This is a genomic window from Sulfitobacter sp. 1A12056 (genome assembly GCF_043558125.1).
Taxonomy (GTDB): domain Bacteria; phylum Pseudomonadota; class Alphaproteobacteria; order Rhodobacterales; family Rhodobacteraceae; genus Sulfitobacter; species Sulfitobacter faviae.
Genome location: NZ_JBIFFY010000001.1, coordinates 110,590 through 222,042 on the forward strand (window position 1 = coordinate 110,590; position 111,453 = coordinate 222,042).

103 protein-coding genes and 6 tRNA genes (2 of these 109 cut by a window edge) are annotated in these 111,453 nt (G+C 63.8%); 47 read left to right on the forward strand and 62 right to left on the reverse strand.

Going from position 1 to position 111,453, the window contains the following annotated elements; translation table 11 throughout:
- Positions 1-330 carry the 5' portion of an Lrp/AsnC family transcriptional regulator gene (locus ACGYLD_RS00560; protein WP_067262495.1) on the reverse strand. 126 nt of this gene lie to the left of the window's left edge, so 330 of the gene's 456 nt are visible here — the first part of the coding sequence; the start codon lies at positions 328-330; its stop codon lies beyond the left edge, outside the window.
- A gap of 137 nt (positions 331-467) precedes the next feature.
- Between ACGYLD_RS00560 and hppD the strand changes: the two genes are divergently transcribed.
- The gene (gene hppD, locus ACGYLD_RS00565) at positions 468-1,562 is read left to right on the forward strand and encodes a 4-hydroxyphenylpyruvate dioxygenase (RefSeq protein ID WP_271691708.1); all 1,095 of its coding nucleotides are present in this window, start codon (positions 468-470) and stop codon (positions 1,560-1,562) included.
- 61 nt (positions 1,563-1,623) lie between these two features.
- On the opposite strand, the gene ACGYLD_RS00570 is transcribed toward hppD, so the two are convergent.
- Positions 1,624-4,434, reverse strand: a complete 2,811-nt coding sequence (locus ACGYLD_RS00570) for a hypothetical protein (protein ID WP_394400564.1) — start codon at positions 4,432-4,434, stop codon at positions 1,624-1,626.
- Positions 4,435-4,585: 151 nt separating this feature from the next.
- On the opposite strand from ACGYLD_RS00570, the gene ACGYLD_RS00575 reads away from it, so the two are divergent.
- Positions 4,586-5,287: an SIMPL domain-containing protein gene (locus ACGYLD_RS00575; RefSeq protein WP_271691706.1), complete on the forward strand. Its 702-nt coding sequence runs from the start codon at positions 4,586-4,588 to the stop codon at positions 5,285-5,287.
- Positions 5,288-5,338: 51 nt separating this feature from the next.
- Here ACGYLD_RS00575 and ACGYLD_RS00580 read toward each other — a convergent pair whose 3' ends face one another.
- Together ACGYLD_RS00580 and ACGYLD_RS00585 are read right to left on the reverse strand one after the other, a co-directional pair.
- Positions 5,339-6,631, reverse strand: coding sequence for an O-acetylhomoserine aminocarboxypropyltransferase/cysteine synthase family protein (locus ACGYLD_RS00580; RefSeq protein WP_394400568.1), 1,293 nt, complete (start codon positions 6,629-6,631; stop codon positions 5,339-5,341).
- A gap of 76 nt (positions 6,632-6,707) precedes the next feature.
- A complete protein-coding gene (locus tag ACGYLD_RS00585) occupies positions 6,708-7,712 on the reverse strand; it encodes a hypothetical protein (protein WP_394400571.1) in 1,005 nt (334 codons plus the stop codon).
- A gap of 92 nt (positions 7,713-7,804) precedes the next feature.
- Between ACGYLD_RS00585 and ACGYLD_RS00590 the strand changes: the two genes are divergently transcribed.
- Positions 7,805-8,380 carry a hypothetical protein gene (locus ACGYLD_RS00590; RefSeq protein ID WP_394400574.1) on the forward strand — a complete coding sequence of 192 codons (576 nt, stop codon included), beginning with the start codon at positions 7,805-7,807 and terminating at the stop codon, positions 8,378-8,380.
- A gap of 80 nt (positions 8,381-8,460) precedes the next feature.
- Here ACGYLD_RS00590 and ACGYLD_RS00595 read toward each other — a convergent pair.
- A tRNA-Tyr gene (locus ACGYLD_RS00595) sits at positions 8,461-8,544 on the reverse strand.
- A 113-nt stretch (positions 8,545-8,657) separates the two neighbouring features.
- Here ACGYLD_RS00595 and rlmB point away from each other — a divergent pair.
- Positions 8,658-9,434, forward strand: coding sequence for a 23S rRNA (guanosine(2251)-2'-O)-methyltransferase RlmB (rlmB, locus tag ACGYLD_RS00600; RefSeq protein ID WP_322329430.1), 777 nt, complete (start codon positions 8,658-8,660; stop codon positions 9,432-9,434).
- A 250-nt stretch (positions 9,435-9,684) separates the two neighbouring features.
- Here rlmB and ACGYLD_RS00605 read toward each other — a convergent pair.
- The 5 genes from ACGYLD_RS00605 to ACGYLD_RS00625 form a co-directional block, all read right to left on the reverse strand.
- Positions 9,685-9,759 (reverse strand) — tRNA-Gly (locus ACGYLD_RS00605).
- Positions 9,760-9,914: 155 nt separating this feature from the next.
- Positions 9,915-9,989, reverse strand: a tRNA-Gly gene (locus ACGYLD_RS00610).
- Between the two features lie 219 nt (positions 9,990-10,208).
- On the reverse strand, positions 10,209-11,882 hold the full coding sequence (ctaD, locus tag ACGYLD_RS00615) for a cytochrome c oxidase subunit I (RefSeq protein ID WP_067261244.1): 1,674 nt from the start codon (positions 11,880-11,882) through the stop codon (positions 10,209-10,211).
- Positions 11,883-12,068: 186 nt separating this feature from the next.
- Positions 12,069-12,749 (reverse strand): lipoyl(octanoyl) transferase LipB, encoded by a 681-nt coding sequence (gene lipB, locus ACGYLD_RS00620; protein ID WP_271691699.1) that lies wholly within the window; start codon positions 12,747-12,749, stop codon positions 12,069-12,071.
- 46 nt (positions 12,750-12,795) lie between these two features.
- Complete coding sequence (locus tag ACGYLD_RS00625) at positions 12,796-13,476, reverse strand: DsbA family oxidoreductase (protein WP_271691698.1); 681 nt, start codon at positions 13,474-13,476, stop codon at positions 12,796-12,798.
- A 220-nt stretch (positions 13,477-13,696) separates the two neighbouring features.
- Between ACGYLD_RS00625 and ACGYLD_RS00630 the strand changes: the two genes are divergently transcribed.
- The 3 genes from ACGYLD_RS00630 (at position 13,697) to ACGYLD_RS00640 (ending at position 20,227) form a co-directional block, all read left to right on the forward strand.
- Positions 13,697-13,782, forward strand: a tRNA-Leu gene (locus tag ACGYLD_RS00630).
- 290 nt (positions 13,783-14,072) lie between these two features.
- Positions 14,073-15,887, forward strand: a complete 1,815-nt coding sequence (locus tag ACGYLD_RS00635; protein ID WP_394400579.1) for an autotransporter assembly complex family protein — start codon at positions 14,073-14,075, stop codon at positions 15,885-15,887.
- Positions 15,887-20,227 carry a translocation/assembly module TamB domain-containing protein gene (locus tag ACGYLD_RS00640; RefSeq protein ID WP_271691696.1) on the forward strand — a complete coding sequence of 1,447 codons (4,341 nt, stop codon included), beginning with the start codon at positions 15,887-15,889 and terminating at the stop codon, positions 20,225-20,227. Before ACGYLD_RS00635 ends, ACGYLD_RS00640 begins: the two co-directional genes overlap by 1 nt.
- A 33-nt stretch (positions 20,228-20,260) precedes the next feature.
- Here ACGYLD_RS00640 and ACGYLD_RS00645 read toward each other — a convergent pair whose 3' ends face one another.
- Positions 20,261-20,779: a flavin reductase family protein gene (locus ACGYLD_RS00645; RefSeq protein ID WP_271691694.1), complete on the reverse strand. Its 519-nt coding sequence runs from the start codon at positions 20,777-20,779 to the stop codon at positions 20,261-20,263.
- A gap of 277 nt (positions 20,780-21,056) precedes the next feature.
- On the opposite strand from ACGYLD_RS00645, the gene ACGYLD_RS00650 reads away from it, so the two are divergent.
- On the forward strand, positions 21,057-21,563 hold the full coding sequence (locus tag ACGYLD_RS00650) for a DUF992 domain-containing protein (RefSeq protein WP_394400582.1): 507 nt from the start codon (positions 21,057-21,059) through the stop codon (positions 21,561-21,563).
- 72 nt (positions 21,564-21,635) lie between these two features.
- On the opposite strand, the gene ACGYLD_RS00655 is transcribed toward ACGYLD_RS00650, so the two are convergent.
- Both ACGYLD_RS00655 and acs read right to left on the reverse strand, forming a co-directional pair.
- Positions 21,636-22,208 carry an MOSC domain-containing protein gene (locus tag ACGYLD_RS00655; protein ID WP_394400585.1) on the reverse strand — a complete coding sequence of 191 codons (573 nt, stop codon included), beginning with the start codon at positions 22,206-22,208 and terminating at the stop codon, positions 21,636-21,638.
- 60 nt (positions 22,209-22,268) lie between these two features.
- Positions 22,269-24,224, reverse strand: coding sequence for an acetate--CoA ligase (gene acs, locus ACGYLD_RS00660; RefSeq protein ID WP_394400588.1), 1,956 nt, complete (start codon positions 24,222-24,224; stop codon positions 22,269-22,271).
- Between the two features lie 349 nt (positions 24,225-24,573).
- Here acs and ACGYLD_RS00665 point away from each other — a divergent pair, with 349 nt between their 5' ends.
- The 3 genes from ACGYLD_RS00665 (at position 24,574) to ACGYLD_RS00675 (ending at position 27,717) form a co-directional block, all read left to right on the forward strand.
- Positions 24,574-25,590, forward strand: a complete 1,017-nt coding sequence (locus ACGYLD_RS00665; RefSeq protein WP_271689627.1) for a C4-dicarboxylate TRAP transporter substrate-binding protein — start codon at positions 24,574-24,576, stop codon at positions 25,588-25,590.
- A 97-nt stretch (positions 25,591-25,687) separates the two neighbouring features.
- The gene (locus tag ACGYLD_RS00670) at positions 25,688-26,317 is read left to right on the forward strand and encodes a TRAP transporter small permease subunit (RefSeq protein WP_067260512.1); all 630 of its coding nucleotides are present in this window, start codon (positions 25,688-25,690) and stop codon (positions 26,315-26,317) included.
- Positions 26,317-27,717: a TRAP transporter large permease gene (locus ACGYLD_RS00675; RefSeq protein WP_394400591.1), complete on the forward strand. Its 1,401-nt coding sequence runs from the start codon at positions 26,317-26,319 to the stop codon at positions 27,715-27,717. Before ACGYLD_RS00670 ends, ACGYLD_RS00675 begins: the two co-directional genes overlap by 1 nt.
- Positions 27,718-27,723: 6 nt before the next feature.
- On the opposite strand, the gene ACGYLD_RS00680 is transcribed toward ACGYLD_RS00675, so the two are convergent.
- The 3 genes from ACGYLD_RS00680 to ACGYLD_RS00690 form a co-directional block, all read right to left on the reverse strand.
- Positions 27,724-28,830, reverse strand: coding sequence for an AI-2E family transporter (locus ACGYLD_RS00680; RefSeq protein WP_394400594.1), 1,107 nt, complete (start codon positions 28,828-28,830; stop codon positions 27,724-27,726).
- A gap of 94 nt (positions 28,831-28,924) precedes the next feature.
- A complete protein-coding gene (locus tag ACGYLD_RS00685; protein ID WP_394400597.1) occupies positions 28,925-31,525 on the reverse strand; it encodes a chromosome segregation protein SMC in 2,601 nt (866 codons plus the stop codon).
- On the reverse strand, positions 31,522-32,652 hold the full coding sequence (locus ACGYLD_RS00690; RefSeq protein ID WP_271691685.1) for a DNA repair exonuclease: 1,131 nt from the start codon (positions 32,650-32,652) through the stop codon (positions 31,522-31,524). The genes ACGYLD_RS00685 and ACGYLD_RS00690 overlap by 4 nt, the downstream gene beginning before the upstream one ends.
- A gap of 421 nt (positions 32,653-33,073) precedes the next feature.
- Here ACGYLD_RS00690 and ACGYLD_RS00695 point away from each other — a divergent pair, with 421 nt between their 5' ends.
- Entirely contained in the window at positions 33,074-35,905 is a 2,832-nt protein-coding gene (locus ACGYLD_RS00695) for a response regulator (RefSeq protein ID WP_271691684.1), read from the forward strand.
- 116 nt (positions 35,906-36,021) lie between these two features.
- A complete protein-coding gene (gene dusA, locus ACGYLD_RS00700; protein ID WP_394400601.1) occupies positions 36,022-37,047 on the forward strand; it encodes a tRNA dihydrouridine(20/20a) synthase DusA in 1,026 nt (341 codons plus the stop codon).
- Positions 37,048-37,049: 2 nt separating this feature from the next.
- Here dusA and ACGYLD_RS00705 read toward each other — a convergent pair whose 3' ends face one another.
- Positions 37,050-38,237: a multidrug effflux MFS transporter gene (locus ACGYLD_RS00705; protein WP_209218638.1), complete on the reverse strand. Its 1,188-nt coding sequence runs from the start codon at positions 38,235-38,237 to the stop codon at positions 37,050-37,052.
- 185 nt (positions 38,238-38,422) lie between these two features.
- On the opposite strand from ACGYLD_RS00705, the gene ACGYLD_RS00710 reads away from it, so the two are divergent.
- Both ACGYLD_RS00710 and ACGYLD_RS00715 read left to right on the forward strand, forming a co-directional pair.
- Positions 38,423-39,244, forward strand: a complete 822-nt coding sequence (locus tag ACGYLD_RS00710) for a sulfite exporter TauE/SafE family protein (RefSeq protein ID WP_271691682.1) — start codon at positions 38,423-38,425, stop codon at positions 39,242-39,244.
- Positions 39,245-39,395: 151 nt separating this feature from the next.
- A complete protein-coding gene (locus tag ACGYLD_RS00715; RefSeq protein ID WP_271691681.1) occupies positions 39,396-39,650 on the forward strand; it encodes a hypothetical protein in 255 nt (84 codons plus the stop codon).
- Positions 39,651-39,658: 8 nt separating this feature from the next.
- Here ACGYLD_RS00715 and ACGYLD_RS00720 read toward each other — a convergent pair whose 3' ends face one another.
- Genes ACGYLD_RS00720 through ccmI form a run of 3 tightly spaced genes read right to left on the reverse strand, consistent with a single transcriptional unit; the run spans position 39,659 to position 41,590 of the window.
- Entirely contained in the window at positions 39,659-39,898 is a 240-nt protein-coding gene (locus ACGYLD_RS00720) for a DUF1289 domain-containing protein (protein WP_271691680.1), read from the reverse strand.
- Positions 39,891-40,364 (reverse strand): Holliday junction resolvase RuvX, encoded by a 474-nt coding sequence (gene ruvX, locus ACGYLD_RS00725; protein WP_271691679.1) that lies wholly within the window; start codon positions 40,362-40,364, stop codon positions 39,891-39,893. The genes ACGYLD_RS00720 and ruvX overlap by 8 nt, the downstream gene beginning before the upstream one ends.
- Positions 40,361-41,590 carry a c-type cytochrome biogenesis protein CcmI gene (ccmI, locus tag ACGYLD_RS00730; protein ID WP_271691678.1) on the reverse strand — a complete coding sequence of 410 codons (1,230 nt, stop codon included), beginning with the start codon at positions 41,588-41,590 and terminating at the stop codon, positions 40,361-40,363. The genes ruvX and ccmI overlap by 4 nt, the downstream gene beginning before the upstream one ends.
- 196 nt (positions 41,591-41,786) lie before the next feature.
- Here ccmI and ACGYLD_RS00735 point away from each other — a divergent pair, with 196 nt between their 5' ends.
- From ACGYLD_RS00735 to rarD, 9 genes are all read left to right on the forward strand, one after another.
- Positions 41,787-43,031, forward strand: a complete 1,245-nt coding sequence (locus ACGYLD_RS00735) for a sarcosine oxidase subunit beta family protein (RefSeq protein WP_271691677.1) — start codon at positions 41,787-41,789, stop codon at positions 43,029-43,031.
- Between the two features lie 103 nt (positions 43,032-43,134).
- Positions 43,135-43,425: a hypothetical protein gene (locus ACGYLD_RS00740; protein ID WP_209218643.1), complete on the forward strand. Its 291-nt coding sequence runs from the start codon at positions 43,135-43,137 to the stop codon at positions 43,423-43,425.
- Between the two features lie 108 nt (positions 43,426-43,533).
- Positions 43,534-43,863, forward strand: a complete 330-nt coding sequence (locus ACGYLD_RS00745) for a sarcosine oxidase subunit delta (RefSeq protein ID WP_209218644.1) — start codon at positions 43,534-43,536, stop codon at positions 43,861-43,863.
- A gap of 61 nt (positions 43,864-43,924) precedes the next feature.
- The gene (locus ACGYLD_RS00750) at positions 43,925-46,942 is read left to right on the forward strand and encodes a sarcosine oxidase subunit alpha family protein (RefSeq protein ID WP_394400608.1); all 3,018 of its coding nucleotides are present in this window, start codon (positions 43,925-43,927) and stop codon (positions 46,940-46,942) included.
- Positions 46,935-47,513 (forward strand): sarcosine oxidase subunit gamma, encoded by a 579-nt coding sequence (locus ACGYLD_RS00755; protein WP_394400611.1) that lies wholly within the window; start codon positions 46,935-46,937, stop codon positions 47,511-47,513. The genes ACGYLD_RS00750 and ACGYLD_RS00755 overlap by 8 nt, the downstream gene beginning before the upstream one ends.
- A gap of 122 nt (positions 47,514-47,635) precedes the next feature.
- Complete coding sequence (locus ACGYLD_RS00760; RefSeq protein WP_271689654.1) at positions 47,636-48,235, forward strand: superoxide dismutase; 600 nt, start codon at positions 47,636-47,638, stop codon at positions 48,233-48,235.
- A 257-nt stretch (positions 48,236-48,492) separates the two neighbouring features.
- The gene (locus ACGYLD_RS00765) at positions 48,493-48,702 is read left to right on the forward strand and encodes a hypothetical protein (protein ID WP_067266439.1); all 210 of its coding nucleotides are present in this window, start codon (positions 48,493-48,495) and stop codon (positions 48,700-48,702) included.
- On the forward strand, positions 48,699-49,154 hold the full coding sequence (locus ACGYLD_RS00770) for a host attachment family protein (protein ID WP_209218648.1): 456 nt from the start codon (positions 48,699-48,701) through the stop codon (positions 49,152-49,154). Before ACGYLD_RS00765 ends, ACGYLD_RS00770 begins: the two co-directional genes overlap by 4 nt.
- Before the next feature lie 66 nt (positions 49,155-49,220).
- On the forward strand, positions 49,221-50,141 hold the full coding sequence (rarD, locus tag ACGYLD_RS00775) for an EamA family transporter RarD (protein ID WP_322329473.1): 921 nt from the start codon (positions 49,221-49,223) through the stop codon (positions 50,139-50,141).
- On the opposite strand, the gene ACGYLD_RS00780 is transcribed toward rarD, so the two are convergent.
- Positions 50,078-50,626 (reverse strand): TIGR00730 family Rossman fold protein, encoded by a 549-nt coding sequence (locus tag ACGYLD_RS00780; protein WP_394400614.1) that lies wholly within the window; start codon positions 50,624-50,626, stop codon positions 50,078-50,080. The genes rarD and ACGYLD_RS00780 overlap by 64 nt on opposite strands.
- Before the next feature lie 104 nt (positions 50,627-50,730).
- On the opposite strand from ACGYLD_RS00780, the gene ACGYLD_RS00785 reads away from it, so the two are divergent.
- The 3 genes from ACGYLD_RS00785 to ACGYLD_RS00795 all read left to right on the forward strand — a co-directional run bounded on the left by ACGYLD_RS00785 (position 50,731) and on the right by ACGYLD_RS00795 (position 55,720).
- A complete protein-coding gene (locus tag ACGYLD_RS00785; RefSeq protein WP_394400617.1) occupies positions 50,731-52,797 on the forward strand; it encodes a LysM peptidoglycan-binding domain-containing protein in 2,067 nt (688 codons plus the stop codon).
- Positions 52,798-52,914: 117 nt separating this feature from the next.
- Complete coding sequence (locus ACGYLD_RS00790; RefSeq protein ID WP_394400620.1) at positions 52,915-54,786, forward strand: ABCB family ABC transporter ATP-binding protein/permease; 1,872 nt, start codon at positions 52,915-52,917, stop codon at positions 54,784-54,786.
- Positions 54,787-54,889: 103 nt separating this feature from the next.
- Positions 54,890-55,720, forward strand: coding sequence for an ion transporter (locus tag ACGYLD_RS00795; RefSeq protein WP_271691669.1), 831 nt, complete (start codon positions 54,890-54,892; stop codon positions 55,718-55,720).
- A gap of 23 nt (positions 55,721-55,743) precedes the next feature.
- On the opposite strand, the gene ACGYLD_RS00800 is transcribed toward ACGYLD_RS00795, so the two are convergent.
- Positions 55,744-56,193, reverse strand: a complete 450-nt coding sequence (locus tag ACGYLD_RS00800) for a DUF302 domain-containing protein (RefSeq protein ID WP_276153907.1) — start codon at positions 56,191-56,193, stop codon at positions 55,744-55,746.
- A 151-nt stretch (positions 56,194-56,344) separates the two neighbouring features.
- On the opposite strand from ACGYLD_RS00800, the gene ACGYLD_RS00805 reads away from it, so the two are divergent.
- The 3 genes from ACGYLD_RS00805 to der all read left to right on the forward strand — a co-directional run bounded on the left by ACGYLD_RS00805 (position 56,345) and on the right by der (position 60,041).
- The gene (locus ACGYLD_RS00805) at positions 56,345-57,049 is read left to right on the forward strand and encodes a tetratricopeptide repeat protein (protein ID WP_271691667.1); all 705 of its coding nucleotides are present in this window, start codon (positions 56,345-56,347) and stop codon (positions 57,047-57,049) included.
- Between the two features lie 67 nt (positions 57,050-57,116).
- A complete protein-coding gene (locus ACGYLD_RS00810; RefSeq protein WP_271691666.1) occupies positions 57,117-58,499 on the forward strand; it encodes a PQQ-like beta-propeller repeat protein in 1,383 nt (460 codons plus the stop codon).
- Between the two features lie 60 nt (positions 58,500-58,559).
- Complete coding sequence (gene der / locus ACGYLD_RS00815; protein ID WP_271691665.1) at positions 58,560-60,041, forward strand: ribosome biogenesis GTPase Der; 1,482 nt, start codon at positions 58,560-58,562, stop codon at positions 60,039-60,041.
- Positions 60,042-60,047: 6 nt separating this feature from the next.
- Here the strand turns inward: der and ACGYLD_RS00820 are convergent, their stop codons facing one another.
- Both ACGYLD_RS00820 and serS read right to left on the reverse strand, forming a co-directional pair.
- Positions 60,048-60,764 carry a hypothetical protein gene (locus ACGYLD_RS00820; protein WP_271691664.1) on the reverse strand — a complete coding sequence of 239 codons (717 nt, stop codon included), beginning with the start codon at positions 60,762-60,764 and terminating at the stop codon, positions 60,048-60,050.
- 167 nt (positions 60,765-60,931) lie between these two features.
- Positions 60,932-62,224 carry a serine--tRNA ligase gene (serS, locus tag ACGYLD_RS00825; RefSeq protein WP_394400627.1) on the reverse strand — a complete coding sequence of 431 codons (1,293 nt, stop codon included), beginning with the start codon at positions 62,222-62,224 and terminating at the stop codon, positions 60,932-60,934.
- A 217-nt stretch (positions 62,225-62,441) separates the two neighbouring features.
- Between serS and yajC the strand changes: the two genes are divergently transcribed.
- From yajC to ACGYLD_RS00875, 10 genes are read left to right on the forward strand one after another with little or no spacing between them, the layout of a single operon-like run.
- Positions 62,442-62,720 carry a preprotein translocase subunit YajC gene (gene yajC / locus ACGYLD_RS00830; RefSeq protein WP_067627241.1) on the forward strand — a complete coding sequence of 93 codons (279 nt, stop codon included), beginning with the start codon at positions 62,442-62,444 and terminating at the stop codon, positions 62,718-62,720.
- A gap of 35 nt (positions 62,721-62,755) precedes the next feature.
- On the forward strand, positions 62,756-64,405 hold the full coding sequence (secD, locus tag ACGYLD_RS00835) for a protein translocase subunit SecD (protein ID WP_271691662.1): 1,650 nt from the start codon (positions 62,756-62,758) through the stop codon (positions 64,403-64,405).
- A 1-nt stretch (position 64,406) separates the two neighbouring features.
- The gene (secF, locus tag ACGYLD_RS00840) at positions 64,407-65,375 is read left to right on the forward strand and encodes a protein translocase subunit SecF (RefSeq protein WP_271691661.1); all 969 of its coding nucleotides are present in this window, start codon (positions 64,407-64,409) and stop codon (positions 65,373-65,375) included.
- A complete protein-coding gene (locus ACGYLD_RS00845) occupies positions 65,368-66,123 on the forward strand; it encodes a sulfite exporter TauE/SafE family protein (protein ID WP_271691659.1) in 756 nt (251 codons plus the stop codon). The genes secF and ACGYLD_RS00845 overlap by 8 nt, the downstream gene beginning before the upstream one ends.
- A gap of 18 nt (positions 66,124-66,141) precedes the next feature.
- The gene (locus ACGYLD_RS00850) at positions 66,142-66,495 is read left to right on the forward strand and encodes an Mth938-like domain-containing protein (RefSeq protein ID WP_067266397.1); all 354 of its coding nucleotides are present in this window, start codon (positions 66,142-66,144) and stop codon (positions 66,493-66,495) included.
- Between the two features lie 19 nt (positions 66,496-66,514).
- Positions 66,515-67,126, forward strand: coding sequence for a heme ABC exporter ATP-binding protein CcmA (gene ccmA / locus ACGYLD_RS00855; protein WP_394400633.1), 612 nt, complete (start codon positions 66,515-66,517; stop codon positions 67,124-67,126).
- Positions 67,123-67,779 carry a heme exporter protein CcmB gene (gene ccmB, locus ACGYLD_RS00860; RefSeq protein WP_394400636.1) on the forward strand — a complete coding sequence of 219 codons (657 nt, stop codon included), beginning with the start codon at positions 67,123-67,125 and terminating at the stop codon, positions 67,777-67,779. The genes ccmA and ccmB overlap by 4 nt, the downstream gene beginning before the upstream one ends.
- A gap of 52 nt (positions 67,780-67,831) precedes the next feature.
- Positions 67,832-68,566, forward strand: coding sequence for a heme ABC transporter permease (locus ACGYLD_RS00865; RefSeq protein ID WP_271691656.1), 735 nt, complete (start codon positions 67,832-67,834; stop codon positions 68,564-68,566).
- Positions 68,566-68,721 carry a heme exporter protein CcmD gene (gene ccmD / locus ACGYLD_RS00870; protein ID WP_271691655.1) on the forward strand — a complete coding sequence of 52 codons (156 nt, stop codon included), beginning with the start codon at positions 68,566-68,568 and terminating at the stop codon, positions 68,719-68,721. The genes ACGYLD_RS00865 and ccmD overlap by 1 nt, the downstream gene beginning before the upstream one ends.
- 13 nt (positions 68,722-68,734) lie before the next feature.
- Complete coding sequence (locus tag ACGYLD_RS00875) at positions 68,735-69,253, forward strand: DsbE family thiol:disulfide interchange protein (protein WP_394401319.1); 519 nt, start codon at positions 68,735-68,737, stop codon at positions 69,251-69,253.
- A gap of 34 nt (positions 69,254-69,287) precedes the next feature.
- Here the strand turns inward: ACGYLD_RS00875 and ACGYLD_RS00880 are convergent, their stop codons facing one another.
- A complete protein-coding gene (locus ACGYLD_RS00880) occupies positions 69,288-70,100 on the reverse strand; it encodes a hypothetical protein (RefSeq protein ID WP_271691653.1) in 813 nt (270 codons plus the stop codon).
- Between the two features lie 143 nt (positions 70,101-70,243).
- Positions 70,244-73,018, reverse strand: coding sequence for an aconitate hydratase AcnA (acnA, locus tag ACGYLD_RS00885; protein WP_271691651.1), 2,775 nt, complete (start codon positions 73,016-73,018; stop codon positions 70,244-70,246).
- 251 nt (positions 73,019-73,269) lie between these two features.
- Between acnA and ACGYLD_RS00890 the strand changes: the two genes are divergently transcribed.
- Entirely contained in the window at positions 73,270-73,992 is a 723-nt protein-coding gene (locus tag ACGYLD_RS00890) for a thioredoxin family protein (RefSeq protein WP_271691649.1), read from the forward strand.
- Between the two features lie 9 nt (positions 73,993-74,001).
- On the opposite strand, the gene ACGYLD_RS00895 is transcribed toward ACGYLD_RS00890, so the two are convergent.
- The 4 genes from ACGYLD_RS00895 to ACGYLD_RS00910 form a co-directional block, all read right to left on the reverse strand.
- On the reverse strand, positions 74,002-74,910 hold the full coding sequence (locus tag ACGYLD_RS00895) for a lysophospholipid acyltransferase family protein (RefSeq protein ID WP_394400641.1): 909 nt from the start codon (positions 74,908-74,910) through the stop codon (positions 74,002-74,004).
- A gap of 137 nt (positions 74,911-75,047) precedes the next feature.
- A complete protein-coding gene (locus ACGYLD_RS00900; RefSeq protein WP_162931827.1) occupies positions 75,048-75,206 on the reverse strand; it encodes a hypothetical protein in 159 nt (52 codons plus the stop codon).
- A gap of 74 nt (positions 75,207-75,280) precedes the next feature.
- The gene (gene purB, locus ACGYLD_RS00905) at positions 75,281-76,585 is read right to left on the reverse strand and encodes an adenylosuccinate lyase (protein ID WP_271691646.1); all 1,305 of its coding nucleotides are present in this window, start codon (positions 76,583-76,585) and stop codon (positions 75,281-75,283) included.
- Positions 76,586-76,900: 315 nt separating this feature from the next.
- The gene (locus ACGYLD_RS00910; RefSeq protein WP_394400644.1) at positions 76,901-78,112 is read right to left on the reverse strand and encodes an alpha/beta fold hydrolase; all 1,212 of its coding nucleotides are present in this window, start codon (positions 78,110-78,112) and stop codon (positions 76,901-76,903) included.
- A 168-nt stretch (positions 78,113-78,280) separates the two neighbouring features.
- Between ACGYLD_RS00910 and ACGYLD_RS00915 the strand changes: the two genes are divergently transcribed.
- Positions 78,281-79,435 (forward strand): PLP-dependent aspartate aminotransferase family protein, encoded by a 1,155-nt coding sequence (locus tag ACGYLD_RS00915; protein WP_271691643.1) that lies wholly within the window; start codon positions 78,281-78,283, stop codon positions 79,433-79,435.
- A 38-nt stretch (positions 79,436-79,473) separates the two neighbouring features.
- On the opposite strand, the gene ligD is transcribed toward ACGYLD_RS00915, so the two are convergent.
- The 11 genes from ligD to ACGYLD_RS00970 form a co-directional block, all read right to left on the reverse strand.
- Entirely contained in the window at positions 79,474-81,933 is a 2,460-nt protein-coding gene (gene ligD / locus ACGYLD_RS00920; RefSeq protein ID WP_271691642.1) for a DNA ligase D, read from the reverse strand.
- Positions 81,933-82,772: a Ku protein gene (locus tag ACGYLD_RS00925; RefSeq protein ID WP_394400649.1), complete on the reverse strand. Its 840-nt coding sequence runs from the start codon at positions 82,770-82,772 to the stop codon at positions 81,933-81,935. Before ACGYLD_RS00925 ends, ligD begins: the two co-directional genes overlap by 1 nt.
- Positions 82,773-82,782: 10 nt before the next feature.
- On the reverse strand, positions 82,783-83,730 hold the full coding sequence (locus tag ACGYLD_RS00930; RefSeq protein WP_067266359.1) for a YihY/virulence factor BrkB family protein: 948 nt from the start codon (positions 83,728-83,730) through the stop codon (positions 82,783-82,785).
- Positions 83,731-83,804: 74 nt separating this feature from the next.
- On the reverse strand, positions 83,805-85,076 hold the full coding sequence (locus ACGYLD_RS00935; RefSeq protein WP_394400652.1) for a DUF3618 domain-containing protein: 1,272 nt from the start codon (positions 85,074-85,076) through the stop codon (positions 83,805-83,807).
- Positions 85,066-85,464, reverse strand: coding sequence for a phage holin family protein (locus ACGYLD_RS00940; protein ID WP_067266354.1), 399 nt, complete (start codon positions 85,462-85,464; stop codon positions 85,066-85,068). Before ACGYLD_RS00940 ends, ACGYLD_RS00935 begins: the two co-directional genes overlap by 11 nt.
- On the reverse strand, positions 85,461-86,078 hold the full coding sequence (locus ACGYLD_RS00945) for a hypothetical protein (RefSeq protein WP_271691638.1): 618 nt from the start codon (positions 86,076-86,078) through the stop codon (positions 85,461-85,463). The genes ACGYLD_RS00940 and ACGYLD_RS00945 overlap by 4 nt, the downstream gene beginning before the upstream one ends.
- A gap of 285 nt (positions 86,079-86,363) precedes the next feature.
- Positions 86,364-87,164, reverse strand: a complete 801-nt coding sequence (locus ACGYLD_RS00950; RefSeq protein ID WP_394400655.1) for a lytic transglycosylase domain-containing protein — start codon at positions 87,162-87,164, stop codon at positions 86,364-86,366.
- A 95-nt stretch (positions 87,165-87,259) separates the two neighbouring features.
- Positions 87,260-87,490: a hypothetical protein gene (locus ACGYLD_RS00955; RefSeq protein WP_271691637.1), complete on the reverse strand. Its 231-nt coding sequence runs from the start codon at positions 87,488-87,490 to the stop codon at positions 87,260-87,262.
- 83 nt (positions 87,491-87,573) lie between these two features.
- Positions 87,574-88,164, reverse strand: a complete 591-nt coding sequence (locus ACGYLD_RS00960; protein WP_271691636.1) for an exopolysaccharide biosynthesis protein — start codon at positions 88,162-88,164, stop codon at positions 87,574-87,576.
- Positions 88,165-88,303: 139 nt separating this feature from the next.
- Positions 88,304-89,710 carry a type I glutamate--ammonia ligase gene (gene glnA, locus ACGYLD_RS00965; protein ID WP_168613076.1) on the reverse strand — a complete coding sequence of 469 codons (1,407 nt, stop codon included), beginning with the start codon at positions 89,708-89,710 and terminating at the stop codon, positions 88,304-88,306.
- Positions 89,711-89,759: 49 nt separating this feature from the next.
- The gene (locus tag ACGYLD_RS00970) at positions 89,760-90,098 is read right to left on the reverse strand and encodes a P-II family nitrogen regulator (RefSeq protein WP_067266338.1); all 339 of its coding nucleotides are present in this window, start codon (positions 90,096-90,098) and stop codon (positions 89,760-89,762) included.
- A gap of 211 nt (positions 90,099-90,309) precedes the next feature.
- Here ACGYLD_RS00970 and ACGYLD_RS00975 point away from each other — a divergent pair, with 211 nt between their 5' ends.
- Complete coding sequence (locus ACGYLD_RS00975) at positions 90,310-91,164, forward strand: NAD(P)H-hydrate dehydratase (RefSeq protein WP_271691635.1); 855 nt, start codon at positions 90,310-90,312, stop codon at positions 91,162-91,164.
- Here ACGYLD_RS00975 and ACGYLD_RS00980 read toward each other — a convergent pair.
- Positions 91,161-91,682 carry a Hint domain-containing protein gene (locus tag ACGYLD_RS00980; protein ID WP_067266333.1) on the reverse strand — a complete coding sequence of 174 codons (522 nt, stop codon included), beginning with the start codon at positions 91,680-91,682 and terminating at the stop codon, positions 91,161-91,163. The two genes, ACGYLD_RS00975 and ACGYLD_RS00980, sit on opposite strands and share 4 nt — an antisense overlap.
- Before the next feature lie 134 nt (positions 91,683-91,816).
- Between ACGYLD_RS00980 and ACGYLD_RS00985 the strand changes: the two genes are divergently transcribed.
- Positions 91,817-91,900 (forward strand) — tRNA-Leu (locus tag ACGYLD_RS00985).
- A gap of 40 nt (positions 91,901-91,940) precedes the next feature.
- Here ACGYLD_RS00985 and ACGYLD_RS00990 read toward each other — a convergent pair.
- From ACGYLD_RS00990 to ACGYLD_RS01020, 7 genes are all read right to left on the reverse strand, one after another.
- Positions 91,941-92,870, reverse strand: coding sequence for an AEC family transporter (locus ACGYLD_RS00990; protein WP_276153906.1), 930 nt, complete (start codon positions 92,868-92,870; stop codon positions 91,941-91,943).
- Between the two features lie 62 nt (positions 92,871-92,932).
- Entirely contained in the window at positions 92,933-93,742 is an 810-nt protein-coding gene (locus ACGYLD_RS00995) for an MBL fold metallo-hydrolase (protein WP_394400658.1), read from the reverse strand.
- The gene (locus ACGYLD_RS01000) at positions 93,742-94,548 is read right to left on the reverse strand and encodes a TatD family hydrolase (protein ID WP_394400661.1); all 807 of its coding nucleotides are present in this window, start codon (positions 94,546-94,548) and stop codon (positions 93,742-93,744) included. The genes ACGYLD_RS00995 and ACGYLD_RS01000 overlap by 1 nt, the downstream gene beginning before the upstream one ends.
- A gap of 13 nt (positions 94,549-94,561) precedes the next feature.
- On the reverse strand, positions 94,562-95,674 hold the full coding sequence (locus ACGYLD_RS01005; protein WP_394400664.1) for a DNA polymerase III subunit delta': 1,113 nt from the start codon (positions 95,672-95,674) through the stop codon (positions 94,562-94,564).
- A gap of 52 nt (positions 95,675-95,726) precedes the next feature.
- The gene (tmk, locus tag ACGYLD_RS01010) at positions 95,727-96,371 is read right to left on the reverse strand and encodes a dTMP kinase (RefSeq protein WP_394400667.1); all 645 of its coding nucleotides are present in this window, start codon (positions 96,369-96,371) and stop codon (positions 95,727-95,729) included.
- The gene (locus ACGYLD_RS01015) at positions 96,368-97,558 is read right to left on the reverse strand and encodes a D-alanyl-D-alanine carboxypeptidase family protein (RefSeq protein WP_394400670.1); all 1,191 of its coding nucleotides are present in this window, start codon (positions 97,556-97,558) and stop codon (positions 96,368-96,370) included. Before ACGYLD_RS01015 ends, tmk begins: the two co-directional genes overlap by 4 nt.
- Before the next feature lie 22 nt (positions 97,559-97,580).
- Positions 97,581-98,480: an SPOR domain-containing protein gene (locus ACGYLD_RS01020; RefSeq protein WP_276153905.1), complete on the reverse strand. Its 900-nt coding sequence runs from the start codon at positions 98,478-98,480 to the stop codon at positions 97,581-97,583.
- 247 nt (positions 98,481-98,727) lie between these two features.
- On the opposite strand from ACGYLD_RS01020, the gene ACGYLD_RS01025 reads away from it, so the two are divergent.
- Positions 98,728-98,817 (forward strand) — tRNA-Ser (locus ACGYLD_RS01025).
- 425 nt (positions 98,818-99,242) lie between these two features.
- On the opposite strand, the gene ACGYLD_RS01030 is transcribed toward ACGYLD_RS01025, so the two are convergent.
- From ACGYLD_RS01030 to hemN, 4 genes are all read right to left on the reverse strand, one after another.
- Positions 99,243-101,027, reverse strand: coding sequence for a TRAP transporter permease (locus ACGYLD_RS01030; protein WP_394400673.1), 1,785 nt, complete (start codon positions 101,025-101,027; stop codon positions 99,243-99,245).
- A 61-nt stretch (positions 101,028-101,088) separates the two neighbouring features.
- The gene (locus tag ACGYLD_RS01035; RefSeq protein ID WP_394400676.1) at positions 101,089-102,042 is read right to left on the reverse strand and encodes a TAXI family TRAP transporter solute-binding subunit; all 954 of its coding nucleotides are present in this window, start codon (positions 102,040-102,042) and stop codon (positions 101,089-101,091) included.
- A 356-nt stretch (positions 102,043-102,398) separates the two neighbouring features.
- On the reverse strand, positions 102,399-102,743 hold the full coding sequence (locus tag ACGYLD_RS01040) for a DUF3140 domain-containing protein (protein WP_271691625.1): 345 nt from the start codon (positions 102,741-102,743) through the stop codon (positions 102,399-102,401).
- Between the two features lie 158 nt (positions 102,744-102,901).
- Positions 102,902-104,257: an oxygen-independent coproporphyrinogen III oxidase gene (gene hemN / locus ACGYLD_RS01045; RefSeq protein WP_271691624.1), complete on the reverse strand. Its 1,356-nt coding sequence runs from the start codon at positions 104,255-104,257 to the stop codon at positions 102,902-102,904.
- An 83-nt stretch (positions 104,258-104,340) separates the two neighbouring features.
- On the opposite strand from hemN, the gene ACGYLD_RS01050 reads away from it, so the two are divergent.
- Together ACGYLD_RS01050 and ACGYLD_RS01055 are read left to right on the forward strand one after the other, a co-directional pair.
- Positions 104,341-104,481 carry a hypothetical protein gene (locus ACGYLD_RS01050; protein ID WP_271691622.1) on the forward strand — a complete coding sequence of 47 codons (141 nt, stop codon included), beginning with the start codon at positions 104,341-104,343 and terminating at the stop codon, positions 104,479-104,481.
- 329 nt (positions 104,482-104,810) lie between these two features.
- Complete coding sequence (locus tag ACGYLD_RS01055; protein WP_209218687.1) at positions 104,811-105,158, forward strand: GNAT family N-acetyltransferase; 348 nt, start codon at positions 104,811-104,813, stop codon at positions 105,156-105,158.
- Positions 105,159-105,417: 259 nt separating this feature from the next.
- On the opposite strand, the gene ACGYLD_RS01060 is transcribed toward ACGYLD_RS01055, so the two are convergent.
- The 9 genes in view from ACGYLD_RS01060 to ACGYLD_RS01100 are tightly spaced (at most 37 nt apart) and all read right to left on the reverse strand, a layout consistent with a single transcriptional unit that may run on beyond the window.
- Positions 105,418-106,164 carry an ABC transporter permease gene (locus ACGYLD_RS01060; RefSeq protein ID WP_394400681.1) on the reverse strand — a complete coding sequence of 249 codons (747 nt, stop codon included), beginning with the start codon at positions 106,162-106,164 and terminating at the stop codon, positions 105,418-105,420.
- Entirely contained in the window at positions 106,164-106,901 is a 738-nt protein-coding gene (locus ACGYLD_RS01065) for an ABC transporter ATP-binding protein (RefSeq protein ID WP_271691618.1), read from the reverse strand. Before ACGYLD_RS01065 ends, ACGYLD_RS01060 begins: the two co-directional genes overlap by 1 nt.
- Complete coding sequence (locus tag ACGYLD_RS01070) at positions 106,898-107,581, reverse strand: TenA family protein (protein ID WP_271691617.1); 684 nt, start codon at positions 107,579-107,581, stop codon at positions 106,898-106,900. Before ACGYLD_RS01070 ends, ACGYLD_RS01065 begins: the two co-directional genes overlap by 4 nt.
- A complete protein-coding gene (locus tag ACGYLD_RS01075) occupies positions 107,578-108,525 on the reverse strand; it encodes an ABC transporter substrate-binding protein (protein WP_271691616.1) in 948 nt (315 codons plus the stop codon). The genes ACGYLD_RS01070 and ACGYLD_RS01075 overlap by 4 nt, the downstream gene beginning before the upstream one ends.
- A gap of 37 nt (positions 108,526-108,562) precedes the next feature.
- On the reverse strand, positions 108,563-109,525 hold the full coding sequence (locus ACGYLD_RS01080; RefSeq protein ID WP_271691615.1) for a HesA/MoeB/ThiF family protein: 963 nt from the start codon (positions 109,523-109,525) through the stop codon (positions 108,563-108,565).
- The gene (locus tag ACGYLD_RS01085) at positions 109,522-110,118 is read right to left on the reverse strand and encodes a thiamine phosphate synthase (protein WP_271691613.1); all 597 of its coding nucleotides are present in this window, start codon (positions 110,116-110,118) and stop codon (positions 109,522-109,524) included. The genes ACGYLD_RS01080 and ACGYLD_RS01085 overlap by 4 nt, the downstream gene beginning before the upstream one ends.
- Positions 110,115-110,876, reverse strand: coding sequence for a thiazole synthase (locus ACGYLD_RS01090; protein WP_394400685.1), 762 nt, complete (start codon positions 110,874-110,876; stop codon positions 110,115-110,117). Before ACGYLD_RS01090 ends, ACGYLD_RS01085 begins: the two co-directional genes overlap by 4 nt.
- A gap of 3 nt (positions 110,877-110,879) precedes the next feature.
- Positions 110,880-111,077: a sulfur carrier protein ThiS gene (gene thiS / locus ACGYLD_RS01095; protein WP_067260908.1), complete on the reverse strand. Its 198-nt coding sequence runs from the start codon at positions 111,075-111,077 to the stop codon at positions 110,880-110,882.
- Positions 111,067-111,453: the 3' portion of an FAD-dependent oxidoreductase gene (locus ACGYLD_RS01100; protein WP_271691611.1), read on the reverse strand. The gene runs 594 nt beyond the window's last position; the window shows 387 of its 981 coding nt (coding positions 595-981); its start codon lies off the right edge, out of view — the gene reads right to left on this strand; it ends in the stop codon at positions 111,067-111,069. Before ACGYLD_RS01100 ends, thiS begins: the two co-directional genes overlap by 11 nt.

Below are 111,453 nucleotides of genomic sequence, written 5' to 3' on the forward strand. Positions count from 1 at the left end.
ATAGACCCTCAGGAGGTAGTCCGCATCCCCCGTCATCGTCCAAGCGCTCACAATCTCGGGCCGGGTGGCCATGAGCCGGGCAAAGCTCGCCGAATGTTCCGGCCCGTGGGTGCCCAGATGGACCTGCACGAAGCCCTGGACGTTCAGCCCCATCCGCACCGGATCAAGCCGCGCGTGATAGCCGCGAATGTAGCCTTCGACCTCCAACCGCTGACGCCTGCGCCCGGCTTGGCTGGGGGAGAGGTTCAGTTCTTGCCCCAACTCCTGCGCCGTGAGGTGGGCGTTCTTTTGCAGCGCCGTTAGCAGCCGCCTGTCGATCTCATCGAGCATGATGCGCGATCTCCGCATGGTTTGGAGGTACTATGCGTCACTTCCGCGAAATTGACCAGTTGAATGCTGCGATACGCGCAATTCGCGCGGCGGTTGCGGCGTAGACTGGGGCAAATCCCAAAGCAGAGGAGACTGACATGGGCCCTTTCCCGCATGACGCCCCGAAATCGCAGATCACGGCAGAGAACCCCGCCGGCACCGATGGTTTCGAGTTTGTCGAATTTGCCAGCCCCGACCCACAGGCACTGCGCGATGTCTTCACCAAAATGGGCTATGTCCATGTGGCCAATCACAAGACCAAGAAGATCGAGCTTTGGCAGCAGGGTGACATCACCTATGTCCTGAACCATGACCCCGAGAGCTTTGCCGCACGCTTCGTCGAAGAGCACGGCCCCTGCGCCCCCTCGATGGGCTGGCGCGTCGTGGATGCGCAAAAGGCGCTGCAACACGCGGTGGCCAATGGGGCCGAGGAATATAAGGGCGATGGCAAGGTGCTCGACGTGCCCGCGATCATGGGCATCGGTGGCTCGCTGATCTATTTCGTCGACCAGTATTACGACACCTCGCCCTACAATTGGGAATACGACTGGATCGCCACATCCAAGCCCGAGGGCGTGGGGTTCTACTACCTAGATCACCTGACGCACAACGTTCACAAGGGCAATATGGACGTCTGGTTCAAGTTTTACGGCGACCTGTTCAACTTCCGCGAAATCCGGTTTTTTGACATTGAGGGCAAATATACGGGGCTTACCAGCCGCGCGCTGACCTCGCCCTGCGGGCGCATTCGCATCCCGATCAACGAAGACCGGGGCGAGACCGGGCAGATCGTGGCCTATCTCAAGAAGTACAACGGCGAGGGCATCCAGCATATCGCCGTCGGCGCGCGCAACATCTATGACGCCACCGATGCGATTGCCGACAATGGGCTGAAGTTCATGCCCGGGCCGCCCGAGACCTATTACAAGATGTCGAAAGAGCGGGTGACCGGCCACGAAGAGCCGCTGGACCGCATGCAGAAACACGGCATCCTGATCGACGGCGAAGGCGTGGTCGACGGGGGTGAGACGCGCATCCTGTTGCAGATTTTCTCGAAAACCGTGATCGGGCCGATCTTCTTTGAGTTCATCGAACGCAAGGGTGACGACGGTTTCGGTGAGGGCAACTTCAAGGCGCTCTTTGAATCGATCGAGCAAGAGCAGATCGACAATGGTGAGCTTGAGGCCACCTAGTCAGAAGTACATCCGGGGGAGGGAAAAAGGGGCGCTGCGGCGTCCCTTTTTGTGGTGTAACCTAGTTCGGCATCTTCAGCACGACATTCCGACCCCGGCGCACATAGCGCAACTCGCTATCGCCAATGGCCGAGACGCGGCCGCCGTCGATCCGGTCGCCGACCTCAACCTTTTGATAGCGCCCGTTGCTGAGCCGAACCAGAGCGCGGCGGTTCGAGGGCTTGCCATAGACGCCGATCAGATTGACGTCGCGCAGGTTGATCGCATTCTTCACCGTTGCCTGTTTCGCCACGGAGGTCTTCGAGGGAAAGCGCGGTTGGACCGCTTTGGGCGCGACGCTCGCGACCTGTGCAGGCGCGGCCCGGCGGGCGGCGCGTTTCACGATCCGGTCGAAATTACGGGGCCGGGTATCGGGGCGGCGCGACTGGGTTGTGGCCTGTTTCGTCGCGTTCTGGATTGCGGGCGGCGTGGCGAGGGCGGCGGCGACCGCGCCACTGGTGTCGATGGGGGCAACCTCGGGCTCAGGCGTGGCAGCGGCGAGCGCTTCCTGAGCGATTTCTTGAACGGATTTGGGCCGCAGTTGCGGGCGCAGATCGGCCAATTCGGAACGTGTCAGCCCGCCAAGCTGGGCGCGTTCGGTCGTCTCTGACAAATCGTCGGGGCGCGGGCGGGGCCGGGCCTCGGCCAAGGCGCTGTCGACCTCGGGCTCCGCCGGATCGGCGTCTGGCCGGGTCAGAGTGGCGGGGGGCTGCACGCCGGGGCGTCCGAGGTAGACCAGATGGCCATCGGGGCTGAGCGCCCCCTGCGCCGTGGGTTTGACCAAGCCGCGCGCGTCCAGCGCAAAGCGTGTGCCCGCTGCCGCCGGAGAGCTGACTGCGCCGGGGGCGATGTCGGTGCCGAACCCATCGGCGGGCGGCAGGGCCACGGCGTCTGTCGTGCTGCTGATCGGGTCGATGCTGGTGAGGTAGAGATCGTCGATATCAATCGCCGCCGCCGGGGCCGGGGGCACGTCCGGGGCGCGGGCCCAGATGCCGGTGGTGGCATATTTGGCGTCGATCTCGGCCTCGGTCATCTCTGACAGGGGGCGCGGCTCGGGGTCGCGCAGCGCGTCGAGCACGGCACCGTCTTCGTCGGTCAGACCGGCGTCCAAGGCGGCGGTTTCGATGGCGTCAGGCGCTGCCGGTTCGGGGGGCAGCACGGCGATGTCATTCTCGATTTCAGGAGTTTCCGCAGGGGCCAAGGCTTCGGCTGTGCTGCGCGGGCTGCGGTCGCCAAAGAGCCGCGAAAGCGCGCTGCCCTCGTCGAGGAAGATCGAGGCCCAAGCCGCGACACCGGCCAAGAAGACCAAAAGCGCCGCCGTCAGGATCAGGCCAAGGAAACGCGGCTTGCCGCCGACTTCGTTCCGGCGGCGCGCGCCAAAGACGGTCATCCGCTCGGCCTCTGATGCCGGGGTGGCCGCGGCGGGGCTGGCAGGGGCCGTCCGGCGGTCTTTCGACGCTTTCGGTTTGCGGCGGCTGAGGAAGGTGCCGGTGGAGGTGGTCGCCTCGGGCGTCAGCGAGCTGCTGTCGGGCTGGGGGGCTGCGGCCTCCGTCGCGGCGGCGGCGGTGGCCGGTTCGACGGGCATCTGCGGCGCAAGCGGGGCCGCGGCGGGCGAAGGCGCGCCGACGGGCAGGGAGGCTGTGCTGGGGGCGGGCGCGGGCGTCGGTTCCGTTTTGGCGGCAGGCGGGGGCGGGGGTGTTTCCCGGCTCGCGCCGCCAAGGCTGGGCGCGTTGTCTGACCCGCCACGGCGGCTTGCAAAACCGGCGGCAGGGGCGCTGCGCGAGGGCGGTGCCGAGAAATCAACCTTGCGCGAAGGCTCGGGCTGCGGCGCGGTCTGCGTGCTGGCCGCCGCCGCGAGGGGGGCTGCGGATGCCGCAACGCTGCCCGTGGGGGCGGGCGGCGCGTCCGCCTCCGTCTCTTCCGGTTCCTCGCTTGGCGCGTGGGTCTCCAACGCGGGCAGGTCTTCTGCCAACGGCGGTGGGGTTTCCTCTGGAGTGGGGGCCAGTTCGGCCTCTGCCGGGTCTTCCGTCGCCTCCGTTTCCGCCGCAGCGTCCAAGGCGGGCAGGTCTTCGTCCAAGGGCGGTGGCGTGTCTTTGGGGGTCGGCTCCAACGTGGGGGAGGCTTCCGAAGCGCCTTCGGTCGACCCCAAATCCGGCAGGTCTTCCTCTACCGGCGGCGGGGTCTCCTCCGGCGTCGGGGCAAGCTCAGGCTCGGCGACGGGGGTCGTCTCATCCGTGTCCACGACCGGCCCTTCGGGCGCGTTCATCACGCCGGAAATTACGATGGGGGCCGTCTCAGGCTCCACGGTTTCGCCGGGTTCCAGCAGGTCCGACGCGGCTTTCGTCATGCCGAAATGCGGCGCGCCGCGATGGAAACTCTCATTGGCCGGGGCGGCGGCGAAGCTGACCGGGTGGAAACGGTGCTCCACCGCGAAGGCCTCGGCTTCGTCTAAAGTCTCGCGGGCCACGGCGGCCACATGGCTCTGCCCGCCATCGGCATGCACATCGAACACCAGATCGGAAACCGGATAGGGCGTGGCCCCCTCCAGCGCCTCTGCCGCTGCGGCACGGCGGGCGGCGGGGTCCATATCCGGCGTGTCGAGGGTGAGGTATTTGATCTGCGCGTCGGGGATCAACAGCAGGCTGCGCAGCCCGCCGGGCTCCAACGCCGTGGCGGTTTTGCGCAAGACCGCCAGTTCCGCCGCCAGATCGGCACTGTCGAGCGCCACTTCACCAACAAGCTGCCAACCGCCCGATGTGCGGTGGAGCAAACGAATGCCGTCGAACGACAGGGAGAGGGTAAAATTCGGCTTCATCGCGGTCGACTTTAGCATGGGGTCGGGCGCACTTACAGACGCGCCGCAGTCATCGCGAAGGATAGAGCAGGAGTTCGCCCAAGGGAAGGGTGCGCACCGCGCAGGTGCTTGTCAGAACCGGCCCGCGATGGGCAAATGGCGGCGCATTGATGCACGGAAAGGAACGAACATGCGACTGATGAATTGGGTGGCGCTGGCGTGGATGGCGGGGGCCGGATTGGTCTCGGCCCAGCAGGGACCGGAAGAGGGGATTATCGTCACCGGCCAAGGCAGCATCGCCGCCGCGCCCGACATGGCAACGATCACTCTGGGCGTGACCGAAGAGGCCGAAACCGCCAAGGCCGCGATGGACGGGGTGAATGCCGCCGTAAGCGCGATCCTCACCCAGCTCGACGCGCAGGGCGTCGCGGCGAAGGACCGTCAGACCAGCCGTTTCTACCTGCGCCCGGTGCATGACCGCCGCGGGAATGAAAACGGCCAGCCGCCGCGCATCACTGGCTATCAGGCGGGCAACTCCGTGACGGTCAAGGTGCGCGATCTGGACCGTTTGGGCGCGATGATGGATGCGGTGATCGATGAGGGTGCGAATGATTTCAACGGGTTGGACTTCGGACTTCAAGACCCGAAAGATGCGCTGGCCGAGGCACGCAAGGCCGCCGTTGCGGATGCCACCGAACGCGCGCGGCAGTTGGCCGAGGCGGCTGGGGTGAAGCTCGGCACGCTGATCCGCATGACCGAAAACTCCCACGCGCAACCCAAGATGTTCGAATCCGCCCGTATGGGGATGGCGATGGACAGCGCCGTGGCCGAAGGCGAGGTTGAGGTGCGGGCGCAGGTGTCGATGACCTTTGCGATTGCGCCGGGGCAGTAAGGTGCCGCAGATGGAAAACCCCCGCCGAGGTGATCGGCGGGGGAAGGTGGTTTAGCTGGTCGCCTTGGCCAGTGCCTGATCGAGATCGGCGATCAGATCGTCGGCGTCCTCGGTCCCGATGGAGATGCGCACGACGCCCGGACCGGCCCCTGCCGCTTCTTGCTGCTCTGCCGTCAGCTGTCGGTGCGTTGTGGAGGCCGAGTGAATGATCAGCGAGCGCGTATCGCCCAAGTTCGCCACATGGCTAAAGATCTCAAGGCTGTTGACCAGTTTCACACAGGCGTCATAGCCGCCCTTGACTGCAAAGGTGAAAAGCCCGCCCGCGCCCTTGGGGCAGACCTTTTGCATCCGCTCGTGATAGGGCGAGGATTTCAGCCCGGCATAGGTGACATAGTCAACCCGGTCGTCCTGTTCGAGCCATTCGGCCACCTTCACCGCGTTTTGCACATGCCGCTCCATGCGCAGCGACAGGGTCTCGATCCCCATGAGCGTGTAATGCGCCGCCTGCGGGTTCATCGTCATCCCCAAGTCGCGCAGCCCGATGGCGATGCCGTGGAAGGTAAAGGCCATGGGGCCGAAGGTCTCATGGAACTTCATGCCGTGATAGGCTTCCTCAGGCTGGCTGAGAGAGGGGAATTTGTCATTGGCAGACCAGTCGAACTTGCCCGAATCCACCACGCAGCCGCCCATAACGGTGCCATTGCCGGTGAGGTATTTGGTGGTGGAATGCACCACCAGCGTCGCGCCATGCTCAATCGGGCGGCAGAGGTAGGGGGTGGCGCTTGTGTTGTCGATGATCAACGGAATGCCCGCCGCATCGGCTACATCCGCGATGGCGCGCACATCCATGATATAGCCGCCGGGGTTTGCGATGGCCTCACCAAAGACCGCGCGGGTGTCGTCGTCGATCGCATCGGCCACGGCCTGCGGATCGTCAAAGTCGACGAATTTGCAGGACCAGCCGAAGCGCTTGATCGTATGGCTGAACTGCGTGACCGTGCCGCCGTAGAGACGGGTGGAGGCGACGATATTCTTGCCCGGCCCCATCAGCGGGAACAGCGCCATGATCTGCGCCGCGTGGCCCGATGAGCAGCAGACCGCGCCGACGCCGCCTTCAAGGGTGGCGATCCGCTCTTGCAGGACCGCGTTGGTGGGGTTGGTCAGGCGCGAATAGATATAGCCGACTTCCTCAAGGTTGAACAAAGCCGCCGCGTGATCGGCATCGCGAAAGACATAGGCCGTGGTCTGATAGATCGGCGTCTGCCGCGCGCCGGTGGCCGGGTCGGGGCTGGCGCCTGCGTGGATTTGCAGCGTGTCGAAATGTGGGGTGGGGCTGTCGGCCATTGGTCTGTCCTCTCAGAAAATGGTTCTCGCGCAGCCTAGGCGCAAAGACCCGTCCAGACAACGGGGCAGGCGGGGCTCAGCGCATCCAGAAACCGTTTGATTTGATCCGGTTGCGGATCGCCTGTTCGCGGCGGGGCAGGTTGTCTTGATCGAAAAGCGCGCGCACCTTGGCCCCGCGGGCCTGATAGACCATCCGCTTGATCGCATCGCGCTGCTTGAGCAGCTTTTTCACCCGGTTGGGGGCGGTGATGGCCTCTAGAACCTCGATCGCATGATCGCTCTCTCGCGCGTAGAGCAGGGGCAGAAAACGATAGTGGCAGGAGACCGTGCCATCCAGCAGTCCAGCGGGCAGGGCGTCCCGCCCCCCGCCAAGGGCGTGGATCACCAGCGGCAGCACGATTTGGTCGAGCCATGGGTCAAAGCTCTGCGCGCAAAGCTCGACCGGAGGGTCGTCGCGTACCGCCAGCGCGTAGCGCAGAAAGAGATCGCCGAATTCCTTCGGGCAGCGGTAGTAAAAGAACCCTGCGTTAAAATAGAGATAACGCCGCCAATATTCATCCGGTTGGCTCAGGTCGAGGCTGCTGGCGAAGTCGAGGCCGAACTTGTCGTAAAGCGACTTCCACAATGCGCTATAGCCCGGCCCGTAAAGCTGCGGCTTGGGCCATGTGCCCTCGCGTTTGAGAGAGGCTGAGGGGCGGTCAAAATCAAACGGCACCGCCGTCAGATCGCCGGTGATCAGCGTATCGGTGTCAAAGAAAACAAAGGGTTCGCCCGCGGGCAGGGCGCTGAGCATCTCGATCTTATTGCCATTGGGGTAGGTGCTGCCGAAATGCTGATTGTCAAAGGGGACGAACTCCGCCCCAAGCTCGCTCAAAGCTTCGCGCAGCGCGCTGTCGGTGATGCGCGGATCACGATCCCAAAGCGGGCCGGGCTGCGGCTCGGCAATCAGCAGGCGGCCTTGGAACTCCGGGCAGGAATGGCGCAGGGAGGCGGCGAAAAGCAACGCCTCATAGGCCAGCCGCCCCTCTTGGCCCACGATGACGACGTTGAAAATTTGCGGGATACGCGAATTGCGTGTCATACTTAACTGCGGCCTTTGGTTTTCGGCCAGTATAGGGGCAGGGCTCTGTCGGCAAAAGCCAGCAATTTGAGCGGCCTGCGAAAGGGGTTCGAATGTTCGATTTTGTCTTTGCCGTGATCGCGATCAGCCTTAGCGGCCCCTCTACGCCTTCGGACGGGGTAGGCCGACCGGATGCGCCGATGACGGTGCAGGCTCCGGCACGCCCTGCGGCCCCCGCCAGCCCGGCGGCGCCCCCGGCGCCCGCGGCCCCGCCGCCTGCATTCTACATGGATGCCGTGCCCCCCGGATTGATCGCCGAAGACCAGACGCCCACGGGCCGTTTCACCACCGCCGCAGAGGTGCGGCCTATTCTGAACGCCACCCGCGGCAATTGGATCGCCGTGCGGGAGTATGATGGGCGAGACTTCCTCTATGTGACCCACCTGTGGAGCTGGCGCTGCGGGCTGGCCGCCATGGCAATCGCGGTGAACGACGCACCGATGCGGAATCTGCCGATGCCGCCCTGTCACGATTCATTGCCGACGCCGAATGCGATTCTGGAGGGGGACCCGCAGCCTTACCTGACGTTTGACCTCGGGTCGGTTGAGAGGATTCGGGTTCAACTGGTTTACGACGATTTGGGAATGGCGCTTGAGGAGTTTTTGCGGAGCGATGTGCTGATCCCTTGATAGCCATCGGGTGCGGCATTAATCGGTCGCCACGAGCGCGCCTTATCGGCGAACACTAACTATCGCGAGGGGGGAGAAAGTGGTGGGCGACCCTGGAATCGAACCAGGCGTGCGTCTCCGCGAGGGAGTTACAGTCCCCTGCCACACCTTGCGGCCTGTCGCCCACTTTGTCCCGGTGCATTGCACCTGACGTGGGGGCGTGATTACAAGCGAGCCAAAGAAGCGTCAAGGCGAATTCCTGAGAATTCTTGGGGAAATCGCACGAAAGGATAAAGAGATGAAGAAACCCAAATGGGTCGTGCAAAAAGAGCAGGACAAGAAGGCCGAAGCGGCGCAGACGGTCTGGCTGTTCGGCCTGCATGCGGTGCGCGATGCGCTGATGAACCCGCGGCGTGAAAAATTGCAGTTGATGGTCACGCCGAACGCGCAGGCGAAGCTGGAAGAGGCCATCGCCGAGGCGGGAATCACGCCGCAGGTCGTGGACCCGCGCAAGTTCCGCCCGCCGCTCGATCCAAACTCGGTCCACCAAGGTGCCGTTCTGGAGGTGAAGCCGCTGAACTGGGGCCGATTGGAAGATGTGGCCATCGGTGATTCCGCGCCGCGGCTTTTGCTGCTCGACCGGGTGACCGATCCGCATAACGTCGGTGCGATCCTACGCTCTGCCGAAGTGCTTGGCGCCTCGGCGGTCATCGGCACCAAACATCATTCCGCGCCCGAGACCGGGGCGCTGGCCAAAACCGCCAGCGGTGCGCTGGAGCGCCAGCCCTATCTGAGGGTCCGCAACCTTGCCGATGCCATCCGGGCCTTGCAGGAGATGGGCTATCTGGTGCTGGGGCTTGATGGCGAGGCGACGCAGACCATCGAGGAAGCCGTCGAAGGCCGCCGTGACCGCCCTGTGGCGCTTGTTCTGGGGGCCGAGGGGCCGGGGCTGCGGGAGAAGACCCGCGAGACCGTAGACGCGCTGGTGCGGATTGATGCGGCGGGCGGTTTCGGCTCGCTCAACGTCTCCAACGCGGCGGCTATCGCGCTTTATGCCAGCCGGGTTGGCGGCTGAGAATCGGCAAGAACTGGCTCAAATTCGAACAGGGGGCAGGGCGGCTGGGCCCGGCCCCTTTGAAAACGGCTAAGGCTTCCTAAATTTAAAGGTGACCGCAGGCCCGGAACGCCTGCCGGCCACCTACTGTCCCTCGTTCCGTACCTTACGCCCCGTGTTCGTCATGGGGCGTTTTTTTATGTAGGGCTAGATACACAAAAGCCGCCCCGAAGGGCGGCTTTGCGTTTCCTACGGGGTGGTAGGATCAACCTGGAGCGGGCGAGGCGATTCGAACGCCCGACCCTAACCTTGGCAAGGTTATGCTCTACCCCTGAGCTACGCCCGCATCCGGTTGGTGAGGGGGGAATACCCATTCCCGCAGGGGGCTGCAAGGGGGAAATGTAGCGATCTGAGCGTCGCGCGGCAATTTTTTTCGGGAAGGTTTTGGGGGCGGAAAACACAAAGGGCCGCATCCGAAGATGCGACCCTGTGAAGTCCAGATGGAGCGGGCGAGGCGATTCGAACGCCCGACCCTAACCTTGGCAAGGTTATGCTCTACCCCTGAGCTACGCCCGCTTACCGTCTGGTGAGGGCGAGATACCTATTGGGGCGGGGGGCTTCAAGAGGGAAATGTGGTTTTTGGTGGAAAAATTTGCGTAAGGCGGGGGCTCTGCCCCCGGACCCCCGAGGGTATTTGAGAAAGGATGAAGTTGGAGGGGGGGGGCGGCTGTCAGAGGAGTGGGGGCAAAAGAAAAGGCCCCGCGGGAGAGCGGGGCCTTTGTGGTTTGGGTCAGCTTAGTGGCTGTGCTGCTTGTCCCAGTCTTCCTGTTTCGGAAGCTGCTCGAACGTGTGTTCGGGCGGCGGGCTGGGCAGGGTCCATTCCAGCGTATCTGCGAATTCGTTCCACGGGTTGTTTGCTGTGGAGCGCGCGCCGCGGGTCAGCGTGTAGGCCATCACCCCGAAGAAGAAGAGGAAGGAGGCGAAGCTGAGGAAGGCGCCGATCGAGGACCACTGGTTCCAGTAGGCAAATGCCTCCGGGTAGTCGATGTAGCGGCGCGGCATGCCCTGACGGCCCAGGAAGTGCTGCGGGAAGAAGGTCAGGTTGGCACCGATGAACATCGCCCAGAAGTGCAGCTTGCCGGCCCATTCGGGGTACATGCGGCCCGTCATCTTGGGCAGGTAGAAGTAGATGCCCGCGAAGATGGCGAAGACGGCGCCGAGCGACATCACGTAGTGGAAGTGCGCCACGACGTAGTAGGTGTCGTGATAGGCGCGGTCCACAGCGGCCTGGCTCAGCACGATGCCGGTGACGCCACCGACGGTGAAGAGGAACAGGAAGCCGAAGGCCCAGAGCATCGGTGTTTTGAACTCAATTGAGCCGCCCCACATGGTGGCGATCCAGCTAAACACCTTCACACCCGTCGGCACCGCGATGACCATGGTGGCCAGCATGAAGTAGGCCTGTTGGTTCAGGGTCATGCCCACGGTGTACATGTGGTGCGCCCAGACGACGAAGCCCAGAGCACCGATCGCGATGATCGCCCAGACCATCGGCAGGTAGCCGAAGACCGGTTTGCGCGAGAAGGTCGCGATGACGTGGGAGATGATGCCGAAGCCGGGCAGGATGATGATGTAGACTTCGGGGTGGCCGAAGAACCACAGGATGTGCTGGTAGAGGATCGGGTCACCGCCGCCTGCGGGGTCGAAGAAGGCGAAGCCGAAGTTGCGGTCCATCAAGAGCATGGTGATCGCGCCCGCCAAAACCGGCAGGGACAGGAGGATCAGCCAGCTTGTGACGAAGATCGACCACGCGAAGAGCGGCACTTTGAACAGCGTCATGCCGGGGGCACGCATGTTCAGGAAGGTGGTGATCATGTTGATCGCGCCGAGGATCGAGGAGGCACCGGAGACGTGCACCGCGAAGATCGCGAAGTCCATCGACATGCCCGCTTCGCGGACCGAAAGCGGCGGGTAGAGCACCCAGCCCACGCCGGAGCCGAGCTGGCCGTTGCCGCCGGGTGTCAGCAGCGAGCAGACCGCAAGCGTGGTGCCCGCGACATAGAGCCAGAAGCTGAGGTTGTTCATCCGCGGGAAGGCCATGTCCGGCGCGCCGATTTGCAGCGGCATGAAGTAGTTGCCGAAACCGCCGAAGAGCGCGGGAATCACGACGAAGAACATCATCAGGATGCCGTGGCCGGTGATCAGCACGTTCCACAGGTGGCCGTTTGGCGTACAGGCGGCAGAGCTATCCGCAATGAAACGCGCGCCTTCCATACACATGTATTGAACGCCCGGATCCATGAGCTCAAGGCGCATGTAGACGGTGAATGCCACCGAAATAAGACCGACCAAGGCCGAGACGATAAGGTACAGAATACCGATATCTTTGTGGTTGGTGGACATGAACCACCGGGTAAAGAACCCCCGGTCGTCGTGATGATCTTGGCCGTGAATGGCTGCGTCTGCCATGCGGTGCCTCCTGCAAATGAATTGGACACATGGCGCCATAGGCGGCACATGCGGTGTCGCGCCCGTTTTAGAGCGACCGTCTCGCGGGGGCAATGGGCGCGATGGTCGCAGGGTGGGTATTTTTTGCGCTGTGGCGATCGCCGTAAAATGCGGCCTTTGGGGCGCTTGGCGCGTGCTTTGCTGCTGTTAGGGGGTGATGTCGCAACTGCCGGTGGGGTCGCTGGCAAAGACCTCATCAAAGGTGGCGCGCAGGGCCAGATCGACATCGTCCATCGTGACGGGCAGGCCCAGATCGACCAGCGAGGTCACGCCGTGGTTCGTGATGCCGCAGGGAACGATGCCGCCAAAATGGCTGAGGTCCGGCTCCACATTGATGCTGATGCCGTGGAAGCTGACCCATTTGCGCAGCCTGATTCCAATGGCGGCGATCTTGTCTTCGGCGGGGCTGCCATCGGGCTGGGCGGGTTTCTCGGGCCGTTGCACCCAAACGCCGACGCGACCGGGGCGGATTTCGCCGCGCAGGTTGAATTGATCCAACGTGGCGATGACCCAATTTTCGAGCTGGCGCACGAAACAGCGCACATCGCGTCCCCGAGCGGCGACGTTGAGCATCACATAGGCCACACGCTGGCCCGGCCCGTGGTAGGTATACTGCCCACCGCGCCGGGTGGGGTAGACGGGAAAGCGGTCGGGCTCTGTCAGGTCTTCCACCCGCGCCGAGGTTCCGGCGGTGTAGAGCGGGGGATGTTCGACCAGCCAGATGCATTCCTCGGCCTCACCGGCGGCGATGGCGGTGGCACGCGCCTCCATCCACGCCTCGGCGCTGCGGTAGTCGGTCAAGCCGTCGGTGATGATCCATTCAACCATGGGGATGCCTTAGCAAGACCCGCGCCGCACCGCCAGAGGCACAGTGTCAGGCGGCGGCGTCGCGTTCCTCCAAGACCTTGCGCAGGATTTGGGCATAGTTTTCTGCCCCCTGCGCCCCGGTGATCAGGTATTTGCCCTCGAAGATCATCGACGGCACGCCGGAGATGCCGCGCGAAGTCCAGAATTGCTGCGCTTCGCGCGTCTGTTCGGCAAAACTGCCGCTGCGGAGCACTTCGAGCGCTTCATCCCGGTCCAATCCGACGGAAGCGGCAACATCGGCGAGCACATCAGTGTCGTTCACATTGCGCCCTTGGGTGAAATGCGCGTCAAAAAGGGCCATCTTCAGCGGGTGTTGCAGCCCTTGGGCCTGCGCCCATGTCAGCAGTTGATGCGCGGCAAAGGTGTTTTGCATCCGCGTGTCGTCGGAAAAGTTGAAGGTAAAGCCCAAGTCTCGGCCCATCTGCGTTAGCCGTTTGCGATTTTCGACCGATTGGGCAGGGGTGGAGCCGTATTTCTCGGCCAGATGTTCGGCCATGTTCTGGCCTTCTGCTGGCATCTGCGGGTTCAACTCAAAGGGGTGCCAACGCACGTAGGCGCCGACGCCAACCGCGCCGAGTGCTTGCTCAAGTTGTTTGTAGCCCACGATACACCAAGGGCACATCACATCCGATACGATGTCGATTTGTACGGTGGCGGTATCTGCGGGGGTGGCGGTGTCTGCGGGCATGGCGTGTTCCTTCTTGCTTGCGTCACAGATGGCCCGCCGAACGCGCGCTTTCAACGGCTGAGCCGTCAGATTGTAGGGCGGTAAGGGGATTGTGATCGGGGGTGCGGCTGCGGAAAATCGAGGGCTGAACCCGCTTTCTGAAACGCATTGAAAAAATTTGCAGATTGCCTCTTCACAAGCCCTTGGTCTTTGGCTAAACCCCGCCCACCAACCATGGCGTGCGGTCGTGGCGGAATGGTAGACGCGCAGCGTTGAGGTCGCTGTGGGGTAACACCCGTGAGAGTTCGAGTCTCTCCGACCGCACCACCATGCTTTGCAATGCAAAGCGATGGTCGGACCCCCTGAAAGAAAAATCCTTTTTACCCTCGTCTCGGGGCGTGGTCAGCCTACAGTCTTGCTACGCGGTATCTTGCCGATTCCGCGCGTGACACCTGCGCGGGGCGGGGCAGACCGTTCTCATCGCGCGATTCCACCGGCAGAGTGTTTGCAGCCAAGGCGGCAATGCCGTTTAACGGTTGCTAAGAATAAGGCCCGTTTGGGCGGGCAAAGGAGAACCGGCGCGAAAACCGGGGTGACGAACGCAAGGAGGGTAGCGCGTGGCGCAACAAGGGCAGACTCAAGGGGCGGCGCTTTGTCTCGCTCTTGGACTACTTCTTGGCGGGGGGGCTGCGGCACAGGCGGCGGAACTGGCCATCACTGGCATCGCAGCGGATTCGGACCTCTATGCCACCCTGCGCGATGGGTCCTTGTTGGCCGAGCAGACCGATGAGGATGCCGAGCCTGCCACGCCGCAGGAATTGGTCGCCGCGGCGCAGGCCGATTACGGGCGGCTTTTGGCGCTGCTTTACGACAGCGGGTATTTCGGGCCGACGCTCAAGATCACCTTGGATGGCGTCGATGCCGCCGCGATTCCTCCTGTGCAACCGCCGCGCCGCATCGACCGGGCCGTGATCACGGTAGACCCGGGGCCGAAGTTCCGCTTTGGCGCGACCCGCATCGCGCCCATAGCCCCGGGCACCGAGTTGCCGGACGGATTTGCCGCGGGGGAGACCGCGAGCCTTGGCGTGCTGAAGGAAACCGTCTCGGCCGGGGTCAGCGGTTGGCGTGACGTGGGCCACGCGAAAGCGGCATTGGCAGATCAAGATCTTGTGGCCAAACACCGCGAACGCCAGATCGACGCTGCCCTGCGGCTGGCCCCGGGGCCAAAGCTGCGCTTTGGCGCGCTGACTGTGACCGGCAACGAAGACGTGCGCACCGCGCGGCTGATCGAAATCGCAGGGCTGCCACAGGGGGAGGTCTTCTCGCCCGAAGAGTTGGAGCTGGCTACTGAACGGCTGCGCCGCACCGGCGCGTTCGACGCTGTGGCGCTCATCGAAGCGGATCGCATTGGCCCCAACGACACGCTGCCCATCACCGCGCAGGTGACCGAAGCGCCCAAGCGGCGCTTTGGCTTCGGTGCGGAACTGTCCTCGCTAGAAGGGCTGACGCTGAGCACTTTCTGGCTGCACCGCAATCTGTTGGGCGGGGCCGAACGTCTGCGCCTCTCGGCTGAGATCGAAGGCATCGGCGGCAATTCGGGGGGGGAGGACTATACGCTCTCTGCCCGGTTCGAACGTCCGGCGACCTTTAACGAAGATACCGATTTCTACGCGCTGGCCACGTTGGAACAGCTTGATGAGGTGAATTACTTCTCCCGCCAGTTGGATCTGGAGGCGGGGATCGAGCGGATTGCCAACCAGAACCGCACCTATTCCGCGGGTCTCGGCCTGCGCGTGGCTGAGACCGAGGATGCCTTCGGCACCAACCAATATACCCTGCTGACCCTGCCGCTGGGGGCGGAGTTCGACTACCGCGACAATGAGTTGGACGCGACCGATGGCTATTACATCGACGCCAGCATCACGCCTTTTGTGGCGCTCTCGGGCTCAGAAAGCGGGCTGCGGACCTATCTGGATGCACGCTACTACCGCAGCTTCGGGTCCGAACGCCCCGTGACACTGGCCTTCCGGGGGCAGCTTGGTTCGGTCGCGGGGCCGGACCTGTCGGAAGCCCCGGCGGATTACCTCTTTTACTCCGGCGGGGGCGGCAGCGTCCGCGGACAACCCTATCAAACGCTTGGGGTTGAGCTGCCGAGCGGCGACACCGTGGGCGGGCGCAGCTTTGTCGGGCTCTCGGCAGAGGCGCGCGTGGCCCTGACCGAAAAGATCGGCGTCGTGGGCTTTGCCGATGCGGGCTATATCGGGTCGGAGGAATTCTACGACGGATCAGGCACTTGGCACTCCGGCGCAGGTCTGGGGCTGCGCTATGCTACGGGCATCGGGCCGATCCGGCTGGACGTGGCCGTGCCCACATCGGGGCCAGAAGTGGATGAAGATTTCCAAGTCTATATCGGGATTGGACAGGCGTTTTAATGCGACAGTTTTTGCAGATCCTCACCGCCAGCCTTGTCTATCTGGCATGCCTCACAGCGGCTGCCGCACAGGATGACGACAAGGGCTTTCTCACCCGGACCATTCAAGACGCGCTGAGCGGCGCGGGCCGCACCGTCAGCATCGACGGATTCGCAGGGGCGCTGAGTTCGGAGGCCTCCTTTGACCGGATGACGATTGCGGATGACGATGGCATCTGGCTGACGCTTGACGATGTGGTGCTGGATTGGAACCGTTCGGCCCTGCTGCGCGGACGGCTTGAGGTCGAGCAACTCACCGCCGGGCGGCTCGATGTCGAGCGTCTGCCGGCCAGCAATGAAGTCGATCTGCCCGATGCCGAGGCCAAACCCTTTTCCTTGCCCGATCTGCCTGTCTCCATCGAAATTGCGGATTTCTCGGTGGATGAGATCAATTTGGGCGAGCCGATCTTGGGCGAGGCGGCGCAGCTTTCGGTAAGCGCCAATGCACGGCTGACCGATACGGTCGGCATCGTCGATTTTCAGGCCCGCCGCACTGATGGCAAACGGGGCGAGTTCGACATTCAGGCCGATTTTGACCGCACCGAAAATGTGCTGGACCTGTTGTTGAACCTGACCGAAGACCCCGAAGGCATCGCGTCGAAACTGCTGAACCTGCCGGGGCAGCCTTCGGTGCAGATGACCGTCGAAGGCGCAGGGCCGCTGGATGATTTCGCGACCGATGTGACCATCGCCACCGATGGGCAAGAGCGTTTGGCGGGGCAGGTGACCCTTGGCACGCAGGCCCCACGCCGCGCCAGCGATACACCGGACCGCCGCATTCAAGCCGATATCGGCGGCGACATCACTGCGCTGCTCGCCCCGCGCTACCGCGACTTCTTCGGCGAGGACGTGCGGCTTGCGCTGGATGCGCTGCTGGAAAGCAACGGTGCGGTAGAGGTCAGCAGCTTTGCCCTTGCCGCGAATTCCGTCGATCTGCAGGGGCAGGTCACGTTGAACCAAGAGAAATGGCCGACGCTGATCGACATCTCAGGCCGGATCGCAAACCCCGATGGCACCTCGACCCTTCTGCCGATCTCGGGTGAGGGCACACGGGTCGAAGCCGTGACCCTGCGGGTGGATTACGATGCCGCCGATGGCGACCGTTTCGACAGCGCATTCGACATCACCGGGCTGGACACGGGCGCGCTGCAAATCGCGCAGACCCAACTGGCGCTCGACGGTATTCTCGAAGGCAACCTTGGCAGTCTGGGGCAATTCCTCGGCGATGTGACCTTTGCAACCGAGGGGCTGACGCTGACCGATCCGGCAAGTGCCGAGGCCATCGGCGATGCGATCACCGGCAGCGCCGAGATCCGCTTTGTCGAAGGTGAACCGATTGAGATCAACGGGCTGACCCTATCGGGCGAAGACTATGGCCTCACCGGCGAAGCCGCGATCGACGGGGTCGACACTGGGCTGCTCACCCAGTTGAAGATGACGCTCGAAGCCCAAGATATCAGCCGCTTTTCCGCGCTGGCGGGCCGCGATATCGCGGGGGCCACGGCGCTGGCGCTGAACGGCACGGTCACACCTTTGGGCGGCATGTTCGATCTGGCGTTTGCTGGGGGGACCGATGACCTTGAGATCGGGATCGAACAGGCCGATGCGGTTCTCGCGGGGCGGACCAGCCTTAGCATGGTGGCGAAACGCAACGAGACGGGGACTTTCCTGCGCGATCTTGAGTTAAAGAACGATGCGCTGGACCTGACCGGCGATGTAGAACTGCGGAGCGAAGGCAGCCGCGCGGCCTTGGACTTCACGCTCGCCGATGTTGGGTTGGTGCTGCCGCAATACGAAGGTCCCATCGCGGTCAAGGCCACAGCGGTGCAAGAGCCGCGCGGCTGGGTTGTCGACGCGGTCACCGATGGCCCCTATGACGCGGCGCTGACCGTCTCGGGCTTGGCCACGGGCGAGGATGCGCAGATCGACTTCACCGCCGATATCCCCAGGATCGAAGATTTCCTGCCCGAGGCGGATATCACCGGCCCGGTCACCGCCAAGGGCGCATTGCGCCAGACGCCGCAGGGGTGGGAAATCGACACCGAAGCCAGCGGCCCGTTGGAGGCGCAGGCCTCGGTCGAAGGGTTGGTCACGCCGCGCGTCGATGTGGCCTTTGACCTGTCGCTGCCCGATATCCAATCCCTCGTCCCGCAGATCAACGGCGGGGTCGCGGCCAGCGGCACGCTGGAGCAGACCGAACAGGGGGTTGTCGTCGATACCATTGCAAACGGCCCCTACGACAGCCGCGTCGCGGTCGAAGGCTTGGCGACGGGGCCTGACATGGCGCTGCGCTTTGACCTGACCTTGCCGGATGTCAGCCCGCTGGCCCCCGGGGTGAACGGGCCGCTGGCGGCGCAAGGCACGGTGCGGCAGCAGGAGAGCGGCATTGCCGTGGATGTCGCCGCGAGTGGCCCCTATGGCAGCAGCGCCGTGGTTGAGGGGCTGGCCACCGGCCCGAATATGGCGCTCAGCTTTGACCTCTCAGTGCCCGACGTCAGCCCCCTCGCACCCGGTGTGAACGGCCCGCTTTCGGCCACGGGCGACATCCGTCAGACCGATGACGGAATCGCCGTGGATGTCAGCGCCGATGGTCCCTATGGCAGCAGCGCCATGGTCGAAGGGCTGGTGACCGGAGAGGTCTCTCTGCGGTTCGACGTCTCGGTGCCCAACGTGAACCCGCTGGTGCCCAGCGTCTCAGGCTCTTTCGCGGCCAACGGCGTGGCGCGTCAGACCGAAAACGGCGTGGTCCTCGATGCCAGCGCCAGCGGCCCCTACGGCGCGCGGGCGACGGTCGAAGGTTTGGTCACCGGCCCCAATGCGGCTGTCGATTTCCAGTTGAACATGCCCGACATCGGCGCCTTGGTGGAGCAAGTGAACGGCCCGCTCAGCGTCGCAGGCTCGGCCCGGCGCGAGGGGGAGGCCTGGCGCATCGACACCAGTGCCAATGGCCCCGCAGGCACGCAGGCGACTGTGGCAGGGCTGGTGAACCCCGATGGGACGCTGAACCTCGATATCGCGGGCAATGCGCCGCTGGGGTTGTCGCGTCCCTTCCTCGCCCCGCGCAATTTGCAAGGCCAAGCGCGGTTCGATTTGCAGATCAACGGACCGGCGGCGCTGTCGTCGGTCAGCGGGCGCATCACCACCAGCGGCGCGACCTTCACCGCGCCGAACCTGCGGGTGGCGCTGCGGGGGATCGACGCGGATGTTCAGCTTGGGGGCAATCGGGCGCAGCTCAATGTGACCGGTCAGGCCGTCGATGGCGGAGAGCTGCGCGTGGCGGGGGCGATCACCCTGACACCGGCGCTGCCTGCGGATATCAGCGTCACCCTGCGCAACCTCGTCTATGCGGACCCGAGCCTTTATAGCACCACGTTGAACGGTGATTTGCGGCTTGCCGGGCCGTTGAGCGGGGGGGCGCAGATTACCGGGGTGATCAACGCGGGCGAGACGAATATTCAGGTGCCCGCGACGGGGCTGACCTCGATCGGGGACATCCCGCAGATCACCCAAGTCAACGCGCCTGCCGATGTGCTGGCGACCCGCCGCAAGGCCGGTTTGGAGGGCGCGGATGCCGGGGATGACCCTACTGAGGATGCCTCCGGCCCCGGTTTCGGACTGGACCTGCAACTCAACGCGCCGAACCGGATTTACGTCCGGGGCCGCGGGCTGGATGCGGAACTGGGCGGCGCGCTGAACCTCAGCGGCACCACCAACCGCATCATCTCGGCCGGGCGGTTCGAGTTGATCCGCGGGCGGCTCGATATCTTGGGCAAACGCTTCTTGCTCGACGAAGGGTCGATCCAGTTTCAGGGCGATTTCATCCCCTATATCCGGTTCGTCACCTCGACCGATACCGAAGCGGGGGAGGTGCGTGTCATCGTGAGCGGCCCGGCGAATGAGCCTGAGGTCACTTTCGAATCCACCCCCGCCGCGCCGCAGGACGAGGTGCTGTCGCAGCTGCTCTTTGGGCGCAACATCTCGGAAATCTCGGCCTTTCAGGCGCTGCAATTGGCCAGTGCAGTGGCGACCCTCGCAGGCCGCGGCGGCGACGGGGTGATCGGCAACCTGCGTGAGGGCTTCGGCCTCGACGATCTGGATGTGACCACCACGGAGGATGGCGAGACTGCGCTGCGGCTGGGGAAATACCTGACCGACAACATCTATACCGATGTGACGGCGGCTTCGGATGGCACGGGGGAGGTGTCGCTCAACCTCGATATCACCGAAAGCCTGACGGCCAAGGGCACACTTGGCTCGGACGGCGACAGCAGCATCGGCATCTTCTTCGAGCGGGACTATTAATTGAAAGGGGCGCCTTACGGGGCGCCCTTTTTCTTATCTGTCGTCGCGGGGGGTGAAGTGGCCGTAACGGCCTTGGTCGAACATCAAGCCCGCCGCCCCATCCTCGCGCAAAGCGACCTGTTGCACATGGCCCAAGATCAGCGAATGATCGCCCGCCGGATGCACGGCATAGGTCGCGCAGTGAAACCGGGCGAGGCAGCCTGCGAAAGTGGGCACACCGGCGGCGTCCTCCGTCCAATCGAAACCAGAGAAATCATGGCCTTGGCTTGCGAAACGCTGGGCCAAACCCTCTTGATCCGCGCCCAAAACGTGAATGCAAAAGGACGCCGCCGAGGTGAAACTGTCGTGCCGTTTGGAAGAGATCGCAGGCGACCACAGCACCAAAGGCGGGTCGAGCGAGACCGAGGCAAAGGAATTCGCAGTCATCCCCAAGGGGCCTTGGGCGGTTTTTACGGTCACCACGGTCACGCCGGTGCCGAAACGCCCGAAGGCACGGCGCAGCGCCGGGGCATCGCCGCTGTCGGGCGAGAAGGGGATCAGATCATCACTCATAGCGACAAGCGGTGCCATGTGGCGGCTGATTTGTCCAGCGGTGCCGGGGCGTTGCGCATCGGCCCCCTTGCGCGGATTTTCGCGCCCGCGGTTGGGCCGAGGAACCGCTGCCAAGGCCCGGCGTTGGGCCAGCGATGAGAGGCATCATCGGCTCCAACCGGTGTCGATGCTGGCTGTCTGAAAGGGGCGGCGCAGGAGGTCTGCGCCGTCTGTCCAGGCACCCGAATGCCGTTCACAGCAGAAAAGGCGCGTCTCGTCGCGCCGGAAAGTGACAAAGATGATGTATGCAAGCAAACTCACCCTCGGCGCGGCCCTTCTGAGCGCCACCGCCTTCGGCTCCACCGCGATGGCCGATGACAATGAGACCGTCGACCATGTCGAGATTGGCTCCCTGTCTTGCGATGTGGGCGAGGGCACCGGCTTCGTTTTCGGCTCCACCCGTGAGCTGACCTGCACCTTCAACCCCATTCAAGAAGGTCTCGAAGATGAGACCTATGTGGGCGAGATCAACCGCTGGGGCGTCGATATCGGCAAGACCGAGAATGGCCAGATGTCATGGCTGGTGCTGGCCCCGACCGAGCAGGAATATTCCGAAGGCGGGCTGAACGGCAGCTATAAAGGCGTTTCCGCCGAGGCGACCGTCGGTGTCGGCGCGGGGGCCAACCTGATGACAGGCGGTTCCGAGAACACATTGGCGCTTCAACCGCTGAGCGTGAATACCCAGACCGGCGCGAACTTTGCTGTGGGCGTGGGTGAGATCAACCTTCAGCGCGTCGAAGGCTAAACCCGCGCGAAAACGTTTGAAATGATGATCTGGGCCGTCCCTTGGGGGCGGCCCATTTCTATGTGAGAGGCGTCAGAGCTTGGTCAGCCGGTCCCCACGGCGAACGGTGCCGTCCTGCACGATTTTGCACAGAACGCCGCGCAATCGATGCGGGCGGTTTTCCTTTCGGTTGATCCACCGCAGGCTGTCTTGGCCATAGCGATCGCGCCATTTGATGCAGCCGGTGTTGAACTTATCGCTCACCTCCAGCACCGCAGACCCGGCTTGAAGGCGCGTGCCGACGGGCAGGTTCTCATGGCCAAGGTCCATGTCCACGATCATCGTATCGCCGGGGTGCGGCGTGTTTGCCCGGTCGCGCCAGCAAAGATCCATCACGCGTTTGGGCAGGATGGAGATCTGTATCCGCGGATCGGGGCTGCCGTCAGGCAGGGTTAGCCAAGGTTTCTCGGTCCAACGTTCGCCAAGGATGCCTTGGGCCACGGTCAGATCCAGTTCATCACGGAAATCCCGCTCCCCGTAATCGGGGCGAAAGCAAAGTTCTTCGATCACGGCGCCATCCTTGGGCGCGGCGAGGATATCCGGCAGGGCGGCGTCGCATTCCGCAGCGGAGGCGGGGGGCGGCACTTGGGGGGCGGTTTGGTCCATGTCTCTCTTTCTCATGCAACGCGGCGTGGGGGCAGGTAGCCGCCCGCGCCGCGCGCCGTGTCAGCGGTTCATGCGGTTGCCGATCAGATCGTCCACCACGCCGGGGTCCGCCAGCGTCGAGGTGTCGCCCAACGCGCCGTAATCATCCTCGGCGATCTTGCGCAGGATGCGGCGCATGATCTTGCCCGAACGTGTTTTTGGCAGGCCCGGTGCCCATTGGATCAGATCGGGCGAGGCGATGGGGCCGATCTCTTGCCGGACCCAATTGCGCAACTCGGCCCGCAACTCTTCGGAAGGCTCCTCACCGCTCATCAAGGTGACATAGCAATAGATGCCTTGGCCTTTGACGTCATGCGGGTAGCCGACCACGGCGGCTTCGGCCACTTTGTCATGGGCGACGAGGGCGCTTTCCACCTCGGCGGTGCCCATGCGGTGGCCCGAGACGTTAATCACATCGTCAACGCGGCCCGTGATCCAGTAGTCGCCATCGGCATCGCGTTTGCAGCCGTCGCCGGTGAAGTAATAGCCCGGGTAATCGGCGAAATAGGTCTTTTCGAACCTTTCGTGATCACCCCAGACGGTGCGCATCTGCCCCGGCCAGCTGTCGGCGATGCAAAGCACGCCCTCGGCGGGGTTGCCGTCGATCTCTTGACCCGATGTTGGGTCCAGCACCACCGGTTTGACGCCGAAGAAGGGCTTCATCGCGGCCCCCGGTTTCATGTCATGCGCGCCGGGCAGGGGGGTCATCAGATGGCCGCCGGTCTCGGTCTGCCACCACGTGTCGACAATGGGGCAGCGGTTCTGGCCGACGACCTCGTGATACCAGTTCCACGCCTCGGGGTTGATCGGCTCGCCCACGGTGCCAAGAATGCGCAGCGAGGACAGATCGCTTTTGGTCACATAGTCATTGCCTTGCCCCATCAGCGCGCGGATCGCGGTGGGGGCGGTGTAGAACTGCGTGACTTTGTGCTTTTCGCAGACCTGCCAGAAACGGCTGGCATCGGGGTAGGTGGGCACGCCTTCGAACATCAGCGTGGTGGCGCCATTGGCCAGCGGGCCATAGACGATATAGCTGTGCCCGGTGACCCAGCCCACATCCGCCGTGCACCAGTAGATGTCGCCGTCGTGGTAATCGAACGTCACCTCATGGGTCAGCGCCGCATAGGTAATATAGCCGCCGGTGGTATGGACCACGCCCTTGGGCTGACCGGTGGAGCCTGAGGTGTAGAGGATGAAAAGCGGGTCTTCGGCGCCCATCGCCTCCGCTTCGCAGGTCTCGGCGGCATCCTTGATCAGTGCGTTGTAATCACGGTCGCGGGCATCGTCCCATGCCACGTCACCGCCCGTGCGGCGCACCACAAGGCATTGAACGCTGGCATCGCATTGCGCCAGCGCCTTGTCGGCATTGGCCTTGAGGGGTGTGGCCTTGCCGCCGCGCGGGGCCTCGTCCGCGGTGATCACCACCTTCGCCTCGCAGCCGTTCACCCGCGCGGCGAGGGCATCGGGGGAGAAGCCTGCGAAAACAATTGAGTGAATCGCCCCGATCCGCGCGCAGGCCAGCATGGCATAGGCGGCTTCGGGGATCATCGGCATATAGATGATCACGCGGTCGCCTTTGCCCACGCCGAGATCCCGCAGCACATTGGCCATGCGGCAGGTAGCGCTGTGGAGCTCGCGGTAGCTGATGTGCTTGGCCTCATCCTCGGGGCTGTCCGGCTCCCAGATGATCGCGGACTGATCGCCGCGCGTCTCAAGATGGCGGTCGATGCAATTGGCGCTGACGTTCAGCTCGCCATCCGCGAACCAATTGATGCTGACCGACCCAAGGTCGAAGTTCACGTCGCGCACTTGGGTGAAGGGTTTGATCCAGTCGATCCGCTGCGCCTGTTCGCGCCAGAACCCATCGGTGTCGGTGACCGAGGCTTGGTACATCTTGTCATAGGTCTGCGCGTCCACATGGGCCCGGGCGGCCATGTCGGCGGATGGCGGATAGGTCTTGGCGGTGGCGTCGGACATGGTGGTTCCTCCCTTGATGTTCGCATCTCCACGGGGCGCGGGTCAAACCCGGTGGCCGTGGCGTCCTCCTCAGCCGGATCATAGCGGCCCGTGAAAAGAAGGGAATAAGCAACTGGATTACAAGGGCTTGCCTGTAAAGGTTTTTCCCGATCGGGGTGATTTCTGTAAATTTTCCGCTCTTGCCCGGTGATTGGCGCGGTTTTTCAAAGCCTTGCCAGTCAAACTTGGCGCAACTGTCTTGCGGCTGTCGTATTTGCGCGGCATGACGGGGTTGGCAGGCCAGCCCCCGCGGGGTAGCCTGTGCGCCAATCCGCCCACCCAAGGGCGGCAACTATGGGAGAGAGCCATCATGAAAAATCTGCTGAGCGGTGCCGCCGCCTGTGCGCTGACTGTCGCGTTTGTAAGCGAAGCTGCCGCGACCGAATGGAATGCCTCGGTCTGGGGCAAGCGCCGCGCCTTCACCGAACATGTGGAAAAGATTGCCGAACTGGTTTCTGAGAAGACCGACGGCGAATTCACCATCAACGTCAGCTACGGCGGCCTGTCCAAGAACCGCGAAAACCTCGATGGTATCTCCATCGGCGCTTTCGAGATGGCCCAGTTCTGCGCCGGCTACCACGCCGATAAGAACCGCGCGATCACCGTGCTGGAACTGCCGTTTCTGGGGGTGAGCAACCTTGAAGAGGAAGTCGCGGTTTCCAAAGCGGTCTATGACCACCCCGCCGTCGCCAAGGAGATGGCGCAGTGGAACGCGAAAATGCTGATGACCTCGCCCATGCCGCAGTACAACCTTGTCGGCACCGGCGATCCGCGCACCACGCTGGAAGATTTCGACGGCATGCGCGTGCGTGCCACCGGCGGTCTGGGCAAAGCCTTTGAAGCTGTCGGCGCCGTGCCCACATCCGTGACCGCGACCGAAGCCTATAACGCGATGGAATCGGGTGTCGTTGACACCGTGGCCTTCGCCCAGCACGCGCATCTGTCCTTTGGCACCATCAACAAGGCCGACTGGTGGACCGCGAACCTCAACCCCGGCACCGTGAACTGCCCCGTCGTGGTGAACATCGACGCCTATGAGATGCTGAGCGACGAAGAGCGTGAAGCGCTCGACAGCTCGGTCGATGAGGCGCTGGATCACTACCTCGCCAACTATGCGGAACTGCTGGAGAAATGGGATTCCGTTCTCGAAGAAAAAGGCGTGGAGAAGGTTGAGTATTCCCCCGAAGTTATCGCCGAGTTCAAAGAGAAAGCCGCCGATCCCGCGCGCGAAGCATGGATCGAGAACATGGAAGCGCAGGGCATCCCGGGTCAGGAACTCTATGACCTCGTGATGGAGACGCTGGAAAAAGAGCGCGCCTCGAACTAAGCCCAGCCGGGCATGACTGTGAGGGCCGTGCGGATTGACCGCGCGGCCCTTTCGACTTCCAAAACGCAACAAACAGACTTTCTGAAAAGGAGAGCCGATGGCCGGATCATCCGCCGTGCTGGAGGACAGCAGCCTCCTCAGCCGCCTCGACCGGGGCCTGCTGAAGCTGGAAACCTTCTTTGCCCTGATCTCGGGGCTTGCCGTTTTCTCACTGATGATACTGGCCGTCTGGTCCGTGGGGGGGCGCAAGTTCTTTTCCACGCCGCTGGCGGGCTATGTCGACTGGATCGAAGCGGCGATGCCTTTCATCGCCATCATGGGCATCGCCTATACCCAACGGATGGGCGGCCATGTGCGCATGGACATCCTGATCGGCCAGCTGAAGGGCCGCGCGCTTTGGGCGGCGGAACTGCTGTCGGTGGTGCTGATCCTTTTGCTGATGCTGGCGCTGACATGGGGCGCTTGGGCGCATTTCGACCGCAGCTTTGACATGAACGCCCCGATGTGGAGCCGCGACAGTTCGATCGACATCGGCCTGCCGATCTGGCCCAGCAAACTGGTGGTGCCGCTGGCTTTCGTCGTGATCTCTCTGCGGCTTTGCCTGCAAATTTGGGGCTATGGCCGGGCCTTGGTGCTGGGGCTGGAACGCCCCGTGGCCGTGCCGCTGGTGCAATCGGCGGCGGAACAAGCAATGGCCGAGGCCGAACAACTGGATGGACGTGACTGATGGATCCTATTGAAATCGGCCTTTGGGTCTCGGGCGGTATGCTCGTCATGGTGGTGCTTGGCATGCGGGTCGCCTTTGCCGCGGCCATGGCTGGGCTTGTCGGCCTGATCTGGATTTTCTGGGCCAAGAAGGGCATGGAGTGGGACCAGCTTGGCTGGGCGCTGACCGTGGCGATCAAGACCGCGGGCCAAGTGCCGCACTCTAAGGTATCGAGCCAGACACTCTCGCTGATCCCGACCTTCATCCTGATCGGCTTTTTGGCCTATTATGCGGGCCTGACCAAGGCGATCTTTGAGGCGGCGAAACGTTGGTTCGCTTGGGTGCCGGGCGGTCTGGCGGTCTCGACCGTTTTCGCCACGGCGGGCTTTGCGGCGGTGTCGGGCGCATCGGTCGCCACGGCGGCGGTTTTCGCCCGCATCGCCATCCCCGAGATGCTCAAGATCGGCTATAACAAGCAATTCGCGGCCGGTGTTGTGGCCGCTGGTGGCACGCTGGCCTCATTGATTCCGCCTTCGGCGATCCTCGTGATCTACGCGATCATCGTTGAGCAGGACGTGGGCAAGTTGCTGCTCGCGGGCTTTATCCCGGGTGCCTTCTCGGCGGTGGTCTATGCGGTGTTGATCATCGGGATCGCGATGATCTGGAAAAGCGTCGGCCCGCCGGTGCGCGGCTTTACATGGGGCGAGCGTTTTGCCTCGCTCCCCGCTGCGATGCCGATTGTTGCCGTGGTCGTGATCATCATCTTCTTCGTCTACAACCCCTTCGGCGACGCTTGGGGCACCCCGACCGAGGGCGGGGCGGTGGGCGCCTTTATCGTCTTCTGCATGGCCGTCTTCCGTGGCATGCGGCTGGCCGAGTTGAAGGACGCGCTGCTGGAGACCGCGAAGCTGACGGTGATGATCTTTACCATCATCTGGGGCGTGCTGATCTATGTGCGCTTCCTTGGCTTCGCCGATCTGCCGGGCGCTTTTGCCGACTGGATTTCCTCGCTCGAAACTTCGCCCATGCTGATCCTGATCTGCATCCTCTTGGCCTACGCCGTGCTGGGGATGTTCATGGACGCCATCGGGATGCTCTTGCTGACGCTGCCGGTGGTCTATCCGGCGGTCATGGCGCTCAACGGGGGCGAGATGGTCTCGGCCGCCGACAGCGCCTTTGGCATGTCGGGTCCGATGTGCGCGATCTGGTTCGGGATTCTGGTGGTGAAGATGGCGGAGTTCTGTCTGATCACCCCGCCAATCGGCCTCAACTGCTTTGTCGTCGCGGGCGTGCGCCCCGACCTCAGCGTGCAGGACGTGTTCCGCGGCGTGATGCCCTTCTTCATCGCCGACGCGGTCACCATCGGCCTCTTGGTCGCTTTCCCGCAGATCGTGCTCTGGCTGCCGTCCCTCGCGGGATAAGCGGCCCTAGCCACCGGGCTTTTCCGCGGCGGGTTCATCCGCCGCGGTTGCCGCCACATCGGGGGCGGATTTGTCCAGAAAATGCCCGATCATGTTGAGCGCCGTCACGTTCTCGCAGATCACCTTGAAAACCACGAGGAAGGGCACCGCCACCAGCGCGCCCGCAATTCCCCAAAGCCAGCCCCAAAAGACCACGGTGAGGAACACGGCCACCGTGTTCAGCTCCAACCGCCGCCCCACGAGGTAGGGGGTGATGAACTGCCCCTCGATCCCGGTGAGGATCTGATAGCCAAGCGGGGCGAGGATGGCGTAGCCGACACTGTCGAATGTCGCGATGGCATAGGCCCCCACCAGCACCGCGCCGATCACCCCGCCGATATAGGGCAGGAAGTTCAGCAAGAACGCCGCCAAGCCCCAGACGTAAGGCACGGGCAGCCCGAGCGCGAAGAGGTAGAGCCCCACCGAAATGCCCAGGCCTGCGTTGATGATGGTGATGGTCAGCAGGTAGCGCGAGACGCGGCGCTCCACGTCATAGACCGCTTTCAACGCGCGTTTCTTGCCGGTGAAGGTCTGAAAGGACTGCACGAGCTTGAGGTAGAACAGATCGCCCGAGGCCAGCAGGAACAGCGCCAAGACCAAGGCCACCGCCACGGTGCCCCCGATCCGCGCGCCGGTGTTCATGGCGTTGTCCAGCAGGCCGGGCTGTTTGACCACCACCTCTTCGGGCTTCCCGCTGCCATTCTCGGTGCCGATCTGTTCGACCTGTTCGGTGGCCGAGCGGACATCCTCAACCGTTTGCGCCCAGCCCTGCAGCTTGCGCCGTATCTCATTGCCCATGGTGGGAATTTCGTCGGACCAAGTCGCCACGGTGCCCGCCGACAGGCCAGCCAGCACAAAGATGATCAGCCCGACACAGCCGATCAGCAGCACGGCGCCTAAAGGAGGGGAAATGCCGAACTTTTCAAAAGAGCGGATCAGCGGGCTAAGCGTCAGCGCAAGAAGGAAGCCCAATAAGATGGGCAGCAGCAAATCCTTGGCGAAATAGGCAGTCACGAAGAGGGCGATCAGAACGAGCACCTCCAACAGCCGTCTGATCGCTGCGATATCGTTCAATGTCTTCCCCCCAAGTGCCCTGCGCATATGCTAGGAAGCCAACGCAGGACGGGGGGAAAAGTTCATTCCCGCGCGCCGGGCGCGGCGCTTGGCGCTATGGGTCGACCGGTTGCAGGCGTAGGGCTTGCCCGCCAAGGGCGCGAAAAGCGCGTTGGCGGCAGGTCAGGACGATGATCTGCATATCCCCTGCCTGCCGGTGCAGCGCGTCGAACATCCGCTCGATCCGGTCGTCATCGGTAAAGACCAGGGCGTCGTCCAAGATCACCGGCGCGATACGCCCCGCCCGGGCCAGCATCCGCGCGAAGGCCAGCCGCACCAGCAGGGCCACCTGTTCCTGCGTGCCACCCGAAAGCACCTCGATCGGCTCTTCCCGGCCCTCGCGGATCAGCGCATGGGGTAGGAGCGATTCCTCGCCCCATGTCAGTTCCGCATCGGGCCAAAGCAGTTGCAACAGCGGTTTCAGTTCCTTGACGATGGGGGTGAAATAGCGCTCTCGCGCCTCGTTCCTTGCATCCTGCAAAGCCTCTTGCAGCCGGGTCAGCACCGCGACCTCATGGGCGATCCGGGCAAGGGCCGCTTCGGCGGCTTGCAATTGGTCTTCGGTCTCGGCCAGCCGTTCCTCCACCGCGTCGCCCGAGGCGCGGGTGATGCGTTCGCTCAGCCGGGCGAGCAGGGGGTGCAGGCGGGCGATCTCCTCTCGGGCCTGCGTCTCGACCGATTCCGCGCGGGTGAGCGCGGCTTGAAGGCTCGCCGCATCCGGCGCGTCCTTGGCCTTCTCAGCATGGGCGAGGCGGGCGGCCTCCAGCGCGGCAGCGGTGGTGACGGTTTGGGCGGCGAGGTCTTCTTCTGTGACATCGCCCAGCTTGGCCTGCTGCGCCTCGGCGCGCTGCAGCCGGTCGGTGAGCGAGGCAAGCTGCGCTTCCTTGCCCGCCGCATCGGCCTTGGCATCGGCCAGCGCCTCGGCGGCGGTCTCACGCGCGATGCGGAAGCGCTCATGTGCAGCCTGCGCGGTTTGCAGCGCGTCTTCGGCCTGCGCGAGATCGGGTGCGCCCGAGACCTCTTCCGGCGCAGGAATGGCGGCGAGGGCTTGGTGCAGCGCGTCGATCCCATCGGGGGCGAGGCTGGCCAGCACGGCTTTCGCCTCTCCCTGCCGCGCGGCGGCCTCGGCACGCGCAGCCCCTGCGGCGCGGGCCTGCGCCAGATCAGCTGCGCCGATCTCGTCAAGGGCGGTTTGCAACCGGGCCGCGGCGGCGTCGACCGAGCCGTCCTCGCCGCCCCCCGCGCCGGGCTCGATCTCCAAATCGGCGATTCCGTCGATCCGCAGGGTGGTGCGGCGTGGCAGGGGCAGGGGGGCGCCATCGGCCAAAGGGCCGTCATCGCCGTGGATGGCGCCCGATTGATTGGGGGCGTAGCGAACCGTCACCTGCGGGGCCGCGGCATCGCGGGCGGCGCGGCTGGCAGAGAGTTCGGCGGATAGTCTTTCCAACCGTTGCAGGGCCGCGGCGTCCGGGCCGGATTTGGCAGCGGCTCTGGCGCTCTCCATCCGGCGGCGTGCGTCTTCGGCCTCTTTGATGCGCGCTTCAAGCGCTTGGCGTCGGTCAGCACCATCGCGGGCCGCACGGGCGCGGAGGGCGTGGCGGTGGTCATCCTCGGCGGTCTTGAGCGCCGTTCGGGCCTCCGAGGCGGCGGCCTCTGCGGCCTCCAACGTGGCGCGGCGGTCTGACAGGGCGGCGCGGGCCGCCTCCACCGCTTCGCGTGCTGCGGCCTCGGCGCGGCGGGCGGCCTTTTGCTCGGCCTCTCCGGCGCGGTAGCTGTCGAGACGCGAAGTGGCGCTTTCGGCGTTAAGACGGGCCAGTTCCACGGCCCGGCTCAGCGCTTCCATCTCTTCCGCGTGGCGGGTCGCGGCGGCATGGGCGGCACGGGCGGCCTCCAGTTTCTCGCGCCGTTCGGCGACCACCTCGGGCGCTTCAAGCTCGGCCAAGGCGCGCCGCGCGCGCTGGCGTTCGGCCAAAGCGTCTTGCAACGCGCGTGCGGTGGCGGCCAGTTGATCGCGCGTGGCCGTCAGCGCCTCGACCTGATCCTGCGCCTCTTTCCACGGCCCGCCGGTGCGTGGCCGTCCGGTGCTGGTGGCATATTGGGCAAGCTCCTCGCGGCATTGCGCCAGCGCCTTGTCCATGCGCCGCCCGCCGGTCATCGCTTCCACCTCGGCCCCGACCGAGGTCATCAGATCGCGCCGCGCCTCCAGCGCCAGTTTCTCTTCCTTGGTCGAGCCGCCGGTCAGCGCGGTCATCCCCTGCCGCACCCAGATCAACCCCGAGGGGCCGCCCGCATCGCCGCCCAAAAGCTGCGCGATCCATGCTTCGGCCTCATCCGCCTGCGCGATCAGCTTGCCCTCGCGGTGCACGGTGGCGAGGGGCTTTTGAAACCAGCGTTTGTGCAGGGCGAAACGGCCCGCCTCGGTCTCGACCTCGATGGTGACCTCGGGTGCGCCGCCCGCATGGGGGCGCAGGGCCGATACCTCTTTGTCGCGCGAACCGAAGGGTTTGAAAAACAGCGCCTGTATCGCGTCGAAGAGGGTGGATTTGCCGTGCTCATTCGGCTCGCTCAGCACGTTGATCCCATCGCCGATCCCGGTGACCTGCGCGGGGTCGGTGAAACGGCGGACGTTGTTGAGGGTGATGGCGCGGATTTTCATGTTTTGGCCCCCTGCACATAGGCATGCAGCCGGGCCAGCGCGTCGGCGGCCACGTCTCGGTCGGATTGAGGAAGGGTCTCGGACTGCGCCTCGCTCACCAAGGTTTCCGCCGCCATACGCAGCGCGCCGCCGCGGTCGATCTCATCAAGGTCCGCGGCCTCATACTGGGTGCCCAGCCCCTCAGTCAGCAATTCGAAATGGGCGAAATCGGGCGCGCAGGCTTGGGCCGCGTGGGCAAGAGCCGCGCGGTCGGGAAGGCTTGCCCAACCCCCCGCCTTGACGCGCAAGAGGTGGTCCCGGCGCCCTGTCTCGGGCAAGAGCGCCTGCAAAGCCGCCGCGACATCTTGCCGGGGGTGCAGCGTGACCTCGGCCTCCGACCACAGGAAACTGCCGGTCTCGACCTCTTCGATCTTGGGTCGTGCGCCGGGGCCTGCGATTTCAACCGCAAGGCAGACGCCACGGCGCCCGTGTTTGAACCGGTCCTGCTCGGGCGTGCCGCAGTAGTGCACCCGGTCAGAGACGGCCATCCGACCGTGCCAGTCGCCAAGGGCGAGGTAGTCGAGCCGCGCGCGCTGGTCGCGGTCCGGCGCGATGGCCTCTCCGCTGTCGGTGAAATCGGTGACCCCGCCATGGGCAAGGGCGATGCGCATATGGCCTTCGGGGCTGTGCATGCGGTCCAGCGGGGCGCTTGGATCACTGGCGCCCGCGCGAAAGGCCACGGGGCAGGGCAGGAGGCTGACACCCTCGACCATTTCGATCGGGGCGGCTTCGGTGAGGGCGCGCAGATTGGGCGGCGCATCGCGGGCGATGACCTCCCACAGGGGTTCGGCATCGCGCAGGTTGTCGTGATTGCCGGGCAGGAGCCACCATGTCATCTCCGCCGCCTCGCCCATGGCGGTGAGCGCCTGCCGCAGCACGCTGGCCGAGGGCGTCGCGGTATCGAATGTATCGCCCGCCAAGAGCACATGCGCCGCACCGTGATCTCGTGCGGCCTGGGCCAGTTTGGCAATGGCGCCATGCCGCGCTTCCATCAGACGCCCCCGGATATTGCCGTCAGGCGCTTGCGGAATATTCGCGAATTTGCGCCCGATATGCAGGTCGGACGCGTGGATGAAGCGGAATGTCATGCGGGGGTCCTGAATGGCTTTGGCAAAGGGCGGGGGGTCAATAGGCAGAGGGCAATGGTCGATCGGCTGCGCGGCCGCCCGGGGCGGCCCATCGCTGCCTCCCCATTCATCGCAAACTCAGCGCGGAGTGCAAGGCCATGCAAAATATGCGCGAATTTCTGGCACTCGGCAGATTGCGCGCTAACTATGCCCGAAACGCGTTCGAAACGCAGCGGCGCCATTGCCCAAACCCGACAGTTCCGAGATAGGATACCATGTAGACCCGCATTCGAAATCCGCCCCAACGTGGCGGGCACCGCTTGTCAGCTGCGGGCGTCCTTGCGCCCTTCGGCCTGTCGACCAGCACATTCCATTGGATAGAAGACCCCCCAAGATGAACCACGACTTTGAAAGAATCCTCCAAGCTGCGCCGTCGCCTTTCGTGTTGTTGGACAGTGCGCTTCGGGTGGTCTGGGCCAATGACGCCTATCTGCAGGTGACGGACCGCAAGATGGAGGGGCTTATTGGAAAGAACCTCTTCGACGAGTTCCCCTCGGACCCCGAAAGCGAGTCGGGGCGGATGCTGCGGGCGTCTTTCGAGCGGGTGTTCCGCGATGGCACCACGGATCACCTGCCTGTCATTCCCTATCCGATCGACACGGCCGACGGCAAAACCGAAGACCGCTATTGGAGTGCGACCCATACGCCGATCCTGGGCCCGGAAGGGGAGGTGGAATTTCTTCTGCAACACACCCAAGATGTGACCGAAGCCTATATCGCTGAAGCCCCCGGCGAAGAGCGAGCGGGCTCTGCCCATGCCGCCGTGATGCGCCGTGCACATGAAGTGACGCAGCAGAACCTAGAGCTTGATACCGGCATCAGCCTTTTCAAGATGATCTTTGAACAGGCGCCGAACTTCATGGTCACCCTTATGGGGCCGAACCACGTCTTCCGGACGGTCAACGCCGCCTATATGCAATTGGTCGGCCAACGCGAGCTAATTGGCAAACCAATCCGCGAAGCCTTGCCAGAAATCGCGGGACAGGGCTTTTTCGAAATGCTGGACGAAGTCTATCGGACCGGCAAGGCTTTAAGCCAGCATGGGGCCGAGGCGTGGCTGCAACGCAGCGCTGATGGCCCGGAGGAGCGTGTCGTCGTCGATTTCGTTTTCCAACCGCTCGACAATGTGCGGGGCGAGACCATCGGCATCATGATCCAAGGCAATGACGTGACCGCCCATAAGCTTGCCGAAATTCGGCTGCGCGAGGCCGAGAAACGGTTCCGCACCATGGCGCATACCATGCCGGTCCATGTCTGGACCGCCACCGCCGATGGACATTTGGACTGGATCAGCGATCAGGTCTATTCCTTTTCCGGGGCCGAGCCGGGCAGTCTGGTGGGGGATGCTTGGCCGACGATCATTCACCCCGATGACCGTGCGAAGGCCTTGACGACTTGGGCCCATGCGGTGGAAACTGGATCGGTCTATCAAACGGAATTCCGGCTGCGGCGGGCCGATGGGGCCTATTGCTGGCATCTGGTTCGGGGCGCACCGATTAAGGATGAGCATGGCGCGCTGATCCGATGGGTCGGCACGAACTCCGACATCCACGAGCAGAAAGAACTCTCCCGCCAACTGGCCGATTTGAACACGACGTTGGAAGAACGTGTCGAGAAGCGCAACCGTGAGTTGGAAGAGCTGCACGACCGATTGGCCCAGAGCCAGCGGGTCGAGGCGGTGGGCAATCTTGCCGGTGGCATCGCCCATGACTTCAATAATCTGTTGCAGGTGATGACCGGCAGCCTGACCATGGCCGCGCGCGAGATCGCCGCGGATTCGCCCGCGCGGGTGCGGATCGATGCGGCGATGCGCGCGGTGGAGCGCGGTGCCTCGCTCTCTTCGCAACTGCTCGCCTTCAGCCGCCGCCAGCCGTTGCAGCCCCGCTCGATCGACCTGCGCGATCTGCTGCGGGATATCGACGACATTATGCGCAGCGCCTTGGGCGAGGGGATGGAGGTCGAGATCGACACGCCCGAGGCCCTCTGGCCGGCCTATGCCGATGCCGCCAGCACCCAGAATGCGGTGCTGAACCTCGTGATCAATTCGCGCGACGCGATGGAGGGGCGCGGCAAGCTGAGGATCGCTGTCGAAAACCGGCACGTCGGCCCAGAAGAACTCTTTGGTGAGCCTGACATGGTGGCGGGCGACTACGTCGAGGTCAAAATCATCGACCAGGGGCCCGGCATCCCGGCCGAGACGCTGGCCAAGGTCTTCGACCCTTTCTTTACCACCAAACCCGTGGGCAAGGGCACCGGGCTGGGCCTGTCCACCGTCTATGGCTTCGCGCGGCAATCGGGCGGGCGGGTGACCATCGCCAGTCGCCCCGGCGCGGGCACGACGGTGACGCTGCTGCTGCCGCGGGCCGAGACGGCGGCGGAGCCTTTGCAGTGGCATGACCCATCCGAGATCGCAGGCGGGAGTGAGACCGTGCTGCTGGTCGAAGACGACGCTGAGGTGCGCGACGCCACCGCCGCCTTGCTGACAGACTTGGGCTATAACGTGCGCACCGCAGAAGACCCCACCGCGGCGCTCAAATCAGCGCGGCATGCACCGGACTTCGACCTTGTGATATCGGACGTGGTCATGCCCGGCGAGTTCAGCAGCCGCGAGATGGCGGAAACCCTTCAGGCCGAGCGGCCCGATCTGCCGATCCTGTTCATCTCCGGCTATTCGCGCGATGCGATCGTGCGCGATGGCCGGGTCGATGCCGGGGTGCAGTTCCTTGCCAAACCCTTCACCAAAGACGCTTTGGCGATCAAGGTGCGCGATGCGCTGTCTTCGGCCCCGGTCACCTCGACCAAGACCGGGACCCCGGCGCAAGAGCAGCCCGACCGGCCCCGTCATGTGCTGCTGTGCGAAGACGACGCGCTGATCCGGCTCGATCTGGCGGATATCCTCAGCGGGCTTGGCACCGAAGTCACGGAAACCGCCTCGGGGCAGGAAACCTTGGACAGGCTGCAAGCTGACGAGTACGACGTGTTGCTGATCGACGTGGGCCTGCCAGATATCTCGGGCGAAGAGGTGGCGACCCGGGTCCGGGCATCGCATCCCGATATGCCCATCATCTTTGCCACCGGCCAAGCGGAAGTGCCCGCCGCCGAAGCGCTGGGCCGTTGTGCCGTGGTGCAGAAACCCTTCGGTGACCGCGACCTTGAACGGGTTTTCACGCGTTTGGGCATTCTGGCACAGACGGAAACGGCGACGGCGGTGTGACGCGGCCAGCCGCCCTTCGCGACATCCCGCGCGGGGGCGGCCGCGGCATAAGAACAGCTTGCGCCACCCCTGCAAAGCCGTGCAGAAGGCCGTGACCCAAAGACGGAGCCCGCCGCATGCGCGACCAAAAACTCACCCACGCCGAGGTTTACCGCGCCGCGCGCCTAAGCGTTGCACCCATGATGGATTGGACCGACCGCCACTGCCGCTACCTCCACCGTCTGCTCAGCCGCGAGACCCTGCTTTACACCGAGATGGTGACCGCCCCCGCCTTGGTGCGCGGTGGCGCGTTGCATCTGCTGGATCACGACCCTGCAGAACATCCCGTTGCATTGCAATTGGGCGGGTCGGACCCGCAAGAGCTGGCGCAGGCGGCGCGGTTGGGGGCTGCGGCGGGCTATGATGAGATCAACCTTAATTGCGGCTGCCCCTCTGACAGGGTGCAATCGGGCACATTCGGGGCCGTTTTAATGCAGCAGCCGGGGCTGGTGGCCGATTGCGTCGACGCGATGCGCGCGGCCTGCGATGTCGAGGTCACGGTGAAATGCCGCATCGGGGTGGACGATCAGAACCCCGAAGAGATCCTCCCCGAATTCCTGTCGCGGATCGTGGCGGCGGGATGCACCCGTGTGACGATCCATGCGCGCAAGGCGTGGTTGCAGGGGCTAAGCCCCAAGGAAAATCGCGATATTCCGCCGTTGGATTATGACCTCGTCCATCGAATGAAGGGGCTGTTCCCGAACCTGCACATCTCGGTCAATGGCGGGATCACCTCGCTTGATCAGGCCGAAGCCTTTCTCAATGCGGGGCTCGATGGCGTTATGGTGGGGCGCAGCGCCTATCACGCGCCTGCGGATATCCTCGCCACCGCAGACCGGCGCATCTATGGGCAGGGCGGCGACAGCAGTGCGGAGGCGGCGGTGCAGGGGATGTTGCCCTATATCGAGGCGCATTTGTCAGACGGCGGGCGGCTCGGGCAGATCACCCGGCATATGCTGGGGCTTTTCGCCGGGCGGCCCGGTGCGCGGCAGTGGCGGCGTATCCTTTCCGAAGGGGCGCATAAGCCCGGCGCGGGGCCGGAACTGGTCGAGGCTGCCTTGGCCGAAGTCGCCGCGGCACAGGACATGGCCGCGGCGGGGTAGGGTCAGACGCTGGGCTCAGCCACAGGGCGGGGCCGCAGCAGCGCCAGCGTGAGCAGGGCCGCCACCAGACCGCAGGCCGCGATGGCCCCCAACATCGGCGTGACGCTGCCGTCGAAAAACGGCCCGGCCAGCGCGATGGAGAGGCCCCCGGCCACCATCTGTAAGGTGCCGCCCAAGGACGAGGCCAGCCCCGCGATATCGCCGTGGTCGTCCAGCGCCACGACCATCACCGTCGGCACCACCACGCCGAGGCAGGCGTTGGCGCAGAACAGACCCGCCATCACCAGATAGAGGCCCGGCTCGGTGACCAACGCGGTGACAAAGATCGCGGCGGAAAAGAGCACGAAGCCCGCGACCCCGCGCCGCACGAGGCTGCGCATGCCCCAGCGTTCGCCCAGCCATCCCGCCAATTGCGAGGCCGAGAAGAAGCCAACCGCGTTGACCGCGAAGGCCAGCGAGAACCCCGTCGGCCCCAGCCCGTATTGCCCGGTATAGACGAAGGGCGCGAAGGCGATGAAGACAAAGAAAGACCCCATGGCAAAGCCGCCGATAAAGGTCAGCCCCATGAAGATCGGATCGCTCAGCAGCACTTTCGCCCCGCGCCAAAGGCTGCGCGGGTTGATCCGAACGCGGCGCTCTGCGGGCAAGGTCTCAGGCTGTGCGGTGGCGGTGAGTGCCAGCGCGGCAACCGCCAGCACGCCGAGGGCGATGAAGATCGCGCGCCAATCGGCCAAGGCCAGAACCGCGCTGCCCGCCAGTGGGGCCAGCATGGGCGAGATCGAGATCACCAGCATCAACATCGCCATCAAGCGCGTCGCCTGTGTCCCGGTATATTGGTCGCGGATGATCGCGCGCGGCACCACCATCAGCACCGCGCCGCCCAGCCCTTGCAGGGCGCGCCAGCCGGTCAGCGCTGCCATCGACGGGGCAAAGGCCGCCCCGAAAGAGGCGACCAGAAACAGCGCGAGCCCGACCATGATCGGCAGCTTGCGCCCCGCCTGGTCGGCCCAAGGGCCGTAGAAAAGCTGCCCCAGTCCGAAGGCGATGAAATAGGCGGTGATCGTCGCCTGAACCGCCGTCTCGGACGCGCCATAGCTCGCGGCGATGGCGGGCATGGCAGGTAGATACATGTCGATGGCGAAGGGGCCGACCAGCCCCAGCAACCCAAGAATAAGCGCTGAACGTAGCACGAAATGTCCTTTCGGATGGGATGGCCGGGGCCATATGGGGCGGGCGGCAAACGGTCGGTGCGCATGGGGCCCACAATCGCGCGCAACCTAACTGCCCCCGGGCAAAGTGCAAGCCCGCCGTTATCACCTTGAACCCCCCGCGCGAAACGGCTTGATAGAGCGCAAGGACAGCCGGGGAGGGGCGCATGCCAGAATTGAACGATCTATTGCCGATGCTGGTGCTGCTCGCCCTGATCGGCGGTTTTGCCGGGATTTTGGCCGGGCTCTTAGGCGTCGGCGGGGGCATCGTCTTGGTCCCGGCGTTCTTCTACGTGCTGCAATCGCTGGGCTACGGCGGGCCGCAGTTGATGCAGATTTGCCTTGCGACCTCTCTGGCGACGATCATCGTCACCTCGGCGCGTTCGGTTCATGCGCACAACAAAAAGGGCGCGGTGGATTGGGAAATTCTGCGCACTTGGGCACCGGGGATCATGGTGGGGGCCGTTGTGGGCGTGCTGCTGGTGTCGCAATTGCGGACCCAGACGCTACAGGTGATCTTTGGCGGGTTGGCGCTTTGCGTGGGTCTCTACCTTGGCTTTGGACGGAGCGAGTGGCGCTTGGGGGAGACCATGCCCCGCGGCTTGAAACGCGCGCTCCTGTCGCCGATGGTGGGCTTTCTGTCGGTGCTCATGGGGATCGGTGGCGGCAGCTTTGGCGTGCCGCTGATGACATTGCACGGGCGGCCCATTCACAAGGCCGTGGCCACGGCGGCGGGCTTTGGCCTCTTGATCGCTGTGCCTTCGGTGATTGCCTTTTTGTTTGTCGACATCGGCCAGAACCGCCCGCCGCTGACCCTCGGCGCGGTCAACCTCGCAGCCTTTGGGATCGTCGTGGCGATGACGCTGATCACCGCGCCTTGGGGCGTGCGGCTGGCCCATGCGATGGATCCCAAGCCGCTGCGGCGGGTGTTTGCTGTCTTCCTCGTGCTGGTGGCCCTGAATATGTTGAGAAAGGCGCTTTGGGGCTGAGCCGTCCTGTTTTTGACCTTACTCCTGCCGGAATGCGGCTCTTTCCGCCCAATTTCGGACAATGTTCATTAAATTGCCGCAATCTCGACACAAACTGCGGGCTAAATGCCATAACGAACGCAGAATCATCCGAACCAAGGGACGTGACGAGATGCGCCGAAGCGGGACCAAAGCGATCATTCTCAAAGGGCAGGGCACCGACCTTGCTTATTGGAAACCTGCGCGCCGGGGCCGTCGGGCGTTTCGTTTCGATGGGATGTTCACCCGTGAGACCAGCCTGACCTTCGCCCGCGCCTCTGTGCCCGCCGCCAACTACAACGGGGCCCCGATTGGGTATCAGGATGTCACAAACGGCGAAGCGGCCCTTATTTTCCTGAACCAGATCGTCCAGCGCCGCGGGGCCTGAGGCCGGCGTTAGTCGCGCCGCCGGGCCAGCCGCGCCGCGCGGCCCCCGCGCCGTTTCGCATGGGTGCTCTCGCGTGAGGGCAGTTCTGCCATGATGGCGCGGCGTTCCTCGGCGCTCATCGCGGACCAGCGGCCAATCTCGTCGATCGAACGCAGGCAGCCGGTGCAAAGACGGCTTTCGGGATGCACCACGCAGATGTTGATGCAGGGGCTTTCGACCTCATCACGTTGCCAGACCTTTTTAGACACGGCGCATCACCTGCAAACGGTCCAGCAATCCCTGAAGGATATAGCCCGCCGCCACATGGTCGATCACCTCGGCGCGGCGCTTGCGGGTGGTGTCGGCCTCAAGAAGTGCGCGTTCGGCGGCCACGGTCGACAGGCGCTCGTCCCAATAGGTGATCGGCAGGGGGCTGAGCCGGTCGAAGTTGCGCGCGAAGGCGCGGGTCGACTGGCAGCGCGGCCCCTCGGTGCCATCCATATTGCGCGGCAGCCCCAGAACCAGCCCGCCGATGCGGCGTTCGGCGATGATCTCGGTCAGCCGGGCGGCATCGACGCCGAACTTTTTGCGTCGCACGGTTTCCAGCGGGGTGGCGACGGATTGGAAACTATCGCTCACGGCCACGCCGATGGTTTTCTCACCCAAGTCCAGCCCGATCAGCGCCTGCATCGGGGGCAGGGCGGCGATGAAATCTGCGGTTTCGTCGTAAATCATCCTGCCACCCCTGCGCGTTCCCCGGCGCTGCGGATCATGTCCAGCGCGGCGTTATCGCCCGAGAAGACCTCAAGCGCGTTATCATAGACCGCTCGGGCCTGATCGGTATCGCCCAAGACACCCAGCGACGTGATCAGCCGCGCCCAGTCCTGCGGCGGGCCGCCTTCGCTGGCCAGACGGTCCGACAGCCCTGCGACCATGCCGCCGATCATCTCCATCCGGTCATCCGCGCTCATCTCAGAGGCGGCTTCGATGTCTTCGGCCGAAGGGCCGCGCGCGGGGGCGCCAGTGCCAATCTGCGGCATTTCGTAGTTTACCCCGGCAAGGGCGGCGACCTGAGCGATCTGCGCGCGGATCGGCTCGATCCACGGGGCATCGGCAGGCCCGCGCCGCAGCAGCGCGTCCCAGATGCGAAAGCCCACATCGGGCCGTCCGGTCTGCACCATCATCAGGCCGAGGTAATAGCGCGCCCGGCCATCCTGCTCATCGCGGTTCAAAACCTCACGCAGGGCGGTTTCCGCCTCGGGCGAGACATAGCCGCCCGCTGCCAGCACCAAGAGTTCGGCATAATCCGCGATATCCTTGGCGGTGCGGTCGGCCCCTTTGAGACGCAGCACATTGGCCTGTGCCTCGGCGGCGGCGGCGAAATTGCCGATCCGGGCTTCGTTCTGCGCCAGAAGGGTCTGCCCCTGCAGATCTTCGGGCCGGTCTTTGACCGTGGCGCGCAGCTGCTGCATCAGGGCGAGGTAATCGGCGCTCAGCCCTTCGGTGGCAGGGCTGGGGGGCAGGCTCTCCACCGCGCTTTGCTGGCTGGGACGGTTGCGGCGCATATCCTCGGCAAAGGCGATGCGGTCGGCGAGGGCCAGATCGCCATAGCCGGGCTGCCCCAGATGCCAATAAAGCGCCAAAGACCCGGCGCCCAAGGCCACGACCCCGGCGATCAGCACGAAGGGCGCGGGGCGCGCGGCGGTTTGCGGGCCACCGTCGCGGGCGGCATCGGCCGCGAGGATGCGGCGCGAAATCTCGGTCCGGATGCGGGCGGCGTCGGCCTCGGGGACAATGCCGCGCGCCACGTCGCGCTCAACCTCATCCAACTGGTCGCGGTAAACCTTCAGATCATAGTCCGCCTGAGCGGGCAGGGGCGTATCCGCGCCGCGCCAAGCGGCCCGCGCCAGAAGACCGCCCACGACAAGCGCCATCGCGCCAGAGAGAAACCAGAATATCATGGCCTCTACCTAACCTTTGACCGGCCCCGACAAAAGCCCGCAAATGCCGCGTGCCCTGCGGCATTTTTCACCAATCGCGCCGCATGTCGCAAAACCGCGTCCAAATGCCGTGGTGGTCATTTCGCATATCTGCTCCTAGGCTCAGAACTGAGCACAGCCGCCCGCGCGGCTCGAATCCTTGCCGGGAAGTGACGTGATGAAGAAATACTCCGTTTTCGCAGTGGCCCGAGAGGCGATGCGCCATCATACGGGCTGGACCCGCGCATGGCGGGATGCGCAGCCGAAAAAGCGCTATGACGTGATCATCGTGGGCGCGGGCGGGCATGGGCTGGCGACGGCGTATTATCTGGGCAAGAATTTCGGCATCACCAATGTCGCGGTGCTGGAAAAGGGCTGGCTCGGCGGCGGCAACACCGGGCGCAACACGACGATCATCCGTTCGAACTACCTGCAAGACCCTTCGGCTGCGATCTACGAAAAGGCGCGCAGTCTTTATGAAACGATGAGCCAAGACCTGAACTACAACGTCATGTTCAGCCCCCGTGGCGTCATCATGCTGGCGCAGACCGAGCATGAGGTGCGCGGCTACAAACGCACGGCCCATGCCAACGCTCTGCAAGGCGTACAGACCGAATTTATCGGGCCGGACCGGGTCAAACAACTGGTGCCGATCATCAACATCGACGGGCCGCGCTACCCGGTGCTGGGCGGGCTTTGGCAGGCACGCGGCGGCACCGCGCGGCATGACGCTGTGGCTTGGGGCTATGCGCGGGCCTGCTCGGATATGGGCATGGACATCATCCAGAAATGCGAAGTCACCGGGGTGCGCCAATCAGGCGGCAAGGTGAACGGCGTCACCACCACCCGCGGCGATATTGAGTGTGACAAGCTGGGGATCGTCGTGGCCGGGCATTCCGGGCAACTGGCAAATATGGCGGGTTTCCGTCTGCCGATTGAGAGCGTTGCCCTGCAAGCACTGGTCAGCGAGCCGGTCAAACCCTGTATGGATGTCGTCGTCATGGCCAATACGGTGCACGGCTACATGAGCCAGTCCGACAAGGGCGAGATGGTCATCGGCGGCGGCACGGACGGGCATAACAACTACACGCAACGCGGCAGCTTTCATCATATCGAAGAGACGGTGCGCGCGCTGGTCGAGACCTTCCCGATGATCTCACGGCTCAAGATGCTGCGGCAATGGGGCGGCATCGTGGATGTCACTGGCGACCGCTCTCCCATCCTCAGCAAGACCCCGGTCGAGGGGGTGTTTATCAATGGCGGCTGGGGCACGGGCGGCTTCAAGGCGATCCCCGGCTCGGGCTGGGGTTTTGCGGAGTTGATGGCCAAGGGGCATTCGCCGCTGACCGACGCCTTCGGGCTTGAGCGTTTCGCCGAAGGCCGCTTTATCGACGAATCCGTGGCCGCCGGGGTGGCGCATTGATGTTGTGGATCGGCCACAATTCGCCGCTGCTCAGCAGGGGGGGGAACGCCAGTGCCCGGCCCGGGGTTACCCGTTCAGACATTGAATATAACGGAGCTGAACAATGGCAACCCCGGATCACAACCGCACGGATCACGTCGATCATACCAACACCACCACAACCACGACTACGACCGATCGTGGCGGCAACAGCGGCCTTGCCTTCATCGTGGGCGCGGTCGTCGTCGTGGTGGCTTTGCTGGCCTATTTCCTCTTCGCGGGCGGTGACCTTGATGGTGCGAATGACGTCAACGTCAACATCGAAGGTGCTGCCGAAAGCACTGGTGAGACTATTGAGGGCGCGGCCGAAGGCACGGCAGATGCCGTCGATGAGGCCGCAACCCCGACCGAGTAAAACCCCCTCGGCCACGCGCGCAGCGTCGCCTTTTCACGATTCACGCCGCTCCGCGCAGTCGCGCCGGGGCGGCGTTTTGCCGTTCTCTACCCGCGCAGGAGCCTGCCCATGCTGATCCTCACCTGTCCTTGCTGCCATGTCACCGCCGAAGAGACGGAGTTTCACGGCGGCGGGGAGGCGCATTTGAAACGTATCGGCCCCGGCGGCTCCGAAGAGGATTTCGAGCGCTACCTCTTCATGCGTGAGAACCCCAAGGGCGTGCATCTTGAGCGTTGGCGACATGTCTATGGCTGCGGCAAGTGGTTCCACATGGCCCGCGATACCGCCACGCTCGAAGTCTTTGGCAGCTATCCCGCGCAGACCCTCGCCCCGCCGGATCACATCCTTGAGGCGATCCGCAAACGCCATCCCGATTGGCAGTGGCAGCGCGCCAGCTAACCCCCGACCTCGTTTCTCGCCCCGGTATTCACCCCATTCTCAGCCCCCAAGGTTTTCCACGATGAGCACAAGACTGGCCACAGGCGGCCGCCTGCTGAACAAAAGCAAACCGCTGAGCTTTACCTTCAACGGCAAGCAGATGCGCGGCTATGAGGGGGACACGCTGGCCTCGGCGCTGTTGGCCAATGATCAGGTGCTGGTCGGGCGTTCGTTCAAATACCACCGCCCGCGCGGCATCGTGACCTCCGGCCCAGAAGAGCCCAACGGTCTGGTCGGTCTTGGCCAAGAGGGGCATTTCGAGCCCAATGCCCGCGTCACCACGACCGAGCTTTATGAGGGGTTGGCCGCGGAAAGCCAGAACCACTGGCCGAGCCTTGAGTTCGACGTGGGCGCGATCAACAAACACCTCAGCCGCTTTCTGCCGGCGGGCTTCTACTATAAGATGTTCATGCATCCGCGTCCGCTGTGGAAGCATCTCTATGAGCCGATCATCCGCCATTCCGCCGGTCTGGGCAAAGCGCCCAAGGCGGCAGATGCCGACACCTATGAGCACTTCCACGCCTTCTGCGATGTGCTGGTCATCGGCGGCGGGGTCGCGGGGCTGCAAGCGGCGCTGGCGGCGGGGCTGAGCGGCGCGCGGGTCATCGTGATGGAGCAATCCGCCCATTGGGGCGGGCGTGCGCCGGTCGATGGGGGCACGGTGGATGACGCACCGATTGAGGATTGGATTGCCCAAACGCTCGACCGGCTGCGCGGCATGGAGAATGTCGACCTGCGCGACCGGACCATGGGCGCGGGTGTCTACGATCACGGCTATTTGCTGGGCTATGAACGGCTGCGGGATCATGCCCCCGAGAGCGCAGGCCCACGTCATCGGCTTTGGCGCGTGCGGGCGGCCCATGTGATCACCGCCACGGGCGCGATTGAGCGGCCGCTGAGCTTTGCGGGCAATGACGTGCCGGGCGTGATGCTGGCCTCGGCCATGCGCGACTATGTGGCGAATTACGGGGTCTCACCCGGTGACCGCACCGTGGTGGTGACGAATAACGACAACGCCTATCTCACGGCGATTGCGCTGAAACAGGCGGGGCTTGACGTGCCCGCCGTGCTGGATGCCCGCGTCCTGCCGCAAGACAGCGAATTGGTCGCACAGGCCCGCGCGCTTGGCATTCGGGTGGTCATGGGCCATGCGGTATCCTCGGTTCAGGGGGGCAAGCGGGTGAGCGGTGTGACCGTCTGTTCGCAGGCGGGCGAAGGGGCGGTTTTGGAAGAGATCGCCTGCGATGCGGTGGCCATGTCGGGCGGCTGGTCGCCCGTGGTGCATCTGTGGTCCCACTGCGGCGGCAAGCTGACATGGGACGGGGCGAAAGCCTGTTTCCGCCCCGATCAGGACCACCCGCCCAGCGGGGCAGACGGCCATGGTTTCGTGACGCCAGCGGGGGCGGCAGCGGGGGTCTTTGCCCTCGACGACGTGCTGCATGACGCCCATGCCGCTGCCGATGGGGTGGCGACGTCGCTCGGCTTCAAACTGCCGCGCGATCTGGCGGCACCCACGGCGGCGCGGCGCGAGGAAGCGCCGATGATGCCGGTCTGGCAAATGCCGCAGGGCGCCAGCGTCAAACTGCGCGAGAAGACCTTTCTCGACTACCAGAACGACGTGAAGGTCTCGGACGTGCGGCTGGCGGCGCAAGAGGGCTTTGTTTCTGTCGAACACGCCAAACGCTATACCACGCTCGGCATGGCGACGGATCAGGGGAAGCTGAGCAATATCAACGGGCTGGCCACGCTCGCCGGGGCGCTGGATGCAGAGATCCCCAACGTCGGCACCACCACCTTCCGCCCGCCTTACCACCCGATTTCGATGGGCGCGATTGCGGGGGCGGCGCGGGGCGATACCTTCCAGCCGATCCGCCGCACCCCGCTGCATGATTGGCACGAAGCCAATGGCGCTGTCTGGGAGCCGGTCGGCCAGTGGCGGCGGCCCTATGCCTATGCGCAAGACGGCGAAAGCACCCATGACGCGGTGATGCGTGAGGTGACCAACACGCGCCAGAACCTCGGCCTGCTGGATGCCTCGACCCTTGGCAAGCTGATCGTGCGCGGCCCGGATGCGGCGCGGTTTCTCGACATGATGTACACCAATATGATGTCGACGCTGAAACCCGGCAAATGCCGTTACGGGCTGATGTGCAACGAAAACGGTTTCCTGATCGACGATGGCGTCGTGGCGCGGCTGGATGAGCAGACCTTCCTCTGCCACACGACCACCGGCGGGGCCGACAGCATCCATGCCCATATGGAGGAATGGCTCCAGACCGAGTGGTGGGACTGGAAAGTGCATGTGGTCAACGCCACCGAACATTACGCGCAGGTGGCCGTGGTCGGCCCCAATGCGCGCAAATGTCTGGAAAAGCTCGGCGGCATGGACCTCAGCCGCGAGGCGCTTGGCTTCATGGAATGGACCGAAGGTGAGCTTGGCGGCTTCAAGGTCCGCGTCTTCCGCATCTCTTTCTCGGGCGAGTTGAGCTATGAGATCGCGGTCGAGGCCGGGCAGGGGCAGGCCTTCTGGGACGCGCTGCTGATCGCCGGGCATGACTTGGGCGTGATGCCCTATGGCACGGAATGTCTGCACATCCTGCGCGCCGAGAAGGGTTTTATCATGATCGGGGATGAGACCGACGGCACGGTGATCCCCCAAGACCTTGGCCTGAACTGGGCGATCTCGAAAAAGAAGGACGACTACCTTGGCAAACGCGCGCAAGAGCGCAGCCATATGCAGGACCCGACCCGGTGGAAACTCGTGGGGCTTGAGACGACCGATGGCAGCACCCTGCCGGATGGGGCCTATGCGCTTGGCGAAGGTGAGAATGAGAACGGCCAGAAGGTGATGCAGGGGCGGGTGACCTCCTCCTATCACTCCCCAACGCTGGACCGGGGCATCGCCATGGGGCTAGTCCTGCACGGACCGGACCGGATGGGCGAGGTGCTGACCTTCCCCGGCACCGATGGCAAGACCTATGAGGCGCGGATCGTTGATCCGGTGTTTTATGATCCCAAGGGGGAGAAACAGAATGTCTGAACCCGTAAGCGCATTGAAGAACGCCCGCTATGACGCTGGTATCGCTGTGATTTCCGAAGTGGCGCCCTTGGGCATGATCACCATCCGCGGCGATCTTGACGCGCCCTCTCTGCGCAAGGTGACCAAGAAACTCACCGGGGTGGAGCGCCCCGAGCGGGGACAATGCCGCTTCGCCGGGGATGCCGGGGCGGCTTGGATGTCGCCCGATGAATTGCTGCTCTTTTGCCCCCACGTGCAGGTGTCCGAGGTGCTGGCGCGGCTGCATGCGGCCTTCGAGGATACCCATACCACCGCCATGGATGTCTCTGGCGCGCGGGCGGCGTTTCGTGTCGAAGGCCCCCATGCGCGGGAGGTGCTGGCCAAGCTCGCCCCCGTCGACCTCGCCCCGGATCAATTCACCCCCGGCATGTTCCGCCGCACCCGGATGGGGCAGGTGCCCGCCGCCTTTTGGCTGCGCGACGATGGCGCCTTTGAGGTGATCTGCTTTCGCTCGGTGGCGCAGTATATGTTCGACCAGCTTTGCGTGGCAGCCCAGCCCGGCAGCGCGGTCGGTCATTTCCAAACGGCGTAAGTCGGGAGAAAAACTGACTATTTCTCTCGGAACGGATGTGATTTGCAGACGTTGACCTTGACGTTGCCGCTTGATCAACATCAAGTGGCCGCAGCGAAATTTCCAAACGAGGAGGCCCAGAAATGGCTTTTGAACTTCCCGATCTCCCCTATGCCCACGACGCGCTTGCATCCAAGGGCATGTCCAAGGAAACGCTGGAATACCACCACGACAAGCACCACAACGCCTATGTCACCAACGGCAACAAGGCGATTGAGGGCACCGAGTGGGAGGGCAAGACCCTCGAAGAGATCATCAAGGGCACCTACGACCCGAACGCCGTGGCCCAGTCCGGCATCTTTAACAACATCTCCCAGCTGTGGAACCACAACCAGTTCTGGGAAATGATGAGCCCCGAAGACAACAAAATGCCCGGTGAGCTGGAAAAGGCGATTACCGAAAGCTTTGGTTCCGTCGACAAGTTCAAGGACGAGTTCAAGGCCGCGGGCGCGGGCCAGTTCGGCTCCGGCTGGGCGTGGCTGGTGAAAGACAAAGACGGCAGCCTCAAGGTCACCAAGACCGAGAACGGCGTGAACCCGCTTTGCTTCGACCAGACTGCGCTGCTTGGCTGTGACGTGTGGGAGCACTCCTACTACATCGACTTCCGCAACGCGCGCCCCGACTACCTGTCGAACTTCCTCGACAACCTTGTGAACTGGGACAACGTCGCGTCGCGCATGTGATCTAGCGGCGGCGCGTGCGAGAGCCGCTCGCGCCTGATGCGTGTGGCGCTCTCCCAGTCTCCGACGCCCACGGCTACGCCGCAGGCTGGGTGAACTGGGACAACGTCGCCTAGCGTCTGTGATATGACGGTGCGGCCTTACGGCCAGCCGGAACAAGACAGAAACCCCGCAGCCTGCTGCGGGGTTTTTTCGTTGGAACCCAAGACCCTTCGCGGATGTTTTTCTCCTGAGACTTCACGTCAAAAAAGGAGGACAACATGGCCGAGCGGAAGCGATCCAACGACGGTAGCAAGGAGACGGAAAAATTCCTCTCTGATACCGAGACGCCAGACCAAGGTGGCCGCGCCGGGGGTGATCTGCAAAAGGACGTTGGCACCCAAGATGCCATGCGCCGCGCCGAAAAGGGCGAAGACGGCGTGACCCGCGTCACTGGCGAAGACAAACGCAACCATGGAGAGCCTTCATGACCAAACTCAGCCAAGACACATGGGTGCTGATCGCGGATGGCGAAAAGGCCCTTTTCCTGCAAAACCACACGGACGGCGAAGACCCCTATCTTCAGGTCGTGCGCAAGGAAGAGCAGGAGAACCCACCGGCGCGGGAGCAAGCCGCCAACCGCCCCGGCCGGATGAGCGATGGTCCGAGCGGGCACCGCTCTGCCTTTGACGACACGGATTGGCATGAGCTGGAAAAAGAGCGATTTGCCAAGGACTTGTCCGACATCCTTTACAAGCTGGCCCATAAGGGCCGCTTTGATCGGATCGTTTTGGTGGCCCCTCCGGCAGTGCTGGGCGATCTGCGCGATGACCTCCACAAAGAGGTGCAGAGCAAGGTGGTGGGGGAAATCCCCAAGACCCTGACCAACCACCCCATCGACGAGATCGAAAAGATCGTGGCCGGGGAATTGGCCCAAGCCTGACTTTTCCCTTGGCGCGGGAATTGATTGCCTTCACAAGGAAGCAGTCTACCGCGCCAAGGATTTCCCATGACCGACACCACCAAGGGTTTCGCCGCCATGATCGCGGCCTGCTGTATCTGGGGACTGTCGTCTATCTTCTACAAAATGCTGTCGCATGTGCCCGCCGCCGAGGTGCTGGCCCATCGCACCCTCTGGTCGCTCGTGTTCTTCGTAATCGTGCTGGCAGTGCAGCGGCGTTTGCGCGCGATCCTTGACGCGATGGCAGGGCCGCGGGCTTTTGGCCTGCTCGCTTTCGCGGCGCTGGTGATCGCGACGAACTGGTACCTGTTCATCTGGGCGGTCCAGAGCGGGCAGGCAACGGAGGCGGCCTTGGGCTATTACATCTTCCCGCTGGTCTCGGTCCTGCTGGGCCGTCTTGTCTTTGCCGAGCGGTTGAGCCCCGTACAGCTTTTCGCGGTCGGGTTGGTGACGGTCGCGGTCTCGCTGCTCACCTATGGCTTGGGCACTGCGCCTTGGCTCGCCATGGCGCTGGCGGCGTCTTTTGGGCTTTATGGGCTGGCGAAAAAGAGGTTGGCGGTGGGGCCGGTCGTCTCTGTTACCGCTGAGGTGCTGCTGTTATCGCCCCTCGCGGTGCTCGTGCTGTGGCAAACGGGCGACAATGGGGCGGGGGCCTTCGGGGCCTCCTTCCGCGATACGGCGCTGCTGATACTCGCCGGGCCGATCACCGCAACGCCGCTGATCCTGTTCAGCTACGCGGCGCGGCGATTGTCGATGGCGACGGCCGGATTGCTGAGCTACATCAACCCGACCTTGCAGTTTTTCTGCGCCGTAGTCCTGTTTCGCGAACCCTTCACGGGCTGGCATGTGCAGGCCTTTGTGCTGATCTGGTGCGCGCTGGCGGTCTATTCCGTCAGCACCTTCCGTCAGGACAAGGCGCGGCGCAGAGCGCTGAGAGCAGCATCGGCATCCGGCACCACGGTGACGTAATCCAGCAGCGTCGCATCGGCAAAACCATGGGCCACGACATGGTTCATGAGCGACATGAAAGGTTCCCAGTATCCGTTTGTGTTCACAAGGAAAATAGGCTTTTCATGCAGGCCCAACTGGCGCCATGTCAGCACCTCGAAAAGCTCGTCCAATGACCCCGCGCCGCCGGGCAGAACCGCCACGGCATCGCAGTTCATGAACATCACTTTTTTACGCTCATGCATCGTTTCGGTCACGATATAGCGGGTCAGATCGGTCTTGCCGACTTCCCAAGCCACGAGATGGGCGGGGATCACGCCGAAGGTGTCGCCCCCTGCCGTTTGGGCGGCGCGCGCAACGCTGCCCATCAGCCCGACATCGCCCGCACCATAGACCAGCCGCAGCCCGGCTTCGGCCAAACCGCGGCCCAGTGTTTCGGCGTCTTGGGTGAAGGCTTTGTCGTCGCCGGGGCGGGAGCCGCAATAGACACAGACAGAATGTTGCATGGTAAAGCGTCCTGTTGATTAGGAAAATTCGGCGCGGATCGTCTGCGCTTTTGACCCCTGTTAGCCTGCTTGCTAAAAAGGCTCAACCACAGGGGAAGTAGAGAATGTTCAAGGGATTTGGCCGGTTTGGCGGCATGGGGGCGATGGCGGCGGGCGCCTTTGCGGCGGCGGTGCTGGCGCTTGGCGCTTGGATCGGCAGCAAGCGCGGCGCGCCGGAGGAGGCAGCCCGCGAAGCGGTGGCCGTGCTCCCCGAACGCGATGTCACCCCTGAGGATGCCACGCTGGTGCCAAATGCGGTGCAGGGTGTCTCGGTCAGCCCTGAGGGTGATGCGGCGACAGAGCCTGAAGCAGCGCCGCAAGCGCCGGCCTTCGACGAAGTGCGCCGCGAAAGCGATGGGATGACGGTGATCGCAGGCCGCGCGGCACCCGGCAGCACCGTGGCTGTTTTAAAGGATGGCGAGGAGATCGCCACAGCCACTGCCGATGGAGCCGGAAAATTCGCGACCCTCGCCATGATCCCCCCCGATGGCAAGGGCCACGTGCTGACGCTCTTGGGGCAGGACGGTGAGGCAAAGCTTGCCTCGGAAGAGGAGATCATCCTCACACCGACCGCCGCGCCGGTGCAAATGGCGGAGGCGGATATCACGCCGGAGGAAAACCCGCTTGGGGTGATGGACGAGGTCGGAGAAGAGGGGGCTGCACAGGCAGTGGCCCCGGCGGGGGGGCCTGAAGCGATTGACGCGGTTGCGGCGGGCGAGCCAGTTGGTCCCACATCGGCGGACGACGGTGCAGGGCAAAAAGAGGTAACGACGGACACCGAGCCAACCACAGCGCAGCCGGAGCAGGCGACCCCGCTGGCCGGAACGGCGACTGCCGAGGGAGGGGGGGCTGAGGAAAGCCAGCCTGCATTTGATAGCGGTGCGGCGGCGCAAGAAGCTGACGAGGACCGAAGTCAGCCGGAGCTAGAGGAAACCGAGACGGTCGGAGACACCGCATCGACAGAGCAGGACCCGGCCACCAACGACGGGGAAGGTGGCACTCCTTCTGAGGCCACGCCGATGTCCGATACTGGCACCGTGGACACGGAACGCACTACGTCGGAGCAAGAGCGGTCCTCCGATCCGGCACCTTCCGTAGCCACGCCAATGGCTGGAACTGACACCGCCGACGACGAGAGCGCTGCGACGCCGGAGCAAGACGGTGTCGTTGTGCAGGGGGAAGATACCACCAACCCCGCACCGTCCCAAGCAACGCCGATGGCCGGAACGGGTACCGCTGACGATGGAGCTGCCGCGCCGTCAGAGCCAAACGACCCCGCTGAGCAAAGCGGTGACCTCGGCACCGAAGCCGCCCCGGCCCAAGCGATGCCAATGGCAGAAACCGGCACTGACGATGGCGACAGCGCTGCGCAAGACCCTGACGGTGAGACGCCCTCCCAAGCCGCCCCGCTGGCAGAGACGGGAACAGCAGAGACCGACGCCGACACCCCTGCGCAAACGCGACCGCTTGAGGCAGAAACCGAGGCTCCGAGCCTCGCCGAGCGCACCGCGCCAAAGCCGGACACGACCACTCCCGCGCCTGCGGAGGAACCCGACACCGCCGCTGCGCCTGCGATACCGCCCGCGCCGGCTCCGGTGTTGAAATCCACCGCCGAAGGGGTCGAACGGCTCGACACCGCGCCGCCGCAGGTGATGACCAATGTGGCGCTCGACACCATCGGCTACTCCGATCAGGGCGATGTGCAACTGGCGGGCCGCGCCCAGCCGGAGACCAGCGAAGTCCGCGTCTATCTCAACAACAACGCCGTCATCAGCCTGCCGGTCGATCAGGAGGGACGCTGGCGCGGCGATCTGCCTGATGTCGATGAGGGCGTTTATACCCTGCGCGTGGATGAGCTTTCCCGCGGCGGCGATGTGACGAGCCGGGTAGAGACCCCCTTCAAGCGCGAATCCCCCGAGGTGCTGGCCGCCGCCACCGAAGGGCTGACCGGCCCGCTTAGCGCTGTGACGGTGCAAAAAGGCGATACGCTCTGGGCAATCTCGCGCACGCGCTACGGAGATCCTCTGCTCTATGTGAAGGTTTTCGAGGCCAATAGCGCCAACATCCGCGACCCCGATCTGATCTACCCCGGACAGGTCTTCGACTTGCCCGAAGACCCGGCATCGGAGTGATCTAAGCGGCCAAAACCGGGGCGGCATTCGCAGCGCGCAGAGCGGCTGTGCGCCGCCCGGTACTGGCAACCCAAGGCCATGGGGCCTATGTAGCCTGTAATCACTTCAGGAATTCCCATGCCAGCCGATACAGACCAATCTAACGCCGCGCGGCGGCGCGACCGCAAGACGCCCAAGCCCGAACGCATCCCCACAGAGGCCGAGATGATCGACGCCGCCGAACGGCAGTCGGGCTTTCTGGTGCTGCGCAAGGTCGCGCCCTACCTCTGGCCCAAGGATATGCCATGGGTGAAACGCCGGGTGGTTCTGGCCATGCTGGCGCTGCTGGTGTCGAAGCTGATCATCGTCGCCACGCCGTTCTTCTACCGCGACGCGGTGGATGCGCTGGCGGGCGAGGGGGCGCCGATGCTGGCGCTTGGCGCGATTGGTCTGACCGTGGCTTACGGCATGGCGCGGCTGATGGGGGTGGGCTTTCAACAGGTCCGCGATGCGGTGTTCGCGCGCGTCGGGCAGCGCGCCCTACGGATGCTGGCGCTTGAGACCTTCCAGCACATCCACAAACTCTCGATGCGCTATCACATCACCCGCAAGACCGGGGGCCTCAGCCGGATCATTGAGCGGGGGGTCAAAGGTGTCGACTTTCTGCTGCGCTTCCTGCTCTTCTCCATCGGGCCGCTGATCCTTGAGCTGATCCTCGTGGGCGTGATCCTCGCCGTGCTCTTCGACGTCTGGTATCTGGCGGTCGTGGCGGTGACCATCGCGCTCTACGTCTGGTTCACCTTTGCCGTCACCGAATGGCGCGTGCGCCTGCGGCGGCAGATGAACGACAGCGACACCGACGCCAACCAAAAGGCGATCGACAGTCTGCTGAACTATGAAACGGTGAAATACTTCGGCGCAGAGGGGCGCGAGGCCGCGCGCTATGACGCGGCCATGGCCGATTATGAGAACGCGGCGATCAAGACGAACTATTCGCTGGCCTTCCTGAACTTTGGCCAAGCTCTGATCATCACCGCAGGGCTCGTAGGGGTCATGGTCATGGCGGCGATGGGCGTGCAAAGCGGCGAGCTGAGCGTCGGCGATTTTGTCATGGTGAACTCCTACATGATCCAGCTGACCGTGCCGCTGAACTTCCTTGGCACCGTGTACCGTGAGATTCGTCAGGCGCTGGTGGACATGGGGCAGATGTTCGGCCTGCTCGAACAACCGGCTGAGATTGACGACAAGCCTAACGCGCCAGACCTCAAGGTTACTGGCGGCCATGTGACGCTGGAGAACGTGCGTTTCGCCTATGACACCGACCGTGAAATCCTCAAAGGCATCTCGCTTGAGGCCAAACCGGGAGAGACGGTGGCGATCGTCGGCTCGACCGGCTCGGGCAAATCCACCATCGGGCGGCTGCTGTTTCGCTTCTACGATGTCGCGGGCGGGGCGCTGAAGATCGACGGGCAGGACGTGCGCGATGTGACGCAGCATTCGCTGCATATGGCGATTGGCGTCGTGCCGCAGGACACGGTGCTGTTTAACGACACTATCGGCTACAACATTGCCTATGGACGCGATGGTGCCACGCAGGAGGAGGTCGAGGACGCCGCCCGCGCTGCGCAAATTCACGATTTCATCATGGCGCTGCCGCAGGGCTATAAGACCACGGTGGGCGAGCGGGGCCTGAAACTGTCGGGCGGCGAGAAACAGCGCGTGGGCATCGCGCGGACCCTGCTGAAAGACCCGCCCATCCTGCTCTTGGATGAGGCCACAAGCGCGCTCGACAGCGAGACGGAGCATGAGATCCAAGACGCGCTGCGCCGCGCGGGCCAAGGGCGCACGGTGCTGACCATCGCCCACCGCCTCTCGACCATCGCCGAGGCCGACCGCATCGTCGTGTTGGAGAAGGGCGAGATCATCGAACAGGGCAGCCATGAGGTGCTGCTCGCCCAAGGTGGGCGCTATGCCCAGCTTTGGCAGCGCCAGCAGGCAGAAGAAGAGTAGACGGCGAAGCTGGCCCCGCCTTCTGTTTCGGCAGGCAGGCGGGGCATTGCCGCCGAGGGGTGCATTTGCGGGCGATCTGCTCTTGCACTGTGCGGGGCGGCGCATGATATCTACCGCCATGACCGATCTTTCGACCCCTTCGCAGACCTCGCTGCGCGCCCGCGCCGCCCGGCTGGCCGACCGCCCTTCGTTCCAGAATTTCATTCTGGGCGTGATTCTCTTTAATGCCGTGATCTTGGGGCTCGAGACCTCGGACGAGGTGATGGGGCAGGTTGGGCCGCTGATCCTGCTGCTGGACCGTATCTGTCTCGCCATTTTCGTCATCGAAATTGCGATCAAGCTTTTCGGGCGCGGGCTTGATTTCTTCAAACGCGGGTGGAGCATCTTTGACTTCGTCATCGTCGCCATCTCGCTGATCCCGGCGACCCAAGGGCTCAGCGTGCTGCGGGCCCTGCGCATCCTGCGGCTGTTGCGCGTCGTCTCGGTCGCGCCCTCGCTGCGCCGCGTGGTTGAGGGGTTGGTCAACGCGCTGCCCGGCATGGGCTCGGTCTTTTTGCTGATGGGGGTGATCTTTTACATCGCCTCCGTCATGGCCACCAAACTCTTTGGCGCGGATTTCCCGCAGTGGTTCGGCACGCTGGGCCAGTCGGGCTATTCGCTGTTTCAGATCATGACGCTCGAGTCGTGGTCCATGGGCATCGTGCGCCCGGTGATGGAGGTCTATCCCTATGCTTGGATGTTCTTCGTGCCCTTTATCATGGTCACTACCTTCGCGGTGGTGAACCTGTTGGTCGGTCTGATCGTGAACTCGATGCAAGACGCGCATCATGAGGAAAGCAACGAGCAGACCAACACCTACCGCGATGAGGTCATGTCGCGGCTGACCGATCTGGAAAACCTGATCAAGGCGCAGAACACCCCGCCCAAACCCTAAAAGGCCGGGGCGGGGAGGGGGCGTTATTCCTCGCCGATCGCCTTGGCGGTGAGGTTGTCCAGCGCCTTGGTCATCTTGGTGAGATATTCCGCCTCTTCGGGCAGGCCGTGGGCGGTGACCAGCGTTTCAGGCGCGGCATAGGTCACATGCACGGCCCCCTCGCCATCGGCGTAGACCAGCACCCGCATCGGCAGATCCAGCCCGGCGGTCTGGGCATCCTGCATCGCGGGGGTGCCGAGCTTTGGGTTGCCAAAGATCAAAAGCTGCGTCGGGCGCAATTCCATCTCGGCCTTTTCGGCCCCGGCGGCATGATCGATCCGGGCAAAGACCTCGGCCCCCGCCGCCTCGACCGCGCTTTCCAGTCGGTCCATCGTCGTCGGCACATCATGGGGTGAGACTTTGGCCACCAAATCCTGCGCCAAAGCGGGCATGGCCGCCATCACGACACCTGCTGCCAGTGCAATCGCTTTCATCATCGTCTCCTTTCGCTGCATTCTGCCCCTGACCTAGCGTGACGCGCCCCCGGGCCAAGCGGTCGGCGAAAAGGCGCTGCGGTTCGCTGGGTCTTGGCTTGGCCGGCCACGCGCGGTAAGAGGGGCAAAATCAGGCCGGGGGCAGGGCGCGATGAGCGATACCGACAGTTTTATTGACGAAGTGAACGAAGAGGTCCGCCGCGACCGGCTATACGGCTACCTGCGCCGCTATGGTTGGATCGCCGTGCTGGCCGTGGTGGCCATCGTTGGTGGGGCGGCGTGGAACGAATACAGCAAAGCACAGGAGCGGGCCGAGGCCGAAGCTCTGGGGGATGCGATGCTTGCCGCGCTCGAAGCGGATGCCAGCAATGCCCGCGCCGAAGCGCTCGCCCCGATCGAGGCCGATGGCCCCGGTGCCCGCGCCGTGCTGAATTTCATGCGCGCCGATGCGCTGGCCGAAGCGGGTGAGACCGATGCCGCTGTGGAGCAGCTTGATGCCGTGGCGCTCGACGGTGACCTCGCGCCGATCTACCGGGCCCTGGCGCAGTTCAAGATCGTGACCCTTCAGGGCCAATCGGTGCCCGTGGCCGAGCGGCGTCAGGCGCTCGAAGCGCTGGCCCAGCCCGGTGCCCCGCTGCGCCTGTTGGCAGAAGAGCAACTGGCCCTGATCGACATGCAAGAGGGTGAGACCGACAAGGCCGTGGCGCGCTACCAGTCCATTCTCTCCGATGCGGAAACCACCCCGGACTTGCAACAACGCGCCCTTCAGGTGATTGTGGCCTTGGGTGAAGAACCGGGTGACGAGAGTGCCGCCGCAGAGGCCGCGCTGGAGATCCCCGAAGCAACGGGTGACTGACACATATCCACCCGCCAAAAATGGCGGGGGCGTGAAGGTTGAGGAAAGACAGAAAGTGAGCAGGTCCATGACGAAGCATCGCGAAACCGAACCCGGGCAAGCGGGTCTGCGGGGTCTGGGCGTGGCGGGGGCCATCGGTGCCGCGCTGTTGCTGACGGCCTGCGCGGATGAGCAGACTTATCTGCCGGGCAAACGCGAAGACGTGCGCGCGGTGCTGCAAAACCCCGGCGTGCAAGACCCTGCCTTTGACGCCGCCACTGGCCCCGTGCCAGAGAATACCAGCCGCGCCATCGCTCTGGGCGGCACGGTGAACAACGCCAACTGGACCCATAGCATCGGTACCGCCGCGACCCGCATCAGCCATCCCGCGCTGCGCACCGCGTTACAGCCGGTCTGGAGTGCCGATATCGGCGCGGGCGACAGCCGCAAACAACGTATCACCGCCGATCCGGTGGTGGCGGGCGGGCGTGTCTTCACGCTCGACGCCGGGGCGCAGGTCACAGCGACCTCGACCTCGGGCCAAACGCTCTGGACCCGTGACCTCACCCCCGCATCCGACCGCGAAGGCCAAGCCACCGGTGGCGGCCTCGCCGTGGATGGGGAAACGCTCTATGTCTCCGTGGGTTTTGGCGTTCTGGCCGCGCTCGACGTGACGACGGGCGGCGTGCACTGGACCCAAGACCTTGACGCCACCGGTTCGGGCACGCCGACCGTCTCGGGCGATCTGGTCTATCTCACGGCGGGCGACGATACCGGCTGGGCGCTCGACAAAACCGATGGCCGCATCCAGTGGCAGACCGGCGCTGTGACCAGCCTCAGCAACGTTTTGGGCGCGCCTGCGCCCGCCGTCACCAGCGATCTGGCGATCTTTGCCTTCGGCTCAGGCGAGGTGCAGGGGCTGTTCCGCCAAGGCGGGCTTGAGCGGTGGTCGACCTCCGTTCTGGGCAAACGTCCGGGCCGCGCGCTGAGCTTTGTGGGCGATGTGACAAGTGCGCCTGTGGTCTCGAACGGGACCGTCTATGTGGGCAACCATTCGGGCCGTCTGGCCGCGCTGGATGTCAACAGCGGCGACCGCAAATGGGTCGCGCGCGACGGGGCGATCGGTCCGGTCTGGCCTGCGGGCGATTCTGTCTTTGCGGTCACGGACCTGAACGAACTGGTCCGGCTCGACGCCAGCACGGGCCGCCGCATCTGGGGCACGCCGCTGCCGAATTTCGTCAAAGATAAGCCCAAGAAGCAATCCGAAGTGGTGGCCCATTACGGCCCGATCATCGCCGGGGGGCGCGTGATCGTGGCCTCCAACGACGGGGTGCTGCGCAGCTTTGACCCCGTGAGCGGCGGGCTGACCGGCACCACCCAAATCCCCGGCGGGGCGACCACCGCCCCCGTCGTGGCGGGCGGCACGCTCTATGTCGTCTCCACCAAGGGGCAATTGCACGCTTTCCGTTAGGCCGCAAATAGGCTAAGGCGCGTGTCTGAACTGGCCCAACCGGGGCCCGGAGCCTGAATTATGTCCTTTACCCTTGCCATCGTGGGCCGTCCCAATGTCGGGAAATCCACGCTGTTCAACCGCCTTGTCGGCAAACGCCTCGCTCTGGTCGATGACCAGCCCGGCGTGACCCGCGACCTGCGCGAAGGCGCGGCCAAATTGGCCGACCTGCGCTTTACCGTGATCGACACCGCGGGGCTGGAAGAGGTCACCGACGACAGCCTGCAAGGCCGGATGCGCCGCCTGACCGAACGCGCGGTCGATATGGCTGACATCTGCCTGTTTATGATCGACGCCCGCGTCGGCGTGACGCCCTCGGATATGGTTTTTGCCGAGATCCTGCGCAAGAAATCCGCGCATGTGATTCTCGCTGGCAACAAGGGTGAGGGCAAGGCCGCCGATGCTGGCATGATCGAAGCCTATTCGCTGGGTCTGGGCGAGCCTATTCGCATGTCCGCCGAACATGGCGAGGGGCTGACCGATCTTTACACCGCGTTGATGCCGCTGGCCGATGAATATGCCGAACGCGCCACGCAGGACGCGCCTGAGACGGATGTGGATCTGCCCGAGGATGACGCCGATCTTGAGGCCGAATCCGTGCCGATGCCGACCCGCGCCAAGCCTTTGCAGGTCGCCGTGGTGGGCCGCCCCAATGCGGGCAAATCGACGCTGATCAACCAAATTCTGGGTGAGGATCGTTTGCTCACCGGGCCGGAGGCCGGGATCACCCGCGATGCGATCTCTCTGACGACCGAATGGGCCGGGCCGGATGGTGAGCCGGTGCCGATGCGCATCTTCGACACCGCGGGGATGCGCAAAAAGGCCAAGGTTCAGGAGAAGCTCGAAAAACTCAGCGTCAGCGATGGTCTGCGCGCGGTTAAGTTCGCCGAAGTGGTCGTGGTCCTGCTCGACGCCGAGATTCCGTTCGAACAGCAGGATCTGCGCATCGCCGATCTGGCCGAACGCGAAGGCCGCGCGGTGGTTGTCGCCGTGAACAAATGGGACATCGAAGAGAACCGGCAGGAGAAACTGCGCGATCTCAAAGAGAGCTTCGAGCGGCTCTTGCCGCAGTTGCGCGGTGCGCCGCTGATCACCGTGTCGGCCAAGACGGGCAGGGGCCTCGACCGCCTGCAAGCCGCGATCATGCGCGCCTATGAGGTCTGGAACCGCCGGGTGACCACCGCGCAGCTCAACCGTTGGCTCTCGGGCATGATGGAGGCGCATCCGCCCCCCGCGCCGCAGGGCAAGCGCATCAAGCTGCGCTATATGACCCAAGCCAAGACCCGCCCGCCGGGCTTCGTGGTGATGTGCAGCCACCCCGACAAGGTGCCGGACAGCTATACGCGCTATCTGGTCAACGGGTTGCGGTTGGATTTCGACATGCCCGGCACGCCGATCCGTCTGTGGATGCGCGGTCAGTCGGATGCCAACCCCTATAAGAACCGCAAGAAAGCGGCGCCGTCGAAGCTGCGCAAGCACACTGACGGTCGCCGCAAGGACTAAGCGGGCTCAGCCGCGCCGGAACGCCCTGACGGTGGGCAGCGCCACGATGACGCTGCCCCCGAGCGCCAGATAGGCGACCAAGGCCGTCTCGCCCCAATTGGTCACGACCACGCCCACCAGCCCCCAGATCACCGCGATGCCATAGGTCGGTGTCCGCCCCAGAGCGGTCTGGACGATGGTGCCGATTGCGATCGCCAGCCCGACAAAGACCACCGCCGCTGTCTGCTCTTCCAAATAGCCGTATCCTGCGGCCAGAAGCGCCAGCGACACGCAGGAAGCGGCTGAGAGCCAGCCTGCGTAGAGCCCTACCGGGGCGGCGGCCCAGAGCGGGTCTTCGACCGGGGCGAGGAACAGGGCGATGAGGGCGGTGATCAGCATGATCCAGATCAGTATCGCGGCCCAGACCGGGCTCATGGTCGCCACGGCGAGCCATGTGGTCCCCACGGCGAGCGACAGGCAGAGCGGCACGCGCATGTGATGCCACTGCCCATCCCGCGGCGCGCGCAACAGGCCATAGCCAAGGCCCGCGATCAGCCACAGGTAAATCACCCCCCAGATGGAAAAGGCATAGCCCGCAGGCTGCGCGGGCGGGTTGTCCTGCGGAATGGGGAATTGGTTCGGATCAAAGCCCGAAAAGCTGGGAACGAAAAAGGGTGAGATCGCGAAGGCGATGCTGAGCAGCAGGGCAAGCACGGCGATCAGGGTGCGGGAGGATTTGGGCAAGGTCGGCCTCGCGGGATTAGCTGTTGCGGTACAGCTAATCCTAGAGCGCCCGCGCGCCACGGCAACCCAGGGCCAGCGCCTACGCGGTCGCACCGCAAGTGCGCCCAAAATTATCTGGTACGCCCCCCGGCGGGGCGGGGCGGATCGGGCCTAGCGGTGGCTCACCCTTAGGCGAGCACACCTTCCGCCGTGAGGGTCGTCTTGCCCCCCAGATAGGGCGCAAGCGCTTCGGGCAGCTTCACAGAGCCATCCGCCTGCTGGCCATTTTCCAGCACCGCGATCAGGCAACGCCCCACGGCCAGCCCCGAGCCATTCAGCGTATGCACGAACTGCGGCTTGCCGCCGCCCTCGGGTTTGAACCGCGCGTTCATGCGCCGCGCCTGAAAATCGCCGGTGGTCGAGACCGAGGAGATCTCGCGGTAGCAATCCTGCCCCGGCACCCAGGCTTCGATGTCATAGGTCCGCCGCGCGCCGAACCCCATGTCGCCGGTGCAGAGGATCACCGTCCGGTAGGGCACGCCGAGTTTTTCGAGGATGCCCTCGGCGCAACCCACCATGCGCTGCTGTTCGGCGTCGCTCTCATCCGGGTGGGTGATCGAGACCATCTCAACCTTTTCGAACTGGTGTTGGCGCAGCATCCCGGCGGTGTCGCGGCCCGCACTTCCGGCCTCGGAACGGAAGCAGAGGGTATGGGCAGTGAGACGGATCGGCAGAGCGCTTTGCTCCAGCGTGTCGCCGCCCACCGAATAGGTCAGCGGCACTTCGGAGGTCGGCACCAGCCACCAGCCATCCGTGGTCTGATAGCTGTCCTCGCCGAATTTCGGCAGTTTGTCGGTGCCATACATCGCCTCGTCGCGCACCAGCACGGGGGAGTTTACCTCCGTCAGCCCGTTTTCATCCACATGAGTGTCGATCATGAATTGCGCCAGCGCGCGGTGCACCCGCGCCACGGCACCTTTCAGCATGACGAAACGCGCGCCCGAAGTCTTGGCGGCGGTCTCGAAATCCATGCCGGGTTTGACGCCTTTGATCTCGTAATGCTCAACCGGTTTGAAATCGAAGGCGGGCTTCTCACCCCAGTTCTTCACCTCGACATTGTCGTTCTCATCATCGCCTTGAGGCACGTCCTCGGCGGGGTTGTTGGGGATGCGGGCGAGCATGTCGGTCAGCTTCGCGTCCAACTCCTGCGCCTCGGCGTTCATCGCGGCGACTTCGGCCTTTTTGTCGCTGACCAGCGCGCGCAGGCGCTCGAACTCGGCCTCGTCACCACGGCCCTTGGCGGCGCCGACTTCCTTGCTGGCCTTGTTCTGCTCGGCCTTGGCGCTCTCGGCGGCGGCGATCTTGGCGCGGCGCGCGGCATCAAGGGACAGCACCGCCTGCGACATCGCCGCCTCGCCCCGGCGGGCAAGAGCGGCGTCAAAAGCCTCGGGATTGTCGCGGATGGCGCGGATGTCGTGCATGGGTTTGTCCTCAAGATCGGGTGAGTCGGTTTTGCTGCCTTATGCCTTAATGTGCGGTGCGGGGGTAGGGGCCGCAACCATGCGGCGATTGGCCCCGCGCGGGCGGGCAGGCGGCATCGGCTTTCCACCTTGCACCCCGCTGCCACCGCGCATAGGTTCTGGCCAAATTCTCAAGGCCCATTTTGCGGCCCAATACCCATCGAAAAGGACGACCCCCATGGAAGGCATCCAGCAATTCGTGCCGCTGATCCTGATCTTCGCGATCATGTATTTTCTGCTCATCCGCCCGCAGCAGAAGAAGGCGAAGGAACATCAGGCCATGGTGGCCGGTCTGCGTCGGGGCGATCAGGTCGTGACCCAAGGCGGCATCATCGGCAAGGTCTCCAAGGTCAAAGACGACGGTGAGCTTGAGGTGGAAATCGCCGAGGGCGTGAAAATTCGCGTGGTGCAGGCCACCATCGCCACCGTGGTCTCCAAGACCGAACCGGCGAAATAAACCCTACCCCGAGGCCGCAACCCAAAGGCGGAACTATGCTACAGATTGATCTGTGGAAGCGGATTGTCATTGTCCTGACCTGTCTGGCAGGGCTTTGGCTGGCGCTTCCCAATGCCTTTTACGCTCCTGTCGAAAAGCACAATGACGCCGTTGCGGCCATCGAGGTTCAGGGCAGCACGCCCGAACTGGAAGCGCAGCGCGCGCTTTGGCCCGAATGGATGCCCTCGGGGCTGGTCAACCTTGGCCTCGATTTGCGCGGCGGTGCGCATCTGCTGGCCGAGGTGCAACTGGCCGATGTCTATGCCTCGCGCATGGAAGCCCAATGGCCCGAGGTGCGCGACGCCCTGCGCAGCCTGACCCCGGTTCGCCGGCAAGAGGCGCCAGCGGGGGAATTGCGGGTCCGCCTGAACGATCCGTCGAAAATGGCCGAAGCGCTGCAAATTACACGTGATCTGGCCCGCCCCGTCACCACCGTGACCGGCGCAGGCGGCAGCGACATCAACGTAAGCGGGGCCGATGGCATCATCACCATCACCCTGTCGGATGCCGAAAAACAGGCGACCGACGAACGCACCATGCAGCAGAGCCTCGAAATCGTGCGCCGCCGCATTGACGAAGTCGGCACCCGTGAGCCGACGATCCAGCGTCAGGGGGCGGACCGCATCCTGATCCAAGTCCCCGGCATCGGTTCAGCGGCCGAATTGAAAGCCATCATCGGCACCACGGCGCAGCTGACCTTCAACCCGGTGGTCAACCGCGGCTCGAACGAGAACGACAACCCCGGCATCGGCAACGCCATCCTGCCCGCGGCGGATGAAGAAGGCGTCTTCTACACGATTGAGACTGCCCCCGTCGTCACCGGCGAGCAATTGGTCGACGCGCAGCCCAGCTTTGACCAGAACGGCGCGCCTGCCGTGTCTTTCCGTTTTGACACCTCTGGTGCGCGCAAGTTCGGCGATTACACGGCTGAAAACATCGGCTCGCCCTTCGCCATCGTGCTCGACAACGAAGTCATCAGCGCGCCCACCATCCAGAGCCATATTCCCGGCGGGTCGGGCATCATCACCGGGCGCTTCTCGGTCGAGGAAAGCACCAACCTTGCTGTGCTGCTGCGCGCGGGCGCCCTGCCCGCGGGGCTCAGCTTTGTCGAAGAGCGCACCATCGGCCCGGAACTGGGACAAGACAGCATCGACGCAGGCAAGATCGCGACCATGGTCGCCTTCGTCGCCGTGCTGTTATTCATGTGGGCGTCCTACGGGCTGTTCGGCTTTTTTGCCAATATCGCGCTGATCATCAACGTCGGGCTGATCTTTGGCCTTTTGAGCCTGATCGGGGCCACGTTGACGCTGCCGGGCATCGCCGGGATCGTGCTGACCGTCGGCATGGCGGTCGACGCAAATGTGCTGATCTTCGAGCGTATCCGCGAGGAGCAACGCAATGCCAAAGGCGCTGCGCGGGCGATCTCACTGGGGTATGAGCGCGCGCTCAGCGCCATTCTGGATGCCAATATCACGACTTTCATCGTGGCGGTCATCCTCTTCGCTCTCGGCTCTGGTCCGGTGCGCGGCTTTGCCGTCACGCTGGGCCTGGGCATCGTCACATCGGTTTTCACCGCCTATTTCGTCACCCGCTTGCTGGTGGTGATCTGGTTTGAACGCCGCCGTCCCAAGACAATCGAGGTTTGACATGCGACTGAAGCTGGTACCCGACAATACGAACTTCGATTTCTTCGGCTACGCCAAGATCACCTTCGGCGCCTCCGTGGTGTTGATGGTCCTGTCCCTGATTGCTTGGGGCGTGATGGGGCTGAACTTTGGCATCGACTTCCGCGGCGGCACCACGCTGCGGACCGAAAGCACCCAAGCCGTCGACGTGGGCGAATACCGCGATGCACTGGCCCCGCTGGAGCTGGGCGACGTGACCATCTCTGAGGTCTTCGACCCCGGTTTCGGCGCGGACCGCCATGTGGCGATGATCCGCGTGCAGGCCCAAGAAGGGCAGCAGGCGGCGACCACCGACACGATCGAAACCATCGAAGCGGCACTCCAAAGCGTCTCCCCCGATATCAAGTTCACCTCCGTCGAATCCGTGGGCCCCAAAGTCTCGGGCGAGCTGATCCAGACCGCTTTCCTTGCCGTGGGCGGGGCGCTGGCGGCGATCCTGATCTACATCTGGTTGCGCTTCGAATGGCAATTCTCGGTCGGCGCGGTGGTGGCGCTGTTCCACGACGTGGTGCTGACCATCGGTTTGTTCTCGCTCCTGCAGATCCGTTTCGACCTGCCGGTCGTGGCGGCGATCCTGACCATCATCGGCTATTCGATCAACGACACCGTGGTGATCTTTGACCGCCTGCGGGAGAACCTGCGCAAATACAAAAAGCGTCCTCTGCGCGATGTGATGAACCTCAGCGTGAACGAGACGCTGAGCCGTACGCTGATGACCTCGGGCACCACGCTGCTGGCACTGATCGCGCTGCTGATCTTGGGCGGCGATGTGATCCGGGCCTTCGTCTTTGCCATCACATGGGGCGTGATCGTGGGCACCTATTCTTCGGTCTATGTGGCCAAGAACGTGGTGCTCTACCTTGGCGTGAAGCGCGACTGGTCCAAGCCCGACGCGGGCGCGGGCACGCAATTCGCCAATATTGATGCCTGACCTGCTGGCGCAGGCCATCGCCACCCCCGGGGTGGCATGGCTTGCGCTGGCCGTGATCGTGGCGGGGCTGGTGCGCGGCTTTGCCGGTTTCGGTTCCGCCATGATCATCATGCCCGTCGCGGCCTCTGTCCTGTCTCCGGTCGAAGCGATTCTTTTCCTCACCGCTGCCGAGGTGATCGGCCCCCTGCCAAACCTCCCCGATGCCCTGCGCGAAGGCGCGCCGCGTGAAGTGGGGCGGCTGCTGCTCGGCGTGCTGATCGGGCTGCCGCTGGGCCTATGGGGGCTGTCGCTGATCTCACCCGAAGGGTTCGGCTGGATCGTCTCGGGCGTGGTGCTGGGCTTGCTGGTGCTGCTACTCGCGGGCTGGCGCTATCACGGGCCGCTTGGCGCGAAGCTGGTGACGGCCACCGGCGCTCTGGGTGGCTTTATGACCGGTTTCGCGGGCATCGCCGGGCCGCCGGTGATCCTGCTCTATATGGCGAGCCGCAGGCCCGCTGCGGTGATCCGGGCGAATTTCCTGCTCTATCTTCTGGGGCTCGACCTGATGCTTTTTGCCATGCTCGCGGCGACGGGGCAGGTGGTCTGGCCGGTGCTGTGGCTGGGCCTCTTGGCCGGGGTGCCGAATGTCATCGCCAATATCATCGGGGCGCGGCTATTTGACCCAAAGCGAGAGCGGCTTTTTCGCGCGGTGGCCTATATCGTCATCGCCGCATCGGCTATCCTTGGCCTGCCGCTGTGGAATATCTGAGCCTGAGAGGGACATGACATGCGATTGAACGAGATCACCTATACCGATGCCAAACCGATCGACGGCTACGGCCCCGGCTTCTTCCGCATCGATGGCGAGGTCGTGGAGGGCGCGCAGGTGATCGGCCCGGAGGGCATCACCGGCTGGGGCGGGCTGGCCGATCCCGCGCCGGTGCTGGCGCTGGCAGGCAAGGTCGACGTGGTCTTTCTCGGCACCGGGTCGGAGGTGGCGCATATCCCCGATGACCTGCGTGAGACCTTGGAAGAGGCCGGGCTGGGGGTCGAAGTCATGTCCTCCCCCGCCGCTTGCCGCACCTACAACATTCTGCTGAGCGAGGGGCGGCGCATCGCGCTGGCTCTCTTGCCGGTCTAAGGGCGGAGCGGCGCGGCCAGTGCAAGTCAGTAACCTTAGCGTCGCACGCGGCGGGGTGCCCGTGCTTTTGGGCCTGTCCTTCGCGCTGGCGGCGGGGGAGGCTTTGGTGCTGCGCGGCCCGAACGGGGCCGGGAAGACGACGCTGCTGCGCTGTATCGCCGGGCTGCAAGCGCCGCTCACAGGGCAGATTGAGGGGGCGGAGGACCGTGTCGCCTATGCCGCCCATGCGGATGGGCTGAAATCCATGCTGACCGTGCGCGAGAACCTGAGCTTTTGGGCGCAGGTCTTTGGCAACACTGACATTTCCGCAGCACTTGATGGCTATGCGTTGCGCCCTTTGGCTGACCGTTTGGCTGCGACCCTTTCCGCCGGGCAAAAGCGCCGTTTGGGCTTGGCGCGGCTCTTGGTGACGGGGCGGCCGATCTGGGTCTTGGATGAGCCGACGGTCTCGCTCGACGCGGATGCGGTGGCGCTGTTCGGTGCTGTCCTGCGCGGGCATTTGGCGTCGGGCGGATCGGCCCTCATGGCCACGCATATCGATCTGGGGGTTGAGGCGCGGATGCTCGACATCAGCGCCTATCGCGCGGCCCCCGATGCCGATCTTGGCGCAAGCGATGCGGCCTTCCTATGAAGGCGTTGCTGCTGCGAGACTTGCGTTTAGCGCTCCGGGCGGGCGGGGGCTTTGGCCTTGGTTTGGCGTTCTTTCTGATCGTGACGATGCTGGTGCCCTTCAGCGTCGGGCCAGAGGCCACGCTGCTGCGCGCGATTGCGCCCGGTGTGCTTTGGCTCGGCGCGCTGCTGGCCTGCCTTCTGTCGCTCGACCGGCTGCTGGCGCTCGATCTCGAAGACGGCTCGTTGGAACTGCTGTTGACCGCTCCGCTGCCGTTGGAGGGGGCGCTGGCGATCAAGGCTTTGGCGCATTGGCTGACCACGGGGCTGCCGCTGGTGCTGGCGGCGCCCTTTTTGGGCGTGTTGCTGCAACTCGCGGCCCCGGGGCATCTGTGGCTGCTGGTCTCGCTGGCGCTTGGCACGCCGGCGCTGTCGGTGATCGGCATGTTCGGCGCGGCGCTGACGGTGGGGATCAAACGCGGCGGGTTGCTGCTGTCGCTGCTGGTGCTGCCGCTCTATATCCCGACGCTGATTTTCGGGGCCGAAGTCGCCCGGCGCGGGGCGGCGGGCTTGGAGGCCACGACGCCGCTTTTGATGCTGGCGGGGCTGACGTTGGCCGTGGTGGCCTTGATGCCATTTGCCGCAGCCGCCGTGCTACGGATGGGGTTGCGATGACCCCAACAAATCGTGCATTGAGCACCACCCAACCGCGCGATAGGTAGTCTGCATGTCCCTTTGGCAATACGCAAACCCGGTCAAATTCCTTGCGCTTTCGCAGCGCGTGCAGCCTGCGCTTTGGGTGCTGGCGGCGGCTTTTGTGAGTGTAGGCTTGCTTTGGGGGTTCTTCGGCACTCCCGATGACGCGCGACAGGGCAGCACAGTCAAGATCATCTATCTGCATGTGCCCGCCGCCCTGATGGCGATCAATGCGTGGTTCATGATGCTCGTGGCCTCGCTCATCTGGCTGATCCGCCGCCATCACGTCAGCGCACTGGCGGCCAAGGCCGCGGCCCCCGTAGGGCTTGTGATGACGCTAATTGCGCTGGTGACAGGCGCGATCTGGGGCCAGCCGATGTGGGGCACATGGTGGGCCTGGGACCCGCGGCTGACGTCTTTCCTGATCCTGTTCCTGTTCTATCTTGGCTATATTGCGCTGTGGCAGGCGGTCGAAGACCCCGATACCGCCGCCGATCTCACTTCGGTGCTCTGCCTCGTAGGCTCGGTCTTTGCGGTGCTGTCGCGCTATGCGGTGCAGTTCTGGAACCAAGGGCTGCATCAGGGCACCTCGATCCCCGTGGCCACGGGCAACCGCAGCGTGGCGGATGTGTTTTTCTATCCTTTGGTGCTGGCGATGATCGGCTTTGGCCTGCTGTTTCTGGCGCTGGTGGTCTACCGCACGGGCACCGAAATTCGCCTGCGCCGCACGGCGGCGCTGCGGGCGCGGATGAACAGGGGGGCGTGATGCCAGAGCTTGGGAAATACGCAGCCGAGGTGCTGTCGGCCTATGCCGTATCGCTGCTGTTGCTGGCGGCGCTGATCGGTTTGACCCTGTGGCGTGGCCGCGCGGCGCGCCGCGCGTTGGAAGAGACAGAGCAGGAGGCCGGACGCCGTGGCTAAACTCTCGCCCATGATGATCGCGCCGCCGGTGATCTTTGCCGCCTTCGTGGCACTGGCCGCCGTCGGCATGTACCGCGATGACCCCGAGGGGCTGCCTTCGACGCTGGTGGGCCAACAGGCCCCCGCCATGCCGGAGGCCATGCTGCCCGGCTATCCGCAGGCGACGGACGACATGCTGCGAGGAGGGCAAGTGAGCTTGGTGAACTTCTGGGCCAGCTGGTGCCCGCCTTGCCGGGCCGAACACCCCAAACTGCTTGAGATGCAGGCCGAGGGGATGAACATCATCGGCATCAATTTCAAGGATACCGAGAAGAACGCGACCGCCTATCTCGAAGACGAAGAAAGCCCCTTTGCCGGGGTCGGTTTCGACCCGCAGGGGCGTGTGGCAATCGACTGGGGCGTGACCGCCCCGCCGGAGACTTTCATCGTCGACGGGGACGGCACGGTGTTGTTCCGCTTTGCCGGGCCGCTGGTGGGCAGCGATTACGAACAGCGGTTCCTCCCGGCGCTGCGGGATGCAATCACCCGCTGATTTCGGCTGCGCGGTCGATCAGACGCCTTCGGGATCAGTGCGAATAAGGCCGCGCCCATTCCCTCAGGTGCGCGATGAACTGCGCGTTGGTTAACTGGTCCAAGCTTCCTTCGGACGCAGAGAACCCGGGCAGCGGCTCAAGCGCGATGCGCAGGCGGCGAATCTGTTCGGGATAGGGGGCGACCCGCTCGGCCAGTTCCACCATTCCTGCGGGCACCCGGCGGGCGGGGTGTTCGGCGCTGTAGTAAAGCGCGAATTGCATCGCATTGAGGTTCGACACCAGATCGGCGAGGGCGGGCATAATGATCGTGTTCATCTCATCGCTGTCCGCCGCGAACATCGACGCCTTGCTCAAAAGCCCCCGCGCTTGCGCGACGGTGGTGGTGGTCGACAGCACGAAGCTGACCGAGAGGGTCAGGATTACCATACCGTTGACCCCGACGAGCACCGACATCACCTGCCAGAAGGCGCCTTGCGTTTGCAGCGGCCCGCCCCCGAGGGTGGAAAGCAGATGGCCGACAAAGGCGGAATCGCGGATGAAACCCGCAGGCTGCGTGCTGTCAGACATCACCACCGCGTAGCGGCTGAGTTGAAACACCAAGGTCCATCCGAGAGAGACGAGCAGGATCCACGTCGCCGCGATGGCCGTCATCACCACCGGACCTGAGAGGCGATGGCGCGTATCTCCCTTTGGCATCACCTTGGAAAAGAGGAAGAAGGCTGCCCGTGCCACCCGTTCCGACAGGGGGGCCACAGGGGCCGCGCCAATCGCGGTATAGAGAAAATCCAGCAGCACGATAACAAGGATCACCGCGCCCAAAGCGCCTAGTGCGTAACCTGCTAACATTGCTGTGCCTTCCTCGAACGCGATCGTCTTATGAAGGCAACCCATGATGGGCGGGCAGGTTCCCGCGCAGCAGCGCGCGGTAACTGAAAAGGAGCGACCCGATGGGGCCGCTCCTTGACTTGTTTCGCGGTTGCGATTGGCGCTTAGGCCGATTTCGCCAAGTTGCGCAGCACGTAGTGCAGCACGCCGCCGTGCTCGATGTACTCGATCTCAATCGCGGTATCGATGCGGCACTTCAGAGTAATCTCTTTGGTGCTGCCGTCCGCCATGGTGATCTCGCAGGGCACTTCCTGCAACGGCTTGATCGTGTCCAGCCCTTCGATGGAGACGGTCTCATCCCCGGTGAGGCCCAGCGATTTGCGTGTGTCGCCGCCGGTGAACTCAAACGGGATGACGCCCATGCCGACGAGGTTGGAGCGGTGGATACGCTCAAAGCTCTCGGCGATCACGGCCTTCACACCCAGCAGAGCGGTGCCCTTCGCGGCCCAGTCACGCGAGGAGCCCGCGCCATACTGCTCACCACCGAAGATAACCAGCGGAGTGCCGTTCTCCTGATGCGCCATGGCGGCATCGAAGATCGAAGTCTGCTCGCCATCGGGGCCTTTGGTGTAGCCGCCTTCGACGCCATCCAGCATCTCGTTCTTGATGCGGATGTTGGCGAAGGTGCCGCGCATCATGACCTCGTGGTTACCACGACGCGAACCGTAGGAGTTGAACTCACGCACCGGCACCTGACGTTCGGTCAGATACTGGCCCGCAGGCGTGGTCTCCTTGAAGGAACCGGCAGGCGAGATGTGGTCGGTGGTGATCATGTCACCCAGCACCGCCAGCACTTTCGCGCCTTCGATGTTCGAGATGGTGCCCGGCTCAGGCGACATGCCTTGGAAGTAGGGCGGGTTCTGAACATAGGTCGACTGCGGCGGCCAATCGTAGGTCTTGCTGTCGGTGGTCTCGACCGCCTGCCACTTCTCGTCGCCCTTGAAGACATCGGCGTATTTCTCTTGGAAGGCTTCGCGCGTCACGGTCTGTTCGACCAGTTCGGCGACTTCCTGCGTCGAGGGCCAGATGTCTTTCAGGTAGACGTCATTGCCGTTCTTATCCTGACCCAGCGGGCTGTTGGTCAGGTCGTGGTTCATGTCACCCACCAGCGCATAGGCCACCACGAGGGGCGGGGAGGCGAGGTAGTTGGCGCGCACGTCGGGGCTGATGCGGCCCTCGAAGTTGCGGTTGCCCGAGAGCACGGAGGTGCCGATCAGGTCATAGTCGTTGATCGCCTTGCTGATCGGCGCTTCCAGCGGGCCGGAGTTGCCGATGCAGGTGGTGCAGCCGTAGCCCACGAGGTTGAAGCCGATGGCGTCCAGATCGTCTTGCAGGCCCGCGGCCTCAAGGTAATGCGACACAACCTGCGAGCCCGGTGCCAGCGATGTCTTGACCCAAGGCTTGCGCGTCAGGCCCAGCTCACGCGCCTTGCGCGCCACGAGGCCCGCGCCGATCATGACATAGGGGTTTGAGGTGTTGGTGCAGGAGGTGATCGAGGCGATCACGATGGAGCCGTCATGCAGCTGGTAATGGCCGTCGTCGGTCATCACATAGCCGCGGTTGTGGTGGCCCTCGTCACCGGGGATTTCCTGCGGCTCGGGCTGGCCGCCTTCGCCTTCCCAACGGATTTCGGAGTTCGCGGAGGTGTCTTTGCCTTCGCGGATGCCTTTGACGTATTCGGCGAAAGCGGTGTGCGCCTTGTCGAGTGCGATGTAGTCCTGCGGACGCTTGGGGCCCGAGATCGCGGGCACGATGGTGCCCATGTCGAGGCTCAGCGTGTCGGTGTAGACCGGCGCGTAATCCGCATCGCGCCACATGCCGTTTTCCTGCGCATAGGCTTTGACCAGCGCCACGCGGTCCTTGTCGCGGCCGGTGTTGGTCAGGTAGCGCAGGGTCTCGTCGTCGATCGGGAAGAAGCCACAGGTCGCGCCGTACTCAGGCGCCATGTTGGCGATGGTCGCGCGGTCCGCCAGCGGCAGGTGGTCAAGGCCGTCACCGTAGAATTCCACGAATTTGCCGACCACGCCTTTTTCGCGCAGCATCTCGACCACTTTCAGCACGAGGTCCGTGCCGGTGGTGCCTTCCATCATGCGGCCCGTCAGCTCGAAGCCCACGACCTCGGGGATCAGCATGGAGATCGGCTGGCCCAGCATCGCGGCCTCGGCCTCGATCCCGCCAACGCCCCAGCCCAGAACGGCAGCGCCGTTGACCATGGTGGTGTGGCTGTCGGTGCCGACGAGCGTGTCGGGGTAGGCCACTTCTTCGCCGTTTTGGTCCTTGTCGGTCCAGACGGTTTGGCTCAGATACTCAAGGTTTACCTGGTGGCAGATGCCGGTGCCGGGGGGCACAACGCGGAAGTTGTTAAACGCCTTTTGGCCCCACTTGAGGAAGGTGTAACGTTCGATGTTACGCTCATACTCGCGGTCCACGTTCATCTGGAAGGCGCGCGGGTTGCCAAATTCGTCGATCATGACGGAATGGTCGATCACAAGGTCGACGGGGTTCAGCGGGTTGATCTTGTCGGCATCGCCACCGAGCGCTACCAGACCGTCGCGCATCGCGGCAAGGTCGACGACCGCAGGCACGCCGGTAAAATCCTGCATCAGAACGCGCGCAGGGCGGTAGGCAATCTCACGGGGGTTCTTGCCGCCTTTGGTCGCCCATTCGGCGAAAGCCTTAATGTCATCTTGGGTGACGGTCTTGCCGTCCTCAAAACGCAGCATGTTTTCCAGAACGACTTTCAACGCCGCTGGCAATTTCGAGAAATCGCCCAAACCGGCCGCTTCGGCGGCGGGGATGGAGTAATAGGCGACGTTCTGGCTGCCAACGGAGAGGGTTTTCCGTGTCTTGGCACTGTCGTGACCGACTTGGATTGTCATGGCGGGCTCCCTTCGGGGTCTGATGGGTGGCTAGATTGCCGTCTCAATGCCACTACGGGCGCGGCGGTTCAACTGTTATCAGGCGGTTTCGCGCGATTTTGTATACCATTGTGTACCGAATTTGAAGGGGGCATCTTGCGCATTTCAGGCTGTGGGCGCTAACGGCCGTTTCAACAAAGGTTGATTGGTATTTTACCCTCCCAGCCGTTAGACCAAACCCATCACCGCGATATTGATCCGTCTGGAATTTTATGAAGCCCCTGATTTTTCCCGTCCTTGCCGCATTTTCGCTGCTGGCCGAGCCCTTGCAGGCTCAGCAGGAGCAGCCTGTGGTGGTCGAACTCTTTACCTCTCAGGGCTGTTCCTCTTGCCCCGATGCCGATGCGATGCTCGCCGAATTGGCCGAGCGGGAGGATATCATCGCGCTCGCGCTGCATGTGGATTACTGGGATTACATCGGCTGGGAGGATCCCTTTGGCGATCCGGCCCATGCCGAGCGTCAGCGCGGCTATGCCGCTGTCGGCGGGCGGCGCAGCGTTTATACGCCTGAGCTGATCGTGCAGGGGCAGACCGATATCGTCGGCGCGAAACCGATGAAACTGATGGACGCGGTCGAACGTCACGCAGAGGCCGCGCCGCAGGTGGCGCTGACGGTGGCGCTGACGGTCGCGCGGTCAGGTGCAGCGGTTGAGATCACGGCAGAACCTTTGGCCAAAGGCGTGGGGCCGATGCAGGTCCACATGCTGCGCTACTCCCCGATGGAGCGGACCAAGGTCACCCGGGGTGAAAACGCGGGCCATGTCATGGAGCACAGCAATGTGGTGCAGGGCTGGCAGGTCTTGACGGAGTGGGACGGGGCCGCGCCGCTGTCACTGCGTGCCGATGCTGAGGGCGATCTGCCCGTCGTGGTCATCGTTCAGCGCAAAGAGCAGGGCGGCCCAGGGGCGATCCTTGCCGCCGCGCGAGCCAAGTAAGGCGCGCCGTTAGGTTTCGTGGGGCCGCCAGCGGCGGTGCACCCAGAACCACTGTTCCGGCGTCTTGGTGACATGCGCGGTCAGACTGTCGTTCAGCGCCTGCGTCATGGTCATCGGATCGCTATGCGGCACCGGCGCTTCGAGCACCACGTCAAAGCTGACGCCATCGTCCTGACGAATGCCGTAAAAGGGGATCAGCAACGCGTCATAGCGCAGCGCCAATTCCGCCGCCGAGATGGCGGTGCGGGCAGGCTTGCCGATAAAGTCGAGGATCGGCGCGCGGATGACATGTTGGTCGAACAGCAGCACCAGCCGACCGCCCTGTTTCAGATGCCGCACGAAGCCCGCCGTGCCGCGCCGCCCTTGGGGGAACACCGGCCCGCCGAAAGCTTCGAGCGTCTTGACGTAATGCGCGTTGAAATAGGGGTTCTTCATCTTGCGGTAGAGCCCGCCGATATCATAGCCCCGCGCCACGAGGGAGGCCCGCGCCGCTTCGTAATTGCCGTAATGCCCGGTCACGAGGATCACCGGCTGGCCCGTGCGGTTGGCCTCTTCCAGCGCGGCCATGCCCGGCCCCTGTGGGGCGATCTCGGCCATGCGTTTGGGAAAGTCCTCGGCGGAATAATTCTCGATAAAAGACCGCCCGAGATTGTTGAGGCAGCGGGTGGCAATTTCCTCACGACGGGCAAGCGGCATCTCGGGCCAGACATGCTCAAGATTGTCCAGCGCCCGGCGGCGGTAGCCCGCGAGCGGGGCCAGAATATGCTGCACCAATCCGCCGACAAAGCCGACCCGCGTCTTATAGGGCAGGGCCAAAGCCGTGCGGATGATGCCGACGATCAGCAGGTTGCTTAGGTAATGCCGGGCCCGGCGACCGAAGGGATAAGGCTTTTTGGCTTTGGTGGCTGGGTCCGACATGGGCTCTGACAGGCTGTTAAACTTTTCCTGACATAGCCTGCGCCGACGCGCGCAACAAGCCATGCCGAGCAGCATAGGCCGGGGTCAGCCGTCAGATGCCCGGGCAGGGGGCATTTACTTTGCCGCCGGTGGAAAGCTCAGGCGGTGGCGTCCGGCACGCAGGTGCCGCTGCTGATGTCGAGTTTCATACCCTCCGCACAGGTCATGACCTGTTTGTCATGGACGCAGCCCGAAGCAAGGGCGAGGGAGGGGGCCGTGAGCGCCATGAGGGCGCCGAGTGTCAGTGCGAGTTTCATGTCGTTTGCTCCTTTGACAGGCGCGGATAGGGTACACCCACCCGCGCCAATCTCAAAGCAATAGGATGATCGCCTTACGCGCCGAAGACGCGTTTGAAGATCGTGTCGACATGTTTGGTGTGGTAGCCCATGTCGAATTTCTCATTAATGCCATCTTCGCCGAGGGCGGCGACGACCTCTTCATCGGCCAGCAGCAGCTCGCGGAAATCGAGCCGTTCTTCCCAGACCTTCAGCGCGTTGCGCTGCACCATGGAATAGGCATCTTCGCGGCTCACGCCCGCTTGGGTCAGGGCCAGAAGCACCCGCTGGCTCATCACGAGGCCGGGGAATTTGTTCATGTTCTCCAGCATGTTGTCGGGGAAGATCAGCATTTTGTCGACGACGCCCGCCAGACGGTGCAGGGCGAAGTCCAGCGTCACGGTGGCATCGGGGCCAATGCCACGCTCGACAGAGGAATGCGAGATGTCGCGCTCGTGCCAAAGCGCCACGTTTTCCATCGCCGGGATCACCGACATGCGCACGAGGCGGGCCAGACCGGTCAGGTTCTCGGTCAACACCGGGTTCTTCTTATGCGGCATGGCCGAGGAGCCTTTTTGCCCCATGGAGAAGAATTCCGCCCCCTCCAGCACCTCGGTACGCTGCATGTGGCGAATCTCGATCGCGACGTTTTCAATGCTGCTGGCGATGACGCCGAGCGTGGCAAAGAACATCGCATGACGGTCGCGCGGGATGACTTGGGTCGAGATCGGCTCGGGGTTGAGGCCCAATTTCTCACAGACGTGCTCTTCGACCTGCGGGTCGATATTGGCGAAAGTGCCGACAGCGCCCGAGATCGCACCGGTGGCAATCTCCTCACGCGCGGCGACGAGGCGGGCGCGGTTGCGGTCCATCTCGGCATAGAAACGGGCAAAGGTGAGGCCCATAGTGGTGGGTTCTGCGTGGATGCCGTGGCTGCGGCCCACGCGCACGGTGTCTTTATGCTCAAGCGCGCGTTTCTTCAGCGCGGCAAGCAGCTTGTCCATACCGTCGAGCAGCAGGTCGGCGGCACGGGTCAGTTGCACGTTGAAACAGGTGTCGAGCACGTCGGAGGAGGTCATCCCCTGATGCACGAAACGCGCCTCATCGCTGCCGACATGTTCGGCCAGATGCGTCAGGAAGGCGATGACGTCATGTTTGGTCACGGCTTCGATTTCGTCGATGCGGGCCACGTCGAATTCGACGTCCTTGGCTTTCCAGACGGCTTCGGCGTTTTCGCGCGGGATGGTGCCCAGATCGGCCATGGCGTCGCAGGCATGGGCCTCGATCTCGAACCAGATGCGGAATTTCGTTTCCGGCGACCAAACGGCAACCATATCGGGACGGGAGTAGCGGGGGATCATGCGCGCACCTTTTTAGGACAGGGGATGGGTCAAGGGCGGCATAGACTGACTTGGGGTTAAGGACAAGTCTGAGGGGGGAGGGTGACGAGGGCCATCGCCTGCCCGCGGGTCGGCGGTCATACGTAGGTCGGTGCCACTTTATGGCTCAACCATGATGTGCGCTCGCGAGGTTACGCCCAGCCTCACCAAATCGCCTACCCGGTCGCACCAAAGGTGCGCCAGTGTATATCGGCACGCCTTTGGCGTGACGGGCGGGGAGACGATGGCCCGGCGCCTGCGGCTTGATTCCGGGCCGGGATGGTAAACCTGTTGTAGCTAAAGCAATTCGGTCACCACCGTAGAACTCCGTTCCAACGTCCGATGCACCGGACACTTGTCCGCGATCTCCAACAACCGCTGGCGCTGTTCCTCTGTCAAATCCCCCTCCAGCCGGATACGCCGCCGCCAAGTGTCGATCTTCTCTGCCGCGCCTGTGCATGCGTCCTGCGCGTGCACCTTGTCGTGGCAGACATCCACGCTCACGCCGTCGAGCGGCCAGCCCTTGCGCCGGGCATACATGCGGATGGTCATCGAGGTGCAAGCCCCCAATCCGGCAGACAAAAACCCATAGGGCGACATGCCGCGGTTGGTGCCGCCATAGGCCCGAGGCTCATCCGCCAGTGCGTGGTGATGCGGGCCTGCGTTCACGTCTTGCAAGAACCCATCGGCATCCGCTTCGGTCACGCGCACGATGCCTTCCGGCGCGCCGGGCGGCGGGGCGGGGGATTTCAACGACATGTAGCGATCCGCCCATGTGGCGATGATCTCTGCCGCATATTCGGCGTCGCGCGGGCGGGTGATCAGGTGGTCGGCATCGTCGAGGGTGACAAAGCTTTTGGGGTGTTTCGCGGCCATGAAAATCTGTCCGGCGTTGTCGATGCTGACGATCTCATCGCGCGGCGCATGCATCACCAGCAGCGCGGCTTTCAGCCCAGCGATATCGGGGGCGAGCGTGGCTCCCTGCAGATCGTCGATGAACCCCTGACTGATGGTGAAGGGCCGCCCACCGAGATTGACCTCGGCACTGCCATTGGCAGAAATCTCGGGCAGGCTCTCGGCAAAGTTATGGGTCACATGGGCCGGATCGAAAGGCGCGCCGAGCGTGGCAACAGCGCTGACATGAGGCAGCTGGGCTGCGGCTTTCAGAACCGCCGCGCCGCCCAGTGAATGGCCGATCAAAAGGGCGGGGGCCATGTCACGGCCCAACAGATAGCGGCAAGCGGCGAGCAGATCATCGACGTTGGACGAGAACGAAGTTTCCTCGAAATCGCCCTCTGAATGGCCTAGCCCGGTGAAGTCAAAGCGCAGCACCGCAATCCCCATCGCCGCCAAACGGCCCGCGATGCGCCGCGCGGCGGGGATGTCTTTGCCGCAGGTGAAACAATGCGCGAAAAGCGCGGTCGCCAGATGCGGCCCCTCCGGCATGTCCAACCGTGCGGAGAGTTCCGTGCCGCCCGGGCCGGGAAAGGTGATGCGTTCGATGGCCATGAGGCTCTCCAATTTGCTTGAGGTAAAGGTGACATCTCTAGCGGGCGGATCAAGGGCCGGGGCCGCGCGCTCACCCAAGCGTGACGCGAAAGCACTGCGCGTGATCGCATTTGCCCCCGGTTGTTGCTTTGTATACGACTTGTGCAAAACCCCTGTCGGAGACATATCTTGGCCCAGCCCCCCAAACCGAACCTGCACCCTGCCACCATCGCGGCCCAAGCCGCGGGCGCCGTCGATCCCGCGTCAGGCGGGGTGGTGCCGCCGGTGCAATTCGCCACCACCTATCTGCGGGACGAGAATTACGATCTGGTCAATCCTGACAACGTCTATCTGCGCTCGCACAATGAAAACACCCGTGTGGCGGAGCGTATCCTGAACGCGCTCGAAGGGGCCGACGAGACGCTGATCTTCCCCTCGGGCATGGCGGCCATCGCGGCGGTGTTCCGCACCGTGCCCAATGGCGCGAGCGTGGTGGTGCAGAGCCAGATTTACTGGGGCACGACGAAATGGATCCGCGATTTCTGCGCCCGGCGGCAGATCGCGCTGCATGAGGTGGACGCAAGCGACCTTGATGCCTTTGCCGCGCTATGCCGCGCCGAAAAGCCTGACCTCTGCCTGATCGAGACGCCGTCGAACCCATGGTTGCGGATCACCGATATCGCCGGGGCCGCTGCCGCCGCGCATGAGGTGGGCGCGACGCTGGTGGTCGACAGCACCGCGGCCTCGCCCGTGCTGAGCCACCCGTTGGAGCATGGCGCGGATATCGTGATGCATTCGGCAACCAAGGGGATCAACGGCCATTCCGATGTTCTGGCCGGATCGCTCGCCACCAAAGACGCCGAGACGCCGCGCTGGCAGATGATCCGCGATGACCGCAATGAGGCGGGCGCGGTGATTGGCCCGATGGAGGCGTGGCTATTGGCGCGTGGGATGCGGACCCTCCCGCTCAGGATGCGCGAGATGTCCCGCAATGCCATGACATTGGCCGAGTTTCTGTCGGATCATCCGCAAGTGGAACAGGTGATGTACCCCGGCCTGCCGGACCACCCCGGCCATGCGCTGGCCGCGCAGCAGATGCACGGGGGCTACGGCGGGCTGTTGTCCTTTGTCGCCAAAGGCGGGGCCGAGGCGGCGTTGAAAGCGGCGGGGCGGTTGCAGCTGTTCCACCGCGCGACCTCGCTTGGCGGGGTGGAAAGCCTTGTCGAGCATCGCCACACGATCGAGCCGCATACCGGAATCCCTGAGGGGCTGTTGCGCCTGTCGGTCGGGATCGAGGATGTCGAAGATCTTGGTGCCGATCTGGGCCAAGCGCTCGGGCAGTAAAACGAAATTGGCCGCGCACCCTCGCGGCCAATCTTGCCTCACGTTTCAGACCATTCCTGCAACTTGTCGATCACCCCATCGGTCAGCGATTGCAGATCGTCTTGCACCGCCAGCGCGGGGCAGGGCCGATCCAGCCGCGCGGCGATATCGCTCATGCGAAACCCGTTGGCGCTGTCGAGGTTTTCCAGTTCCTCCCATGTCACCGGCACGGCGACCGGCGCACCGGTGCGCGCGCGCAGGGAATAGGGCGCGATGGCCGTGGCACCGCGTTCATTGCGCAGCCAGTCGATGAAAATCCGGCCCTTGCGCTTGGCCTTGGACATGGTCGCGACATAGCGGTCGGGGTCCTGCGCCGCCATGACATGGGCAAAGGTCTTGGCGAAAAGCTTGACCGTCTCCCAACCGCGCGTGCGGCGCAGGGCCAGCCAGACATGCACGCCCTTGCCGCCGGTGACGATGGCCCCCGATTGCAGGCCGAGGGCCGCCAGCGCATCGCGCAGCTCAAACGCTGCCGCTCGGACATCGGCCCAATCCAGCCCTTCATCGGGGTCGAGGTCAAAGACCAGCCTGTCGGGGCGGTCCAGCCGATCCACCCGCGCGCCCCAGATGTGATATTCCAGACTGCCCATCTGCGCCGCCGCGATCAAGCTTTCGGGGCGCGTGGCATAGAGGTAATCCGCCGCGTCGCCATCGCTTTCCTCGATCGAGACGCGTGACAGCGCGTCGGGCATCCCGCCGCTGTCGTGTTTTTGAAAGAAACATTGCCCATCAATCCCCGAAGGGCAGCGAAAAAGCGACAGCGGACGGTGGCCTATGAGGTCGATCATCCGCTCCCCGACACGTTCGTAATGCCGTGCCACATCACCTTTGGTGCAGCCCGCATCGGGGAAGACTCTGCGGTCGGCATTGCTGATCTGCACGCCGCCGATCTTACTGTCGCTATCCATTTTAGGCTCCTCTTGCGGTTCCTCCAAGGTCACGCTGCCCGCGTCCTTATCCTCGCGCAGGCTCAGAAAGCTTCCGTGCCGGATCACGCCATCGTCGGTAAACTCGGCAAAATCGACCTCGGCCACCAGATCGGCGCGGACCCATTTGGCATCGCGCGCCACCTCCGTTGGCACATCGCTTGCGGGCGGGGTCTTGCGGGCGGTCATGGCGCGGGCGAGGTCGGCCATCACCGCCTCGGAAAACCCTGTGCCGACGCGGCCCTTGTAGCGCAATTCGCCGTCCTCATGGCTGCCCAGCAGGAGCGAGGCAAAGGCGCGGCCCTTTTTGTCGGAGGGGGAATAGCCAATGATGACGAATTCCTGCCGCCGGGTGCATTTAATTTTGAGCCAGCTTTTGCTGCGCCTGCCGGAATAGGCCGCGTCAACGCGTTTGGAGATGATCCCCTCAGCTCCGGCTTTGCAGGCGCGGTCGAAGACTTCGGGACCATGGCCGATGACATGCTCGCTCAGCCGCAGCGGCCCGCCTGCGGGCACGCCGGATAGCAACTGCGCCAGACGCGCACGGCGGTCCATCTGCGGCGCGTCGCGGAAATCCTCACCGTCGAGTGACAGCAGATCGAAGGCGTAAAAGACCAGCGGATGCCCCTCTTTCAGCGCCTTTTGCAGCGAAGAGAAGGCCGAGCCGTTGATCTTGGCCGCCATGACCTCTCCGTCCAACAGCGCCCGGTCGCAGGGCAGCGGATCGAAGGCGGCTCCAAGCGCGCCGAACTTATCGGTCCAATCCTTGCCGGAGCGGGTGAAAAGCCGCGTGCCGCCCTTGCCCAGGGACACCAGACAGCGGTAGCCGTCGAACTTCGTCTCATGCATCCAACCGTCGCCCTCGGGCGCGTCGGCAACAAGGGTGGCAAGCTGGGGTTTGACGAAAGCGGGGTTCTTGCCTTTGCGCTTGGGGCGCGGGTCGGCGACCTTTTTGGCGGGGGCGTCTTTGGCGATCTCGGCCATGGTGCGGCCCGTGGTGATCGACCGGGCGGTGCCCTTGGTCAGCCCATCGGGCAGGTCGCGGGCATAGTCGTCGCGCTCTTTGATCAGCAGCCAATTTTCGCGTTTTTCCCGGCCCCGCATCCGCACCAGCGTCCAACCGCCCTGCATGTGCTGGCCTTGCAGCGTGAACTTGAGCTTGCCGTCTTCCAGCCCCTTTGCCACATCGCCCTGCGGCATCCATGTGCCCCGGTCCCAAAGCATGACCGTACCGCCGCCATATTGCCCCTTGGGGATCGTCCCCTCAAAGCCGCCATAGTCAAGCGGATGGTCCTCCGTCCGCACGGCAAGACGTTTTTCCGACGGGTCGGGGGAGGGGCCTTTGGTGACAGCCCAACTCAGCAGCACCCCCTCCCATTCAAGGCGAAAGTCATAGTGCAGTCGGGTGGCGTCGTGTTTCTGGACGACGAAACTTTGCCCCGCGCCACTGCCTATCTGACCACGGGGTTCGGCGGTTGCCTCGAAATCGCGTTTGGCGTTGTAGCTGGCCAGCCTGTCTGGGGATTTGGCCATCACGAGGCCTTCTTACGCGGCGCCTTTTTCTTGGCGCTGGATTTCCCGCCGCCTGCTTCTTTCAGGCTCTCTTTCAGCGCGCCCATGAGGTCGATCACATTCTCGCCCTCGGAGGGGCTGTCATCCCCGGTCTGCACGCGCGGGGTCTTCTTATTTTTCACCTTCGCATCCAACAGCTTTTGCATCGCTTCGGCGTATTTGTCGGTATAGGCGGAGGCGTCGAAAGGCGCGGTTTTCTTGTCGATGAGCGAAGTCGCGACATCGAGCAATTCCTTGTCGGTCTTGTCGTCCCCGATATCGGTGAAAATCTGATCCGCCTCGCGCAGCTCATCGGCATAGTGCAGCGTCTCCATCAACAGCCCGTCGCCGCAGGGTTTGACGCAGGCCAGATATTCCTTGCCGCGCATGGTGACCTGCCCCAAACCAACCTTGCCGGATTGGCGCAGCGCATCGCGCACCACGCGGTAGGCGTCTTGGGCCAGATCGTCGGAAGCGGTGATGTAATAGGGTTTGTCGAAATAGAGCGGAGAGATTTCGCAGGCATCGACGAATTGCACCAGCTCAAAGGTCTTTTTCGTCTCTAGCTTGATCTCATCCACCTCATCAGGGTCGAGCAGGATATATTCGTCGCTGCCGACCTCATAGCCTTTGACGATATCTTCGGCCTTGACCGGGCCGATGCCGGGCACGGATTTCTCATAGCGGACCCGCTTGCCCGAGGGTTTGTGAATTTGCCGGAAGGAGACTCTGGAACTGGTCTTGGTGGCCGAGAATATCTCGACCGGGATCGACACCAGCGAGAGGCGAAGTTGACCTTTCCAAAGTGCGCGCGGTGGCATGAGAACTCTCCTATTTGCCCTTCGCGCGGCCCAGCTTATCGGCCTTGACCGCGTCGCGTTGGCCCATTGGCTCATCGGGGCCGGTGGTGCTGTCCTTACGGGTCTGGGCCTCCATCTCGGAATTGAACTCAGCCCCCAGAAGCACGATGAAGGCCGAGATCCAAAGCCACATCAGCAGGATGATCGCCCCGGCCATGCTGCCGAAACTTTCGTTGTAGCTGCCGAAGTTGCTGACGTAGATCGAAAACCCGATGGAGGCGACGATCCACAAGATGCAGGCGATGATGGAGCCGGGGGTGAGCCATTTCCACTCCGCATCGTCACGGGCAGGGCCGTAGCGGTAGAGCACGGCCAGCGCGAGCGCGGTAAGTGCGGCAAGCAGCACCCAGCTGCCATAGGTGAGCAGCGTCTCGACCCAATCGGGTAGGGCGAGAAAGGCGACCACAGCGGGCACAGCCAACGTGGCCGCAAGGCCCAAGAGCAGCACGCCGATCAACATGAGGGTGAGGCCAAGTGTCCAGATCAGTTTGGAGACGAAACCGCGGGTCTCATCCTCGTCATAGGCGACGTTTAAACCTTCCATCAGACTGCCCACGCCCTTGGACGCGGAGTAGAGCGCGAGGGCCAGACCGATCAAGAAGGCCCAGCCCAGACCGGTTTCTTCCGACCCGGTCACGGCGACGGCTTGGCCGAGGATGATATTGGCGGCTTCTTCGGGAATGAGGTTGGTTAGGGATTCAAGCTGCGCGGTGACCTGTGCGGGCTCCATCACCAATCCGGCGAGGGCCATCAGAGCGGTCACGGCAGGGAAAATCGCCAGCAGCGCGTAAAAGGCGACACCAGCGGCGACAAGCGACACATGATCGGCGGCGATCTCATCCTTGACCCGCAACAGGATGTCTTTCCATCCGGGGGCCGGTATCTCCATCGGCGTTTCCGCTTTCCGTCCGCGCGCCATATCTGGTCCTTTGACGTTTAATTCGTATCGTAAAATATGCCCGCCCCCGAGGCCGGGAGCGGGCGTGGCTTGGCTTAGCTCTTCACGTCGCCGAGCTTTTGCTTGTCGGCTTCGCTTTTAGCGGCGTCCGCGACGCGCTGACCGCTTTCCTTTGCCTTTTTCACGGCGGCATCGGCGGCGGTCTCTTCGTCGGCGGCGGCATCGGCATTGTCTTTGGTCTCTTTCAAGACCTTGCCTGCCTCATCCGTCGCGGCTTTGGCGACCTTGCCCAGCTTGTCACGCTCTTCCGCGTAAATACGCTCGGCTTCGTTAAAGAGCGCATCGCTGTGCTCGCCCATATAGGCGTCTTCGGTGCGGCTGCGGGGCAGGGCGGCGCCGATTGCGGCTCCCACTGCGAGGGCCAGCGCACCGGCGACCATCGGATGCTCTTCGAACATGTCCGAGGCGCGTTCACCGCCCTGACGGGCATAGCGGCCGCTGGCGTTCCACGCATCCACGGCGCGAGCACGGGCCATCACGATACGCTCACGCGCTTCGGCGGTCATGTTTTCAGTGCCTTCCGACAGACGGTCCCGCAGGGCATGGGCACGCTCATTGGCGGCATTCGCGCTGTCGCGTACGCTGTGGGCGGCGCCGCTGGCGGTGCTGCGGATGCTGTCCACGGCGGAACGGGTGCCATAGGAGGCGCGGTCACGGGCATAGCGGGCGCCGCTGGCGACCGAGGAACTGGCGGAGCGGGCACGCCCGGCAGCCGAGCTTGCAGCGCCCTTGACGCTACCGGCGGCAGAGCCTGCGGCACCGGATACACCGCTCGCGGCGGAGCCTGCGGCCCCTTTCACGCTGCCTGCGGCAGAGCGGGCACGATCGCCGAAGCCGCGGCCATCATCATCGTCGTGATGCACGTCACGGGCCCAAGCAGGCACATCGTCGGCAGCGCCGCGTTCGGAGCCATAGCTGGTGGCATAGGCGCTTGCGGGGGCAGAGGAACGACGCGCATCGCGCACGGCGGGGCGGTTTTCGGTATTGGTTACCGGCACCGGCACGGGATGTGCGCGGTCGCGGTCCAGACCTTCGTAGCCCCGGCGGTCACGGTTGTTGCCGCTGCCGAACATCATCCACGCAAGGCCCGCACCTGTCAGCGCCAATGCGACCGGGTTGCGCTTGGCCGCGTCAGAGATGGAGCGACCCCAGTCGCCGCCATGCTCGCGGAACTGGTCAGAAAACTGACGCGCGATACCTTCGACCGAAAAGCGGTCTTGCAGATCGTCCAGCGTATCGGCCAGACCGGCACGCTCCCGCTCGATTTCGCGTTCAATTTCTTCGGGGTTTCTGGAGTCATTTGTCATCGTAGACCTCCTTCATGGTCTCTGCGTCACGCTTGACGTTTTTGGCGGTGCGGCTCGGCGCAAGGCTGCTGAGCTTCAGATCATTGGTGCCTTTCTGGATCATCACATAGGCGACGATGGCCAGAAGAACGCCCACGATCACGGCGGACCAACCGGCGGCGATGCCAGCTTCGGTCAGAGCGGCCACGAGGGCGGCGCTCAGCACGTTCAGGGCGGTGAGGGCCACAACCACGGCGCCGACGATCAGGCCAATGGCCACGCCCGCATGTTTCAGGTTCTCATTCACTTCGGCGCGGGCCAGATCGACCTCTTTGCGCATCAGCGAACTGACGTGGGAGAGGGCTTCGGTCAGCAGGCTCCCGGCGGATTTATTGCTTTCGGTGGTCATACTTTATCTCCTGTAACGACGTTGGGCGCGGCAGGCTGAGTTGTCGGCTGGGCGGCAGTGCGGCCGGGCACCGTGCTTGCGGCACCAGTGGGCGCCGTGCCGGTCATCGGGCGGTCGATGCGGTCGTCGTCGTCATATTCGACGCCGGTGCCGCCATAGCCGCCTTGGGGCCGGTCGCTGGACGCTTTGGCAAAACGGGTGGCCACGAAGCCCAAAAGGGCAGCGCCACCGAGGAAGACCATCGGGTTGCGCTTGGCGAAACCGTTCAGGTCGCCCATCATTTCGCCCAAGTCCTTGTCGCGCATGCTGTCAGAGACATCGGCAAGGCCGTCGGCCAGTTGGCTAAAGCTGCGCTCCTGCGGGGAGCCGCTGCGCAGCTCATCAGCTGCAGTGCGCAGGGCAGAGGCCACGCCTTTGACCTCGTCAGCGGCGGTGTCGCGCGCTTGGTAGGCATAGTTGGTCGCTTCGGCGGATACGGTGTCGGCCACGTCGCGGGCCTGCGCCTTGGCGGATTCAGCGGCGTTGCTCGCGGCGGCGGCAGCTTTGTCTTTTGCAGCGGTCGCCTGCTCTTTGGCAGCGGCGCTTTGGGTCTGTGTGGTGTTGTTGTCGGGCATGGTAACCTCCTTTAAAATACGAGATTCAGGATCGCGAGAACGACCACGATCAGGCCGATGAGGTAGAAAATTCCGTGCATGGGTCCCTCCATTCGTCTGCAGCAGTTATCTTATCTACAGTCCAACGACTGACGCCGCGGGCGGTTCCCCCGCCGGGGCAAAAGAATGCTGGGAACCCTTTGGCCTATAGGAATTAAACAGGCGCAGAAGCCCGCCGAGCCCACAAACGCAAGCGGCGCGCCCCGATTGGGACGCGCCGCCGCTTAACATAGTTTAAGTGGGCTGTTAGCCGTCGATGCGGCTGGCCATGATGGCGATGGCCTTTTGATAAACCCCCGCCGCGTTCCACGCCTGAATAACGCGGAAGTTCGGCTGACCCTCTTGATAGCCCGCCCCCGGCTGCCAGCCTTTCTGGCGCAGGAAATTGGCGGTAGAGGCCAACGCGTCGACCTGATTGTAGAAATCGACCCGACCGTCGCCATTGCCGTCAACCCCATAGCGCAGCGCGTTACCGGGCAGGAATTGCGTATGGCCCAGCTCACCATGTTTCGCGCCTTTGGTGTTGGAGGTGATGGCGCCACGGTCGACCAGTTTCAGTGCGCCGATGGCATGGGGCACGAAAAAGTCGGAGCGGCGGCAGTCATAGGCCAGCGTGGTGATGGCCGAGACGACAGCGCTATTGCCCATGAAACCGCCAAAGCCCGTTTCCATCCCGTGGATCGCCAGCAGGACACCGGCAGGCACGCCATAGCGCTGCTCAAGCGCGTTATAGAGCGCGGCGTTGCGGGCTTTACGTTTGCGGCCTTGGGCCACGATCGTATCCGCGCCGCGTACCTGCATGAACTTGGACAGGGAGTATTTGAAGGATTTCTGATTCCGGTCGGCGGCGATGGTGCCATTGGCGTAGCGCGCGCTTGCCAATGCGTCCAAGCCGCGCTGGCCGACGCCTGCGGCGCGGGCCTCTTGGGCGAAAGCGCCTTTCCATGCCTCAAAGCCATTGGCCGTATTGCCGCATTGCGCTGCCAAAGTCGGCGCGGCCATGAAGGTGCAGATGGCCGCGGTGGTGGTGAAAAGTGTTTTGAACATGAGTTTGACCCTCTGCGTCTATGTGTCGTGCAAAGGTTAGCCCATATGGAAAACGGTTCAACTAGGTAGGCAAAGGAAAGAGAAATCTTTGGCCTTCACCGTGGCAGAAGGGCGCGGATATATTCCATGGCGGTGCCCGCCCAGACGTTGACCTGCGGCGCGCTGTCTTGGGCAAAGCTCGCCCCGCCGAATAGCAGGCCGACTGTGACCAGAAACATCAGCCCTTTGCGGCTACGCTTGGCGCGGCGGTGTTTGTTGTCGGCGCGTTTGGCGCGCTGTTCGATGCGCAGCAGCCGTTCATTAAATGTCGTCGTGGAAATCGCCATCTTATCCGGTTCCTCTGCAGGGTCTTGGTTAAGACTGCTTGGGTGCTATGGCCCTTTTATGGCGATGGTGGGGCGCGGGGCGGTCAGCCGCCCAGAAAATAGGAGGCACCTGCAAAAGCCGCGATCCCGGCCCCGATAAAGCCCAGCAGCATCAGCAGCCCGTCGCGATAAAGCAGCGCGAGCCCGAAGATGGAAATCACGATCATCGGCGCGGAGGTGGCGAAGGGCACAACCTCAAGCGGGGGGACGGCAAAGCACAGGCAAAGGATGACGACACAGGCAACCTTTTGACCGGTGGCGCCTGCGATGCGCGACAGCCGGGCCTGTAGCTTGTCGTCGATCCATTGCGAGACGGGCCGCAGCCATTCGACGGATTTCAGCACCTTGTCGGTATCCAATGTGCGCTTGCGCAGCCAGTTGGGGGCCCAGAAATGCTCATACCCCAGCAGCATCCGCAGGGCGAGGAGCCCCACCAGAATGGCCAGCGCAGTGGGAAAGCCGGGGATGCCGCCAAGGGGGGTAAGCTCCATCAGCGGCAGCACGGCAAGGGCGGGGCCATAGCCGCGCTGGTCGAGCGCGTCGATCAATTGGCCAACTTCAACGGTCTCTTTCCCCTCGGAGGCGTCTTTCAACTCATCGACAACATCCGTCAGCGCCGTTGAATCATCGGCCATGATGCGCACTCCTTCTTTGCTGCTCTGCCAAGGCAACGCGGTAGGGCAGGCTCTGTTCCGAGGGGTGCCACGCAAAAGGGCGCGGAATGAACCGCGCCCTTTCGATCTTCTCTCTCGCCCCCGCGGGGCCGGTGGCTGATCAGCAGCTGTAGTACATGCCGAATTCAACGGGGTGCGGGGTCTGTTCGAATTTCAGAACCTCTTCCATCTTCAACCCGATATAGCCTTCGATCTGGTCGCGGGTGAACACGTCACCGGCCAGCAGATAGTCCATGTCGTTGGACAGCTCGTCCAGCGCCTCGCGCAGCGAACCGGCCACTGTCGGGATATCCGCCAGCTCTTCCGCGGGCAGATCATAGAGGTTCTTGTCCATCGCCTCGCCCGGGTCGATCTTGTTCTTGATGCCGTCAAGGCCAGCCATCAAGAGCGCCGAGAACGCCAGATAGGGGTTCGCCGCCGGATCGGGGAAGCGGGCTTCAACGCGCTTGGCCTTGGGGCTTTCGGTCCACGGGATACGCACGCAGCCCGAACGGTTACGCGCGGAGTAGGCGCGCAGAACGGGCGCTTCGAAACCCGGGATCAGACGCTTGTAGCTGTTGGTCGTCGGGTTGGTGAAGGCGTTGAGCGATTTGGCGTGGGCCAGAATGCCGCCGATGAACCACAGCGCTTCTTGGCTGAGGTCGGCGTATTTGTCGCCCGCAAACAGCGGCTTGCCGTCTTTCCAGATCGACATGTTCACGTGCATGCCCGAGCCGTTGTCGCCAAAGACCGGCTTCGGCATGAAGGTCGCCGATTTGCCATAGGCGTGGGCCACGTTGTGGATCACATATTTGTACTTCTGGATTTCATCCGCCTGTTTGGTCAGCTCACCAAAGATCAGACCCAGCTCGTGCTGGCAGGAGGCAACCTCGTGGTGGTGCTTGTCGACCTTCATGCCAAGGCGCTTCATGGTCGAGAGCATCTCGGCGCGCAGGTCTTGCGCTTCGTCCACCGGGTTCACCGGGAAGTAGCCGCCTTTGAGGCCCGGGCGGTGGCCCATGTTGCCCATTTCATAGTCGGTGTCGGTGTTCCACGAACCGTCGGACGCGTCAACTTCGTAGGATACCTTGTTGACTTCGTTAGAGAATTTGACGTTGTCAAAGAGGAAGAACTCAGCCTCGGGGCCGAAGTAGGCATTGTCGCCGATGCCCGAAGAACGCAGGTAGGCTTCGGCCTTCTCGGCAGTGCCGCGGGGGTCACGCTCATAGCTTTCGCCGGTGTCGGGCTCAACGATGGAGCAGTGCAGGCAAATGGTGGTTTCGGCATAGAAGGGGTCGACATAGGCGGTGCTGACGTCGGGCATCAGCTTCATGTCGGAGGCTTCGATGCTTTTCCAACCTGCGATGGAGGAGCCGTCGAACATGAAGCCTTCTTCGAGGAAGTCTTCGTCGACCAGATCGCTCACGATGGTAACGTGCTGCAAGGCGCCGCGGGTGTCGGTAAAGCGGATGTCGACATATTCGATGCCTTCATCTTTGATTTTGCTCAGGAATTCCTGGGTATCCATCGTGTAGGTCCTTTATGGTCTATTCGTAGTCTGGGCCCGAGGGCCGTTGTCACAGTGCGTCTGAACCGGATTCACCGGTACGGATGCGAATTGTTTGTTCAACAGGGGAAACGAAGATTTTGCCGTCACCGATTTTCTCCGTCTTGGCGGCGTCGACGATGGCCTCGATAGCGGCATCGACCTGATCGTCATCCAATACCACTTCGACCTTCACTTTGGGAAGGAAATCTACAACATACTCCGCACCGCGATAGAGCTCGGTGTGGCCTTTCTGGCGGCCGAAGCCTTTCACTTCAATCACACTCAGACCTTGAACACCCACATCTTGAAGGGCTTCTTTGACTTCGTCGAGTTTGAACGGCTTGATGATGGCTTCGATCTTTTTCATGGTAATCCCCTGACAATTCCCGCGCATTTATGCTCTGGTTTCGACAGAGCATCCCGCCCGCGTAACGTCCAGCGCCGGGCAGGGGGTAACATGGCGCGGCGGATGCATTTGCCAAGGGGCGCTGAGAATTTGCGCAACGCGCCTAAAAAATAAGCATTCGTGAATCGGCTCCGGGCTGTACCTTTGGGCGGCAGTTGCTAGATCCCTTTGCATGCGTATTTCCGAGATCACCCGCGAGAGCTTGAACGTCGATTTGCTGCGCAAAGAGCCGGGGCATAAATATGACCACGGCCATGCGCTCGTCCTATCCGGCGGGCCGGGCCAGACCGGGGCCGCGCGTATGGCGGCGCGCGGGGCGCTGCGGATCGGGACAGGGGCCGTGACCTTGGGCGTGCCGCCCGCCGCGCAGCTTGAAGCGGCGATGCAACTCACGGCGGTCATGCTGCAGCGGATACCGGATGGCGCGGGATTGTCCGAAACGCTCGAAGACAGCCGGATCAACGCGCTCTGCCTGGGGCCAGCCTTGGGATTGGGCGCGCGCGCAGCGGAGCTTGTCAAAGCAGCCCTCGCCGCGCTGCATATCGTGTTGGACGCCGATGCGATCACCCTGCTGTCGCAAGATGCGGATCTGCGCGACGCCCTGCACGACGGCTGCGTTTTGACCCCGCATATGGGGGAGTTCGCCCGGCTCGCCCCAGATCTGGCCGAGGCAGCAAAGGCCGATGAGGAGGGGGCCAAGGCGCAGGCCGCGCGCGAGGCTGCCGCGCGGTTCGGTTGCGTGATCCTGTTGAAAGGCCCGGAGACGATCATCGCCACGCCCGAGGGGGAGGTGCGGCGCCACCATGCGACCCAAGACCGTGCAACCCCTTGGCTGGCCACCGCTGGGGCGGGCGATGTCTTGGCGGGGCTTATCACCGGGCTGCTCGCGCGGGGGAGCGCCCCGGTCGAAGCAGCCTCCACCGCGGCATGGATACATGCCGAGGCAGCGCTGCTGCACGGGCCGGGGCTGATCGCCGAGGACCTGCCCGATCTGATGCCGCAGGTGCTGCGGGACTTGGGGGTTTAGGCCGCGTGCAACACAGCGCCGCGGGCGCGGGCGGCATCGGCTGTGCCAAGCTCCAGCCCATCGGCGTAGATCACATGCGGGCCGTCGCAGAATATCTGGATCAGGGTCGTCTCTTCCTCCCCCAAATCGGTGATGAATTCATCGTCGACCAAGGCCCGCGCCGCGACCAAGGCGCGTTCGGAATTGAAAAGCGCCCGCGCGCGCCAATCCCGCACCAGCACCATCTGATCCCCGGCGAGCGCGACGTCGCGTTCGGGCCGCGTGTGGCCTAGTGATCCCGCTGCCAGCGCGATGCGCCGCACGCTGCGGGTTGTGCGTTGAATATGAAGGATTTTTGCAAAGCCACTGTCGCGCGTAATGACACGATCCCCGACCGAGAGATACTCAACCGGGATTTCACCATCCAGCGTCAAAATAAGGGCGCCCTGCACAAGACCGGTGTCCAGCGCAGCGAAAGGGGAAAACTGCCCCCCATGGCGATCTTTGCCGCCTACGCACCCGACCGTATTCGGTTTCATGGGCGTCTCTTTCTATTGTACCTGCCTCAGGTATCACCAACCATATGCAAACATCCGGTTAATGTCTTGTGCTTTTTTGCTCTCGCATCTGCCGCGCGGGTTTGCTAATCAGCGCGGGCACCGGTTGGTGCAGTGCGGGTGTGGCGGAATTGGTAGACGCACCAGATTTAGGTTCTGGCGCCTATGGCGTGGGGGTTCGAGTCCCTTCACCCGCACCACTTTTCCCGGTAAATCAATGATATCGCAGGCGTGGCCCGCTCAGCCCAGCACCGTCAGCCAAAGCCATACTGTCAGGATCGAACTGCCCGTCGCGATCAGCACGGAGCTGGCCGCCACACGGCGCGCGCGGCCGTACATATTGGCGAAAATGTAGGCGTTGAACCCCGGTGCCATCGCCGCCGTCAGCACACCGGACCGGAAACCGGCCTGCGGCAGCGACAGCATGGTGCCAAAGCTCCAGACCAGCGCGGGGTGCACCAAAAGGGCGATGGCGCAGACCATGAGGATCGCTTTCATGTCGCCCTCGGGCTTGTATTGCAGCAGCACGCCGCCAAGCGCAAAAAGCGCGGCGGGCAGGGCGGCGCGGACGATCAGTGACAGCGCGTCATCCACCACGCCGGGGATCGGTAGGCCGCTGAGATTGACGGCAAAGCCCCCTAGGATCGCGATGACCAATGCGTTGCGGAACATTGCCCGACTGACATTGCGCAGCAGCGACAGGCCAGATTGCCCGCGGTTGCGCACGAATTCCATCACAGTGATGCCCAGACCGTAGCAAAAGGGCGCGTGGAACGACAGGATCGCATAGTTCCCGGCCAGCGCCTCGGGCCCGTAAGCGCGTTCGGTGATCGGCAGGCCCAGCAGAATCGAGTTCGAGAACAGGCAGCAAAATCCGATCGCCACGCTGTCTTCCCAATCGCGGCGGAACAAGAGCCGCGCGCCAAGGACGCCAAGCGCAAAGCAAAGCGCCGCGCCGCCATAGAAACTGCCCAAAAGGCGCGGGTCATAGCTGCTCGACAGGTCAATGCGGGCGATGGCTTGGAACAGAAGGCAGGGGATGGCGAAGTTCTGGGTGAATTTCATCACCCCATCGATGCCAGACACGGGGAAGAGCCCGCGCCAGACCGCAACATAACCAAAACCGATGACCAGAAAGACCGGCAGAATGACGTCTAAAAGAGTTTGCACTTGAAAGGGGCCTTATGGGGTGCGGCGGGGGCGCCGACCCTCAGGCCCGCGCCCGGCGCTGCCTAGTCTGAATGGGGAAGGGGGAAATGAAGGGTCAGCCCGTCATAGGCCGGTTGAATGTGATCCGGCGTCTCTGCGGCGACGGTGTGGTAATCGAGGTCGTTGTGCATATTGGTCAGGACCGCCGTCTGCGGCGCCACCCGATCGATCCAGCCAAGGGTCTGCGCCAGATGGCTATGGGTCGGATGCGGCTCCCGCCGCAGGGCGTCGACGATCCAGCAGCGCAGGTTGTCCATCATCGGCCAGCACGCCTCAGGGATGGCTGAGACATCGGGCAGATAGACGATATCGTCAAAGCGAAAACCGAGCGCGTCGATATTGCCATGGGTGACGGTGAAGGGCGCGAATTTCAGGGTGCCACCCGGGCCGTCGATGCTGACCTCGCCGGTGATCTCATGCATATCGAGGATGGGCGGGTAGCTGGACCATTCGGGCTGCACGAAGGCATAGCCAAACCGTTCGATCAGCGCGTCTCGGGTGGGCGCATCGGCCCAGACCGGCAGCCGCGCGCGCATGTTCATCACCACCATGCGCAAATCGTCCAGCCCGTGAACGTGATCCGCGTGGGAATGGGTATAGATCACCGCATCGAGCCGCCCGATGCCTGCGTCCAAGAGTTGGCTGCGCATGTCGGGGGAGGTGTCGATCAAGACGGTGGTCGTGCCTGCCTCCGTCACCCGCTCCACAAGGATCGAGCAGCGGCGGCGGGCGTTCTTGGGCTCATTCGGGTCGCAAGCGCCCCAGTGGCCGCCGATCCGCGGGACCCCGCCGGAAGAGCCGCAGCCCAATATGGTCACCCGCAGGTCGGCCATCAGCGCGCAGGCTCCCAAGCGGCGGCTTTCGCGAAGAGACGCTCAAAATTTTCCTGCGTGTGGGCGGCGAAATCGGCGTAGTCGAGGCCAAAGGTCTCAGCCGCGCGGCGGGCGGTATGGGCGGTAAAGGCAGGCTCATTCGGTTTGCCGCGATGCGGCGGCGGGGCGAGATAGGGCGCGTCGGTTTCCACCAGAATACGGTCGAGCGGGGCGGCGGCGAAAATATCGCGCAGGTCCTGCGATTTGGGGAAGGCGGTGATGCCGGACATCGACAGGTAGAACCCCAGATCGAGCGCGGCACGGGCCAGTTCAGCGGAGGAGGAGAAGCAATGCATGACGCAGCTATAGGCGCCATTCGCATGTTCCTCGCGCAGGATGCGGGCCATGTCGTCATCCGCATCGCGGGCATGGATGATCAGCGGCAGGCCACTTTCCCGCGCCGCGGCGATATGGATGCGCAGAGAGGTCTTTTGCACCTCGGCGCTCTCGGCGGTGTAGTGGTAGTCGAGGCCGGTCTCACCAATGCCGACCATCTTGGGGTGCTGAGCAAGGGTCAGAAGGTCGTCGACCGAAGCCATCGGCTCTTCTGCGGCGGACATCGGATGGGTGCCTGCGGCGTAGAACACCGGCTCATGCGCCTCGGCAATGGCCCGCACGCTGGGCTCGTTCTTTAGCCGGGTGCAGATGGTGACCATGCGGGTGACGCCAGCCTCCGCCGCGCGGGCGATGACGCCGGGCAGGTCTTCTTGCAGGCTCTCGAAATCGAGGTGGCAGTGGCTGTCGGTGATCTGGGGCGTGTCGGTCATGCTGTCCTTTCGGCTATCTTGGCGCCGTCTGGCCTATCTGCCGCAGGGTATCTAGGACCAGCGCGGCAGGGTCAAGGTTCACCGCCAGCCCGTGACGGGCGCGGTCGGATATCTGCTGCGCCGCATCGGCCCATGCGCGCCCCTGTGCGGGGCTGGGCGAAAGGCGTTGCAGCACGGCAATCTCATCGGCGCAGGCGGGCTGCGCGGGCGGCGCACCGGTGGCCCCGGTGCGGGCCAGACGCACCAGCAGCAGGTCCAGCAGAGTAAAGAGCAGGTCGAGTTTCGCCTCCCCCCCGCGCTGTGCTGCGGCTTCGGCCAGCTTAATGGCGCGGCCCCGGTCGAGTTGCGGCAGCGAAGAGATCAGGCCGACGAGATCGGCATAGGTTTTCACCCCGCCCATCAGCGACAGGCGCAGCGCCCCGCCGACCGACCCGCCGGAAAGCTCGGCCAGGGCGGCGGGATCGTCTTCAACCTCCACACCCGAGCCGTCCAGCGCCTCGGCCATCTGAGCCGCGTCGAGCGTGCCGAGCCGCAGGGTGCGGCAGCGTGAGCGGATCGTGGGCAAAAGGCTGGAGGGCTGGTGGCTGAGCAGTAGCAACACGGCCCGTTCCGGCGGTTCCTCCAGCATCTTCAGCAGCGCGTTGGCGGCGTTGGGGTTCATCTCATCCGCGTCGTCGATGATAACCACGCGGCGGCCCCCATCGGCGGCGGACATCTGGAAAAAACCGTTCAGCGCGCGGATGTCATCGACGACGATTTGCTTGCGCATTTTCTTGGTGTCGGGGTTCAGCGTGCGGGTGACGGATTTCAGCCCCGCCTCGGCCCCGGCGGCGACGCGGCGGGCGACAGGGTGCTCGGGGTCGATCTCAAGCGTCTCGGCCGGGGGCAGGTCGAACATCCCGCCATCGGGGTCGGGGGTCGCCAGAAGAAACCGCGCGATGCGCCATGCCAGCGTCGCCTTGCCCACACCGCGCGGGCCGGTCAGCATCCATGCGTGGTGCAATTTGCCGCTGTTGAAAGCGTCGAGAAAGGCAGCCTCGGCGGCGCTTTGGCCGATCAGTTTCGGCGTGTCGCGCGGGTGGCGGGCACCTTCCACACGGTCTGGCTGGGGGGCGTCGTCTGTCATGGCCTCGGTCTAGCATGTTTCGCCGCAGAGGGAAGCGGGCAGGGCGCGTGGATCAGCCCAATCGCGCGGTCACGCAGGCGGACACGTCGCGGGCCACGCTGTCGATGTCGCGGCCCCCGTCGATCACATGGAAGCGGTCGCTGAATTCCTCGGCGAGGCTCAAAAAACCCGCGCGCATCTTGGCTTGAAGTTCCACGCCGAAATCCTCGAACCGCTCCTCTGCCGTCTGACGCGAGAGGGCGCGTTCAAGGCCATGGGCCGGATCCATGTCGATCAAGAGGGTCAGGTCAGGCTCTACCCCGATCATCAGCGCATGCAGGTCATCGACCATCTGCCGCAGATCGCCGCGCGAAAGGCCCTGATACATCCGCGTGCTATCGGCGAAACGGTCGCAGATCACGACCTTTCCGGCGTCGAGCGCGGGGCGAATGGTGCGTTCCAGATGATCGCGGCGGGCGGCGGTGAAGAGCAGGATTTCCGTCTGCGCCGACCAGCGGTCGGGATCACCCTGCAAGACAAGCGCACGGATTTCCTCGGCCCCCGGGCTGCCGCCCGGTTCGCGGGTCAGCACCACGTCATGGCCCTGTGCCGTCAGGTGATCCGCCAAAAGCCGCGCTTGGGTGGATTTGCCAGAGCCATCAATGCCTTCGAAAGTGACGAAGAGTCCCGGCGCGCGGGCCTTCTCTGCGCTGGTCACGAAGTTTCCGCTTCCACGCTGGGGGCTGCCTGCGGCCCGGCGTTGAGGCGGTTCATCAGGTGCAGGGCGGCGGCGGTCATCTTGACCATGAACCCGCCCGGCGCGATGGAGGTTGAGGCCACCAGCGGCACGCGCATCGCGGGCAAATCGCCCCGGTCGACCACCAGTTCGCCCAATTCGTCCCCCTTGCTGATCGGCGCTTGGAAAGGGCCGGTGTAGATCACCTCGGCCTCGATCTCATCCCCGCCGGTGACAGGCACCAGCATCGACAGATCGTCTTTCAGCTCAAGCCCGACCGATTGGGTCGTGCCAAGGGCCACGGGGGCTTCGGCAATGCGGGTGCCCGCTTCGCCCAGATCGCGCTGCGTGAATTGGCGGAAGGCCCAGTTGACCACCGATTCAGCCTCCTGCGCGCGGGCAGCGGCACTGTCGAGACCCGAAAGGACAAAGATCACCCGGCGGTCGCCCTGTTTGGCCGAACCGACAAGCCCATAGCCCGCCTCATTGGTATGGCCGGTTTTCAAGCCATCCGCGCCGATGCCCAGACCCAAAAGCGGGTTGCGGTTGGTCTTGTTCTGCGGCGCACGGCCATCGAAGGCGAACTCACGCTCTGCAAAAAGCGGGTAGAACTGCGGGAAATCGGTGATGATGCGGTTGGCCAGCAGACCAAGGTCGCGCACTGACATCAGATGCCCCGCCTGCGGCCAGCCATTGGAATTGGCGAAGGTGGAATTGGTCATCCCCATCTGCTGCGCGCGCTGTGTCATCAGCCGGGCAAAGCCGTACTCGGTGCCATCGGGGCTCAGCGCTTCGGCAATCACGGCGCTGGCGTCATTGCCTGACAGCACGATGATCCCGCGGATCAGGTCTTCGACAGAGACGCGGTCGGTGGTGTCGAGGAACATGGTCGAGCCGCCATAGGACATGGCGTGCTCCGAGACGGGCAGTTTCTCAACCAAATCGAGCCCGCCGTTCTGCTTGCCACGTTCCACGGCCTCGAAGGCCATGTAGAGCGTCATCAGCTTGGACATGGAGGCGGGCGGCAGCGGCTCATCCGCGTTCTTGGCCAGCAGCACGGTGCCTGTGGTCTGGTCCAACACATAGGCGGCGGTCGCGCGGGTATCGAAAGCGGCGGCAGGCTGGAGCGTCAGCACCAGCGCCACGGCGGCGGCAAAAAGGCGGATCATAGGAAGCATTTCCTCCGGTTTGTCAGTTCGACACGGCGTAGGCGTCGGTAAAGCCCTCGGCCTTGACCTTCTTGAGAAGGGTATCGAGTTCGGATTTGCTGGTGGCGGGGCCGATCACCACGCGCCAGAAGGGTTTGTTGTTGATCGCGCTTTGCTTGACGGTGGGCACCATGCCCGCGCCGCGCATCTGTTTGGCGGTGCGGGTGGCATTGGCCTCCACGCTGAAGATGCCCAGTTGCACGTAGGGTTTGGACAGTTTCGCACCAGCCGCCGGGCGCGCCGGTTTCGGGGCCGCAGGGGCGGGCGGTTTGGCCGCCGGTTTGGCGCTCGCGGTGGCAGTGGCAGCGGTGCTGGCCGTCGGCGCAGGGGCCAGCGCGGTGGCGGTGACAGGGGCAGGGCTGGCAAGAGTGGCTGCAACGTCACCGCTATTCTCGGCCTCAAAGCTCTCTTCCGGGGCGGCGCTTTCCTCGCGCCGCAAGGCGGTTACGTTCAGCGGCGTCGGAGCGCCCGCCAGAATGCCAAGCGCGGCGGCGGCATCCGAAGAGATTTGCAGCTTCGGCCCCGGCAGCTCCCGCTCGCGCCGGAACAGGGCACCGATGACGAATTTGCCGTTCGCCTCATTGCGCACGATCACGCGCTCAGGTTCGGTGACGTCCGGATGCGCCACCCAGACCCCGCCGAGCGAGGGGCGCCCGTCCCAAAGACCCTCATCCGTGGCTGAGAAGACCTCAGGTGCTTCGACATCACGTTCCACCAATTTGGTCGAGGTGCTGCGCGGCGCGCTGGCGCCTTCGTTTGCACCGAAGGGGAGTTTGAAATCGCCACCCTCGCAACCGGCCAGCAAACCAACTGTCAGAATGCCCACGCCCAAGCCCGCCGCGCGGCTTTTCTTGATGCGCAACGGTTGATTGTCCCTGCTCATGCCCTTGATGTCCTTGCCTGCTGTCGTCGCGCGCCGCGACCCATGTCCCGCGAGAATGTCGCGCCGTTGGATCGGCACGCCCTGCGCCCCTCTGAAAGGGGCTTTGGCGCAGAGTAACCCGACCGGGCAGCGCTTGAAAAGACCGCGCAGGGCAGATCGGCGAATTTCCCCAAAGGCGCGCGGGGGGCTGGCCTCGAAAATGTGCGTTTGCCGAATCGATCCCGGCGCTCTAGGAGGAGCGTGCTGCGGAGGAGTGGCAGAGTGGTCGAATGCACCGGTCTTGAAAACCGGCGTGCGTGAGAGCGTACCGTGGGTTCGAATCCCACCTCCTCCGCCAGCTCTTCAGCTGAATATATATGGCTTTGAAAACCTTTCTCGTTTGGCTGGGCCTCCAGCCTTTAATACACCCCACAAAAGCTGCCCTAAAATGTGATCCTAAATGGGCCAAATTAACAACGTTTGTTGTAGAAGACGGTTTTTATTATCAAAATTTCACCTGCATTTAGGGAGGGACCATACACGTCCGTATTTTATGTGAACTGCGTGACGCCTTGTTTGAATTTTGCCGAACAAAGCTGTCTTCGATCAAATGCCCACGGAGTATCGAGTTCCGCAAGGCATCTATTGTAAAGACTAATCGGGGTCCGGGCGCGGCTGGGTGAAAATTCAGTGACAGGTCACGCCTCCAATAGAGCCCGAATTGGTTTGCGCGTTTGCTTCGAACCATCAACTTAACCAATCGCCTGCTCTAACGCCGCCAGCTCAAATCCACAGGCCAGAAAACACAACAGCCAGCCCACCTGCGCAAAGCGCGAGCGTCGGCACGGGCCGTCGTGCGCCGATCAAACCGTATGAAAGCAGGGTCAGCCCCAATGAGACACGACCAGCCGCCAAGAGAGCTGCCAATGGGGTGTCCGATAGGCTTAGCATATCCGGGTTCGCGACCATACCGAGCGGGATGATGTAGAGCCCAATGCCAAGCGCCATCGCTGTCAGAGCGACCTTCAACCAATTCTCGCCAATCATCCCCGCGGCGATAAAAACAGCGCCGCAGACCGGGGGCGTGATTGTCGAGAGAAGCGCGAACCAAAAGACAAAGAGATGCGCTTGAAGCGGCGAAAGACCCAGTTCAATGAGCGCAGGACCGGCGACGGAGACGCAGATCACATAGGCCGCCGTGGTGGGTACCTCCATGCCCAGAATGAGGCAAGCAAGCGCCGTGAGCAGCAGGGACGGCCAAAGAAGTCCCCCGGACCCCGCCAGAATGAGAGAGGTGATTTTCACGCCAAGCCCGGTGATCGACAGCACACCGATGATGATTGAGGCGCAAAGGATGATGGAGGCGATCAGGGCAACCTGCCGCGCGGCATTGAGAACTGCACTTGCCATTCGCGTGGCGATCTGGCGCGGCTCGAAAGTGAGCTGCGCGTTGAAGAACAAGAGCAGCGCCGCTGCGAGGATCGCCATAGCCGCCGCATATTCCGGCGTGAACTGCGCGACGAACATCCCCCATAGCAGGACCGAGAAGGGGACGAGAAAGAAGAGCGATGTGACAACCACGTCGCGCATTGCAGGGCGATCCGCTTCTGCGATCCCTTTGAGGGCGAAGCGCTGCGCGTAGGCGTTGATGCCAACCCAGACCGCCACAAAGTAAAGCACTGCCGGAAGCGCGGCGGCAGCCATGATGCCAGTGTAGGGCACGCCGGTCAGCTCGACCATCACGAAAGCGCCTGCGCCCATCAGGGGCGGCATGATTTGCCCGCCTGAGGAGGCCACGGCCTCGACCGCGGCGGCGAGGCGTTTGGGGTAGCCAAGCTTGGTCATCGCGGGCAGGGTGATCGCGCCGGTGGAAGCGACATTTGCGGAGGCTGAGCCAGAGATCGACCCAAAGAGCGCCGACGACAAAACAGAAACCTTCGCCGCGCCGCCTTTCAGCCGCCCCGCGGCGGCGGCGGCGACATTCATGAAGCCTTGCCCCGCTTCGCCAGCGTTCAGAACTGCGCCGAAGATGACAAAGATCGCCACGACAGAGACCGAGACACCGGTGAGCGTTCCCCAGATGCCGCCCTCGGCAATGGTCAGTGTTCCGAAATAGCTTTCTATTGGCGTGCCGGAATGACCGAACTCGCCAGGAATATGCTGCCCGAACAGGCCATAGAGCAGGGCGAGTGCCGCGACCAGTGGCAAGGGCCAACCGATCACGCGCCGCGCCGTTTCCAGCACCACCAAGAGCAGGGTCGCCGCCACGGCAAGCTGGAAGTTGCTTTCGATGAACCCGTATTGATCGCCAAGCGCGTCGCTGTTGAATGCCACCCAAAGCGCTGCGGCGATGCCCACTGCGGCCAAGATGCTGCCAGTGATCCGCCGCAGCGGGGTCTGCGCGTCAAAGAGCAAGGCAAAGGGCAGAATAAAGGCCATATGCAGCGGCCTGCTGATCAAGTTCGGCACCAGCCCCGAAAACACCAGCGCCAAGTGATAGCTGACCAGCGCGATGGCCAGCGCGATCCAGAAACTCGCCGCCAATCGGCTTTCGGGGAGATTTGTCATCTATAGAGTTCCGGCTTTGGCTGGGCAAGCGCGGCGCGGAAAACCCACGCCGCGCAACCTGTTATTGCGAGGTCTCTTTCGCGATCCCGGCTTCTTCGTAATAGCGCAGCGCGCCGGGGTGGAGTTCAGTGGTGATATTGGCCATCAACTCAGGCGTGACATTGCCCCACCAAGGCGAAGTATCGGCCATCTTGGCCTTGTTTTCCCAATAGGTCTTGGTCAGTTGATAAGCCGTTTCATCGTCCATCTTGGTTGTCGTGAAAGCGACGACGGGCAGGGACGTTGTGGTCACATCCTGCTCTTGGCCCGCATAGGTGCCCGCCGGAATGACAATGCGGGTCCGTTTGGATTGGGTGATCTGCTCGTCCGACAACGGGACAACGGTAACGGGGGTGGAGGCGGCGGCTTCGACGACATTTGGCGCCGGGAAGGAGCCCGCTGTGACAAAGCCGTCGATCTGCCCGTTCTTCAAAGCGGCCACGGCGTTGCTCAATTCCGCATCCGCGATCTCCACACTGTCTGCCAGCCCGAACATATCCAGATACTTCGCACCTTCAGTCGCGCCGAAAGACCCTTTGCCCAGCAGGATGCTCTTGCCTTCCAGATCCGCGAGCGCGGTGGCGCCGCTGTCCTGAGACATCACGAAATGCATGGTCAGCGATGGGATCGGGAAGAGCGCGCGAATCTCACTGAAAGCAGGTGCGGTCTTGCCTTCAAACATGGCCTTGCCGTTCTGGGCCAGACCAACGAGCGAGGGCGGGGTGGTAAAGACATAGTCGGCCCCGCGCGCGCGGACTTCCATGACGTTCTGAACCGATCCTTGGCTCTCTTCCACGGTAACCGAGATGTCTCCGCCGCTGCCCGCTTTCATGGCTTCGGCAAGCTCCACGCCCATTTGATAGTAGGACGAGCCCGATTTGGCCGACTTATAGGTCACTCTGGTTTCGGCGCTCGCGGCACCCCCCACAAGCCCCAGGGCCAATGCCGCGCAAATAGTTTGTCTCAACGCATTCATGGTTTTTCCTCCTCCAAGCGCAAGGCCAACGTTCTCCCGGCGAAACATGTGCGGGACTGCCTTTGGGTGACTTTGTGGCAGCACACTACGGCATTGTCGAGAATGGGGTTTCGCTGTTGGGTGGCTCTTACGGACCAATACGGCGGGCCGCTTCGGTCTTGCGGGGGCGAAGATGGCAGAGGCGGCAGGTTCGCTGCGCCCCGCAACCAATTCTGCGATGCGCGGATCGCAGGCCATAGGGGGCGAGAGATATCGACGCTTGAGTTGCGAAAAAGCGCAACTGTCTGCGCTCCTTTGCCAATGTTGAAGCCCGATCAAAGGTCCATACCCTTATCAATCGGGCAAGGCGCAGTGCGTCAGCTATCGCCCTTCAAAGGGTCGTGGCCCCAATTCATCAGCGAATAGCGCCATTTCGAGTCTTCAACTCCATCCTTCGGCCCGCCTTGGGAGAGGTGCCGTTTGATATAGCCAACGACGGTTGCCATGTGATCCCACTGATCGTCGGTCAGGTCGTCCTTGCTGGTACGTTTGATCTTGACGATCCTGCGGCCGGATTTGTGCCCGGTGCTTTCACCGCTTCCGCTGTCGCCCACGGACTTGGAGGCCTCGGTCTCCAGCCATTCCTCAAGCTCCGCCGGTGCCATGTTGACCAGATCGCGCCACTCGTCCCAGATTTCGTCCTTCGATTTCGATGAAGACATTTTTTTCCCAATCCATTACTGGGAAGAAACCGGCTTGCGCGCGCTTTGTTCCGATAGGTCACAGCGGTCTGCCATGGTCAGTTTGACGCACAACGATCTGTCTGCTGTTGGCTTGTCAGTGTCTGAACGGCCCGCGCCTCGGGCGAGCCGGTGAAAGCTCAAGACGCTTGCGAATAGCGCATGCCCTCCGGCACCTCTCGGTCAAGCATCGATGCGATCATGCGGGTCAGGGCGCGACCTTCGGGCAGGATGTCGAGGCGCGTTCCGGACAAGCGCACGAATGGCGTGTAGCGGGTCGCGATGGCCTTCAACTCGGGCGCGAGATCGAAGGCCCGTGGGCCGAAGGTTTCTGCCAAGGCGTTCAGGTCAAGAGTGAAGTCGCACATCAGACATTCAATCGCCCGCGCGGTCAGGCGCTCAGCGTCGTTCAAAGCGTAGCCGCGCGTTCCGGGCAACTCGCCAGCCGCGATGCGCGCGGTGTAGGCTGCTGTCGCGGGTGCGTTCTGTACGTAGCCCCCCGGAAAGCGCGAGATTGACGAGGCGCCGAGGCCGATCAGGGTTTGGCAATTGTCATCGGTGTAGCCTTGGAAATTCCGGCGCAGACGGCGGTTGTTCTTTGCTTGGGTCAGCCCATCCTGCGGCGTGGCGAAATGATCGATGCCAATTGCCTCCATGCCCGAAGCGGCGAAGCGTGCCGCGGCCTTCTCGGCGAAGTGATAGCGTGCGACTGCGTCGGGCAGTGTCGCCTCGCGGATGAGTTTCTGCCGTTTCGCGACCCATGGCACATGCGCATAGCCGAAAAGCGCCACGCGATCCGGGGCAAGGGACAGGGTCTTGTCAATCGTATCCTCCAGCCGCGCCATGGTCTGATGAGGCAGACCGTAAACCAAGTCAGTATTGAGCGAGGTGACCCCCTCGACGCGCAACTGATCGACACAGCGGCGTGTGACCTCGAAGGACTGGAGGCGCCCGATGGCCTGCTGCACCTCAGGGTCGAAATCCTGAATGCCGATAGAGGCCCGTGTGAGGCCCGCGGCGCGCAGGGCAGCGATTTTGGTGGGATCGATCTGGGTGGGGTCGATCTCGACGGAGAACTCGAAATCCTCGGTCGGGGTGAAGATCTGATGAAGGGCGCGGTTCAGGCGGTCGATGAGGGCGGGCGGTAGGATGGTCGGTGTCCCGCCACCCCAATGCATCCGCCCCATCCGTATGCCCGCAGGCATCGCGGCGCGCAGAAGCTCAAGCTCGGCCTCAAGAGCCTCGATATAGCGCTCGACAGGGCTGAGCGTCTTGGTGCCCTGCGTGTGGCAGGCGCAGAAATAGCACAGCCGCTCGCAAAAGGGGATGTGGACATAGACCGAGACCGGCACGCCGGGGTCCAACGTGCCGAGCGCTGAGCGCTGAAACGCGGCGCCGACCGCGGGGGTGAAAGCCGCCGCGGTGGGATAGGAGGTGTAGCGCGGCACGCGCGCGTCGAAGAGGCCGAGAGCCTCGAGCATCTGTATCTGTTCCATGGCACCGGTTTAGGGGGGCGCCGTTCAGCGGTCTTTGCGTTGGATCAATTCGGACGCAAAAATCGCGCATTGCCGTCCGTTGGGTGATCGTCGGCGGCTTGGGCTTTGCTACGGTTTTCATGCTCTTTCTGACGCCGATCCTCTACCGCTGGATCGCCGTCTGGGGTGCCGCCCCCGGCGGGGCAGCGCAGCGGTTGAAAGCAGAAGTGGAGGGGGCAGTATAGGCCGTCGCGGGATTGATGCACGCCGCGCCTGCGGTTTCCCGGAACTGCACGAAGGACAACAGGATGACGAGGGCAGCAGCGCGCTATTCTCGCAGCGCGCGCCACGGGCTGGAATAGCAAACGTCCCGGCAACCTATGCAAACAGCGCATTTCTCCTGCCCTGTTCGATATCTACTCCGGGCGGGTCGGACTCCCATCTTGGACTTGAGATTGGAGACACCATGCACACCGCCGTTCCAGAACCTCTTTCCGTTCCCCTCCCGCTTCTAAAGCAGACCCTATGCGAACATTACCAAAGACTTAGCCCCGCCTCGCGAGAACTGAGATTCATGGGCCAGCTTAACGATGATGCCTTGCTGCGCGTGGTTCGGGGCTCCAACCCCGACCTGACGCTCGGCGTCGAATGCGATGATGCTTTGCGTGCGATACTGGAGCTTCATTGCATTGACAGCACCCATGCGGAGATCGGGCTTTCGGTTGAAGACGCCTATCAAGGGCGCGGCTATGGCCGGAGGCTCTTCCATCGCGGTCTGGCCGAAGCGCGTGCGCGAAATATTGAGACGGTGGATGTGAACTTCTTGCGCAGCAATATCGCGATCAAAAAGCTCTGCATCGAAGAAGGGGGAGAGATACGTTGCCGCGGGGCCGAATGTGTCGCGCAGCTGTCGTTGAACTGACCGGAAAATTTGAGAGGGACATGTGGAATCTGCCTCTGGCTATCAGGTGAATGGCCCCCACTTAGGTTGCGGCGGCCAATTTTCACGTTTTAGCTTTTAGGTGATGGTGAACCCGCGGCCCACGGGGTCGGTTTCATCGATCAACCATTTCACATAGCCGATATCTTTTTCGGTGCCCGGATATCCTTGGACGCTGGAGCGCGGATTGCCATGCCGTGCCGCATAAGGGCATCACGCTATCCATGGGGTTCCAAAGCACCTAAAACCACCGTGCCGTCCAGCGGGCGAGCGCTTCGACCGTGGACCAAAGCAGCAGCGACAGCGCCGCGAGCACGATCAGGGCCGCAAACATGAGCGCGGTTTGGCCGCGGCCATTGGCCATCAGCATCAGATGCCCCAGCCCGCGGGAGGAGCCGACCCATTCGCCGATCAGCACCGCGAGGGGGCCATAGACCACCGCCAGACGCAGGCCCGAGATCAGCCCCGGCACGGCATGGGGCAGGCGCAGCAGCAGTGTTTCGCGCCAGCGGTTGGCGCCTGAAAGATGCGCCAGATCGCGCATGCCCGGGGGCAGCGCCATCAGCCGGTCGAAGAGGGCCGAGGCGATGGGAAAATAGGTGACCAGCGCGATGGTCACGATCTTGGAGGGCATCCCGTAACCGAGCCAGAGGGTGATGACCGGGGCGAGGGCGAAGACAGGCACGGCCTGAGCCACCACCAGCATCGGGCGCAGCAGCCAGCGCGCGCGGCGCGAGAGGGTCAGCAACAGCGCGGTCTCAATGCCGAGGAAAATGCCTAAGCTTAGGCCCAGCGCAAGATTGCCCGCCGACCATAGCGCATTTTGCCAGAGCAGCGCGGCATTCCCGCCCAGCGCCTGCAAGACAAGCCAAGGCCCCGGCAGGATGAAACGCGGCACGCCGCTGAGGGTGACGACAAGCTGCCAAATCGCGACGGCGAGTGCGAAGCAGACCATGCCACGCCATAATTTATGGAGCGTAGATACCATCAGGCGACCTGCGCGGGTGAGGCCAGCCCCATCCGGCGCAGCAGATCGGCTTGAGCGGCGAGGGTCTCGGGGGCGTCGATCCGGCGCGGTGGCGGCGTTTTGGGCAGGGGGCAGGGGGCGGCCCCATGGCGGCTCACGATCCAAGCGTAATTGGCGAGCCTTAGGGCCTCCGCCGGGTCATGGGTGATCAATACGACGGTTCGCCCGCAAAACAGCCGCGCCGCTAGATCCTGCATTTTAAGGCGGGTCACCACATCGAGGGCCGAGAACGGTTCGTCCAGCAGGACCACGGGGCGGTCTTCGTACAGCGTGCGGGCGAGGGTGACGCGCTGGCGCTGACCGGCGGAAAGCTGTGCAGGTTTGCGGCGCAGCTCCGCGCGAAGCCCGACCTCGGCCAGAAGCGCAGCAGCGCGGTCAGGGTCCGCCCGTTCTCCGCGTAGGCGGGCGGGGATGGTGACATTCTCCACCGCGCTCGCCCACGGCAGTAGCTGGTCGTCCTGCGCCATCATGGCGACACGGGGGGCGAGAGGGCGGTCGTCGTCGGCGGCGATGCGTCCGGTGAGACGGGCCACAGTGGGCAGACCCGCAAGCAGACGCAGCAGCGAGGTTTTTCCCACACCCGAGGGGCCGAGCAAGACGTTCCATTGCCCGGCCTTGAGGGTAAGATCGAAATGGTTGATCAAAGGGCCAGCAGCGCCGTGAAGCGCGCCCGATAGATGCACCGCTGGGGCGGTCATGCTGCCGCGGGCGACAGCGCCATGTCCCAAAAGCCAACCTCAAGGGCGGTGGCCGTGTTGAAACGCTCTTGCAAGGTCTTGGCCCGTGGCAGGGTTTGCCAGTTTGCGCCCAGACGCCGCTCTAGCCCCCCGTCGATCAGCGCGCCGACATCGCGGCACAGTGCTTGATACTCTTCACCCCCATAAACCGCGCACCAATCGGCATAGGGGCCGTCATTGCCCCGCAGGGCCAACCCGATTTCACCATAGCCCAGAACGCAGGGGGCGAGGGCGGCCATCAGGTCAAGGAAGTCCCCGGAATAGCCCGCCTCCAAAACATAGCGCGTATAGGCGAGGTTGCCGGGGGCCTCTGCCGTGGCCTCAAGCGTGGTGCGGTCGATGCCATGGCCTGCGCAGGTCTCTACATGGAGGGGCATCTCCACATGCACGAGCGCGTGGACCGTGGCACTCGCGGCGGCCATTTCATCCAGCGTTTCCGCCTTGGCCGCCGCAAGCGCCCAAGCGCGGGCGAAGTGGATGAGGAAAACATAGTCCTGCCGCAGGTAATGCAGATAACTGGCCTGCGACAGACTGCCGTTGCCCAACTGTTCGACAAAGTCATGGCGTGTATAGGCCCGCCATGACTCTCCGGCACCATCGCGCCAAGCGGCGAAGGCCTTGCCGTATTCGGGCGCCGTCATGGTTTCGCCTGCGCTGTGACGTCGACCACCAGATCGGCGGCGGGGATCACGGTTTCCACCACGCCGCTTTCCTGCATGAAGGTCTCGAACCGGTCATAGCGCCCGTGGTCCACCGCGGCGGGGCGGGTGGCGAAACGGGGCCATGTGTCTTCCCATGCGCGGGTGTTCAGCTCGTTGCGCAGCTCGGCGTCGGAGGCAAAGAAAACCTCTCCGCTGGCCGCCGGATCATTCACGATATCGGCGGCGGCCCGTTCGGTGGCACGCAGGAAGCGGGCGATCATGTCGCGGTCCATCTCTTCGGCATGGGCGACGTAGATCAGCTCATCATAAGCGGGCACGCCCTCGGCTTCGGGGTAAAAGCAACGGCCCTCATGGCCTTCGATCTGCATCTGGTTCAGCTCGAAATTGCGGAACGCGCCGATCACGCCGTCGACTTGTCCCGACATTAGCGCGGGCGAGATTGACCAGCCGATGTTGATTTGCTCGACCTCGGCAGGCGCCACGCCATTGTGGCTCAGCATCGCATCCAGCAGCATCTCTTGCACGCCCGCCACGGCGAAACCCACCTTTCGGCCCTTCAGGTCCGCCATCTCCTGCACCGGCCCGTCGGCGCGGACCACGAGGCAGGTGAGCGGGGTTTCGACCAGCGTGCCCACACGCCGCAGGTCCAACCCCTCGCGCTGGGCGAGATGCAGTTCCGGCTGGTAAGAGACTGCCAGATCGACCCGGCCCGCCGCCACCATGCGCGGCGGCTCATTCGGGTCGGCGGGAGAGACGAGTTCGACCTCCAGCCCCGCATCGGTGAAATAGCCCTTCTCCTGCGCTAGAATGATCGGCCCGTGATCGGGGTTCACGAACCAGTCGAGCATGACGGTCATCTTGTCTTGGGCCAAGGCGGGGGCTGCGATCAGCGTCAGGGCAAGGGGGGCGAGGATGTTTTTCACGAAGGGTCTCCAGTATATCGTTTATGCGGGAAAAGGGTCAGGCGCCGGGGAGGGCGAGTAGGGCGATCTCGCCCCGCCAGCGGGGGCGAAGGGTGTTGGCCGCGTGATGCGCGCGCAGGCCGGTGCGACAGGCGAGCACGATGCGGGGTGCATCGGCTGGCAACGGCAGGTCCGGCAGCGCCTCGGGCGGGACATGGCGCGCTTGGGCTGAGAAAGGCGCGGGCGCTTCGGCGCGCAGGTCGATGACCATATCGCGCGGGGCGATCTGGCTTTCGGCGATGAAACCCGCGGCGCGCGCAGGCTCGGGCGCGCTGTCAAAACGAAAGCCCGACATGCGCCATTGCGCGGCGTCCCAGATCAAGAGTTGCCCCAGCGGGGAGGGCGCGAGGCCCAGCAGGACCGAGAGCGCCATCTGCGCCTGCGCCGCGCCGATCATCCCCACCACGGGCCCCAAAACACCCGCCGTGTCACATGTCGCTGCGGTCTGCGGCAGGTCAGGGAAAACAGCGCGGAGCGAAGGGGCACCCCCGCAGAAACCACCGACATAGCCCGACAGCCCAAGGGCCGAGGCTGAAATCAGCGGTTTGCCCTGCGCGCGGGCTTCGTCCGACAGGGTCAGGCTGGCGGCGAAAGTGTCGGCGCAGTCGAGCGCGATATCGCAGCCCGCCAGCAGGGCGGGCGCATTGGCAGGGGTGAGCCATTCGGCACGCGGGACAAGCGTCACCTCGGGGTTCAGCGCCGCCATCGCCTCGGCGGCGGCACGGACCTTGGGCCTGCCGATACCGTCCATCCGGTAGAGCGGTTGGCGGTGCAGATTGCTCAAGGCCACCTGATCGCCGTCCACCAATGTGATCCGCCCGACACCGGCCCCGACGAGATATTGCAGCACAGGCACCGCCAGCGCTCCGGCACCGACGACCAGCACATGCGCCGCCGTGAGCCGCGCTTGCCCCTCGGCGCCAACCTGCGGCAGAATGATCTGGCGGGCGTAACGGCTCATGCCGTCACCTCAAGCCATTCGCGCATCCGCGCTTCGGGGTCTGCGTTCAGCGTGATATCCGTGACCGCAGCCACCGTATCGGCCCCGGCGGCAAAGGCCCCCGGCGCACGGGCGACAGACATGCCGCCGATGGCGCAAAGCGGGATATCCCCGATCCGCGCCTTCCATTCCGTCAAACGGTCGAGCCCCTGTTCGGTCCATTTCATCTTTTTCAGAATGGTCGGATAGACGGGGCCGAGGGCGATGTAATCGGGGGCGAGGGCCAGCGCGCGGTCAAGCTCGGCATGGTCATGGGTCGACAGGCCCAGCTTCAGCCCGGCGGCGCGGATCGCGGGGATGTTGGCACTGTCCAAATCCTCTTGCCCCAGATGCAGCCAATCGGCCCCCAGTTCAATCGCCAGTTGCCAGTGGTCATTCACCACCAGCAGTGCGCCGTGCTGGCGGCAGAGGTCGAGCGCGGTGGTGATCTCGGCGCGCAGCACCTCTTCGGGCGCGTCCTTGATGCGCAGTTGCACCAGCTTCACGCCCAAGGGCACGGCCCGCGCGACCCATGCGGTACTATCGAAGACGGGGTAGAAACGCGGCAAGCTCATAGCCAAGCCTTTCCGATGACGGGGGTGGAGGGCACGGCCATGTCGCGCTGGCCCATAGGGCCGGAGGCGGCGGCAAGCGCGCCCGCGCGGCAGGCCAGCGCAAAGGCTTCGGCCATGGCGGCGGGGTCGCGGGCCTCGGCCACGGCGGTGTTCAAAAGCACCGCGTCGAACCCCATCTCCAACGCCTGTGCCGCATGGCTGGGCAGGCCGAGGCCCGCGTCGATCACCATGGCCACATCGGGAAATGCTGCCCGCAGACTGCGCAGCCCGTGCAGGTTGTTCAGCCCCAGCCCCGAGCCGATCGGCGCACCCCAAGGCATCAGCACCCGGCAGCCCGCATCGACCAACCGCGCGGCCAGCACCTGATCCTCGGTGGTATAGGGGAAGACCTCGAACCCATCGGCGCAGAGCGCCTCGGCAGCCTCGACCAGCCCGAAGGGGTCAGGTTGCAGCGTGTCGGCATGGCCGATGACCTCTAGCTTGATCCAATTGGTGCCGAAGTATTCCCGCGCCATCTGCGCCGTGGTGATCGCCTCGCGCGCGGAATGGCAGCCGGCGGTGTTGGGCAGCAGATGCACGCCCAAGCCGCGCACCATGTCCCAAAACGCCTGTCCTGCGCCTTGTTCGCGGCGCAGCGAAACCGTGGCGACCGGCGCGACGCTTTGGCGAAAGGCGGCCTCCATCACTGCGGGCGAGGGGTAGCGCGCGGTGCCCAGCATCAGCGGCAGGGGCAGGGCGGTGCCGTAGAAATCGCGCATCGTTCAGCCCCCCTGCATGGCGCTGAGCACTTCGAGCCGGTCGCCGTCGCTCAGCATGGTCTCACCCCGCGCGCCTGCGGGGACGAAACTGCCGTTGAGGGCGGTGGCGACTTTCGCTTCGCCCCAACCAAGCTCTGCCAGTGCCGCGTCAAGCTGCGCGGCGGTGACCTCACGCGTCTCGCCGTTCACTTCAATCTTCACGGAATAAATCCCCCGTTGTCGCTGTTGCCAGAAAGCCCGCGGCCTGTTCGGCCAAGGCGGGCGCCATGAGAAAGCCGTGCCGGAACAATCCGTTCAGATGCAGCACCGCCCCGCGCTGTACGATGCCGGGCAGGTTGTCGGCGAAAGCCGGGCGCAGGTCGGCGCCCATCTCGATGATCTCGCCCTCGGCAAAGCGCGGGTCGAGCGCATAGGCGGCTGAGAGCAGTTCCAGCGCCGAGCGGGCGGTCATGCCGCTGCGGCTGGCGCTTTCGATCTGGGTCGCGCCCAGCATGTAGATGCCTTGCCCGCGCGGCACGACGTAAAGCGGGTGGCGCGGGTGCAGCAGGCGGATCGGGCGGGTGAGGGTGATCTCAGG

What these genes read in the sequence shown, in the direction of transcription:
- hppD (WP_271691708.1), top strand. Translation starts at nt 468, where the DNA reads ATGGGCCCTTTCCCGCATGACGCCCCGAAATCGCAGATCACGGCAGAG.
- ACGYLD_RS00570 (WP_394400564.1), bottom strand. Translation starts at nt 4,434, where the DNA reads ATGCTAAAGTCGACCGCGATGAAGCCGAATTTTACCCTCTCCCTGTCG.
- ACGYLD_RS00575 (WP_271691706.1), top strand. Translation starts at nt 4,586, where the DNA reads ATGCGACTGATGAATTGGGTGGCGCTGGCGTGGATGGCGGGGGCCGGA.
- ACGYLD_RS00580 (WP_394400568.1), bottom strand. Translation starts at nt 6,631, where the DNA reads ATGGCCGACAGCCCCACCCCACATTTCGACACGCTGCAAATCCACGCA.
- ACGYLD_RS00585 (WP_394400571.1), bottom strand. Translation starts at nt 7,712, where the DNA reads ATGACACGCAATTCGCGTATCCCGCAAATTTTCAACGTCGTCATCGTG.
- ACGYLD_RS00590 (WP_394400574.1), top strand. Translation starts at nt 7,805, where the DNA reads ATGTTCGATTTTGTCTTTGCCGTGATCGCGATCAGCCTTAGCGGCCCC.
- rlmB (WP_322329430.1), top strand. Translation starts at nt 8,658, where the DNA reads ATGAAGAAACCCAAATGGGTCGTGCAAAAAGAGCAGGACAAGAAGGCC.
- ctaD (WP_067261244.1), bottom strand. Translation starts at nt 11,882, where the DNA reads ATGGCAGACGCAGCCATTCACGGCCAAGATCATCACGACGACCGGGGG.
- lipB (WP_271691699.1), bottom strand. Translation starts at nt 12,749, where the DNA reads ATGGTTGAATGGATCATCACCGACGGCTTGACCGACTACCGCAGCGCC.
- ACGYLD_RS00625 (WP_271691698.1), bottom strand. Translation starts at nt 13,476, where the DNA reads ATGCCCGCAGACACCGCCACCCCCGCAGATACCGCCACCGTACAAATC.
- ACGYLD_RS00640 (WP_271691696.1), top strand. Translation starts at nt 15,887, where the DNA reads ATGCGACAGTTTTTGCAGATCCTCACCGCCAGCCTTGTCTATCTGGCA.
- ACGYLD_RS00645 (WP_271691694.1), bottom strand. Translation starts at nt 20,779, where the DNA reads ATGAGTGATGATCTGATCCCCTTCTCGCCCGACAGCGGCGATGCCCCG.
- ACGYLD_RS00650 (WP_394400582.1), top strand. Translation starts at nt 21,057, where the DNA reads ATGATGTATGCAAGCAAACTCACCCTCGGCGCGGCCCTTCTGAGCGCC.
- ACGYLD_RS00655 (WP_394400585.1), bottom strand. Translation starts at nt 22,208, where the DNA reads ATGGACCAAACCGCCCCCCAAGTGCCGCCCCCCGCCTCCGCTGCGGAA.
- acs (WP_394400588.1), bottom strand. Translation starts at nt 24,224, where the DNA reads ATGTCCGACGCCACCGCCAAGACCTATCCGCCATCCGCCGACATGGCC.
- ACGYLD_RS00665 (WP_271689627.1), top strand. Translation starts at nt 24,574, where the DNA reads ATGAAAAATCTGCTGAGCGGTGCCGCCGCCTGTGCGCTGACTGTCGCG.
- ACGYLD_RS00670 (WP_067260512.1), top strand. Translation starts at nt 25,688, where the DNA reads ATGGCCGGATCATCCGCCGTGCTGGAGGACAGCAGCCTCCTCAGCCGC.
- ACGYLD_RS00675 (WP_394400591.1), top strand. Translation starts at nt 26,317, where the DNA reads ATGGATCCTATTGAAATCGGCCTTTGGGTCTCGGGCGGTATGCTCGTC.
- ACGYLD_RS00685 (WP_394400597.1), bottom strand. Translation starts at nt 31,525, where the DNA reads ATGAAAATCCGCGCCATCACCCTCAACAACGTCCGCCGTTTCACCGAC.
- ACGYLD_RS00690 (WP_271691685.1), bottom strand. Translation starts at nt 32,652, where the DNA reads ATGACATTCCGCTTCATCCACGCGTCCGACCTGCATATCGGGCGCAAA.
- dusA (WP_394400601.1), top strand. Translation starts at nt 36,022, where the DNA reads ATGCGCGACCAAAAACTCACCCACGCCGAGGTTTACCGCGCCGCGCGC.
- ACGYLD_RS00710 (WP_271691682.1), top strand. Translation starts at nt 38,423, where the DNA reads ATGCCAGAATTGAACGATCTATTGCCGATGCTGGTGCTGCTCGCCCTG.
- ACGYLD_RS00715 (WP_271691681.1), top strand. Translation starts at nt 39,396, where the DNA reads ATGCGCCGAAGCGGGACCAAAGCGATCATTCTCAAAGGGCAGGGCACC.
- ruvX (WP_271691679.1), bottom strand. Translation starts at nt 40,364, where the DNA reads ATGATTTACGACGAAACCGCAGATTTCATCGCCGCCCTGCCCCCGATG.
- ccmI (WP_271691678.1), bottom strand. Translation starts at nt 41,590, where the DNA reads ATGATATTCTGGTTTCTCTCTGGCGCGATGGCGCTTGTCGTGGGCGGT.
- ACGYLD_RS00735 (WP_271691677.1), top strand. Translation starts at nt 41,787, where the DNA reads ATGAAGAAATACTCCGTTTTCGCAGTGGCCCGAGAGGCGATGCGCCAT.
- ACGYLD_RS00740 (WP_209218643.1), top strand. Translation starts at nt 43,135, where the DNA reads ATGGCAACCCCGGATCACAACCGCACGGATCACGTCGATCATACCAAC.
- ACGYLD_RS00745 (WP_209218644.1), top strand. Translation starts at nt 43,534, where the DNA reads ATGCTGATCCTCACCTGTCCTTGCTGCCATGTCACCGCCGAAGAGACG.
- ACGYLD_RS00750 (WP_394400608.1), top strand. Translation starts at nt 43,925, where the DNA reads ATGAGCACAAGACTGGCCACAGGCGGCCGCCTGCTGAACAAAAGCAAA.
- ACGYLD_RS00755 (WP_394400611.1), top strand. Translation starts at nt 46,935, where the DNA reads ATGTCTGAACCCGTAAGCGCATTGAAGAACGCCCGCTATGACGCTGGT.
- ACGYLD_RS00760 (WP_271689654.1), top strand. Translation starts at nt 47,636, where the DNA reads ATGGCTTTTGAACTTCCCGATCTCCCCTATGCCCACGACGCGCTTGCA.
- ACGYLD_RS00765 (WP_067266439.1), top strand. Translation starts at nt 48,493, where the DNA reads ATGGCCGAGCGGAAGCGATCCAACGACGGTAGCAAGGAGACGGAAAAA.
- ACGYLD_RS00770 (WP_209218648.1), top strand. Translation starts at nt 48,699, where the DNA reads ATGACCAAACTCAGCCAAGACACATGGGTGCTGATCGCGGATGGCGAA.
- rarD (WP_322329473.1), top strand. Translation starts at nt 49,221, where the DNA reads ATGACCGACACCACCAAGGGTTTCGCCGCCATGATCGCGGCCTGCTGT.
- ACGYLD_RS00780 (WP_394400614.1), bottom strand. Translation starts at nt 50,626, where the DNA reads ATGCAACATTCTGTCTGTGTCTATTGCGGCTCCCGCCCCGGCGACGAC.
- ACGYLD_RS00785 (WP_394400617.1), top strand. Translation starts at nt 50,731, where the DNA reads ATGTTCAAGGGATTTGGCCGGTTTGGCGGCATGGGGGCGATGGCGGCG.
- ACGYLD_RS00790 (WP_394400620.1), top strand. Translation starts at nt 52,915, where the DNA reads ATGCCAGCCGATACAGACCAATCTAACGCCGCGCGGCGGCGCGACCGC.
- ACGYLD_RS00795 (WP_271691669.1), top strand. Translation starts at nt 54,890, where the DNA reads ATGATATCTACCGCCATGACCGATCTTTCGACCCCTTCGCAGACCTCG.
- ACGYLD_RS00800 (WP_276153907.1), bottom strand. Translation starts at nt 56,193, where the DNA reads ATGAAAGCGATTGCACTGGCAGCAGGTGTCGTGATGGCGGCCATGCCC.
- ACGYLD_RS00805 (WP_271691667.1), top strand. Translation starts at nt 56,345, where the DNA reads ATGAGCGATACCGACAGTTTTATTGACGAAGTGAACGAAGAGGTCCGC.
- ACGYLD_RS00810 (WP_271691666.1), top strand. Translation starts at nt 57,117, where the DNA reads ATGACGAAGCATCGCGAAACCGAACCCGGGCAAGCGGGTCTGCGGGGT.
- der (WP_271691665.1), top strand. Translation starts at nt 58,560, where the DNA reads ATGTCCTTTACCCTTGCCATCGTGGGCCGTCCCAATGTCGGGAAATCC.
- serS (WP_394400627.1), bottom strand. Translation starts at nt 62,224, where the DNA reads ATGCACGACATCCGCGCCATCCGCGACAATCCCGAGGCTTTTGACGCC.
- yajC (WP_067627241.1), top strand. Translation starts at nt 62,442, where the DNA reads ATGGAAGGCATCCAGCAATTCGTGCCGCTGATCCTGATCTTCGCGATC.
- secD (WP_271691662.1), top strand. Translation starts at nt 62,756, where the DNA reads ATGCTACAGATTGATCTGTGGAAGCGGATTGTCATTGTCCTGACCTGT.
- secF (WP_271691661.1), top strand. Translation starts at nt 64,407, where the DNA reads ATGCGACTGAAGCTGGTACCCGACAATACGAACTTCGATTTCTTCGGC.
- ACGYLD_RS00845 (WP_271691659.1), top strand. Translation starts at nt 65,368, where the DNA reads ATGCCTGACCTGCTGGCGCAGGCCATCGCCACCCCCGGGGTGGCATGG.
- ACGYLD_RS00850 (WP_067266397.1), top strand. Translation starts at nt 66,142, where the DNA reads ATGCGATTGAACGAGATCACCTATACCGATGCCAAACCGATCGACGGC.
- ccmB (WP_394400636.1), top strand. Translation starts at nt 67,123, where the DNA reads ATGAAGGCGTTGCTGCTGCGAGACTTGCGTTTAGCGCTCCGGGCGGGC.
- ACGYLD_RS00865 (WP_271691656.1), top strand. Translation starts at nt 67,832, where the DNA reads ATGTCCCTTTGGCAATACGCAAACCCGGTCAAATTCCTTGCGCTTTCG.
- ccmD (WP_271691655.1), top strand. Translation starts at nt 68,566, where the DNA reads ATGCCAGAGCTTGGGAAATACGCAGCCGAGGTGCTGTCGGCCTATGCC.
- ACGYLD_RS00875 (WP_394401319.1), top strand. Translation starts at nt 68,735, where the DNA reads ATGATCGCGCCGCCGGTGATCTTTGCCGCCTTCGTGGCACTGGCCGCC.
- ACGYLD_RS00880 (WP_271691653.1), bottom strand. Translation starts at nt 70,100, where the DNA reads ATGTTAGCAGGTTACGCACTAGGCGCTTTGGGCGCGGTGATCCTTGTT.
- acnA (WP_271691651.1), bottom strand. Translation starts at nt 73,018, where the DNA reads ATGACAATCCAAGTCGGTCACGACAGTGCCAAGACACGGAAAACCCTC.
- ACGYLD_RS00890 (WP_271691649.1), top strand. Translation starts at nt 73,270, where the DNA reads ATGAAGCCCCTGATTTTTCCCGTCCTTGCCGCATTTTCGCTGCTGGCC.
- ACGYLD_RS00895 (WP_394400641.1), bottom strand. Translation starts at nt 74,910, where the DNA reads ATGTCGGACCCAGCCACCAAAGCCAAAAAGCCTTATCCCTTCGGTCGC.
- ACGYLD_RS00900 (WP_162931827.1), bottom strand. Translation starts at nt 75,206, where the DNA reads ATGAAACTCGCACTGACACTCGGCGCCCTCATGGCGCTCACGGCCCCC.
- purB (WP_271691646.1), bottom strand. Translation starts at nt 76,585, where the DNA reads ATGATCCCCCGCTACTCCCGTCCCGATATGGTTGCCGTTTGGTCGCCG.
- ACGYLD_RS00910 (WP_394400644.1), bottom strand. Translation starts at nt 78,112, where the DNA reads ATGGCCATCGAACGCATCACCTTTCCCGGCCCGGGCGGCACGGAACTC.
- ligD (WP_271691642.1), bottom strand. Translation starts at nt 81,933, where the DNA reads ATGGCCAAATCCCCAGACAGGCTGGCCAGCTACAACGCCAAACGCGAT.
- ACGYLD_RS00925 (WP_394400649.1), bottom strand. Translation starts at nt 82,772, where the DNA reads ATGCCACCGCGCGCACTTTGGAAAGGTCAACTTCGCCTCTCGCTGGTG.
- ACGYLD_RS00930 (WP_067266359.1), bottom strand. Translation starts at nt 83,730, where the DNA reads ATGGCGCGCGGACGGAAAGCGGAAACGCCGATGGAGATACCGGCCCCC.
- ACGYLD_RS00935 (WP_394400652.1), bottom strand. Translation starts at nt 85,076, where the DNA reads ATGACAAATGACTCCAGAAACCCCGAAGAAATTGAACGCGAAATCGAG.
- ACGYLD_RS00940 (WP_067266354.1), bottom strand. Translation starts at nt 85,464, where the DNA reads ATGACCACCGAAAGCAATAAATCCGCCGGGAGCCTGCTGACCGAAGCC.
- ACGYLD_RS00945 (WP_271691638.1), bottom strand. Translation starts at nt 86,078, where the DNA reads ATGCCCGACAACAACACCACACAGACCCAAAGCGCCGCTGCCAAAGAG.
- ACGYLD_RS00950 (WP_394400655.1), bottom strand. Translation starts at nt 87,164, where the DNA reads ATGTTCAAAACACTTTTCACCACCACCGCGGCCATCTGCACCTTCATG.
- ACGYLD_RS00955 (WP_271691637.1), bottom strand. Translation starts at nt 87,490, where the DNA reads ATGGCGATTTCCACGACGACATTTAATGAACGGCTGCTGCGCATCGAA.
- ACGYLD_RS00960 (WP_271691636.1), bottom strand. Translation starts at nt 88,164, where the DNA reads ATGGCCGATGATTCAACGGCGCTGACGGATGTTGTCGATGAGTTGAAA.
- glnA (WP_168613076.1), bottom strand. Translation starts at nt 89,710, where the DNA reads ATGGATACCCAGGAATTCCTGAGCAAAATCAAAGATGAAGGCATCGAA.
- ACGYLD_RS00970 (WP_067266338.1), bottom strand. Translation starts at nt 90,098, where the DNA reads ATGAAAAAGATCGAAGCCATCATCAAGCCGTTCAAACTCGACGAAGTC.
- ACGYLD_RS00975 (WP_271691635.1), top strand. Translation starts at nt 90,310, where the DNA reads ATGCGTATTTCCGAGATCACCCGCGAGAGCTTGAACGTCGATTTGCTG.
- ACGYLD_RS00980 (WP_067266333.1), bottom strand. Translation starts at nt 91,682, where the DNA reads ATGAAACCGAATACGGTCGGGTGCGTAGGCGGCAAAGATCGCCATGGG.
- ACGYLD_RS00995 (WP_394400658.1), bottom strand. Translation starts at nt 93,742, where the DNA reads ATGGCCGACCTGCGGGTGACCATATTGGGCTGCGGCTCTTCCGGCGGG.
- ACGYLD_RS01000 (WP_394400661.1), bottom strand. Translation starts at nt 94,548, where the DNA reads ATGACCGACACGCCCCAGATCACCGACAGCCACTGCCACCTCGATTTC.
- ACGYLD_RS01005 (WP_394400664.1), bottom strand. Translation starts at nt 95,674, where the DNA reads ATGACAGACGACGCCCCCCAGCCAGACCGTGTGGAAGGTGCCCGCCAC.
- ACGYLD_RS01015 (WP_394400670.1), bottom strand. Translation starts at nt 97,558, where the DNA reads ATGATCCGCCTTTTTGCCGCCGCCGTGGCGCTGGTGCTGACGCTCCAG.
- ACGYLD_RS01020 (WP_276153905.1), bottom strand. Translation starts at nt 98,480, where the DNA reads ATGAGCAGGGACAATCAACCGTTGCGCATCAAGAAAAGCCGCGCGGCG.
- ACGYLD_RS01030 (WP_394400673.1), bottom strand. Translation starts at nt 101,027, where the DNA reads ATGACAAATCTCCCCGAAAGCCGATTGGCGGCGAGTTTCTGGATCGCG.
- ACGYLD_RS01035 (WP_394400676.1), bottom strand. Translation starts at nt 102,042, where the DNA reads ATGAATGCGTTGAGACAAACTATTTGCGCGGCATTGGCCCTGGGGCTT.
- ACGYLD_RS01040 (WP_271691625.1), bottom strand. Translation starts at nt 102,743, where the DNA reads ATGTCTTCATCGAAATCGAAGGACGAAATCTGGGACGAGTGGCGCGAT.
- hemN (WP_271691624.1), bottom strand. Translation starts at nt 104,257, where the DNA reads ATGGAACAGATACAGATGCTCGAGGCTCTCGGCCTCTTCGACGCGCGC.
- ACGYLD_RS01055 (WP_209218687.1), top strand. Translation starts at nt 104,811, where the DNA reads ATGGGCCAGCTTAACGATGATGCCTTGCTGCGCGTGGTTCGGGGCTCC.
- ACGYLD_RS01060 (WP_394400681.1), bottom strand. Translation starts at nt 106,164, where the DNA reads ATGGTATCTACGCTCCATAAATTATGGCGTGGCATGGTCTGCTTCGCA.
- ACGYLD_RS01065 (WP_271691618.1), bottom strand. Translation starts at nt 106,901, where the DNA reads ATGACCGCCCCAGCGGTGCATCTATCGGGCGCGCTTCACGGCGCTGCT.
- ACGYLD_RS01070 (WP_271691617.1), bottom strand. Translation starts at nt 107,581, where the DNA reads ATGACGGCGCCCGAATACGGCAAGGCCTTCGCCGCTTGGCGCGATGGT.
- ACGYLD_RS01080 (WP_271691615.1), bottom strand. Translation starts at nt 109,525, where the DNA reads ATGAGCCGTTACGCCCGCCAGATCATTCTGCCGCAGGTTGGCGCCGAG.
- ACGYLD_RS01085 (WP_271691613.1), bottom strand. Translation starts at nt 110,118, where the DNA reads ATGAGCTTGCCGCGTTTCTACCCCGTCTTCGATAGTACCGCATGGGTC.
- ACGYLD_RS01090 (WP_394400685.1), bottom strand. Translation starts at nt 110,876, where the DNA reads ATGCGCGATTTCTACGGCACCGCCCTGCCCCTGCCGCTGATGCTGGGC.